Annotated in this window: 93 protein-coding genes, 7 tRNA genes and 2 riboswitches (1 of these 102 running past the window's edge); of the genes, 21 read left to right on the top strand and 79 right to left on the bottom strand. The window is 58.6% G+C overall.

Features of this window, described 5'->3' with window-relative positions; genetic code table 11:
• Together trmB and ACFFSY_RS04725 are read right to left on the bottom strand one after the other, a co-directional pair.
• Positions 1 to 297, bottom strand: the 5' portion of a protein-coding gene (gene trmB / locus ACFFSY_RS04730; RefSeq protein ID WP_377490642.1) for a tRNA (guanosine(46)-N7)-methyltransferase TrmB. 486 nt of this gene lie to the left of the window's left edge; the window shows 297 of its 783 coding nt (coding positions 1–297); its start codon is at positions 295 to 297; its stop codon lies off the left edge, out of view.
• A 448-nt stretch (positions 298 to 745) separates the two neighbouring features.
• Complete coding sequence (locus tag ACFFSY_RS04725; RefSeq protein WP_377490639.1) at positions 746 to 946, bottom strand: hypothetical protein; 201 nt, start codon at positions 944 to 946, stop codon at positions 746 to 748.
• Positions 947 to 1929: 983 nt separating this feature from the next.
• Here ACFFSY_RS04725 and mnmL point away from each other — a divergent pair.
• The 4 genes from mnmL to ACFFSY_RS04705 all read left to right on the top strand — a co-directional run bounded on the left by mnmL (position 1930) and on the right by ACFFSY_RS04705 (position 4949).
• On the top strand, positions 1930 to 2892 hold the full coding sequence (gene mnmL, locus ACFFSY_RS04720; RefSeq protein WP_377490636.1) for a tRNA modification radical SAM protein MnmL/YtqA: 963 nt from the start codon (positions 1930 to 1932) through the stop codon (positions 2890 to 2892).
• Between the two features lies 1 nt (position 2893).
• Positions 2894 to 3475, top strand: coding sequence for a tRNA 5-(aminomethyl)-2-thiouridylate-methyltransferase MnmM (mnmM, locus tag ACFFSY_RS04715; protein WP_377490633.1), 582 nt, complete (start codon positions 2894 to 2896; stop codon positions 3473 to 3475).
• 24 nt (positions 3476 to 3499) lie between these two features.
• A complete protein-coding gene (locus tag ACFFSY_RS04710; protein WP_377490630.1) occupies positions 3500 to 3901 on the top strand; it encodes a VOC family protein in 402 nt (133 codons plus the stop codon).
• Positions 3902 to 3980: 79 nt separating this feature from the next.
• Positions 3981 to 4949 carry a type I phosphomannose isomerase catalytic subunit gene (locus tag ACFFSY_RS04705; protein WP_377490627.1) on the top strand — a complete coding sequence of 323 codons (969 nt, stop codon included), beginning with the start codon at positions 3981 to 3983 and terminating at the stop codon, positions 4947 to 4949.
• A 183-nt stretch (positions 4950 to 5132) separates the two neighbouring features.
• On the opposite strand, the gene ACFFSY_RS04700 is transcribed toward ACFFSY_RS04705, so the two are convergent.
• From ACFFSY_RS04700 to ACFFSY_RS04685, 4 genes are all read right to left on the bottom strand, one after another.
• Positions 5133 to 6194, bottom strand: a complete 1062-nt coding sequence (locus tag ACFFSY_RS04700) for a hypothetical protein (protein ID WP_377490624.1) — start codon at positions 6192 to 6194, stop codon at positions 5133 to 5135.
• A 194-nt stretch (positions 6195 to 6388) separates the two neighbouring features.
• A complete protein-coding gene (gene mgrA / locus ACFFSY_RS04695) occupies positions 6389 to 7378 on the bottom strand; it encodes an L-glyceraldehyde 3-phosphate reductase (protein ID WP_377490621.1) in 990 nt (329 codons plus the stop codon).
• Between the two features lie 410 nt (positions 7379 to 7788).
• The gene (locus ACFFSY_RS04690; RefSeq protein WP_377490619.1) at positions 7789 to 9594 is read right to left on the bottom strand and encodes a B12-binding domain-containing radical SAM protein; all 1806 of its coding nucleotides are present in this window, start codon (positions 9592 to 9594) and stop codon (positions 7789 to 7791) included.
• 148 nt (positions 9595 to 9742) lie between these two features.
• A complete protein-coding gene (locus ACFFSY_RS04685; RefSeq protein WP_377490616.1) occupies positions 9743 to 11272 on the bottom strand; it encodes a stalk domain-containing protein in 1530 nt (509 codons plus the stop codon).
• A gap of 246 nt (positions 11273 to 11518) precedes the next feature.
• On the opposite strand from ACFFSY_RS04685, the gene ACFFSY_RS04680 reads away from it, so the two are divergent.
• Positions 11519 to 12055, top strand: coding sequence for a hypothetical protein (locus ACFFSY_RS04680; RefSeq protein WP_377490613.1), 537 nt, complete (start codon positions 11519 to 11521; stop codon positions 12053 to 12055).
• A 334-nt stretch (positions 12056 to 12389) separates the two neighbouring features.
• Here the strand turns inward: ACFFSY_RS04680 and ACFFSY_RS04675 are convergent, their stop codons facing one another.
• On the bottom strand, positions 12390 to 13142 hold the full coding sequence (locus ACFFSY_RS04675) for a GTP pyrophosphokinase (protein ID WP_377490610.1): 753 nt from the start codon (positions 13140 to 13142) through the stop codon (positions 12390 to 12392).
• 232 nt (positions 13143 to 13374) lie between these two features.
• Here ACFFSY_RS04675 and ACFFSY_RS04670 point away from each other — a divergent pair, with 232 nt between their 5' ends.
• Both ACFFSY_RS04670 and ACFFSY_RS04665 read left to right on the top strand, forming a co-directional pair.
• Positions 13375 to 13914, top strand: a complete 540-nt coding sequence (locus ACFFSY_RS04670) for a GNAT family N-acetyltransferase (RefSeq protein WP_377490607.1) — start codon at positions 13375 to 13377, stop codon at positions 13912 to 13914.
• 318 nt (positions 13915 to 14232) lie between these two features.
• Positions 14233 to 15585 (top strand): TrkH family potassium uptake protein, encoded by a 1353-nt coding sequence (locus ACFFSY_RS04665; protein WP_377490604.1) that lies wholly within the window; start codon positions 14233 to 14235, stop codon positions 15583 to 15585.
• 358 nt (positions 15586 to 15943) lie between these two features.
• Here ACFFSY_RS04665 and ACFFSY_RS04660 read toward each other — a convergent pair whose 3' ends face one another.
• Positions 15944 to 17050: a stalk domain-containing protein gene (locus ACFFSY_RS04660; RefSeq protein WP_377490601.1), complete on the bottom strand. Its 1107-nt coding sequence runs from the start codon at positions 17048 to 17050 to the stop codon at positions 15944 to 15946.
• Positions 17051 to 17232: 182 nt separating this feature from the next.
• Here ACFFSY_RS04660 and ACFFSY_RS04655 point away from each other — a divergent pair, with 182 nt between their 5' ends.
• Positions 17233 to 17931: a pirin family protein gene (locus ACFFSY_RS04655; RefSeq protein WP_377490598.1), complete on the top strand. Its 699-nt coding sequence runs from the start codon at positions 17233 to 17235 to the stop codon at positions 17929 to 17931.
• 23 nt (positions 17932 to 17954) lie between these two features.
• On the top strand, positions 17955 to 18290 hold the full coding sequence (locus tag ACFFSY_RS04650) for a hypothetical protein (protein WP_377490595.1): 336 nt from the start codon (positions 17955 to 17957) through the stop codon (positions 18288 to 18290).
• A gap of 106 nt (positions 18291 to 18396) precedes the next feature.
• Here ACFFSY_RS04650 and ACFFSY_RS04645 read toward each other — a convergent pair whose 3' ends face one another.
• From ACFFSY_RS04645 to ACFFSY_RS04615, 7 genes are all read right to left on the bottom strand, one after another.
• Positions 18397 to 19182 carry a hypothetical protein gene (locus ACFFSY_RS04645; protein ID WP_377490592.1) on the bottom strand — a complete coding sequence of 262 codons (786 nt, stop codon included), beginning with the start codon at positions 19180 to 19182 and terminating at the stop codon, positions 18397 to 18399.
• Positions 19166 to 20695, bottom strand: coding sequence for a type IV pilus biogenesis protein PilM (pilM, locus tag ACFFSY_RS04640; RefSeq protein ID WP_377490589.1), 1530 nt, complete (start codon positions 20693 to 20695; stop codon positions 19166 to 19168). The genes ACFFSY_RS04645 and pilM overlap by 17 nt, the downstream gene beginning before the upstream one ends.
• Before the next feature lie 18 nt (positions 20696 to 20713).
• Positions 20714 to 21472 carry a prepilin peptidase gene (locus ACFFSY_RS04635; RefSeq protein WP_377490586.1) on the bottom strand — a complete coding sequence of 253 codons (759 nt, stop codon included), beginning with the start codon at positions 21470 to 21472 and terminating at the stop codon, positions 20714 to 20716.
• Between the two features lie 78 nt (positions 21473 to 21550).
• Positions 21551 to 22009: a competence type IV pilus major pilin ComGC gene (locus tag ACFFSY_RS04630; RefSeq protein WP_377490583.1), complete on the bottom strand. Its 459-nt coding sequence runs from the start codon at positions 22007 to 22009 to the stop codon at positions 21551 to 21553.
• 61 nt (positions 22010 to 22070) lie between these two features.
• Positions 22071 to 23279 (bottom strand): type II secretion system F family protein, encoded by a 1209-nt coding sequence (locus ACFFSY_RS04625; protein WP_377490580.1) that lies wholly within the window; start codon positions 23277 to 23279, stop codon positions 22071 to 22073.
• Positions 23279 to 24328 carry a type IV pilus twitching motility protein PilT gene (locus ACFFSY_RS04620; protein WP_377490577.1) on the bottom strand — a complete coding sequence of 350 codons (1050 nt, stop codon included), beginning with the start codon at positions 24326 to 24328 and terminating at the stop codon, positions 23279 to 23281. Before ACFFSY_RS04620 ends, ACFFSY_RS04625 begins: the two co-directional genes overlap by 1 nt.
• A gap of 19 nt (positions 24329 to 24347) precedes the next feature.
• A complete protein-coding gene (locus ACFFSY_RS04615) occupies positions 24348 to 26009 on the bottom strand; it encodes a GspE/PulE family protein (protein ID WP_377490715.1) in 1662 nt (553 codons plus the stop codon).
• A gap of 352 nt (positions 26010 to 26361) precedes the next feature.
• Here ACFFSY_RS04615 and ACFFSY_RS04610 point away from each other — a divergent pair, with 352 nt between their 5' ends.
• Positions 26362 to 30687, top strand: a complete 4326-nt coding sequence (locus tag ACFFSY_RS04610) for a DUF5057 domain-containing protein (RefSeq protein ID WP_377490575.1) — start codon at positions 26362 to 26364, stop codon at positions 30685 to 30687.
• Between the two features lie 117 nt (positions 30688 to 30804).
• Here the strand turns inward: ACFFSY_RS04610 and ACFFSY_RS04605 are convergent, their stop codons facing one another.
• The 3 genes from ACFFSY_RS04605 to ACFFSY_RS04595 are packed head-to-tail and all read right to left on the bottom strand — an operon-like array spanning position 30805 to position 34025.
• Positions 30805 to 32793, bottom strand: coding sequence for a hypothetical protein (locus ACFFSY_RS04605; protein WP_377490573.1), 1989 nt, complete (start codon positions 32791 to 32793; stop codon positions 30805 to 30807).
• 13 nt (positions 32794 to 32806) lie between these two features.
• Positions 32807 to 33397, bottom strand: a complete 591-nt coding sequence (locus tag ACFFSY_RS04600) for a prepilin-type N-terminal cleavage/methylation domain-containing protein (protein ID WP_377490571.1) — start codon at positions 33395 to 33397, stop codon at positions 32807 to 32809.
• Positions 33381 to 34025, bottom strand: coding sequence for a prepilin-type N-terminal cleavage/methylation domain-containing protein (locus tag ACFFSY_RS04595; protein WP_377490569.1), 645 nt, complete (start codon positions 34023 to 34025; stop codon positions 33381 to 33383). Before ACFFSY_RS04595 ends, ACFFSY_RS04600 begins: the two co-directional genes overlap by 17 nt.
• Positions 34026 to 34242: 217 nt before the next feature.
• Here ACFFSY_RS04595 and ACFFSY_RS04590 point away from each other — a divergent pair, with 217 nt between their 5' ends.
• The gene (locus ACFFSY_RS04590) at positions 34243 to 35010 is read left to right on the top strand and encodes an endo alpha-1,4 polygalactosaminidase (protein ID WP_377490566.1); all 768 of its coding nucleotides are present in this window, start codon (positions 34243 to 34245) and stop codon (positions 35008 to 35010) included.
• Between the two features lie 217 nt (positions 35011 to 35227).
• On the opposite strand, the gene ACFFSY_RS04585 is transcribed toward ACFFSY_RS04590, so the two are convergent.
• From ACFFSY_RS04585 to ACFFSY_RS04525, 13 genes are all read right to left on the bottom strand, one after another.
• Positions 35228 to 36166: an NAD-dependent epimerase/dehydratase family protein gene (locus ACFFSY_RS04585; protein WP_377490563.1), complete on the bottom strand. Its 939-nt coding sequence runs from the start codon at positions 36164 to 36166 to the stop codon at positions 35228 to 35230.
• A gap of 6 nt (positions 36167 to 36172) precedes the next feature.
• Positions 36173 to 38026 (bottom strand): HD-GYP domain-containing protein, encoded by a 1854-nt coding sequence (locus ACFFSY_RS04580; RefSeq protein ID WP_377490560.1) that lies wholly within the window; start codon positions 38024 to 38026, stop codon positions 36173 to 36175.
• A 127-nt stretch (positions 38027 to 38153) separates the two neighbouring features.
• The gene (locus tag ACFFSY_RS04575) at positions 38154 to 38558 is read right to left on the bottom strand and encodes a DUF2304 domain-containing protein (protein ID WP_377490558.1); all 405 of its coding nucleotides are present in this window, start codon (positions 38556 to 38558) and stop codon (positions 38154 to 38156) included.
• Positions 38551 to 39294 carry a glycosyltransferase family 2 protein gene (locus ACFFSY_RS04570; protein WP_377490555.1) on the bottom strand — a complete coding sequence of 248 codons (744 nt, stop codon included), beginning with the start codon at positions 39292 to 39294 and terminating at the stop codon, positions 38551 to 38553. Before ACFFSY_RS04570 ends, ACFFSY_RS04575 begins: the two co-directional genes overlap by 8 nt.
• Entirely contained in the window at positions 39276 to 41066 is a 1791-nt protein-coding gene (locus tag ACFFSY_RS04565) for a lipid II flippase MurJ (RefSeq protein WP_377490553.1), read from the bottom strand. The genes ACFFSY_RS04570 and ACFFSY_RS04565 overlap by 19 nt, the downstream gene beginning before the upstream one ends.
• 32 nt (positions 41067 to 41098) lie before the next feature.
• A complete protein-coding gene (locus ACFFSY_RS04560; RefSeq protein WP_377490550.1) occupies positions 41099 to 41971 on the bottom strand; it encodes a DUF3473 domain-containing protein in 873 nt (290 codons plus the stop codon).
• Positions 41972 to 42166: 195 nt separating this feature from the next.
• Positions 42167 to 43336 (bottom strand): carboxylate--amine ligase, encoded by a 1170-nt coding sequence (locus ACFFSY_RS04555; protein ID WP_377490547.1) that lies wholly within the window; start codon positions 43334 to 43336, stop codon positions 42167 to 42169.
• Positions 43333 to 45516 (bottom strand): hypothetical protein, encoded by a 2184-nt coding sequence (locus ACFFSY_RS04550; protein ID WP_377490544.1) that lies wholly within the window; start codon positions 45514 to 45516, stop codon positions 43333 to 43335. The genes ACFFSY_RS04555 and ACFFSY_RS04550 overlap by 4 nt, the downstream gene beginning before the upstream one ends.
• An 85-nt stretch (positions 45517 to 45601) precedes the next feature.
• Positions 45602 to 47236 (bottom strand): hypothetical protein, encoded by a 1635-nt coding sequence (locus ACFFSY_RS04545; protein ID WP_377490541.1) that lies wholly within the window; start codon positions 47234 to 47236, stop codon positions 45602 to 45604.
• Positions 47233 to 48822, bottom strand: coding sequence for a coiled-coil domain-containing protein (locus ACFFSY_RS04540; RefSeq protein ID WP_377490538.1), 1590 nt, complete (start codon positions 48820 to 48822; stop codon positions 47233 to 47235). The genes ACFFSY_RS04545 and ACFFSY_RS04540 overlap by 4 nt, the downstream gene beginning before the upstream one ends.
• Positions 48819 to 49259, bottom strand: a complete 441-nt coding sequence (locus tag ACFFSY_RS04535; RefSeq protein WP_377490535.1) for a hypothetical protein — start codon at positions 49257 to 49259, stop codon at positions 48819 to 48821. Before ACFFSY_RS04535 ends, ACFFSY_RS04540 begins: the two co-directional genes overlap by 4 nt.
• A 2-nt stretch (positions 49260 to 49261) precedes the next feature.
• The gene (pelF, locus tag ACFFSY_RS04530) at positions 49262 to 51175 is read right to left on the bottom strand and encodes a GT4 family glycosyltransferase PelF (RefSeq protein ID WP_377490532.1); all 1914 of its coding nucleotides are present in this window, start codon (positions 51173 to 51175) and stop codon (positions 49262 to 49264) included.
• A 67-nt stretch (positions 51176 to 51242) separates the two neighbouring features.
• On the bottom strand, positions 51243 to 54371 hold the full coding sequence (locus ACFFSY_RS04525) for a DUF4832 domain-containing protein (RefSeq protein WP_377490529.1): 3129 nt from the start codon (positions 54369 to 54371) through the stop codon (positions 51243 to 51245).
• A 170-nt stretch (positions 54372 to 54541) separates the two neighbouring features.
• On the opposite strand from ACFFSY_RS04525, the gene ACFFSY_RS04520 reads away from it, so the two are divergent.
• Positions 54542 to 55327 (top strand): SDR family NAD(P)-dependent oxidoreductase, encoded by a 786-nt coding sequence (locus ACFFSY_RS04520; protein WP_377490526.1) that lies wholly within the window; start codon positions 54542 to 54544, stop codon positions 55325 to 55327.
• Positions 55328 to 55814: 487 nt separating this feature from the next.
• Here the strand turns inward: ACFFSY_RS04520 and ACFFSY_RS04515 are convergent, their stop codons facing one another.
• Together ACFFSY_RS04515 and ACFFSY_RS04510 are read right to left on the bottom strand one after the other, a co-directional pair.
• Positions 55815 to 56483 carry a bifunctional 2-keto-4-hydroxyglutarate aldolase/2-keto-3-deoxy-6-phosphogluconate aldolase gene (locus ACFFSY_RS04515; RefSeq protein WP_377490523.1) on the bottom strand — a complete coding sequence of 223 codons (669 nt, stop codon included), beginning with the start codon at positions 56481 to 56483 and terminating at the stop codon, positions 55815 to 55817.
• Positions 56484 to 56599: 116 nt separating this feature from the next.
• Positions 56600 to 57103, bottom strand: coding sequence for a GNAT family N-acetyltransferase (locus ACFFSY_RS04510; RefSeq protein ID WP_377490520.1), 504 nt, complete (start codon positions 57101 to 57103; stop codon positions 56600 to 56602).
• A gap of 411 nt (positions 57104 to 57514) precedes the next feature.
• Here ACFFSY_RS04510 and ACFFSY_RS04505 point away from each other — a divergent pair, with 411 nt between their 5' ends.
• Positions 57515 to 58474, top strand: coding sequence for an ArsR/SmtB family transcription factor (locus tag ACFFSY_RS04505; protein ID WP_377490517.1), 960 nt, complete (start codon positions 57515 to 57517; stop codon positions 58472 to 58474).
• A 1228-nt stretch (positions 58475 to 59702) separates the two neighbouring features.
• Here ACFFSY_RS04505 and ACFFSY_RS04500 read toward each other — a convergent pair.
• The 8 genes from ACFFSY_RS04500 to ACFFSY_RS04465 all read right to left on the bottom strand — a co-directional run bounded on the left by ACFFSY_RS04500 (position 59703) and on the right by ACFFSY_RS04465 (position 70197).
• Positions 59703 to 60149: a ribosomal maturation YjgA family protein gene (locus tag ACFFSY_RS04500; protein WP_377490514.1), complete on the bottom strand. Its 447-nt coding sequence runs from the start codon at positions 60147 to 60149 to the stop codon at positions 59703 to 59705.
• Positions 60146 to 61816: a family 10 glycosylhydrolase gene (locus ACFFSY_RS04495; protein ID WP_377490511.1), complete on the bottom strand. Its 1671-nt coding sequence runs from the start codon at positions 61814 to 61816 to the stop codon at positions 60146 to 60148. Before ACFFSY_RS04495 ends, ACFFSY_RS04500 begins: the two co-directional genes overlap by 4 nt.
• Positions 61817 to 62268: 452 nt before the next feature.
• Positions 62269 to 64140, bottom strand: a complete 1872-nt coding sequence (locus ACFFSY_RS04490; RefSeq protein WP_377490508.1) for an LTA synthase family protein — start codon at positions 64138 to 64140, stop codon at positions 62269 to 62271.
• 360 nt (positions 64141 to 64500) lie between these two features.
• Complete coding sequence (locus tag ACFFSY_RS04485) at positions 64501 to 66564, bottom strand: methyl-accepting chemotaxis protein (RefSeq protein ID WP_377490505.1); 2064 nt, start codon at positions 66562 to 66564, stop codon at positions 64501 to 64503.
• Positions 66565 to 66790: 226 nt separating this feature from the next.
• Entirely contained in the window at positions 66791 to 68851 is a 2061-nt protein-coding gene (locus tag ACFFSY_RS04480; protein WP_377490502.1) for a methyl-accepting chemotaxis protein, read from the bottom strand.
• A 279-nt stretch (positions 68852 to 69130) separates the two neighbouring features.
• On the bottom strand, positions 69131 to 69757 hold the full coding sequence (locus ACFFSY_RS04475; RefSeq protein WP_377490499.1) for an FMN-dependent NADH-azoreductase: 627 nt from the start codon (positions 69755 to 69757) through the stop codon (positions 69131 to 69133).
• 108 nt (positions 69758 to 69865) lie between these two features.
• Positions 69866 to 70009: a hypothetical protein gene (locus ACFFSY_RS04470; protein ID WP_377490496.1), complete on the bottom strand. Its 144-nt coding sequence runs from the start codon at positions 70007 to 70009 to the stop codon at positions 69866 to 69868.
• Positions 70009 to 70197 (bottom strand): hypothetical protein, encoded by a 189-nt coding sequence (locus ACFFSY_RS04465; RefSeq protein ID WP_377490493.1) that lies wholly within the window; start codon positions 70195 to 70197, stop codon positions 70009 to 70011. The genes ACFFSY_RS04470 and ACFFSY_RS04465 overlap by 1 nt, the downstream gene beginning before the upstream one ends.
• Before the next feature lie 220 nt (positions 70198 to 70417).
• Here ACFFSY_RS04465 and ACFFSY_RS04460 point away from each other — a divergent pair, with 220 nt between their 5' ends.
• On the top strand, positions 70418 to 71014 hold the full coding sequence (locus ACFFSY_RS04460; RefSeq protein ID WP_377490490.1) for a GyrI-like domain-containing protein: 597 nt from the start codon (positions 70418 to 70420) through the stop codon (positions 71012 to 71014).
• Positions 71015 to 71226: 212 nt separating this feature from the next.
• Here the strand turns inward: ACFFSY_RS04460 and ACFFSY_RS04455 are convergent, their stop codons facing one another.
• Genes ACFFSY_RS04455 through ACFFSY_RS04430 form a run of 6 tightly spaced genes read right to left on the bottom strand, consistent with a single transcriptional unit; the run spans position 71227 to position 77780 of the window.
• Positions 71227 to 72237, bottom strand: a complete 1011-nt coding sequence (locus ACFFSY_RS04455; protein WP_377490487.1) for a BadF/BadG/BcrA/BcrD ATPase family protein — start codon at positions 72235 to 72237, stop codon at positions 71227 to 71229.
• 5 nt (positions 72238 to 72242) lie between these two features.
• The gene (locus tag ACFFSY_RS04450; RefSeq protein ID WP_377490484.1) at positions 72243 to 73763 is read right to left on the bottom strand and encodes an arylsulfatase; all 1521 of its coding nucleotides are present in this window, start codon (positions 73761 to 73763) and stop codon (positions 72243 to 72245) included.
• Complete coding sequence (locus tag ACFFSY_RS04445; RefSeq protein ID WP_377490481.1) at positions 73763 to 74581, bottom strand: carbohydrate ABC transporter permease; 819 nt, start codon at positions 74579 to 74581, stop codon at positions 73763 to 73765. Before ACFFSY_RS04445 ends, ACFFSY_RS04450 begins: the two co-directional genes overlap by 1 nt.
• A gap of 18 nt (positions 74582 to 74599) precedes the next feature.
• Positions 74600 to 75553, bottom strand: a complete 954-nt coding sequence (locus ACFFSY_RS04440; protein ID WP_377490478.1) for a carbohydrate ABC transporter permease — start codon at positions 75551 to 75553, stop codon at positions 74600 to 74602.
• A gap of 19 nt (positions 75554 to 75572) precedes the next feature.
• Positions 75573 to 76889 carry an ABC transporter substrate-binding protein gene (locus ACFFSY_RS04435; protein ID WP_377490475.1) on the bottom strand — a complete coding sequence of 439 codons (1317 nt, stop codon included), beginning with the start codon at positions 76887 to 76889 and terminating at the stop codon, positions 75573 to 75575.
• 21 nt (positions 76890 to 76910) lie between these two features.
• On the bottom strand, positions 76911 to 77780 hold the full coding sequence (locus ACFFSY_RS04430; RefSeq protein ID WP_377490472.1) for a MurR/RpiR family transcriptional regulator: 870 nt from the start codon (positions 77778 to 77780) through the stop codon (positions 76911 to 76913).
• Between the two features lie 347 nt (positions 77781 to 78127).
• Here ACFFSY_RS04430 and ACFFSY_RS04425 point away from each other — a divergent pair, with 347 nt between their 5' ends.
• Positions 78128 to 78505: a hypothetical protein gene (locus ACFFSY_RS04425; RefSeq protein WP_377490469.1), complete on the top strand. Its 378-nt coding sequence runs from the start codon at positions 78128 to 78130 to the stop codon at positions 78503 to 78505.
• 73 nt (positions 78506 to 78578) lie between these two features.
• Here ACFFSY_RS04425 and ACFFSY_RS04420 read toward each other — a convergent pair whose 3' ends face one another.
• Entirely contained in the window at positions 78579 to 79442 is an 864-nt protein-coding gene (locus tag ACFFSY_RS04420; RefSeq protein WP_377490466.1) for a VOC family protein, read from the bottom strand.
• Between the two features lie 224 nt (positions 79443 to 79666).
• Here ACFFSY_RS04420 and ymzB point away from each other — a divergent pair, with 224 nt between their 5' ends.
• Positions 79667 to 80002, top strand: a complete 336-nt coding sequence (gene ymzB / locus ACFFSY_RS04415) for a protein YmzB (protein ID WP_377490463.1) — start codon at positions 79667 to 79669, stop codon at positions 80000 to 80002.
• Between the two features lie 167 nt (positions 80003 to 80169).
• On the opposite strand, the gene ACFFSY_RS04410 is transcribed toward ymzB, so the two are convergent.
• The 8 genes from ACFFSY_RS04410 to ACFFSY_RS04375 form a co-directional block, all read right to left on the bottom strand.
• Positions 80170 to 82275: a LuxR C-terminal-related transcriptional regulator gene (locus ACFFSY_RS04410; RefSeq protein WP_377490460.1), complete on the bottom strand. Its 2106-nt coding sequence runs from the start codon at positions 82273 to 82275 to the stop codon at positions 80170 to 80172.
• Positions 82276 to 82684: 409 nt separating this feature from the next.
• Positions 82685 to 83137: a GNAT family N-acetyltransferase gene (locus ACFFSY_RS04405; RefSeq protein ID WP_377490457.1), complete on the bottom strand. Its 453-nt coding sequence runs from the start codon at positions 83135 to 83137 to the stop codon at positions 82685 to 82687.
• Position 83138: 1 nt separating this feature from the next.
• Positions 83139 to 83588 carry a GNAT family N-acetyltransferase gene (locus ACFFSY_RS04400; protein ID WP_377490454.1) on the bottom strand — a complete coding sequence of 150 codons (450 nt, stop codon included), beginning with the start codon at positions 83586 to 83588 and terminating at the stop codon, positions 83139 to 83141.
• A 145-nt stretch (positions 83589 to 83733) separates the two neighbouring features.
• The gene (locus ACFFSY_RS04395) at positions 83734 to 85137 is read right to left on the bottom strand and encodes an NAD-dependent malic enzyme (RefSeq protein ID WP_377490451.1); all 1404 of its coding nucleotides are present in this window, start codon (positions 85135 to 85137) and stop codon (positions 83734 to 83736) included.
• A 244-nt stretch (positions 85138 to 85381) separates the two neighbouring features.
• Complete coding sequence (locus tag ACFFSY_RS04390) at positions 85382 to 86614, bottom strand: Glu/Leu/Phe/Val family dehydrogenase (protein WP_377490712.1); 1233 nt, start codon at positions 86612 to 86614, stop codon at positions 85382 to 85384.
• A gap of 163 nt (positions 86615 to 86777) precedes the next feature.
• On the bottom strand, positions 86778 to 88346 hold the full coding sequence (pruA, locus tag ACFFSY_RS04385) for an L-glutamate gamma-semialdehyde dehydrogenase (RefSeq protein ID WP_377490448.1): 1569 nt from the start codon (positions 88344 to 88346) through the stop codon (positions 86778 to 86780).
• Between the two features lie 15 nt (positions 88347 to 88361).
• The gene (locus tag ACFFSY_RS04380; RefSeq protein ID WP_377490445.1) at positions 88362 to 89276 is read right to left on the bottom strand and encodes a proline dehydrogenase family protein; all 915 of its coding nucleotides are present in this window, start codon (positions 89274 to 89276) and stop codon (positions 88362 to 88364) included.
• A 236-nt stretch (positions 89277 to 89512) separates the two neighbouring features.
• Complete coding sequence (locus ACFFSY_RS04375; RefSeq protein ID WP_377490442.1) at positions 89513 to 90823, bottom strand: MFS transporter; 1311 nt, start codon at positions 90821 to 90823, stop codon at positions 89513 to 89515.
• A 333-nt stretch (positions 90824 to 91156) separates the two neighbouring features.
• Between ACFFSY_RS04375 and ACFFSY_RS04370 the strand changes: the two genes are divergently transcribed.
• On the top strand, positions 91157 to 92899 hold the full coding sequence (locus ACFFSY_RS04370; RefSeq protein ID WP_377490439.1) for a sigma-54 interaction domain-containing protein: 1743 nt from the start codon (positions 91157 to 91159) through the stop codon (positions 92897 to 92899).
• A 145-nt stretch (positions 92900 to 93044) separates the two neighbouring features.
• Here ACFFSY_RS04370 and ACFFSY_RS04365 read toward each other — a convergent pair whose 3' ends face one another.
• The 3 genes from ACFFSY_RS04365 to ACFFSY_RS04355 form a co-directional block, all read right to left on the bottom strand.
• On the bottom strand, positions 93045 to 93422 hold the full coding sequence (locus ACFFSY_RS04365; protein WP_377490436.1) for a VOC family protein: 378 nt from the start codon (positions 93420 to 93422) through the stop codon (positions 93045 to 93047).
• A 127-nt stretch (positions 93423 to 93549) separates the two neighbouring features.
• Positions 93550 to 94032 (bottom strand): hypothetical protein, encoded by a 483-nt coding sequence (locus ACFFSY_RS04360; protein WP_377490433.1) that lies wholly within the window; start codon positions 94030 to 94032, stop codon positions 93550 to 93552.
• A gap of 57 nt (positions 94033 to 94089) precedes the next feature.
• Entirely contained in the window at positions 94090 to 94944 is an 855-nt protein-coding gene (locus tag ACFFSY_RS04355; RefSeq protein WP_377490430.1) for an MBL fold metallo-hydrolase, read from the bottom strand.
• A gap of 258 nt (positions 94945 to 95202) precedes the next feature.
• Positions 95203 to 95284, top strand: a riboswitch (cyclic di-GMP riboswitch).
• A 110-nt stretch (positions 95285 to 95394) separates the two neighbouring features.
• Here ACFFSY_RS04355 and ACFFSY_RS04350 point away from each other — a divergent pair.
• Together ACFFSY_RS04350 and ACFFSY_RS04345 are read left to right on the top strand one after the other, a co-directional pair.
• Positions 95395 to 98043, top strand: a complete 2649-nt coding sequence (locus ACFFSY_RS04350; RefSeq protein ID WP_377490427.1) for an EAL domain-containing protein — start codon at positions 95395 to 95397, stop codon at positions 98041 to 98043.
• Positions 98040 to 99401 carry an ABC transporter substrate-binding protein gene (locus ACFFSY_RS04345; RefSeq protein ID WP_377490424.1) on the top strand — a complete coding sequence of 454 codons (1362 nt, stop codon included), beginning with the start codon at positions 98040 to 98042 and terminating at the stop codon, positions 99399 to 99401. The genes ACFFSY_RS04350 and ACFFSY_RS04345 overlap by 4 nt, the downstream gene beginning before the upstream one ends.
• Positions 99402 to 99503: 102 nt before the next feature.
• Here ACFFSY_RS04345 and ACFFSY_RS04340 read toward each other — a convergent pair whose 3' ends face one another.
• Positions 99504 to 103700, bottom strand: a complete 4197-nt coding sequence (locus ACFFSY_RS04340; protein ID WP_377490421.1) for a collagen binding domain-containing protein — start codon at positions 103698 to 103700, stop codon at positions 99504 to 99506.
• Positions 103701 to 103867: 167 nt separating this feature from the next.
• On the opposite strand from ACFFSY_RS04340, the gene ACFFSY_RS04335 reads away from it, so the two are divergent.
• Both ACFFSY_RS04335 and ACFFSY_RS04330 read left to right on the top strand, forming a co-directional pair.
• Positions 103868 to 104539: a class D sortase gene (locus tag ACFFSY_RS04335; protein ID WP_377490418.1), complete on the top strand. Its 672-nt coding sequence runs from the start codon at positions 103868 to 103870 to the stop codon at positions 104537 to 104539.
• A 43-nt stretch (positions 104540 to 104582) separates the two neighbouring features.
• Positions 104583 to 104670: riboswitch (cyclic di-GMP riboswitch) on the top strand.
• Positions 104671 to 104684: 14 nt separating this feature from the next.
• The gene (locus ACFFSY_RS04330) at positions 104685 to 105494 is read left to right on the top strand and encodes a transglutaminase-like domain-containing protein (RefSeq protein WP_377490415.1); all 810 of its coding nucleotides are present in this window, start codon (positions 104685 to 104687) and stop codon (positions 105492 to 105494) included.
• A 112-nt stretch (positions 105495 to 105606) separates the two neighbouring features.
• On the opposite strand, the gene ACFFSY_RS04325 is transcribed toward ACFFSY_RS04330, so the two are convergent.
• The 19 genes from ACFFSY_RS04325 to ACFFSY_RS04235 all read right to left on the bottom strand — a co-directional run bounded on the left by ACFFSY_RS04325 (position 105607) and on the right by ACFFSY_RS04235 (position 115150).
• Positions 105607 to 106005, bottom strand: a complete 399-nt coding sequence (locus tag ACFFSY_RS04325) for a rhodanese-like domain-containing protein (RefSeq protein ID WP_377490412.1) — start codon at positions 106003 to 106005, stop codon at positions 105607 to 105609.
• A 10-nt stretch (positions 106006 to 106015) separates the two neighbouring features.
• Positions 106016 to 107059, bottom strand: a complete 1044-nt coding sequence (locus tag ACFFSY_RS04320) for a peroxiredoxin family protein (protein ID WP_377490409.1) — start codon at positions 107057 to 107059, stop codon at positions 106016 to 106018.
• 255 nt (positions 107060 to 107314) lie between these two features.
• Positions 107315 to 107710 (bottom strand): rhodanese-like domain-containing protein, encoded by a 396-nt coding sequence (locus ACFFSY_RS04315; protein ID WP_377490406.1) that lies wholly within the window; start codon positions 107708 to 107710, stop codon positions 107315 to 107317.
• A gap of 204 nt (positions 107711 to 107914) precedes the next feature.
• Complete coding sequence (locus tag ACFFSY_RS04310; protein ID WP_377490403.1) at positions 107915 to 108181, bottom strand: metal-sensitive transcriptional regulator; 267 nt, start codon at positions 108179 to 108181, stop codon at positions 107915 to 107917.
• A gap of 77 nt (positions 108182 to 108258) precedes the next feature.
• A complete protein-coding gene (locus tag ACFFSY_RS04305; RefSeq protein WP_377490400.1) occupies positions 108259 to 108738 on the bottom strand; it encodes a DsrE/DsrF/DrsH-like family protein in 480 nt (159 codons plus the stop codon).
• Between the two features lie 15 nt (positions 108739 to 108753).
• Positions 108754 to 108981 (bottom strand): sulfurtransferase TusA family protein, encoded by a 228-nt coding sequence (locus ACFFSY_RS04300; RefSeq protein WP_377490397.1) that lies wholly within the window; start codon positions 108979 to 108981, stop codon positions 108754 to 108756.
• A 13-nt stretch (positions 108982 to 108994) separates the two neighbouring features.
• Entirely contained in the window at positions 108995 to 110143 is a 1149-nt protein-coding gene (locus ACFFSY_RS04295) for an MBL fold metallo-hydrolase (protein ID WP_377490394.1), read from the bottom strand.
• A gap of 14 nt (positions 110144 to 110157) precedes the next feature.
• Positions 110158 to 110742, bottom strand: a complete 585-nt coding sequence (locus ACFFSY_RS04290; protein ID WP_377490391.1) for a sulfurtransferase TusA family protein — start codon at positions 110740 to 110742, stop codon at positions 110158 to 110160.
• Positions 110743 to 110909: 167 nt separating this feature from the next.
• A complete protein-coding gene (locus ACFFSY_RS04285) occupies positions 110910 to 111242 on the bottom strand; it encodes a rhodanese-like domain-containing protein (RefSeq protein ID WP_377490388.1) in 333 nt (110 codons plus the stop codon).
• A 13-nt stretch (positions 111243 to 111255) separates the two neighbouring features.
• Positions 111256 to 112047 (bottom strand): sulfite exporter TauE/SafE family protein, encoded by a 792-nt coding sequence (locus ACFFSY_RS04280; RefSeq protein ID WP_377490385.1) that lies wholly within the window; start codon positions 112045 to 112047, stop codon positions 111256 to 111258.
• Between the two features lie 280 nt (positions 112048 to 112327).
• Positions 112328 to 113653, bottom strand: a complete 1326-nt coding sequence (locus ACFFSY_RS04275; RefSeq protein ID WP_377490382.1) for a hemolysin family protein — start codon at positions 113651 to 113653, stop codon at positions 112328 to 112330.
• Between the two features lie 157 nt (positions 113654 to 113810).
• Complete coding sequence (locus ACFFSY_RS04270; RefSeq protein WP_377490379.1) at positions 113811 to 114266, bottom strand: GNAT family N-acetyltransferase; 456 nt, start codon at positions 114264 to 114266, stop codon at positions 113811 to 113813.
• 186 nt (positions 114267 to 114452) lie between these two features.
• A tRNA-Arg gene (locus ACFFSY_RS04265) sits at positions 114453 to 114529 on the bottom strand.
• A gap of 22 nt (positions 114530 to 114551) precedes the next feature.
• A tRNA-Lys gene (locus tag ACFFSY_RS04260) sits at positions 114552 to 114624 on the bottom strand.
• Positions 114625 to 114635: 11 nt separating this feature from the next.
• Positions 114636 to 114711 (bottom strand) — tRNA-Thr (locus ACFFSY_RS04255).
• An 11-nt stretch (positions 114712 to 114722) separates the two neighbouring features.
• Positions 114723 to 114799, bottom strand: a tRNA-Asp gene (locus ACFFSY_RS04250).
• Positions 114800 to 114907: 108 nt separating this feature from the next.
• Positions 114908 to 114983: transfer RNA gene (locus ACFFSY_RS04245), tRNA-Val, on the bottom strand.
• Between the two features lie 10 nt (positions 114984 to 114993).
• Positions 114994 to 115070 (bottom strand) — tRNA-Met (locus ACFFSY_RS04240).
• 5 nt (positions 115071 to 115075) lie between these two features.
• Positions 115076 to 115150 (bottom strand) — tRNA-Glu (locus tag ACFFSY_RS04235).
• Positions 115151 to 115343 lie beyond the last annotated feature (193 nt).

Here is a 115343-nt window from a genome sequence, read left to right as displayed (position 1 = left end):
CAGCGCGAGATTCGGCGGCGAATCCACCCCTTGCGCGGCCCACGCGGCGCGCGCCTTCTCGCTCGCCCGGCGGATCAGCTCGTCGTACATGTCGACGCCGATGAAATTGATGTGGGGATTGCGCACGCTCATCTCGCTGATGAATTTGCCCTTCCCCATGCCAAGCTCGATATATATCGGGTTGTCATTGCCGAAAAATTCGTGCCAGCGGCCTTTGTGCGGCTTCGCGTCCAGCACGCACAGCTCCTTCTGGTTCTCGATTGCTTCCAATATCCCTTTTCTTCCTCTAAGACGCATCGTCGATTGATTCCTCCATCATCTATAAGTACGTGTTCAAAAAGTCGTCGATTCAGCACCGGACTTCAAGCCTGAACGCCAGATTCGATGCCGCATTACACCTTGATCTGCTTCGTGATCAATTGGCGACTTTTTGAACTTCCTCTATAAAGTTCATGTTCAAAAAGTCGACCATTCAGCACCGAGAAGGTGGCGTGAAGGCGAAAAAGGAGGAGCGGAGTTTAGGCAAACCTAAATGAGCACCGGACTTCAAGCCTGAACGCCAGATTCGATGCCGCATTACACCTTGTTCTGCTTCGTGATCAATTGGCGACTTTTTGAACTTCCTCTATAAGCATAAGCTAGTCCTTATTGTGCCCGATGGGACGTGGCTTGTAAAGGTGCCCGAAAGTTAAAAAGCCGCCGGCGCGTAGCCGGCGGCTGAATCCGTATGCTTCTTCAGCGGACGTTAGTTAAGCATCTGGCGCGGCGGGTTGCCGCTTTCAATCTCGTATTTCTCTTCAAGCACGGAGTTGAGCTTCTTGCGGGCCGATACCTCGATGTTGTGGTTGCCGTGGAACCGGATGCCTGCAAGCGCCATCAATTCTTTCATCGTGAGCTCTACCGTTACCTTCTGGTCGCCTTGCGGAATTTTCACTTGACCGTTCATTCTCCATCACCTCATGCGGTTTTATTGTGACAGTATTTCCAGAAAACCGACTAGCTATGACAAGGGTAGGAATGTTGGTAAAATGCTTGTAAGTATTGATTTGTCGCACTTTTAAGATAACACATCATGTAAGGTTAAGCAAGAGATATTTTCCAGATTGCTTGCCTAAAGTTGCCCCTTCCCCCTTCCCCCTCCGCCGAGGGGAACCAAAGGACTTCGCCCTCTGGACACCCGCTTTCGAGCAGGCATGGTGGATTGGTGGACGGCGGTAGTTTTCGAGCTGGGCACGCTTTTGTCCTTGCGGACAAAGCTTCAGTGGAGTTTGAAGTCAGTCCTTACTCATAAACCTGTCAACTATAGGCCACGGGTCGCTTCACTGGACGTTTTCCTTAACCTGACAGTATTGACCCCCTCCGCAGAAAGGATCCAAGGGCTCTGCCCTCTGGACACCCTGCTTTCGAGCAGGCATTGGTGAACGGCGGTAGTTTTCGAGCTGGCACGCTTTTGTCCTTGCGGACAAAGCTAATGTTGTTGTCGCTCCCCACCACCAACGACGAAGTCGATCCGAGAGTTTCCGCCCTCTGATCTTCCGAATTGAAGTTTCGGGACGCGGCCGGCTTTAATGATTGATTTGGCGTAGGACTCGTTTGGTCCTGCCGGACAAGGCTTACGTTCGGCGTTCATTCGGGACGCGGATGCCTTGGGTGGGGGGCGGTGCTTTCGTGCGGTTCATGTTGCAGCGTGCTTGGACTCGCTTGGCGGGCCGGGCCGCGATGCTTACGTTCGCTTAATTCAAGCCCCTCCTTGTTATTGCTCGGAGGGAGAGCGTGAGTCCAAGATCTTTTTTTACAATAATAGGTGACAGTGACGAATTTCCCGGAAAATCGGGACTTTCCCCCCACGGAAATCCCCCGGCCGTTCATAGCCTTTGCCGGTTTTTTTCGCTACAATGTGATTAACCTCGATGTATAGGAGTCTGAATCATGCAAGTTTGGGCGAAAGCCGATTTGACGGAGCCCCGTCTGTGGAGCGATAAACGGTTCCATACGTGGAATTACGAAATGCGCGAGCAGTTCCAAGGCAAAGTGTTCAAGGTGACGCTCGACGCCGGGTTCACGTGTCCGAACCGGGATGGCTCGATCGCCAAGGGCGGCTGCACGTTCTGCAGCGCGCGCGGGTCGGGCGATTTTGCCGGGAGCCGCCGGGACGATCTGATCACCCAGTTCAATACGATCCGCGACCGCCAGCATCAGAAGTGGCCGGACGCGCAATATATCGGCTACTTCCAAGCCTATACGAATACGTATGCGCCGGTAGATGAGCTGCGGGAGTATTACGAGACGGTGTTGGCGCTGCCCGGCGTCGTCGGCTTGTCCATCGCCACGCGTCCGGATTGCCTGCCCGATGACGTCGTCGACTATTTGGCCGAGCTGAACGAGCGGACGTATCTATGGGTGGAGATGGGACTGCAGACGGTTCACGAATCGACCTCCGCGCTGATCAACCGCGCGCACGATACGGCGTGTTATCTTGATGCCGTCGCCCGTCTGCGCGCGCGAGGCATCCGCGTCTGCGCCCACATTATATACGGCCTGCCGCAGGAGACGCACGGGATGATGCTGGATACCGGCCGCGCCGTCGCCCAGATGGACGTGCAAGGCATCAAGATCCATCTCCTCCACCTCATGCGCAAAACGCCGATGGTCAAGCAGTACGAAGCCGGTCTGCTCCGCTTCCTGGAACGGGACGAGTACATCAACCTGGTCGTCGATACGCTGGAATTGCTGCCGCCAGAGATGATCGTCCACCGGGTGACCGGCGACGCGCCGCGCGATCTGCTCATCGGGCCGATGTGGAGCACGAACAAGTGGGACGTGCTGAACGGCATCGACAAGGAACTGCGCCGCCGCGACACGTGGCAGGGCAAGCTGCGGGAGGTGAAGTGAAATGGGCTTCTTATCCGTGCTTAGCATGGCGCATCGCCTCGTGCAGGAACGAGTGCAGCCCGGCGACGCGGTGATCGACGGCACGTGCGGCAACGGCGTGGATACGCTTTTTCTCGCCCAGTTGACCGGCCCGCGGGGCATCGTCTACGCCTTCGACGTCCAGGAGCAGGCCCTCGCGCGAACGCAAGAGCGCCTCGCGCCGCTTGCCGCGGACGGACGAATGCCGGAGCTGTGCGCCGTGCTGGATAGCCACGCCCGCATACGGGAACATGTGAAGCCCGCTTCGCATGGCAAGGTTGCCGCGGCGATGTTCAACTTCGGTTATTTACCCGGCGCAGATCCGTCCGTCATTACGCAGACGCCTTCGTCGATCGCCGCGCTCGAAGCGGCGATCGACGTTCTTCGGCCCGGCGGCATCGTAACCGCGGTGCTCTACCCCGGCCACGAAGGCGGCGATGCGGAAGCGGCGGCGATCGAAGCTTGGGCGTCAGCCTTGCCGCAGTTTACTGCGCAAGCGATGGTGTACCGCATGGCGCAGAAGCCGACCGCGCCCTATTTAATCGCGGTGGAGAAAAGAACTTAATTGGATGAAGGAGGCGTTCGCGCTATGGCAGTCCGCAAACTGGAACATGTTGGTCTTATGGTTCGCAATATCGAGAAATCCGTCGCATTCTATACGGAGGTCGTCGGTCTTATCTATCAATACACGTTGACGCACACGAACGGCGTCATCCGCCTCGCATTCCTGGCCGGCGCCGACTCGGCCGCGACCGAGCTGGAGCTAATCGAGGGGTACCGGGATGAGCTGCCCGCCGAAGGGCGCGTCCACCACATTGCCTTCACGGTCGATGATGTGGAGGCGGAATTCGCGCGCATTCAAGCGCTGAACGTGCCGCTGCTCGACACTGAGATTACGACGCTGCCGAACGGCGCCCGGTATTTCTTCTTCTACGGTCCCGACGGCGAGCATCTCGAGATGTTTCAGCCAGCTCCGCAACCGACAGCTTAGATGCACCTCGCCCGGAAGAGGTGCGCCGATACATACGGGCAGACAAAGAGAACCTTTTGGGGATGAGGAGAGATTCACATTGGTACAACCATATCCGCTGCAATTCAAACCGGAAATGAAAGAACGCGTATGGGGCGGCCGCGCCCTGGAGAATTTCGGCCTGGAGCTTCCGGAGGGGGCCATCGGCGAAGGCTGGATGATCGGCGATCACCCGAACGGCACGACGAAGGTCGTGAACGGCGAGCTGGCCGGTATCGGGCTGGATGAGATCCGCGAGAAATACGGACGCGACTTCTTCGGCACGAAAGGCTTCTCCGAGAAGAACGGCCGCTTCCCGCTGCTGATCAAACTGCTCGACTGCAATGACGACCTGTCGATCCAGGTGCATCCGACCGATGATTACGACCGCTTGCCGGAAGGGGAGCTTGGCAAGACGGAAATGTGGTACATCCTGGATGCCAAGCCGGGCGCGAAAATCATCTATGGCCTGAAAGACGGCATCGGCCGCGCCGAGCTGGCCGCCGCGATCGAAGAAGGCCGCGTCATGGACGCGCTGCAGGAGGTGCCGGTCGAAGCGGGCGATGCCTTCTACATTCCGGCCGGCACGGTTCATGCGCTCTGCGCGGGCGTCCTCGTTGCCGAGATTCAGCAAAATTCCGATACGACATACCGCGTGTTCGACTACAATCGTCCGGGCCTGGACGGCAAGCCGCGCGAGCTCCACGTCGAGGATTCGCTCAACGTGACGGCGTACGAAGGCGCTGGCGCCACGCGCATGAAGACGGATGACATCGGCCCGAACGAGTGGCAACAGATCGCTACCTCGCCTTATTTTACCGTCGATAAAGGCATCGTCCGTAAGGCTTGGCAGCAAGCGACGTCGCCGGAGAGCTTCGTCATTCTCGTCGTGGCGGATGGCACGGGCAAACTCGGCTGGGCCGGCGGCTCGCTTGACGTGAAAGCCGGGGAATGCTTCTTGCTTCCGGCGAACCTCGGCAATTACGAGCTGGACGGCGAGATGACGGTGCTCCGCAGCGTGGCTCCTTAAGACGCCGCGTAATCGGACAGACCGGGTCATCGCTCCTCGGCTCAAGTCGCCCACGAGTGTGCATGGCATATGAACAGGAAAGCCTCAGGCTCCGCGCCATGCGTGCGGAATCTGAGGCTTTCGGCATTCATTAAGCGAACAGCAAGCAAGCGATGAATCCGGGTGCGCGCACCCGGAAACGCGCTACGCTTGGACGCGCGGCTCCGCATCCGCGAGATGGCGCTGCAGCTCGGCTACGAACGCACGCGGTTGATCCAGCGCCAAATAGATGTTGTCGACTCCGCGGGGCAGAAACAGCAGTCCCTCCACCTGTCGCGTCTCTACAAGTTCGATGCGAACGTTCGGCGGTTGGAGAAAGGTCGCCCCTTCGGCAGATGAGCGCCGCTTGTCGGTATCGATCTGGAATTCAGACGCCGCTTGCGCCGACGCGATCACGGCAAGCGGAATGTCCGCCTGCAGCTTAAGCCCGTAGCGAATGCGCAGCATGCCGCTGACGATCGCCACCTTGTTCAGCCGGGAAGCCCGGTAATCGGCTACGAGCAGGAGCAGCAGCCATAGATTAAGCACGGTGGTCACCCAAGCTGCGACGTCCGACCATAGGCCGATCAAGAGATGCATGGCCACCGTATCGACCAGCACGATGACCGCGAGCGTGATCGTCACGGCCAGCCCCCCCTCTCCATAGGAGAACGCGAGCGAGCTCGGTTCCTGTGTTCCGATTCGCTTCTTCTTCGCACGCCCCCAGGCGCCGAACGCGTAATAGAGCATGATCGCTTCATGCCGGAGCAGTACCTTCATGCCCCCTTCGCCGATGTGCCGCCGAAACACGGCGTGTATGGCCTCGGCCCCGTCCGCTTCGCGCCGGCGTTCTTCTTGATACGCGCGGATCACGCGCCAGGCAAGCCGGACCTCCACCGCGATGATCGCGATCTCCAGCGGCAGCAGCACTGCCTCGAACAGCCATACGGCGCCTCTGGTCTGCGCCGGTAGGATGAACCATGCCGCGACGAGGGCCACCGCCGCTGCGGGCAGCACTGCCTTCCAGCCGCCGCCCCGCCGACGAACGATCAGGAAATAATACAAGAGCGGCACCGTAAGCGCAGCATCGAACAACACGCCGAACGCAACGAATGTCCGATCCCCCTCCGACGCGGCGCGGATGGCGAACCAATCCGCAAGCAGCACCAGACATACCGCCGCCAAAAACCCATAGTAGCGCCCTCGCGTAACGCTTGTTACCGTCATAGCAGCCAGCCTCCTCTTCGAGCGCGCGGCGGGCGGAAGTCGCCTGTCGGCACCCAAGTCGTTTGGGATTATTTTCTAACCCCATTATAGCTCGCGGGTCCTACTCGAAGCTGTGGAGAAACCGTGTATTTTCCGCCATCCGCGCGGATGAAAAAAAAGAGCCGACCTTGTTTGGTCGGCTCCCCGCACATCCTCTATTTCAAAATCGCTTCGATTCGTGCCAATTCATCTGCCGAGAACTCGAGATTGTTCAGCGCCGCGACGCTGTCTTCGACCTGGCTCACTTTGCTTGCGCCGATCAGCGCGGACGTCACGCGTCCGCCACGCAATACCCAGGCGAGTGCCAGCTGAGCGAGCGATTGCCCGCGGCTGACCGCAACGTCGTTCAACTGGCGCAGCTTCTCGACCAGCTCCGGCGTAATGTTCTTCTCGTTCAGGAACACCGACGCCCCTGCCGCGCGAGAGTCGCTCGGAATGCCGTTCAAGTATTTGCCCGATAACAAGCCTTGCGCCAGCGGACTGAATACGATGCTGCCCACGCCGCCCGCATCCAGCACATCCTGCAGCCCGCCCTCGATCCAGCGGTTGAGCATGCTGTACGACGGCTGATGGATCAGGATCGGCGTGCCCAGGCGATTGGCAATCTCGATCGCTTGCGCCGTCTGCTCCGCGGAATAGTTGGAGATACCCGCGTAGAGCGCTTTGCCGGAACGCACGATATGGTCGAGCGCGCCGATCGTCTCTTCCATCGGCGTGTCCGGATCCGGACGGTGGTGATAGAAAATATCAACGTAGTCTGTGCCGAGCCGCTTCAAGCTCTGGTCCAGCGAGGAAATCATGTATTTGCGCGAGCCCCACTCACCGTACGGGCCTTTCCACATGTAGTAGCCGGCTTTCGTGGAGATGATCATCTCGTCGCGGTACGGCTTGAAATCGGTCGCCAGCACGCGGCCGAACATTTCTTCCGCGGAGCCCGGAGGCGGTCCGTAGTTATTCGCCAAGTCAAAATGCGTAATGCCCAAATCGAACGAACGGTGCAAAATCTCGCGTCCGGTCTCGAATTTGTCCACCCCGCCAAAATTATGCCAAAGTCCAAGCGAAATTGCCGGCAGCTTCAGTCCGGAACGTCCGGATCGGTTATACTTCATTGTTTCGTAGCGAGCTTCGTTTGCTTGATATACCATGTGCCGCCTATCGCTCCTTATCCTGTGCCAGACAGGTCGAATATAATGCTACCAACTCTCTCATTCTACACCTGTGCAATCCGGTTGCACAATGAATCGGTTGGCATTATTTTATGCGGATTTGGCGTAGGCAACAGGCCCTCCGCCTGCTCGGTAGTGATGTACAGCTCACTATTGCCTAAACTATGACTTAACCCGCTCGTTTCGCTATTGCGACTAGCCCCCTCCAATTCCCCACTAGGCGACAAAAGAGCGCGCCTTGCGGCACGCTCTCCCTTCCAAACTTCGCTGTATCATGTCTTCGTTTCATGCAAAGTTTTGTCGACCTAGAGACGCCTCCACAGCGGCGTGTATGAACGCCACTCCCGCAGATCTCCGCCGATCGTCCAGGTCCGCCGCTGCGCTCCTTTTTAAGCCAGCGACTGCTCCGCCTTCGCCAGACGCAGCAGATGCGGCTTCGCCGTGCCGCCGTAGAGGACGATCAGCAGCGTGTCCGCGTCGGTGCGCACTTCGCCAGTCGCCAGGAATGCGGCCAAGTCGAACGGCAGCCGCTCGATGACGGCGTGCTTGTGCAGCTCCTTCTCGCCGAGACCCAGCGCCGCGAATTCGGCGGAGACGTCTTCCGGACGCTCGGCCAGCCGCTGCATCCAGCCGTTCCAGACCGCCTTGTCCATCGTGAAATCCCACCATACTTTGCGCGGTTTGTAATTGTGGTTGAGGAAGTAGTCGTACTTCATCAGTCCCATCACGACGTCCGGGTTCCATGGCAAGCCGGATTGGGCATCCCGCCGCTCGCCCGCGCCTTCCTGCAGGAACGCCCACAGCCGGGAGAACAGATCCTCCAGCTGATGGCCGATCTTCTGCCACCCTCGCCCTTCCCAGAAGTCGCCGAACTGCTGGAAGAAATCGAACGGCGACGGGAAGATCCGCTCCACGAGGTAGAGCAGCGCATGATCCATCCGGTGCGCGTTCCAGTATTTCTCGAGCACGTCCTCGACCCGCTTGATCCGCACGATGTCGCCGAACGGCAGCAGATCGTTGCTCAGCATTTCGTAAGGCGCGCGTTCCTGGAACTTGTAACCGTACTTGTCCGCGTCGATCCGCATGCCGGTGCCGCGCAGCATCTTGAGGAAGCCCAGCTGCAGCTCCTCCGGCCGCAGCGCGAACACGTCGTTGAACGTCTTGCGGAACGTGTCGTAATCCTCGTGCGGCAACCCTGCGATCAGGTCAAGATGCTGGTCGATCTTCTTGCTGTCCTTCACCTTCGTAACGGTACGCACGAGCTTCGTCCAATTCTGGCGGCGCTGCACCGCTTCGTTCGTCGGGTCGTTCGTCGACTGAACGCCGATCTCGAATCGGAAGACGCCTGGCGGCGCATGTTCGGCCAAATAATCGAGCACCTCCGGGCGCATAATATCAGCCGTAATCTCGAATTGGAACACGCAACCCTGGTGATTCTCGATCAAGAACTTGAACATCTCGAGCGCGTAATCCCGCTTAATGTTGAATGTGCGATCGACGAATTTGATCAGCTTTGCGCCTTGCGCGATCAGATACAAAATATCGGACTTCGTCCGCTCGATATCGAAATACCGGACGCCGACCTCGATGCTCGACAGGCAGAACTGGCAGCTGAACGGACAGCCCCGGCTCGTCTCGAAATAGACGACCCGGCTTCCAAGCCGCGGCAAATCCTCCTCGAATCGGTGCGGGGACGGCAGCTTGGCCAGATCGAGCTTCGGCCGCCCCGGATTGACGCGAATCTCGACGGTGCCATCCTTCAGCAGCTTCCGGTACGCGACGCCGAATACCATATGGTACTTGTTCGTGCCTTCCCGGATTTCCGTCAGCAGGTGGTGGAACGTCTCCTCGCCTTCGCCGACGACGATGAAATCGATATCGCGCAGCCGATCCATCCAGAACTCCACGTCGTAACTGACTTCCGGGCCACCAAGGACGATCTTCACCTCAGGCATGATTTTGCGCAGCATGTCGATGACGATGATCGTCTCTTCGATATTCCAAATGTAGCAGGAGAATCCGACGACGTCCGGCTTGCGGACGAAAAGATCGGACACAATATTCATCGCAGGGTCTTTGATCGTGTACTCGGCAATGTCGATGTCGAACTCGTCGCCACAGTAAGCTTTCAGGCAGCGCAGCGCGAGCGAAGTGTGAATATATTTGGCGTTCAAGGTCGCCAGAACGACTTTCATGTGCGGTTCATTCCCTTTTCGTATAGGCATAGTGTTCTTATTGTACCGGATCAAGGAGCAAAAAAGAAGGGCGCGTCCGCCGGCAGCCAGATGTGAATCTTGCCAACGGGACGTGCCCTGCGCGCGCAAGCCTCGCGGCTTGCCTGTATTAGGTGCGTACGCGAACGTACATTTTGTCATTCTCCTGCAAGTCGATGACCGGATAACGCACCTGCCATTTGCCGCTGTCCAGTTTCGTTACTTCGCCCGAAGCGAAACCGCGCGGTTCGAAGTTGAATTCCTGCTGGTAATAGACGGCAATCTGGATCGTCTGATTCGGCAGCGCTTTGCGCAGCGCCGCTCCTGCGTCGATCGCCCAATAGCGCAGCTCTTCAGCGGTCTTGTCCCCGTACAGCATGTAGAAAGAAGAATCCATGACGGCGTTGATGACCAGCCAGCCCGATGCATCGCGCGTCACCTCGACGTTCTTCAGTTCGGTCGTGCCCTCGTTGGTCGCAATAGAGCCGAATTTATCCACGAATGTCTTACGGATCTCGTCGGTCGTTGCGCCGTCCAGCCTCAGATCGGATGCCGGTTCGAACGCCGCCGTCGTCGGATTCATGCTGTATTCCTGAAGCAGCTCCAGTACATGGCGCACGGAGACGGCGAAGTTCAGATCCGCGCTCGTCCCTTCGATCTTCGACGTCGTAATGCCGAGCAGCTCGCCATTCTCGTTGAACATGGCGCCGCCGGAGCTGCCGTGGTCGATCGGCGCGCTCGTCTGGTAATACAACGTGCCGCCCTCGTACGTAATGTTGCTGATCAGGCCGTCGGCCGCCGTGTTCTGGAAGCCCAGCGGACTGCCGATCGTCACGACATGGCCGCCCTTCTCCACGAAGAACGGGCTTGCCAGCTTCACCGGCGATACGCTCAGCGCGGAGTCGGTCTGAATGATTGCCAGATCGGCGTCTTCATTCTTCGCGACGATGCCTTTGACGCCCACCGTCGTACCGTCGCTCAGCGCGATCGTCGCCTTGGACGCGCCTGTCACGACATGATAGTTGGTCAAAATCAGACTGCCGCCCACGACGACGCCGCTACCCTGGGCCTTGTCGGTCGTGATCATGACGACCTTCTCGTCATTCATCGCCACGATCTCCTGCGTGGTCAACGGTTTGGCTGCCGCGGTAGTCTCGCCGCCCGTCGTTTCTTCTTCCGCATCTTGCGGATTGGACGTAATTCGGATGACCCGCTGCTTCGTATCGACCGCAACTTCCGCGCCTAACGCTTCGGCTACGAAGCGAAGCGGAACGAGCGTCGTGCCGTTCTTCTGCTCGGCCGCGGTCTGAAGTTTGACGGAAGCGCCATTCTTGACAGCGTACGCGGAACCGATTTTAAGCGAGATATAATCGTCGCCTTTGGTCGCCAGAATCGTCTTCGTCTGCGCGTCCCACGTCACGTCTGCTCGAAGGGCGCTGAAGATCGCGCGCATCGGTACGAGGGTCGTGCCGTTCTTCACCGTCGGAGCCTGCGGCAATGCCAGGTTGACGCCATCCACGAATACTTTCATGACGGATGTCTGCACGCTGGCCGAAGCCGCGGCCGCCACTCCCGGCTGCAGAGCGGGAAGCGGCGCAAGCACGAGCCCTGCTGCGAGAACGGATGCTACCATCCGATGTTTAAAAGGGTTGATATTCATGGTCAGGTATCCTCCGGTTTCTGTAATCTCCCATGAGGCTATCCTATCAGAGGGCCTATGCCCTGTCTATGAATAAAGAATGGTTTGACTGCTTAAAAGTCGCTGAAAAGGACCAAGCGACCCAAATCGGCAGCACGACGCTGCATGCTCTGAAGATGCGGCCTGCGCGCGTGGCAACGAGCTTGTCCGGCATGCTATAGTGATGGAGAGTCAGCTAAAACGCTCTACCATCAAGGAGGATCGGCTATGCTTTTCGACCCGTCGATTTACGATAATTTAAAGGTAGCTTTCGAGAATCAGCTCTATGATCTCGATAACCTGGATGCGAGAATCACCATCACCGGACGCCGCGATGTGCTAGATATGGCGGTCATGTCCCGCACGTTCGCGATCCGCTTCGCGCTGCGGGATGTCGCGGCCGTTGAAGCCGAGCTGCAGCTGGAAGCGTCTCTTGCGGAGTTGGCTGCGGAAATCATGGCGCTCGAGGGACAGAAGTCCGGCTGCCGGCTGACGCTCCGGTTCCATCAGCAGGTGCCGAGCATGAACGCGGATGAAGCCTGCGCCCGCATCGGCGACGTTCTCGCCGGGATTTGGGGTCAGGATATGCCGCCGCGTCAAACGCTGCAATATCTCTATACTAAGGCGGAGCCTGTCCAGATGTATGCGCATACGGCGGAGTTTTCGTTCGACCGCAAGATCGACGAAGAGCAGATGGAGGATATTCCAGACCTGCTGGAACATATGCTGCGGACGCTGGAGGAGCTGCACGACGCACGCAAGTAATGGACAGCAATGGGGAAGCGTACATGGCACGCCAGTTATGGACTGCGCCAAAAGGCCGGGTGCACGACGCTCACAAGCAGCGGATAGCACAAAGAGGCAGAGTGCACGATGCTTATAAGCAGCCGACAGCATAAAGAGGCCGAGCCGTCATCCGGAAGTGATGATAGGTTCAGCCTCTTACTTGTTCATTCGTCCATGCGCGGGGCGGCTCCGCCCGTCACGGCGATACCAGTCCGCTTCTTCGCGGCTTCTTGCGCCTGACCTCTGGTCTGTCTAACGTTCCGGAGCGAGTATTCGCAAACGATATATCCCTCGCCCCCAAAAGCAGGCGCCTTTATTCCCGATTCTCCCCGTCGCCTTCGATCAATTCGAGCAGCGCGGCCGGAATGGAAAATTGCTGGTTGTTCAGGCGAATATGCCGCAGCTCCTCCTCCTCGATCAGTCGGCCTTCCTTCAGCTCGTTCATCTCGCGGTGCAGCCGCTCCATCTGGCGGTCCAGCGCGGTGGCCGATTCCGCCGCCGTCTTCAGCTCCGCCAACAGCCGCTCGGGCACTGCTTCGTTATATTTGTAGAAAATTTTGTGCTCCAGGCTCGCCCAGAAGTCCATCGCGATCGTTCGGATCTGCACCTCGATGCAGACGCGCTCCACCCGATCCGACATGAAGACTGGCACCTCGAGCAGCATATGCAGGCTTTGGTAGCCGTTCGGCTTCGGTTCGCGAATGTAGTCCTTGGTCTCCAGCACGACTAGATCGGATTGACCAGCCAGCATGTCGCGCACCCGATAGATATCCGAGATGAACGAGCACGTGATTCGCAGACCGGCGATATCGCGGATGTTCTCGCGGATGCTCTCCAGCGAGATATCGAGCTTTTTGCGAAACAGCTTGTTCATGATGCTCTCCGGCGACTTCAGCCGGGACTTCGTATGCTCGATCGGATTATAGTCGTGGAGCAGCTGGAACTCTTCTTTCAAAATATCGATCTTCGTCTCCATCTCGTCGAGCGCGAACTTGTATACCATCATGAAACGGGTAATCGTCTGCTTCAACTGGCGAAAATGTTCAATGGAATCCTGCGGACTCATGGTCACAACTCCCCCTTGCGCTTGCTTCTCCTGCAGCGGCATCTATGCGAACGTACCGCAGCCTCAGCATACCTTAACCCGGGGCGATTGTCCAAAATGGCCCGATGCTTCATTCGAACTCCAGCTCCGCCATTGCGGCTTGCCTGGCGGTTGGATAAGATGGGAGGGTCGGATTTATTCGCCATCTTATCTATGGGCCGTTCGCCCGTTGCCCGAAGGAGTGTTGCTTGCTATGTCTACGCAAGATTTGTTCCGCGGCTCGCTGATCCGATTCGCCGCTCCTCGCCCCGAGGATGCCGATGAGCTGGCTCGATTCTCGGAGAGCTATGAATATCTCATTCAAGTCGACACCGAGAATGCCATTCCACAGACGCCCGATGCTTATGGCAATGCAGGGAGAGCGAACACGATTGAATTTCATCTGCGTACGCTCGAGGATGACCGGTTCATCGGCTTCGTCGCGCTTCACAGCATCGAGTGGAACAACCAGGCCGCCCTCGTCGCGGTCGGCATCGGCGATCCGAACGAACGCGGCCGCGGCTATGGCATCGAGGCGCTGCGCATGATTCTGCGCTACGCGTTCCATGAGCTGAATTTGAACCGCGTCGGACTGGACGTCATCTCATACAACGAAGCAGCCTATCGCGCGTATAAGAAAGCCGGCTTCATCGACGAGGGACGCGCCCGTTCGGCCGTCCTGCGCGGCGGTCAAAGCTACGACTTGATCAAAATGGGCCTGTTGCGCGCGGAATGGGAAGCGATGCAGGCTTAGCCGCTTGACGAGGCTTAACCGCCGACGTGTGACCGAGCTCCGTGTGCCTCGATGACACCGCGCCGGGAGGTGCACGCGTTGCGTGCGGTGCGGGACTGCTGCAAATTTCGCGAATGCGATGATTTTTCCCGGTTTAAGATGTACCGAGTCCTGCACCCAGATACGCAAGCAGCGGCATGGCCCTTCAACGGCTGTGCCGTTTTTGTTCATTGCCCGGGAAATTGTCGAATGGAAGCGATTGTTCGGAAACGGTATTTTACCCCAAGTGCCTTCATCTGCTATGATTAGCGCTATACCGCATTCGGGAGGCACTCTGCTTTGAGCACGACGATACGCAAGAAGAAACTCAAACCGATCCAATTGATCGTATCCATATATATCATTACGACCTTCATCGCCGCCGGCATTCTCCGTCTGCCTCTTCTGCATAAGGAAGGCGCGGATATCAGCTTCATCGATGCCTTGTTCACGGCGGCAAGCGCCATCAGCGTCACCGGACTGACCGTGATTTCCGTACCGGACGTGTTCAATATGGCAGGCTTGGTCGTGCTGATCATCTTGTTCCAAATCGGCGGCATCGGCATCATGACGCTGGGCACCTTCTTCTGGCTGCTGTTCGGCCAGCGGATCGGCTTGGAACAACGGATGTTCATCGCCGCCGACCATAACCAATCGACCTTGTCCGGTCTGGTCGGCTTGATGAGGAGCATTCTGCTGCTCGCGGTCATTATCGAAGTGACCGGCGCGCTGCTGCTCGGCACCCACACGCTCATGACCGGGTATCACGGCCATTGGTACACCGCCTACTTCCACGGCCTGTTCGCTGCGGTCAGCGCGTTCACGAACGCCGGGTTCGACCTGAACGGCAATTCGCTGATCCCGTTCGCGCACGACTACTATTATCAGATCGTGACGATGGGCCTTATCGTGGCCGGCGGCATTGGCTTTCCCGTGCTGCTGGAGCTAAAATGGCGGATTCTGCACCCGAAAGAGCGGCACCGGTTCTCCCTGCTGACCAAAATCGCGCTCTTGATGTTCGCCGTGCTCGCCACGCTCGGCACGGTGACGTTCTTTCTGTTCGAGCGGACTCACTTTCTCGAAGGTCAAGGGGTGGTGGAGTCGTTCTTCTATTCGCTATTCCACTCCATCTCGGCCCGCAGCGGCGGCGTCTCGACGATGGACATTAGCCAGCTGTCGTCTCCGACGCTGCTCATGCTCTCGGGGCTGATGTTCATCGGCGCTTCGCCAAGCAGCGTCGGCGGCGGCATTCGGACGACGACAATGTTCGTCATGCTGGCCGCCGTCTGGTCGTACATGCGCGGCGCGCCAAATACGAAGGTATTTGGACGCGAGCTGCTGGAGGAGGATATCCGGCGTTCGTTCATCGTCTTCTTCTCCGCTACGATATTCGTGTTCACCGCCATGCTGCTCTTGGCATGGACCAATCCTTATCCGCTGCACCAGCTGCTGTTCGAGGTCTGTTCCGCCTTCGGGACGACGGGCCTCTCGACCGGGATCACAAGCGCGCTCAGCGTCTCCGGCAAAGTGATCCTCATCGTCATGATGCTCATCGGCCGCGTCGGCATTATTAACCTGCTGCTTACGCTGAAGCAGGAAGAGCACCCGGTACGCATCCGGTATCCGAAGGAGCAGGTGATCGTCGGGCAGTGACGGTCGCGCGTATCGCGCAGTTCGCTTGCCGCTCGCGCCAGCAGGCCCCGCAACCGGATGCGTAGTTGGCCGCTCTTCGCGGTACGGATCGCCCATACTAAATAAAGCCTCTAACCGACGGGCGGGTAGAGGCTTTATTTGCGATGGCGATAGTGAGAGGCGTCGCCGGAGATCGGCCCAAGGCCGTCCCCCCTTCGGCACTGAAGCGAGCTCCAGTCGCATGTCGCGCATTATGCGGCGATCGTTCGCACGCGAATCCCGAACGCGCTGCGGCGCGAAGTTTGGCCGCCGATGCGTGACCGAGCACCGCGTGCCGGGAGGCGCACGGTGCGGGAACGACGCGAACACCCGCCGCATTTTACTTGAATTTGGACAGCGGAATGACGAATTCCGGAATACCCTCCGCATAAGGCGTGTATTCGTACAGACTGAAGTACACGACGATCGCGTCCCCGCGCAGGTAGTACCGCTGATCGGCTTCGATCGTCGTGAACGGCGCGTTGAACGGCAGCTGGTTGACCTCGATCTGGCGCTTGATCTCCTCGTTGATGATGGCGATGTAGTTCGCGCTGCCGCCCGCCGCTTCCTTCAACGTCAGCTCCTTGCCCGTCTTCAAGTCGTACGTGTGGGATTGCAGGTCGTACATGCCGTGCGCGCCGCCCGAATACGTATAAACGTCGAAGTGGAGGCTGAGCAGACCGCCGTCGTTCTTGGTCACGGTGTAGTTGACATCGTACGAGAGCGGGAGTTCCCCGTCCCAATTGTCGCCGCCGAAGTCCTTGGCGAACGACAGGCCGGCCGTCTCGTACGCATTGCCCTCTGCAGCGAGGAGCGCGTTGATCTTGCTCTGCACCGCAGTATCCGCATAGCCCTGCAGCTGCGGATATTGAATCGCCATCTCCACTTTATCCTTCGTCTGATTCAGTGATCGGTTAACTAGCGTCAGCGCGTTGCGCGCCGCTTCCTTGATCGTCACCCGCTTCTTGGCCGCATCGTAGCCGATCTCGTAATCCAGCTGCTCCAGCAGGAAACGCAGCGGCAAATACGTCGTTCCTTTGACGATAACCGGCTGCTCGGCGCCAAAGGGGAGAATATGGCCGTTCACGTCATATTGATACACGCCGTCCGTCGGCTTCATGGCCAGCTTCTTCGACTTGCCGCCGACCGAAATCACCTTCGTCTTCGCATCCCAGCTAGCCGTAAGCCCTAGCTCCTTGCTCAGAAAAGCCAGCCCGACATAGGTTTGGCCGCTTGTCACGCCGCCCGGCACGCTGACTGCCCGGCCGCCGATCAAGACGTCCAGCGTCTGCAGCTTGAAGCCCTCCGGCATCATTTCGGCCGCATATGCGGCATTCTCCGCGAAGGGAACCGCCTGCACGCCGCCACCCAGCAGCAGCGCCGTCGCCAGCGGCAGCGCTGCCATTGCCCGGCTGCTTGTCGTTCTGCGCGTATTCTTGTTGTTCATCTGTATAGGCTCCTCTCGTGAACGGACCGAGCTTGCTTCCGCTCGCTATTCGTTTCTACGTCTAGCGTCAATCTCCTCTTATAACCCCGATGCCAAGCGCGACAATCGCCGGCCGATCGGATTTTTGCCAGCGAGTCCCTCCCCGTGGTATCGTGGACGTATCGATAAAGGAGGGAATACCCATGATTGCCATTCATCCCGCATCTTCGCGTCATGCCGGCGACAAAGGTTGGCTGAAGAGTCAGTTCAGCTTCTCGTTCGGCGACTATTACGACGAGACCAATACGTCCTTCGGCCCGCTTCGCGTCTTCAACAACGACATCATCCAGGGCGGCTTCGGCTTCGGCGCCCATCCGCACCGCGAGATGGAGATCGTCTCCATCGTCCTGCAAGGACAGCTGAAGCACGAAGACAGCACGGGCGAATCCGCCATCACCACCTGGGGCGGCGTTCAGCGCATGTCGGCCGGCACCGGCCTCGTCCATTCCGAGGTGAACCCCGGCGAAGAGGACTGCCACCTGCTGCAGATCTGGGTGACGCCTAGCGAGAGCAAGCTCCCGCCCTCCTATGAGACGACCACCTACGATACGAACGCGCTGAAAGGACGGCTGCTGCCGATCGTGTCGCACCAAGCGAGCGAACACGTCGCCTTCATCCATCAAGACTTGACGATGTACCTCTCCGAACTGGAAGAAGGCCAGACGATCCGCTTCGAGCAGCCGGAAGGCCGCCGCATCTACCTGTTCATCATCGAGGGACGCGTATCGATCGACGAAGGCCACGAACTGGGCTGGCGCGACACCGCCCGCATTACCGAACATCCGTCCCTCACCATCACCGCCCGCGAGAAGTCTTTGTTCCTGCTCATCGATTTGCCTTAACATAGGGAAAGGAGACAACATGTATGACGAACGCGATTCACAAAAAGTTGCTGATCAAGCAAGTCATCGGCCGGCTGCTGCTTGATACCGACCAAAGCGGCTGCGCCTTCACGCTGGAGCCGGATGGCGAAGGTTGGGTCATCGCCGTGCAGGGCGTCCCGCAGGCGGCAGGCAGCGAAATCAAGCGGCTGGAGGATGACCTGAACCTGTTCTACTTCGAAGAGGACAAGACGACCGGCGAGCTGCGCAAATGGTGGCTGTACGATCTGGACGTTCCGGCCATGGACTGGGATGCGGAGAAGCAGACGTTGACGCTGCGGGTGAGCTCGCGGGTGGGGTATACGAACGAGCGGGTGTAGCATAGTTCAGCTTTTCGAATCTAGCTTTTGAAGCTAAGCCTTCCTAGTACAAGAAGAGCCCTGATCGCGAGATCAGGGCTCTTCTGTATTGGGACGTGTTAACGTCTTACGTATTCGTACCATCCTTTAAGGAATCGACCATTTTGCCAATCGTGGCATCTTGCGTCTTGGAGGGCGTTTCCTCCATAGAATCGGACGATTTGCCGCTCTCCGTAATCCGGGAGTTCGCCTGATCCTCCGGCACGTACTCCTTGTACGGCGTCTGAATGTCGTCGACCATCGGCAAGTATGAAGGGTCGAAATAGGCCGTAAATACGAGACTGGCCGTAATTTGCTTCGTGCTGTCCCGCGAATTGCCGGAAATATCGAACTTATCGATGACCACGAGTCTCTTCATGTTCTGAACGGCGTAGACGTATTTCGCAATGTCCGCATCGCGGCCTTTAATGGTGACCGATACTTCCACCTTCTTGGCCGAAGCCATGGCACTCGGCTCCGTGCTCGGACCATTTCCCGCATCTCCGGTATCGATGGCCTCCTCGTTCCCCGCCTCGTTATCCTTGTCCTCGATCGTAAAGTTCGCGGTGAGGGTGTCCGCATACGTGATCGACTCGATCTGATGCAAGTCCAGCAGCAGCTGTTCGGTGTTATCCCACAGCGGCAGCGCCTCTTGTACGGCGACGGCATCGAACCCATCGTTCTTCTGCGCACGCTCGTCCACTTTCTTCTGCAGAATGGCGCGCTGGCTAGCAAGCGTGGACAGCTCGCTTTCTTGCTCGGCAATCGTATCGCCGGCCGGTTGCACGAGGTACATGTAGAGCGCGAACAAGGCGAGAAACAGAATAACCGCAATCAGCATGACCGCCGTCCGGTTCTTACTCAACTGTTCCATCGGTTCCCCCCTCCCCTACGGCGTTCAAGCTGCGCATCGTTATCGCGAACGAGGCCGAATACGGCTTTCGCAATTCCGCATCTTCCCCGGTTCGAAGCGTCGCGGTCTGCTCTTCTTTGATGATGGAGCCCATCGTGGCTTCAGCCACGAACGACATGCGGCGAAGGTCGAACAAGTAACGGGATGCATCCTGCAAGGTCATAAATCCGGCCGATACGGCAATTTCGCCGGATGCCGAGTAGTTGACCGTCCCGAGAATAGCTCCTTTCGGGAGACGGGTCTGCATCTCGGCAACGATCCCCACGACATCCCGCTGCTGCGACTTGATTGCTTGAATCGTGGCTAACGGATTAATGCTCGCATTGCTGCTGCCCGAAGACAGTTCGTTTTGAAGCAGCGCAATTTCATCGTTCAGCTGACTCATAAGCTCCGTATTGTCGGCAATCTCGCCTTTATTGCTCATATACATATAGCTTGTTAGTCCGAAGAGCAGCGCCCATAACACTAACGTGCCCCCCAGCACCGCCGGGAAAATTCTCGCCTCCCGATCGACGCGCGGCATCAGGTTCACATGAAAATAGCGTTCGTTCGGCAGCGCGAGACCGCATGCGACAAGAAAGGATTCTATCCCGTCATCTAATCCGCCGCTTGCTTCCAGCGCCTGGTAACTCGCCTCCGATACCGACATCTCCGGTTGAGATTCGCGGAGGGCTGTCAATAGCGCAGCCCGCGAATTCGCCGGACCCGCAAGGATCGTCCGCGAAATACGGGAAGCTCCTTCATGAAGACCGAATTGGTAGAAGTTGAGCATCCGCGAAAGCTCGGCCGTCACTTCTGCCACCTGCAGCTCATTGAGCTTCCCCTCTTTATGCCCGACAGTCTCGTTCAAATTGATGGCGCGCATGAAAACGGGGTTGCCTTCATGGAACATATAAATATCCAGAACGGATTCGCCAATATGAACGATCATCGTCTCCGTAGCCGGTTGGACTTGATCGACGAATACCAGCTTCGCCAGCGCCGAAGCGGCCAAATCCGCGCCTTTAACCCGTAGACCCGCGTTGTGAAGCAGCTCGGCGCAGGTAGCGATCCATTTGCTCGGCGCGGCGAAAATCAGCACCTGCGTGCTGTCTTCATCCATGCCGACCCGGACGAAATCATACACCGGATCCTCGAACGGGAGATGGAGCGTCGTCTCGACCTCCAGTTCGACCAAATGCCGAAGCTCCTTGACGTTCGTTGTCGGAATTTTCATTTTGCGCACGATGATGAGCGAGGTCGGCACCGAGAAGGTTACGGAGGCACCCGCCAGCTTCTGCTCCTTGACCCACTGCTTCAGCGCGACTTGAATGCTCTCCGGGTTGAGAATTTGATCCTCGACGATCAATCCTTCCGGCAGCGGCAGGAACCCCGTCCGTTCAATCTCCCACTCTTTCTTCTTGCGCAAAGCCGCAAAACGAACGCCGGTCTGGTCGAACGTGATTCCGATTTTTTTGGTCCCTATGGACAACATGTTTATTTCACATCCCGCTTAGGCGAATAATATCGAGAAGTACCCGTCAATAATGACCTGTCCAAAAGCATAGGCAATCAGCGAACCGACAGCCAAGAACGGCCCGAACGGGACCGGTTGTTTGCGTTCAATAAGCCCCAGCATCTGCAGCATGCCGCCAATGACGACGCCCAGCAGGCAGGAGAGCAGCAAAGCCACGATCGTGTTAGGCAAGCCGATGACTAAGCCCAAGACCGCGAATAATTTAATATCCCCGAAGCCCATCCGGCCGCCGGAGAATAGATGAACCAGCAATAAAATGCCCCCGCCGAAAAGCGCGCCACCGATGTACTGCCAAAGCGGCAGCTCGTGATGAAGGATCCGGGCCACGATCATGAACGGGAGAAAGAAGAGCAGCACTTTGTTCGGAATCAACATGTATTTCAGATCGGAAACGGTAATAATAACCAAGAGACTCGCCAACAGTAACGCGCTAATTAACTCGAGCGACAGTCCGAATCGCAGGTACATGCCCGCGAATAATACGCCGGTTGCCAGCTCACCGAGCGGATAAACGAAAGAGACTTTCGTGCCGCAATGACGGCACTGGCGTCTGGCCAGCAGCCAACTGAATACCGGGATCAAATCCCGGCTGCCCAGCTGCGTCTTGCAGCTCGTGCAATGCGAAGGCGGCCGAATGACCGATTGCTTCGCCGGCACGCGCAAGCCTACGACGTTGAAGAAGGATCCGCAGACGAGACCGACAATGAACAGGTAGATCGCAATCGCAATAGTCATTTTAATATGGCCACTTTCGTTTTTAGGTTAAAGGAAAGGAACCGGAACGAGTTCCGGTTCCTATTAAAATACTAAGATCTATGTTGTGGATGGAGATTTGGCAGCCATTATATCTTCTTTTAAAATAGTCACTGGTGTTGCATCAGTAGCAGCACCCGTAAGGACATATTTAAAATTCAAAAGTTGACCCTTTGTATCAAAATTAATAGCTGTTCTAGCCGGATCAAAGGCCTTTTTAGCACTTGGAAGTGTTAGGCCTGCATCGAGGTAACCAGCAGCAACTAATTCAGCAATCGTTACTTCTCCTGCCCCTTTAAAGTCTCCGTTCTGGTCACCAACAACATACAGTCTTGCCGCATCATAGACTTGTCTCGCTGTAGCATAATCAGAGTTTGTACGCGTATTTGAGATAATGTTACCAATCAACGGAACAGCAATTGCCGCAATAATACCAAGAATAACAACAACCGCCAAAAGCTCAATCAGCGTAAAACCCTTCTCATCCTTCTTCAAACGTTTCATTGCTGCTGCAACCATCTTGTATTCCTCCCACATGTTCTCCATCTTTTCGGCCAGCGCACCCTAACTAGCCAATAACTTATGACATTTGCTCGTACAAACTAAACATCGGTAACATAATTGCTGCAACTATCAACCCAACAACACCAGCCAAAAACACCAACAATAACGGTTCAATCAGAGATTTCAATCGGTCGACGGTATTCTCCACATCCATCTCGTAGAAGTCCGCTACCTTTGAAAGCATCAGATCGAGTGATCCCGTCTCTTCGCCAATCGCGATCATCTGCGTCACAAGAGGAGGAAATACCCATGCCTTCTTTAATGGATCTGACAAGGGGTTGCCTTGGCGCAAGGAATCCGCGGACTGACGAATGTATTTGCTTATAACTCTATTATCGACGACCTCTTCGACAATTGTTAGAGCTTGCAGCATCGGAACTGCGCTAGCATACAAAGAGGATAACGTCCGGGACATCTGAGCAATCGCACCTTTTTGCGATAACTTTCCGAATACCGGAGCCTTGAGTTTCACATACGCAATGGCATAAGCCCCTTTTTCCGTACGGCCAGCAACAAAATAGCTAGCTACTAGCGCGACCACCCCTAAGAGCCACAGATACCACTGATTCGAAATACTATTACTCATTGCCATGACCATCTTCGTAATGGTAGGCAACTCAGCATCCATTGAAGCAAACATAGAAACGAACTGCGGAACAACTGCTTTCAGCAAATAAACGACAGCCGCAATCGCCAGAAATCCGACCACCGCTGGATAGGTCAGCGCCGACTTAATTTTCTCCCGCGTCATATGCGCCTTCTCGAAGAATACCGCCAGGCGCTCCAGCGTACCCTCGATATCGCCAGACTCTTCGCCCGCGCGAATCATACTCGTGAACATGGCGGGGAAAATACGCTTATGCTCCTGCACCGCCGACGAGAACGCGTTCCCCTTCAGCAAGCTGGCATGAACGGCGACGAGCGCTTTCTTGAGCGGCTTGCTCTCGGTCTGAGCCGCGAGAATTCCAGTTGCATCCAGTATAGTGACGCCTGCGCGAATCAGCGTCGCAAATTGCCGGCAGTAGACGATGAAATGCTGCGTCTTGACCGGGTTGCCGATGTAAATATCCATCTGCAGGATCGTATGTCGCTCTTCCTCGAGCGACAGCACGATTAGGCCCCGTTTGCGCAGCTCTTCGACCGCGGTCGACTTGTCCATCGCTGAAATTTTGCCCTTCAGCTGCTTCCCGCTGCCGCTCTTCACATGATAAGCAAACTGTGCCATTAGTGAACACCTTCGCTTATATACGCTTTGGCTGTCGTCGGATCAACGAGACCTTGCTGGAGCATCTCCTTGATGGAGGCATCCATCGTATGCATGCCTTGCGCGCGGCCGGTCTGCATGACGCTCTTGATCTGGTGGATCTTCTCGGTCCGAATCAGGTTCGCCACGGCCGAATTGTTCACCATGATCTCCGTTGCGCACATGCGCCCTTGCCCGCCCGCCCGCGGCAGCAGCCGCTGCGAAATGACCGCGACGAGCACGGCCGCCAGTTGGGCACGTACTTGAGCCTGCTGATGCGCGGGGAAAGCATCGATGATCCGGTCGATCGTCTGCGGCGCGTCCGACGTATGCAGCGTCGCGAATACCAAGTGCCCGGTCTCCGCCGCCGTGACCGCCGCCGAAATTGTCTCCAAGTCGCGCATCTCGCCGACAAGGATCACATCCGGGTCTTGGCGCAGCGCAGCGCGCAAGCCATTCGCGAAGCTCCTCGTATCGTTGCCGACCTCTCGCTGGTCGACGACCGACTGCTTATGCGCGTGAAGGAATTCGATCGGATCTTCCAGGGTGACGATATGCTTCTTCTGAGTCCGATTAATATAATCAATCATGGCTGCCAACGTAGACGATTTGCCGCTGCCTGTCGGACCTGTCACGAGGACAAGTCCTTGATGCTTGTTCGCAAGCGTCCCGAGAATCGACGGAAGCTGCAGCTGTTCGAGCGTCGGAATCGCGGTCGGAATCGTACGGATCGCGATGCTCACTCTCCCTCGCTGCCGATAAGCGTTGATCCGGTAGCGGGAGCAGCCTTCCAGCTCATAGGAGAAGTCGACTTCTCCTGCTTGTTCGAAACGCTCCTTCTGATCCGGATTCAGCAGGGCTAAGGCCATGACGCTCGCCGCCTCCGCCGAAACCAACTCTTCGCCGATCCGCTGGAGCATACCGTGAACGCGCATGACGGGAGGCGATCCGACCGAAATATGCAGATCGGATGCCTTCCATTCATGCGATTGGCGCAGCAGGCTAATGATCTGGTCCAAACCTTCTGTCATGCGTCACTCTCCTGCTTCGTTAATGGGATACCGTCTCCCGGAGCACTTCCTGCAGGGAGGTAATGCCGCTGATCGCTTTCTCGAGACCATCATCCATCAGATGGATCAATCCGTTCGCTTCCGCCGCGCGGCGGAGATCTTGAACGGATGTTTCCTGCCCGATTAACTGACGGATCGAATCGTTGACGCTAAGCACTTCATGAATCGCTACGCGTCCACGGTAGCCGGTCTTGTTGCAGTTGCCGCATCCCGTTCCTTTGTACAGCTTGTCCGCCTTGAGTCCGTGACTATTGAGGAAGATCGTCTCCTGCTCAGTCGGCTCATAAGAGGTCTTGCAATCAGGACAGACACGGCGTACGAGTCGCTGTGCGACGACGCCCACCAATGAGGATGCGATCAAATACGGCGCAACGCCCATATCCCGGAAACGCGTAATCGTGCTGGCCGAGTCGTTCGTATGAAGCGTCGATAACACCAAGTGGCCCGTAAGCGAAGCGCGAATCGCAATCTCGGCCGTCTCGGCGTCGCGAATCTCCCCGACCATGACGATATTCGGGTCCTGACGCAGGATCGAACGCAGCCCCGCCGCGAACGTAAGGCCGATCTGCGGATTGACATGTACCTGGTTAATGCCTTCCAGCTGGTATTCAACTGGATCTTCGACGGTAATAATATTAACGTCTTCTTTGTTCAAATGTTGAAGAGCAGAATACAAAGTTGTCGTTTTGCCGCTGCCCGTCGGACCCGTAATCAAAATGATGCCGTACGGCACTTCGATCATCTCGCGGAAGATACGCTGATTATGTCCGCTGAAGCCAAGCTGATCGATCGCTTTCACACCGATACTCAAGTCGAGTATCCGCAGAACGATCTTCTCGCCATGGATGGTCGGCAAGGAGGATACTCGAATATCGACGGTTTTAAAATCGACCTGCATCTTAATCCGGCCGTCTTGCGGGAGACGCCGCTCGGCGATATTAAGCTTGGCCATAATCTTCAGCCGGGCCGTGATAAAGCCCTGCATCTGCTTCGGAATGACCCGTTCCGTCCGTAATACGCCGTCAAGCCGATATCGAATGGCGACGTCGCTCTCACCCGGATCGACATGAATATCGGACACCTGGAGCTGAACGGCCTGCTGAATCATCTGATTCACCAGTCGAACGACCGGCGAGTCCTCGTCCGTAATCTCCGTTTCCCTAATCTCGTCCGCCGTCGTAGGCAGCTCGCCCATAATCTGGGTCATCGAATCCTGAAGCCCATAGTGCCTTGCGATCGCGCGCTGGAGCTCGTCTTTAGATGAGATGGCCGGTTCAATCCGAAAGCCCGTGGACATTCGCAATTCCTCAATCGCGAAATAGTCGAGCGGGTCTGCCATCGCGACTAGCAGTCTGCCTCCGTCTTTCTGCAACGGTATCGCCTGATACCGTCTTGCTAGACTCTCCGGTATGATCTGCGTAATTGACGGGTCGATCTGATACTTATATAGACTTACATGCGGAATACCGAGCTGATACTCCAACACCTCGATTAACTGCTGCTCCGAAATATAACCCTGCGATATAAGCAAGTCGCCGAGCTTCTGCTTCGTTTTGCCCTGCTCTTTCAGCGCCTGCTGAAGCTGCTCCTCCGAAATAACTCCGCTCTCGACGAGTAGATCGCCCAGCCGTTTCTTCTTCACGGTGCTCACGTTATGCTCACCATCCCATCCTTCCAAAAAATAAAGCCATTAAAATAAGTAACCAGAACTAGGGACTTTTGAACCATAACAAACTGTATCGCGACAATGGATTTATTTGGCTAAATAAACATCTGTTTCTATGGCATTAGAAGGCTACAAATATTATATACATATGCCGATAAATATGACAATATTCGATTCTTCTCAACTTAATCTCTATCCTTTGGCTTAGCTTACGATGTATAATAGGGGGGTGCAAGAAGTAGTTCTTGGGAACTGTATCAAACTGTAACATTTTCCTTCTTTGAGTAACAAAATATGGATCAGCGAAATAGTAGTGGAGGTAGTATCGATGAGTACGCGCACGAGGAAGCTAGTTGCTAGAATGCTAATCGTCAGTCTGATCATCACCCTTGTCGCAATACCCGGTCTTCGCCCTAAAGAAGCCTTCGCCGATGAAATCGACATCATCGCGATCAAGGCCGACATCAATTCAAGGTTTATCACGGTGGATTCAAGCGGTGCATTGGCCGCAACAAGCACGACCGCCAATACATCGGCCGAGCTGTTCGAACGAGTCATGCAGAGCAGCAATACCTATATATTGCGTTCAAAGCTAACCGGGAAATATGTCGTAAGGGACACCAGCGTGACTCCCGTCAAACTGAAAGCAGCGGGGACGAGCCCCGGTGACGCGGAGAAATTCACGTTCGAGCGCGCTAACGGCTTCGATTACTTCAAAGCATCCAACAATAATTACGTCACAGCCGAGCGGGATACCAGCGGGGTTCCTCTGTCTGTAAGAACGGGGACAAAGGGCAACTGGGAGAAATTCACGTTCTCGAACAATATCTCCCGAGTGCTGGAAATTACCGATAGCGGCGAATCGGATCTGCAAGCCGTGCTCGGCGGACTGGCCAACGTCACGATCGAGACGATGAGCATGAAACGTTTCGTCGCGCTGCGCGGCGATCTGGACGGCAAATACGACGTCATCTATATCGGCAAAGGGAATTATAATCCTACTTTGGTCGGAAAGCTGCTTAGTTTGTCGACTAGCGAAAGAGAAGCCAAACACGATACGAAAGGCCTCGAGAACGACATCACACAGTTGAAAGCAAAAGAGATTGTCGACTCCTTTGTCCGCAAAGGACAGCTTGTCTATATTTATAACGACAAGTCCAAAAAAGACGGGTTACTCTACCAAGGGTATAAAACAACGGATACGAAAACAAATGTTACTACTTTCACGCCTAAAACCGGCATCTTGTACGCGACGTTTGCTCCGTACGAGACCGTGACCCGAAACAACGTCAAGTTCATCACGCCCTCGGAACTGAATAACTTGGCTGACCAATTTACGACAGGCAACGAACTCCTTTACCAAAAACCGTCGTTTTTCCTGACGAGCCAACCGGAAACTTACACGGCGGAGACAAGCAAGGTTCATAGCCCCGGCGAGCGCATCACCTTCGATTTTACGATGGCTAATTATAGCGACTTCGGCAAGGGCAATTTATCGGCCAACTTGTATATCGGCTTGGATCAAGCCGTCAAATTCAAGGCCGACCAGCAGGTGGCAACCGCGGTTGTGTCCAGCGCCAACGGGTCGATCTCCTACGTGCTGCCACGCGGCTACTCAGGACTGTATTACTGGAAACTCGAAATCGTCGATTCGGCCAGCGAGTTGAAGAGTTACGACACGGGCGTCATCCGTTTCAAGGATAAAACGACCAACCTGCGCGTCCTTCAAATTATGCCCGGCTCGAGCATCGGCAGCCGATTAACGCTTGAAACCAACTTGAAGCAGTCCTATCTGAAGAACTCGGCGCTCGACTACAACATTTCGATTACGTCCGAGACGTTCGATACGTTCAAAAAACGCGACATGACCGCCTTGAACGGCGCTTTCGATATGTTGATCTTCGGCTTCGGCGACTCCTACAATGCTAATTCCGGGATCACGGATACCGCTGCCGCGGCCGTAAGGAAGTTCATCTCCACCGGCCAGAGCGTCATGTTCACGCACGATACCGTATATTCGAGCAACGGCACGCGGAACATCTGGATCGACAGTTTCCAGACCGATTCCGGCCAGATTGAACCGTGGACGAACATGGGTTTCTCCGCCCCGGCAAAATCCAGCACGGTCACGAAAGTAAATGATGGTCTGCTGACCCTTTATCCGTACAATCTCAACAACTCGACGCCAGCCGTCGCGGTGACGCACAACCAATACTTCACGTTGGATCTGGAGGATCCGACGGTCGTCCCTTGGTATAACATTACCGGATCCAAGCGCGATACGGACGATAGCTGGAACCATTACTACACGTACTCGAAGGGAAGCGTGACCTACACGGGAAGCGGCCATACGTCCACCGGCTTCGCCGACTGGGAGCAGCGGCTGTTCGTTAACACGATGTACCGCGCCTTCATGGGTTCCAACCATGCGCCTGAGCTCACCGTAGCCAATCCGATCAAGTACACGACAGAGAGCAACAACTTTATTCCGAGTTACCAGCCGATCGTCATTAACTTCACGCCGGAAGACTACGATTTCGAAGATCGCAACCTGACGGCCGAAATCAGGTTCTACGATGCAAGCGGCAACGAATTGACGAATTTGCGAATTCCGGAATTCACGACGCCTTCCGGGACGGCGGTTCAACGCACGATCCAGAACCCGCTTCCGAACGGCGGCGATCTGAAGATCGAAATTACAGTCAAAGACAAGACGGGCGCCATCGCGCGCGAGACGATTCCGGTGAAGGTGAAGGTCATCTCCTCCTACCTGACCGTGGATCGTACGGTTGCCGGCCTCCTGCCGAACAACCGGATCGAGAAGAACGCCTCCGCGCAGATTACGTATACGCTGACGCCTCGCGCGATTGAGAAGTCGCCGGATATCGATACGTCGACGCTTAAGATTACGAACCTCTCCTTCCGGGAGAAGCTCCCCGTCGGCTTAGATGTCATGGGCGCGCTGCCGGCCGGCATTACGATCGACCGGACGACGCCGAACGGCTATACGCTGACTGGCACACGATCTAACATCAACTATAGCTTGGCGGCAAACGGCAGCAATTTTACCGCTTCGCCGGACACCTTTACGATTACGGTAACGCCGACTCGCAACGGTGCATACACGTTGAACGATTCCGCGTTGACGTTCACCGATGTCGGCGCGAAGACGCCGCTCACGCTGCCATTCCCGGTCAAGTCGTTCGAAGCCATCACGAGGGCGACGAAGATCGACATTGACGATAAGGAGCTCGCGAAGGGCGACAACTACCGGGTACCTGTCGTCACCACGCCGGACGATGCGACGACGCTCCTCGGCTGGACGTCCAGCAATCCTAGCATTGCGACGATTGACGCTTCCACAGGTTATGTACTGGCGCTGGCATCCGGCACAACGACGGTTACCGTCACGGATGCGATAAGCGGCAATAGCGACAAGGCCGTTATTACGGTCATTGAGCGCGGACTCTCGATTAGCGGGCCAGCCAAAGTCTCGGTAGGCGAATCCATTGATTTGACCAGTATGCTGAAAGTTCCGAAGTACGAAACGATTAATGCCGGTTCCGTAACCTGGAGTGTCTTCAACCCGTCGAACGGAACAGAAGGCAAAGGTTCGCTTAGCGGGACAGGCGACTGGGCCAGAACTCTGCGCGGCGAGCAAACAGGTACCGTTAAAGTCATGGTCAGCGTCACGACGACCGATACGATGACCAATGACTCGAGCGCGCGGATCAAACGGTACGATGCCGAGAAAGACATCGAAATCACGCCGCCGGGATTAGGTCTTGCCGCAATTACCAAACCAATCGCCGTCGGCGATCAAGTTCCGCTTGAAGGGCTGTTGAAGTCCACGCTAGGGGGCCTGCTGGGGAATAACATCATCAGCAGCGTTACTTGGAGCTTGAAAGGCACCGACGCCGGCAATAAGGCTAATTTTGTTAATGCCAGCACGGGCTCGAATCTAACGAATACGCTGAATGCCACACAAGCCGGCGACGTGACGGTCGTCCTTAATGTGAAGCTGCTTGGCGGGCTCGTTAATACGAATATTCTATCTGCCGAACTGCCGCTGACGATTCTGAACCGCGTGCCCGACCTAGGCGATCCGATTACGATTGGCGCAGGGAATTCACCCGAACTGCCTTTCACTTGGTCCGGTGCAGGAGGTTCCCCAAGCTTCGCTTATACTCCAACATGGCGAATTGTCGGCGCCGAATCAGGCAGCACCGCCGCAATTACCAATAACGGAACCAACAGCGGCAAGTTAACGACTACTAAAGCCGATGGCGGAATTATGAAAGCCATCGTCTCGATACCGACCCCTGCCGGCCCGGTACTGACAGCAGAGAAGACCATCAATGTCGTCAACTTGTCGCTGCCAGCCCTCACGATGCCGCAAGGCACCGTGAAGGACCTTCGCAAGGCGCTGACTACAGTGAAGGAGCCGCTGCTGCAGGTCGTGCCGAGCACACTGCGCACTGCGTTAATCGATAAGGTTAAATTCAGCAGCGATAATACGAATATCGTTTACTTCTCCCCGGACGGCGACTTGATCGGCAAACGGGCGGGAACGACGACAATCAACGTCACGCTGAACGACCTCAATCTCACGATTAAAGTTAAAGTCACCGTAACGAACACCGACAAATATTAAGCTCTAAAATGCCCAACGGCTGCGTAGGTTCATTCCTGCGCAGCCGTTTTTGTTTGAAGCTGCATGATAACGCAAAAGAGAGGCTGCCACCCCGCCGGTTGACAACCTCTCTTCCAGTTACTTGTTCTGCTCCAGCTTCTTCTTGCCGATCTGCACCCGTACCTTATCGACGCGTGGCAAGCCCGTGCCTTGGTTAAATACGGCGCCGTTATAATCGATGACGAAACGGGCTTGCTGTTCGGTTAAATTGGATTGCGGTGCTTCGAATATAATCTGCGACCGCGCTTCGCCGGTCAGCGGATCTTTTTCGGTTCCAAGCTTCTCGGTCGTATTACCCAAAACAGCATTGACCTCGATACCGGCTCTAGCGAAGAACCCGCCGTGTATCCAGAAGAGCGAGCCCACGCCGTACAATTCCGCTTTTCGGTCCGTATAGAAAAACCCGTCCAGCGTATAATTGCTCGCGCGGTCGTACCCTTCCTTCCCCGTCGAGTTGTCACTTAACGACTGGAACGAATCCACCCGGTACATCTCGATCGGACCATTGGCAATGAGGACGAATACTTTTTGCACCCCGCCCATTGTAACGCCCCGAATCTCGGCATCCATCACGATGTTCTTCGCATCGCCGGTCTGCTTATTCACAGCGCTGCTGAGCGTGTACATCGTAGAGTCGATGTTCATCTTGCCGCTTAACGTGACCTTGCCCACGACCAGGATATTGGCGCGAATGTCGACCGGATCGCTATCATCGTTCTGAACCGTCAAATCGCCATTGACGATAAGCCATTTCTTCTTCTCGAGCGCCGTGCTCTCCATATCCTTATTAGCGAAAATGACGTCCTTCAGCTCTTTGCCAAGCGTCAAATCACCGTCGATAATAATCGGCCCCGTCATGTTCGCAAGTGCCGCTTTCAACTCGTTCATCTGCTGCGTGTATGCCTCTTGCTGCGCCTCGGTCGGGTTCTCCCCCAACGCTGCCGGCTGCTGATACTTCCATTTGCGGCTCGAGTAATAAAATTGATACTGATTCTCTACTTTCTTCATCAGCTCTTTGCCCGGGTCTTGCGTCCAACTGGCCGCGTCGCTGCGATATTGCCGCACCCATTGATCGCGGAGATTCTCATCCAGGCTCCCCGTCGAGTCGAAAGCTTTGTCGACGAACGTCTCGCCGACGTTGATGGACAGGAACTTCTTCGTCTCCGTCTCTTGCACCGACAGCCCATGGAATCGGTGCTTGTTCGCTTCCTCCTCGAGACTTTCTTTCGTCAATGGCGTATAGGGCGGCGTATTCTCATTACCAGCTTGCTCGCGATAGCCGATATTGCCGACGTTCTGGATATGAACCTGTCCCGCTTCCAGATCGGCAGCATCCACGCCGCCGATCGCCGCCGAATCCACATCGCCTGGCTTCACATATAGGAACTGCGTTGGGGCGGCCAGATCCACATTTCCTTTATAATCATAGTTGGCTACGTTCTGGATTCTCAAGTTACGCCCGGCATAGATGTTGCCCTTGAAGTACGGAGAGCCGTTAATAACAACATCGCCTTCCGATGAGCCCATGGCATAATACAGGAAATCGGGGAAGGAGTTCAGTGTCACGTCCTGCGTTAACTTCCGCGTAACCCCGTTGACGGTCGCCTTCGCGGTAATTCGAATCGTGCGCAGGTAGCTTTCCCCGCTGGAATCGACCTTCGCCGGGTCGCAATACGCTTTATTGCGAATCAGCAGGTCCGTGCCCACCGGCGCCCCGTTGGCAATGCATATCCGATCGATTGCATAGCCCGGCGCTTTGTCGGCGTCCAATTCCGACGATTGCGCACCGTAATAATCGTTGTCTATGGCCTCCGAGATGAATTTCTGAATCCCGGCCTCCAATTGTTCCGGCTTGAACGATTTCCCTTCAAAGCGCGTAATAATCCGGGCAAGCGCTTCGCTCAATGCTTTGTCGGCTAGATGCAACGTTTGCACATTATCTTCGCTCTTCTGGCTGCGCATCGCTCCGCCAACGGTCGCGCCCAGGATGGCGACACCAAGTAGTGTGAAGAGCAGCAGCATGAAGACCACGAGCAGAAAGGCGGAGCCTTTTTCGTCGCGTATCAATCGGTTCTCCCCCTTAAAATCCGAACTTGCTTTCCAGCACAAGGTCGTGGTTCTCGTCGGCATACACTTGACGAAGCTTCAATTGGATCTCGATCAATCCGCTGCTGCAGGCCGTCTTCGACGTATCCGAGCAGACGAGGCGAATATAGGAACCTTCCTTCCAGTTCGCATCCGCGTTCACGACAAGCTCCGAGTCCATCGTTACCTCCTCACTCCCGGTAACTACCCCGTCTTTGTTGATTTCTTTGAAAATCAAAGCGTTCTTCGCGGAATCGTCGCTATAATCGAAGCGGATTTCTTCCGAATTGAAGCCGGTTAGATTCAGCTTGATCGTCTGCCGGTACGCATCCGTCTTCGCTTGCGCGATGTTGTCGGGGCCGTAGGTGTAGAGCTTCGAAATGATCGACGACATGATCAGATCGCCTTCGTCTCGCAAGCTGTTCTCGATCCGGATCTTGTTGTAGGCGCTCATGCCGAATGTAATGGAAGAATAGAGGATTCCCAGCACGACGGATAATAACGTGAGCGACGCGATGAGCTCGATCAGCGTAAGGCCCCGCTCGTCGCGAGCACGTTCGCGAAGTCGGTTAACGAATGCTCTCATCGGTGATGTATCCCTCCACTTCCGTTTGATCCCGTTTGGTCTTTACCGCTTCGACGGTGCCGTCCGCATTGACCTTCTCTTCCAATACCGATACTTTAATCGGAATCAAGTAATCGCTGATCGTCTGCGCTTCGGTCGCCTCTCCGCTGACTAGGCCCGTTCCCCCGGATGTACCGTTGGCTTTCAACGTTTTGTATAAATTCGGCTGGTAGCTGATTTCCACGCGATACTGGATCCCGTTAATATTCGGATGCAAGATCGTGGCGAGCGTGCTCGTGTCCGCGCTCCCGTTGCGGATCAATGCCCGATACCCCGCGCATAGGCCGCTGCTGCACCCATCCGGACTGATGACCTTCCGCTTCTCGCCGGACGGAAGCGTCTCCTGTGCGACCTGGAAGTAGCCGCCAAGCTCGTCGAAGACGGCTTCCTTCTGCATATAAAAAAGCGTGTTCCGCGCCAGATTAACCATCACCGTCTTGCTCTGGTTCCCCTTCGCGTACGACATCGCGTTCACGAAGAACGAGGTGAGCGTAAGTCCCGCGATCGCCAGCACGACGAGACAGGCCAATATTTCAACCAGCGTAAATCCGCTCTCGGCATGCGTCTTTTCCTGCTCGTTACTTTGCATGCTGCTATTCATCCTTTCTTGCAACCGTGCTCCTAGAAGGGTAATCTATACTCATTCGACACATAACGACAGATACCTCGTGGCTCCAAAGTCCTTCGAGCAGGTAATAAACACCGAATGAGGGAAGAAGATGACGCGCTACCGGCAAGGGCCGCAAGCGCGTTCGGAGTTGAGCGAACCAAGGGCCTCTACAATTCAACTAAAGGAAGGTCTCTCCATGCGACTATTCAACCTATTCGCCAAATCATCCCGTCTCGGACCAGTTCATTCCTTCTCTATTTATTACGGTATTTCAGATCCCGAAGTGAAGAGAAGGCTGGCCGCGACGAACCTTACCGTCATCGAACCGAGACAGTGGCAAGCCGAGGACATACGGGCGATTCGCGAGGCGGGGACGGACGTATACGGCTACTTGTCCGTGATGGAGACGCCGAAGTGGAACGCGAGGCGATGGGACGCGATAACGGAGGAGATGCGCTTGCTCGTGAGCGGACAACCCGTTTATTTCGAACAGTGGGACGCCGAATTGATGGATCTGCGGTCCGCGGCCTATCGCGCGCTGCTGCTGGCGGAGATCGGGGAATTGACGTCGCAAGTGCCGCTGGATGGCCTCATGCTGGATACGGTCGGGGACATCGAAGAGTATGTGCCGGAGGCGCTTCAGCCCGCGATGGGCGAGGCGTATAAGACGCTGCTGGAAGCCGTGACCGCCCGTTATCCCGGGCTGCGTCTGCTGCAAAATCGCGGTTTTGCCCAGCTGGAGGCATGCGCCCCGCTGCTGAGCGGCATGCTGTGGGAGGGCTGGAACGGTCATGAAGCCCGCGGCGAGTGGGTGCGCCAGCGTGTGGAGCTGCTCCGCCGGCTGCGCAAAGGCGGGCTCGGTCTGCTCGCGTCATCGGCCGATCCGTCGCCGATCCATGGGGAGACGGCGCGCGAGCACGGCTTCGTGCATTGGACGAGCGCTTCGGATCTATATGGCGTATAGAGTGAAGCGGCAGAAGGTTGCTTCCGCACCGCGCAGAGCCCAATAAGACCGCGTAACCTGCCCTTCCGCGACCTGAGCCACCAGCGTCATGACCACAGGCGACCTGAACCATCAGTAACATAAGCGACCAACGACCTGAACCGCCGCCGATTCGCCCAACGCGAATAAGACCACGCTCGTCCCGCCCGGACACGTGGTCTCTTCTTCTTCCAACCCTCTAGCTCTGCGCCGTGACGCCATCTCTCGCACGCTCCTCCTCCAGCATCTCGGCCAGTCCTTCCCGAAGCGAATACGTCGGACGCCAATCCAGCGCGGTCGCCGCGAGCGCGTTGTCCAGCAGGCTGTCGCGGATATCTCCCGGCCGACCCGGCATGTACTTCGGCGCGAACGGCTTATCCATCAGGCCGCACATCGTGCGCAGCAGCTGATTGATACTGGTGGGGATGCACGAGCTGACGTTAATCGTGCGTCCGCCGCCTTGGGTCAGCGCGGCGATATTCGCGGCCGCGACATCTTTGACATAGACGAAATCGCGCGTCTGCTGCCCGTCGCCGAAGATGACGCACGGTTCATCCTTCCGCAGCCGCGAGGCAAAGATGGACACCACGCCGCCCTCGCCGCGAGCGCCCTGGCGCGAACCGTACACGTTGCTGTACCGCAGGATGGTGTAGTCCATGCCGCTAGTCTCCGCCGCGACGCGAATGTACTGCTCCGGCGCGTATTTGGAGATGCCGTAATACGACTGGGGCCGGATCGGGTGGCGCTCGCTTAGGAGCGCGCTGACGGGGTTGCCGTACACTGCCGCGGACGACGCATAGACGAGCTTGCGCGCGCCGCCGGCTCTGCACGCTTCAAGGACGTAGATCGTCCCGGTCACGTTGTTGGCTGCATCCTTGTCCGGCCGCTGCATCGACTGGGCCACGGACACGGAAGCCGCTTCGTGCAGCACCACCTCCGGGCGGAAGCTTCTGAAGACGTCCGTCAAATTCGGATGCAGCAGATCCAGCTCGACCCATTCGGCGTCCGGGTGCACATTGCGGCGATCCCCCGTGCTCAGGTTGTCGACGACGAGCACGCGATGCCCATCCGCGATTAACCGGTCCACGATATGCGAGCCAATAAAACCCGCTCCTCCCGTCACAATGACGTTACTCATCCTGCCTCAGCTCCTTGTCGCGGTCTCCGTATATACAAAGCACGTCTCGCACACCTTGCCATGCGATTTGCAGTTCACGCCTTCCTCTCGGGCAATCACGAAGCAATCCTTGTCATCCCGCTGATAAGCCGGACATTGCCGGCATACGTCCGAAGGCGAGCACAGCATATCCCAGCAGGCTCCAAGCGCCCGTCCGCCCAGCTGCGGGCCGCCGCGCTTCTCCGCGAACCAGCCGACGAACGCTTGCACGATATCCGCGTCCAGCTGCGAACCGGCGAGCGTCTCGAGCGAGCGGATCGCCTCCTGGAACGGCATCGGCTCGCGGTATTTGCGCCCGTTGATTTTGGCCAAGAACGTCTGTACGACGAATAATATGCGCGAGCCGACCGGAATCCGGTCACCGCGCAGACCGGCCGGATAGCCCTGCCCGTCGATGCGCTCGTGATGATAGCGGATCATATCCGCTACTCGCTTACTGCCGAGCGTCATCTCGGCGATGACGGCGCCGACTTCCGAATGAAGCTTCATCGTCTCGAACTCCAGCTCCGTGTAGCGGCCTTCCTTCAAATACAGCTCCTCCGACAAGCCGAGCACGCCGATGTTGCTTAAGTAAGCCGCGGTGCCGATGTCGCGCACGTGGTCGTCGGCCAAGCCGAGCCGCTTCGCAATGATAATCGAATACCGGCTCATGAGCTCGGAGTAGCCGACGGTGAACGGGTTCAAATCGTCGATCGTGCCTGCGAGCAATTTGAGAAACTCCGCGTATGTATGGGCGAACGGCTTCATCCGCTCTTGGATCGCGAGCAGCTGCGCGAGCTGGCGCGTCATCGTCTTGAACGTCGTGCGCAGCTGCGCCTCGGACTGCTCGTTCATCGCGTGGCGATGCAGCCCGCCGACGAAATACGCCCGTTTCCCCGGCATCGGCAGCCGGCCGGCGAGCAGGAACCCTTCGCTAATGCCCCCTAGCAGCGACACCGCTTGTTCGAACTCAACATCATCCTTGCCCCATAGCGTCAGCTCATAGGATTCGATCAACTGAAGGAGCAGCGACGTATTCGCCATATCGGAGAGACTGCGCTTCACCGCGTCCGACCAACCGAAGAACATCGGCATCGATACCGCGCCCGCCTCGACGACGAACAAACAACCGCCCGTCAGGCCGAGCGCGCTCGCGGACATGCCCAGCGCCTTGCGCACAACCGCTTCGGGGTCCATCGCCATCGTGCTGATCGCCTCGAGCGCGGCGCGCGACGTCTCGACGATGGACGCCTTGCGGTCCATCCGGTCCGACTCGGCCAGCACGTCCAGCAGATGCGGAAGATCGGCGCCGACGGACCCAAGCAGGAACGACTGCCGGCGGGAAATGGAGCGGACCGGGCCGATCCGCACCAGCCCCCGCGTGCCGACCGGCATGTTGTAGAGCGGCACCGCGCCTTCGCTCACGAGGCCGGTCGTCCGCGCGAGGGCATCCGCCGGTATCGCGAGAGGCGGTTGGTAACGCTCTTTCTCATAGGGGGCAAGCCCGCTGTACGACGGTCCGATTTGGCCCGGCCCTTCGCGCCGATAGCGGACGGCCTTCAAGACGAATGTCTCGCTCCCCGCTTCCTCCCGGATGTAGAACGTATAGCTGTCCACTTCGATCATCTGGCTGATCGCCTCCAGGAACAAGCTCAAATTGTTCGCAAGTCCCGCTTCGGGCTGGATGCGCTTGACCAGCTGCTCGAGATGCGCCGAACGCGTCAGCCGAAGGCGTTGACGACGGTTCGCGAAGGCGAGCCAGCTGAGCGTCAGCAGGGCCGCGCCCAGCAGAATCCCCAGTATGATCGATGCGGATAACGTTGCTTGTCCCGAGTGCTCCAAAGACGCGGCCTCCTTCCCCTACCTAACGCACGTACCTATCGGCCAGATCGCACGTTGTTATCTGCATGCGGCTTTCCCCGCTGGCAGCAACCTCTAAGGTATGTTTACTCCCTCGTATTGCCCCGTCTTACTGCAGCCACTCCCGCTGGGCGGGCGGCTCGCGCATGAGGGAAGCCTGTCGCTTCGCGCGCGCCAGCTCCTCCTGTTCCAGATCGCTGATCGCGATATGCTGCGCCATCTGCCGGATTTTCTCGTTCATGATCGACAGCTGAATGGAGAGATGCAGCACCATGATCAGCAGAACCAACGTCGATAGCAGGAATAGCAGCGTCGGCGGATAGTCGATGCCAAGCATCCGCGCCAGATGATTGAACCAGCTCGGATATGCCGATAATCCCAAAATAATGGCGGCGCTGAGCAGCCAGACGACCGAATTGCGCGCGCTAATCTTATGCCGCAGCAACAGCCCGATAATAAGGCCGGAGAACGCGAGGCCGCACAGGAGAACGAACCATCTTAGCATGTCATGCATGGGCGTAGGCCGCCTCCTCGCGGGTCATTTTGTGGCGGATCAACACGATTAGAATACTCAGCAGAATTTGACACATATAGATGACCGGCTTGATCCCCGCATGCATGGACACGCCCGCCTCGCGCTGCTTCATCCGCGCCGGCACCTCTTTGATGCTGAACTTCATCAGGATCTGCTGGATCAAAATATCCGCGTCCGGGAAGTCGGCCGGGAACCGGTCGCGGACCGAATAATAGCTGAACACCCGGCTGGATACGCCCCTGAGCCCCGATGTCGGATCCGAAATGCGCTTGCCGGTCAGCTGCCGGATGAGCATGCGGAAGAAGCGGATGCCCGCGCCTTTGATGACCCCGGTCTCGAAGGTGCCGTCCTTGCGGACGAAGCGGGAGCCCATGACGATATCCGTGCCGCCCCGCTCGAGCTCCGCCATGATCAACGGCAGATCCTGCGGGTTGTGCTGGCCGTCGGAGTCGAACTGAATGATGAACGGATAGCCGAATTTCATCGCATATTTGTACCCGGTCTGCAGGGCGGCGCCGTAGCCGAGATTGCACGGATGGGACAGGACGACCACCTCGGCATACCGTCTTGCCCGCTCCTCCGTCCGGTCGCGCGAGCCGTCGTTAACGACCAGAATATCGATCGCAAGCTTCGCGGCCAGCAGCTCTTCGAGGACGCGGCCGATATTGGCCTCCTCGTTAAAGGCGGGGATGACGATTAGAAAACGGTTTTCCATGCTCCGGCACCTCCTTCAATCGTTTTGCCGCGCTTTCTTACCAGCAGCCAGCCGATCAGCAGCGCATTAAGCGTCCACCCCGCGCAAGAGCCGTAACCAAGCGCCGGGGCCCCATAACGCGGCACGAGCAGCAGGTCGAACCCCATCGTAAAAGCCGCGGCAACCGCGTAAATCAGCACGCAGTCCCGCAGCCGGCCGATCGCAAGAAAGTAGCGCAGCCCGATCGCCGAGACCGCTTGACCGACGACGCCAAGCGAGTAGCCCGCGAGCAGATCGGCGGTCATCCGGACGGAACCGGCGCCGAACGCGCCTCGTCCGAAGAGCAGCTCGATGACGAAGCCGCGAAGCGCGAACAACAGCGCGGCGGCTGGCAGCAGCACCGCAAGCGTCCCCAGCAGCGCGCGCAGCACCTCCGCTCTCGCCCGCTCGCCGGCGGCTGACCCGCGAAGTCCCGGCCCGTCCGTCTGGCGCGAGAGCGAGGGCAGCAGCACGGCCGTGACCGCGGACACGAATACCCAATTCGGGAACTGGGCAACGCGGTACGCATAACCCAGCGCCGTGACCGTGCCGGACGCAAGATTCGCGGCAACCGCGCGCTCGAACGCATAGCCGGCCTGCATGCACAGCGTGAGCAATAGCAGCGGCGCCATGCCGGAGTAGACGGCTCGCAGTCCCTCCCTGGTCGCCGCCGAAGCGTGGAGCGACTGCTCAGGCACGGGCGCGAATGCGCGGTTCGCCGTCTGGATCGGCGGATACGCCTGGCCGGCGGCCTCTCGTTCGCGGATGGGCGACTGTACCATCGTCTCGATCCGCGGATGCGGCTGGCCGGCAGCGCCTCGTATGCGGACAGGCGGCTGTGCTGACGTCTCGATCGACGGATGCGCCTGGTCGGCGGCCTCTCGTTCGCCGATGGGCGACTGTGACATCGTCTCGATCCGCGGATGCGCCTGGTCGGCGGCCTCATGTTCGCGGACAGACGGCTGTGCCGACGTCTCGATCGGAGGATGCGTCCGGCCGTCGGCCTCTCGTTCGCGGACAGACTGCTGTGTCACCATGTCCGAGGCCGCGCCTCTAGCGGATGAACGAGTTGGCCGGCGCGTCGCCGCAAGCGACATCAGATACAAGCACCGGTAACGTAGAAGACCGGCCATCGCGACGACGCCGACCAATATCGCACCTGCATACACGACCGCCCCGGTCGTCCGGTCAACGTTCAGCAGTCCGCACCCGATGACAGCCGCGAGCATCATCGCGTTCGGCAGCAGCGGAGCGGCGGCGGCGGCGTAGAATGAACCGGCCGCCGCAAGCGCGGCGGTGTACGCCGCGAAGATCGGAAAGATGGGCAGCGCTGCAAGCAGCGGCCAATAGAGGACGGCCCATGCCCGGTAATCCGATCCGTCACCCGGCGCTCCCTGTCCCAGCATACGGAATACGCCCTCTCCGCCTGCCCACAGGACAAGTGCGACCGCCGCGAGCGCGGCCGACGAATGGATCGCGAGCCGCCTTGCCATACTCGCGAAAGCCGGATAGCATCCTTGCGACCACAGCCGGGACAACGCCGGCACGGCGGCCACCGAGACGACGGCGGCGATCAGATTGTAGCCAATCGTCTCCGGCAGCAAATAAGCGGTGTTCAGCAGATCCGCCGCGCGCGTGGTGCCGAAATACGCGGCGAACGCGAGATCCTTCGCGAACGCCACTCCCGCGCCAGCCAGGTTCACCGCGGTAACTCCGCCGACAAGGAAGACGCCGCGAGGGATCCGTAAACGCAAGCGCCCCGTTCGCTCGTCTGCTCCCGCCCCGTTCACGTCGCCGCCCCGGCCGCCGGGGTATACAGCTTATGAATCGGATACGTCTGCTCCCGGATGAGCTCGCCGAGCGGCGCAAAGGCGAAGTCGCGCAGCAGCCGCGTCAGCTTCGGCTTCATCGCGGCCAATCCGTAGTACTGCACGAGTCGAATATGCGGCGGAGCAGGAATACGCGGCTGTCCGAGGTCCAGCTCCCACGGATGCAGGTAGATCATCCCTGGGCGGGAGCGGTTCACCCGTTTTAGCGCCCATTTCACAACCCCGTACGGAAGCGCCCGCAAATAGAAGCCGCCCGAGAACGGGACGGTCACGCCGTTCACTTCCGCCACCGAAGGCGGGAACTCGGTCAGCCCGGTCAGCCTGCCGTTCACCTGCGGCCGGAACGGGGCGCGCGGCGCGCCCGCGACGCCGGATAGCGGCGTGCGGAACGGCTGCAGGCTCGAATCGCAGCGGAATCCTTCCTCGGCCAATATATGCAGCGCCTCGTACCGCTCGGGAGAGATCGACCACGACGGCGCCCGGTACAGCTCCACCTTGCGCCCGGTAATGCCCTCGAGCACTTCCTTCGAGAAGCGAATATCCGCCCGGAATTCCTCCAGCGTCTGCGAGGTGACCAGACGATGCCAGCCGCCGTGCGACGCGATCTCATGCCCGCCGCGCGCGATGTCCGCAACTAGGGAGGGATGACGCTGCGCGACGCAGCCGAGGATGAAGAACGTGCCGCGCGCGCGGTGATGCGCGAACAGCTCGAGCACGTCGGCCGTGCTTTGCGCGACCCGGTCCTCGTAGCGATGCCACTGATCAGGCGAGATGTTCAGCCCGTTCGTCATATAATAGTCTTCCACATCCACGGTCAACGCGTTCAGCATGTCGCTTCCCTCCCATCGTCACGGTTTCGCCTCTCCCCTTAGGTCTGCCGCTTCTTCGACCTTATGCGTCGGCTCCCGCTGCTCGCATCTCCGCTTCTTTCTAGCCGATCCCGTATTTCTGCTTTATCCGATAACGGACCCGGTGATTCCTGCAAGCGGCGGAAGACGCCCCCTTGCATCCGAACGACCGATGCGCTAACGCTTGAACAGCTTGCGCCACATCCTTGCGTCAAGCGCATACCTGGCGCAGGCAAGGCCGAATCCCGCGGCCGCGAGCGGATCGCGCCGCGACAGAATATCGTCCTCGACCGGCCGGCCTCCTTTGCCGAACAGGGGCGGATCGAGCCCTCGCCAAGCTCCCGTCGATATTGCACGCAGCAGGTCGCCCGGCAGCAAATTGCGCGTCACCTGGCCGATGGCGTACGATGTGATCGGCGTTACTCGTTCGCCAAGCGCGAGCCGGTAATGCAAATAAGGAAAATCAACGCCGGATTGGATCGCCAGATGCAGCGAATTCCAATAGCGCGGATTGATCTCCATCAGCTTCAGCCGCCCGTCGCGCGGGTCGCGCATCCACTCCGCCTCGGCAACGCCGCGCCAGCCGAGCTTGGCCAGGAGCGCGGCCGCTTGTTCGGCGAGCTCCGGCATCGCGATGCTCTCTTGAACCGTGCTCGGCCCGATGTCCGCCGGATAATGGCGCACTTCCCGCTGCACGAACGAAGCGACTACGCGTCCCTCCGCGTCGAGCAGCATCGCCGCGTCCAGACGCTCGCCCGGCGGTATGTATTGTTGAATCATCGGGGGCAGGCCGCCGGCCGCCGCTTCTCTATAAGCTGTGCCAAGCTCCGTCGCATTATGAACGAAGCGGATTCCTCTCGATCCGGAAGAGTGACGGGGCTTGATCACAAGCGGGAACGCTTCGCTCGAGGCGATGGCCGCAAGCTCCTCTTCGCCCCCCGGCAGCCAGGTGAGCGGCGTCTCCATGCCGAGCGAGCGGGCCGCGAGGACGGTCTCGTATTTGTCCGCCGCCCGGCGGAATGGCTCCGCCTCCGGCTGCAGGAAGCTTGCGGATACGGCCAGACGCTCCCGGTGCGCGATCGTGACGCCGACCGACGCTTCGTCCATCGGCAGAAGGACGAGGCCGGGCATCTTCGCCGCCGTCTCCAGCAGCCATGCCGCATAGTCGGCCGGCTGTTCGACCGGATGCGGGCTGAGCAGACGCCCGGCGCAATATTTGGAGAAGCCCGCCGGCGTCAAGCGCGTCGACTCCGCGGCATAGACCGGGATGCCCTTGGCGCCGAGCGATCGCACGGCAGCCAGCGATTTGCGCAGCAGCGCGTCGGTGACAAGCGCGGGCGCCTTCATGATGTGCTCCCCCACAGCCGCCGGTAGTTCTTATCTTTCGCCTCCGGCCGCTCGATATACCAGATTCGGATATGCGCATCCTCATAGAAGACCGCGGGCGGGCCGTGATGAGCCGAATAGACGCGCAGCCAGTCCGCCAACAGCCGCCACTCCTCCTCGTGCTTGGCGTACCGTTCTTCCTCCAGCTTCCCATAGATGATCAGATTCGTCGGCACGTGGAACACCTGCTTCTCCTCCACGATGAACACGGTGGAAGTTAGATTGGGATCGGGAGCGGTTTGCCCATACCGGGTAAGCCCAGGCAAGGCGGGATCATACGCATCCACCAGCGTGCGCACGTATTGATGCCAACCGATGCCGTACACGAGCGAATAGCCCTCCTCCTGCGAGAACATCGTCCACGTATGGAGCGGCTGCTCCCCCGCGATGCGCAGATACTGGCGGAACATGCTCTCCCAGTCCATTTTGTACGTGACGATCGGACCAGGCGCAAACGAGACTGCGACAATTAGCAGACTAATTGCCGCCGCGGCAGCTTCGAGCGCCGGACGAAGCCGCCAAGCGCCGAATATCCGCCATGCCGACCACCACGCGAAGCCGGCCGAAAAGCAGATGCTAAGCGCCCATAGCGCCTGTGTACGGGAGGCTAGCACGACGCTGCCTGTCAGATAAGGCGCGATGTAATAGAGCAGGAAGGAGGCGGTTCCCATGCCCACCGCGAACCATTCCGCCAACCGCCGATCGCCGCGCTTCCAGCTAATGAGCAGGGACGCCGCGATGACCGCGAGTGCGGCTAAGCCAAGCTTGTCCGCCCCTGTCAAAACCGGAATGGCAGCGACCGTCGTGCTCGTCAGAAATTCGGTCGCGCTCTTATTCATTGGGACGCCCAGCCATAAGCCGATCTGAATCGGGGCGTACGTCGCGACGGCGGTAATGGCCGCTGCCACCGCTGCCGCGCCGATCGCGCGCCATTGCCGGGTCTCCTTCACCAGCATGGCGGCGATCAGGCAGACGCCTACGCCCATCCCGGCGTACGCGAACGCGAGCGAATGTGCGAATCCGGCGACCGAAAGTCCCGCCAAGGCGGTTCGAAAGGCCAATCGCCCGCCGGTCTTGAAGTATCGCAGCAGGAAGTACAGCGACGGGAAAACGAAAACGAAAGCAAACTCCTGCGAGTTGGTGGCCGCCTGCCGTTCCCAGTCGCCGCCGAACAGGAACGGCCCGCCGAAGCTGTGGACCGCCGCCCCGGCGATGCCGGCATATGGGCTGCCGGTAAGTCGCGACAGCGCGAAGTAGAACCCGGCCGACGTCAACACGCCGCATAGCGGACCCGTGTATTTCAGAATGTAGAGCGGATCGATCGCGGCGAACTTGCTCAGCAGCGAAAGCGTAATATGAAAGCCTTGCGGATACAGACCGTCATGGAACAGCAGCCGAGCGTTGATGTATTTCATCCAAGCTAGCGTGACGGCGCCATCCGAGAGCGCAGGAGCGGCATAGTGAACCGCGTCATGAAAACGAATGTAAGCGCCCGCCCCAAGAACGGCGAGCAGCAGCACGTTCGGTGCCCAGCCTCGCAGATGCCTGCTCCAACTTGCGCTTCTCCATCCGCCGGCCTGTTGCCCGCCGGCAGCGGGGCTGGCATCGCCATTGCCACCGGGAGCAGCCTCTCTCATGGCAGACCGTGTCACGCCGGATGCGGCTCGTTCTTCCGCGCATCGGCTTCGGACTGCGAGATTGTTCGACGCATGCCCGTTAAACGTTTGCGTACTCGACGATCCCCCATCAGCCTCGCGGAGTACGATCTCCTCTCGAACGGCACGCCGCGTTCCGGTGACTTGCCGATGCCTCCACCGCCATGGCCGGCTCAGCCGCAGGCGCATTCCCCCGTCGAACAGCGCGTAGAAGCTTAGGGTCAGCTTCCGCGCCGCGGCCGCTCTCGCCTCCTGGCCGCCCCGCTGCCACAGCCGCCGCGCGCTCAGCAGAATCAGCACCGCCGCGACCGCCATGAACTCGTACAATTTGAGCGCAACCAGGACGTAGCCCATCACGATATAGACGCATGCCGCTTTCATGAACAGCGCGTAGACGCCAGCCAGACGGTCGCCCGGGTCCGTGCGCAGGAACAACCGCGGCCATAGCAGGAACAGCACCGCGCAGGCGAACGCGTAGTGCGTCATCGCGTATATTTGGCTGCCAAACGATGAGTAATCCAGGCGTACCGCCCTCCTTCGCTTTTCGCCTGCCGACGCGAGAGATAACGCTTCAAGAGATGGCGTACAAGTAATAGTCCAGCTTCCCGATCACCTGACGCATCGAGCGGAAGGACAGCGCCGAGAAAACGATCGCGCCCGCCAGCACGCCGAAGACGGCGAACGAGTAGTCGATCCAGCGGCTGAGCGCGAAGCCCAGCGCGACGTTGACCGCGAGCGCCGGCACGATCGCCCGGTTCACCAGCGACGGCTGCGACAGCGCGAACAGCGTGACCGCGTTCATGAGCCCGGTCGCGAGGATGACGTAAGCCAGCAGCGCGACGATGAACACGAACCGCGTCGTTCCGCTTACGATGAGAGACTCGCCCTCCCGGGCGTAATAGATCCCATCGAACAGCTGCACCAAGCCGTAGACGAGCAGCGCGCTCGCCGCCGAGGACGCCGCGATGACCGCCATCAACCGGTTGTATATCCGCCGGAAGCGCGCGTTCATTAGGTCGGATTCGAATCCCCAGTAGCGTTTGTAGCTCGCTTCGACGTCCAGCATCATTTTGTTCACCATGACCTCGCATACGCCGAGCGGGATCATCAGCGACAGCAGCGCGAAGTCCAGCCCCAGCTCGTACTCCCCGCGGAACCAGATGAAATACGGCATGTAATCCACGTTCGCGGACCACGCCATGATCCGGTCGACGAACAGGAACACGAAGTAGAGCAGCCCGTACGCGAAATAAGGCGCCACCGCATAGACGGTTACGGCCAGACGCGGCATTCGGGGCGCGATTCCCTTCTCCTCCCGCTTCGCCGCCTGGCGAAAATAATAGACGACAAGCGTCATCCCCGCCGTCGATACGACCAGGATGGACAGCAGCTGCGCGAAAATAATGTCCCACGCCAGCACGCGGAACAACACGTAGACGATGGCGATGCCCGCAAGGATAAGCCCGGTAAACGTCAGCTCCCGCCGCAAGATATACATAACGGTCACCGACAACCAGATCGAGGTAAGAAAGAAGAAATACAGCACGATATACAGGAACATCTCCGGCGGGAACACGTTGAAGACGAGATTGAACAAGAGCAGCAGCGCGCACGCGCAAGCGGCCGCCAGGTAGCCGAGCCGGATGAACAAGAACGTGATTTTGCGCGCCATGTTGTAGTAGCCCTGCGAAATGTAGAAAAAGCCGCGCCGCGCGATCGCCTGCGTAAATCCGCCCACGACGACGAAGCTGGCGATCGTGCCGATCGCGATGCACGTGGCGATCTCCACGGACAAATGCTCGTACGACCACAGCGAGAATTTGAGCGTCAGCATCGAGATGACCGAGATCGCCATCGGCAGCGCGAAAATAACGCCCCGCAGAAAACTCTTGAGCAGCGCAAGCGCCGTTCGGAGCACGCCCGCCTCCTCATTGACGGCGAAGGTGCTTGTGACGACCTTCCGGCGAACGGCTTCCCACACTTCGGCGGCAAGCTCGAAAATATCGGACACGCCGAACGCCTCAGCGGCCCGTGCATCGTTCCAGCCCATCGATTCGAGCAGCGCCGCGACGGCGTACCGATCCTCGGGCAACGCGTCCCGGTCGGCCACGTCCTCGACCAGCCGCGCGAAACGCTCCGCCCGCGTCGTCTCGTCGGGCTCCCCCTTCGGATCGGCTGTGCGCCCAATCGTAAGCGGCGGATTCATCGCGCCTCCGCCCCTAGTCCGGGAATGACCATATGCACGACTAGCTCCGCCAGCTTGCCCTCACGCTCCGCGTCTGCCACGGTCTGCGCGGTAATGCGGTCGCCCTTGGCGATCAGCAGGCGGCCATCCGCGGCGCGAAGCGATTGACCTGCCGTCTTGCCGACGATGTAACGCTCCCGCACGAACCGGATCTCTTCACTGAGCGCGGCGCTGGCGGGCCCGGCTGACGGCGTATCGACGCCGAGCACGGCGCTGGCGCCCCCAGCAGGCGGCGTATCGGCGCCGAGCATGGCGCTGGCGCCTCCGGCAGGCGGCGTATCGAGCACGGCGCTGTCACCCCCGGCAGGCAGCGTACCAGCGCCGAGCACGGCGCTGGCGCCCCCGGCAGACAGCGTATCGGCGCGGCCTGTGTCTTCGGCCTTCGCGCCTGCTGGATCGGCAGCTTCGTCCGATTGGCCGGAGTTATCCGATCCCGCAACGGAATCCGAGGGAGAACTCACCTCTCCCGTAACGGCCTGCATGGCCTGTTTCGGCTCCCCCTCTTCCAAATGAGGCACAGCGTCGCGCTGGCCCGCCAGTCGAGGATCGGCGACGAGCGGCCCCGTATGCTGCGGCAGCTGTTCCGGGTCGCTGTTGTCCTGCAAATACGGCTCCAAGTCGCCCCAATAGGCGGAGTATAGCGGCCTTCCGGTTCTTCCGCTTCGGGTGGCGCTCACGCCCGCCGCCGCCCGTGCGGCGTTCATCGTCGCGGCGGCCGCGGCCGCGTGCCGTGAAGCCGCCGACCCGGACTCGGCTTCGGCGCCGCCTGCTGCCAATGCGAAGTCTTCCGCATCCGGCTGCGCGGCTGCACCTGCCGCGCGCCAATGACCGGCCGCCTCCACCCGCCCCAGCATCGACTTCAGGCGGAATTGAATGACCTTCGCGCTGCGGGCGGACTCCTCCATTGCGCGTCTGACGCCGCGCTCACGATTCGCAGCGGCCTCGTCGTCCGGCGCCTTCGGCTCCCTGCTCTTCGCTGCGGCCTCGTCGCCCGGTGCCACCGTCTCCCTGCTGTTCGGCGGCAGCGCGGAAGCCGGCAGCGCGGCGGCTTGGATGCCCGCCAACGCCGACCGCAGCTCCGCCGTCGCTTTGTCCCCCTCGGTCTCGGCCGGCATCGCCTCGAACAGCGAATCCGCTTCGGCTACCAGACGCGCGATAGCCGCTTCGCATTCCGCCAGCTGCCGCTCGGCATCCCGCACCGATGCTTCGTGCTCCGCTTCGCGCACCTCCAACAGGCGGCGGAGCGCGGCGGCCTCTGCCTCGCCTTGGCGCCGGATGGCCGCGGCGGAACGGTCGATCCGCCCTTGCATCCAGCCACGATCGGCATCCTCGTCAACGGCAGCAGCGCTATGCGGTTGGGCGCCGGCTTGTCTTCTCTGCCGCGCGTCGTCAGACAGCTGCTCGCCGCGCGCGCGTTCCTTGCGGATGGCAGCGATCAGCTCTTCCGCTTCGCGGTCGTGAGCGGCTTCCAGCGCCGCGAACCATTGCTCCGTCTCCAAGGGATGATAGCCCCGCCAGGCGCGGGGCAGCTCCTTCGCTTTGCTCATTCGCCTTCCTCCTCTTCGCCGCGCCACCTGGCCATCGCCTCGCCCAGCCGCGCTTCCAAGCGGGCCAAAGCTTCGGCGCGAAGGCGCGCATGCCGCGCCTTGTCCGCCTCATGACGCGCTCGCTGCTCCTCCAATCGCCGGGCTTGCGCCTCTACAAGCGCGTTCGCCTCCGCAAGCGCAGATACTAACAACGCCCCTTCCTCGAATACCCGCGGCGCTTCCTCTTCACGCGACATCGCAGATGTCGGAGAGGTCGGAGGGATCGACGGTATCCGGGCCAATTCGGCGGCGAGTCGCTCGTTGTCGGCGCGCAGTTCGGCCAGTTCCTCCCGAAGTCCGTTCATCCGCTCTATATGCTTCGCGGTCATATCCGCGTACAGCTCCTTAACGGCGGTCGCCCGGTACCCCCGAATCGTCTGTCTTAAGTTGCCTGTCATCTCTAAGAGATCCTCCGATCCGCCCGCAGACTGGCGTACAGCTCGCACCGCAGCAGCTCCGCCATCGCTTCGTCATGGCGACCGAGCGCGTTATAGACGCCGGCCAGCTCCGTTAGAATATAAGGGACGCAGGGCGCGTCCGGCAGAATCGCGAGCGCTTCCCGGAAGGCCGCCACGGCAGATTCGGCCTGACCGCTGGCGGCCAGCAACAGCGCCTCTTCGATCGCCGCCTGCTGCTGCCATGCAAGCCGAGCCGCATCCGAAGATAGCCCGCCCGCGTCGTCGCTTGCGGCAAGCTTGCGGCCGTCTGCCGTCAGATCGTGGCGCTCATCATCCACTTGGCCGGGGGCCGATACCAGATCCGACTCTGCGGCACCCGCCCCCTGCCGCCCTGCCGGTTCATCCTGCGTCTTGCGCACGATCGGCGGAATCCGTTCGGTTGCGCGAGCGGCAAGTTTAATATAACTCTTCATATGCAATTCCAATACGCGCCCGAGCGTAAAATAAGAGAGCGCACGCTCCCTTCCTTCCCGGCCGGCTTCCGCCCGCAAACCAGGGTTGTCGGCATACGCAAGAATCGCGTCCGCCAGCGCCTGCGGATTGCGCGGCTCCACCAGTTTGCCGGTATCCCCGAGCGCCTCGGAGATGCCGCCGACATCGGTCGCGACGACCGGCTTGCCCGTCATCATCGCCTCGACGACGGAATAGGGGAACGCCTCCGAAATGCTAGAGAGCACGATGACGTCGCCGCTATTATAGGCGGCCGCCATCTGCGTCGCATGCCCCGCGAAGACGAAGGAGCCGCCTAAGCGCAGCTCTTCTTGGAGGGCCAAGCATTCCTCGTAATAGGCGGGAACGCTCACCGAACCGTACACGACGAACGACGTGCCCGTCTGCTTGTCCAACACGATCCGTGCCGCCCGCAGGAACGTTTTGATGTCTTTGATCGGATCGATCCGGGCGACCATGGCGATCGTGACGCCGTCTCCCGCGCGCCGCTTCGGTTCATCCGGCTTGAACACGCGCGTATCGATGCCGTTGTAGATCACCTCGATCCGCCGTTTCGAGATGCCCAGTTCGCTTTCCCAACGCGTATTGTAGAGGCAGACCGGCGACACCTGATCCGCGAACGCATAGTTCAAGCTCGTGACGGATTGGATCATGCGGATTAGAAATTTGGTCAGGAACGTCGAATAGCCCCGCCCGGAGAGCGACAAATATTGCTCGCGCAAATAGATGCCATGCTCGGTCAGCAGGTAGGGCGTATCGTATAGTTTTTTGGCCAGCACGCACGGAATGCCGCAGAACGCCGCCGCGGAGGAATGCGCGACGTGCGCGCGCGGCACCGGCGTGTTGACGATATTGAAGAACCGGTACACCCAGCCCAGGCTTTGGATGAGCCCGTGAATATCCGGCTGGCTGAACCCGGTCGATCTGTCCGCGGCAATGCCCAGCATCGTCGCTTTGTAGTACTCCCACACCAATTCGTGCTTGAACGTCGCTTTGTATTCGTATTGCTCAAAGTAGCGGTAGAGGCCGACGAGCGTATCCGCGAACCGGTACGGGTCCTTGATTTCCGCCGTCAGCTCCTTCAGAAGCGCCTGCAGCAGCGGAAGAAAATGCGCCCGGATCTCCTTCTCGCCCGTGCGCAGCTTTTGCGCATAGACGTCCGCGAACGGCTTCTCCAGATGCTCGCTTGGCTCCTCGGTTCCCCAGAGCGGCACGCCATAGAGACTTGCCCGCTCGGGCAGCTTGAATTTCTGCGTCACGAACGGATTCATCATGATGCTGTAGATGACGAAATCGACCTGCTCCAGCCGGTTCACCAGAATATCGCACCAGGTGCTGACGCCCCCCTGATGATACGGGTATGTCCCTTCCGTCGTGAGCAGGACCAGCATGTTGTTATCGTTCACGGGCACCGACCATCCTTTATCGGCTTTTGGCTTTATTACCAACTAGGATGGTCCGCCGCACGGATCTTTATCGGATTTCGACCGCATCCAAACGATGCCAAAGATCTTCGCGCGCGCCCTCGATCGCCAGCCGAACGCCCGGCTTGCCCGTATCCGGGTCGACGATGGCCGCCAGAAGCGTATACGTCCCGGGCTTCAATCCGGCCGGAATCGGAATTCGCGCCGATACCGTCTGGCGCTCGCCCGGCATCCATGTGCGGATGTCTGCCTGCGCCGTTGCGGTCGTACCCGCCATGACCTGCCCTGCTTGATTCGCCAGCGCGAACCGGACGAGCCACGGATAATAGAATGGCGCCACGCCTTTGTTGCTCCACGCGCTCTCCAGTTGAAGCGTACCGCCGCGCTTGATGACACCCGCATGCGCCGCCTTCTCGACGACCATCCGATAGCCCATCAGCCGCTGCAGGTAATAGACCCCCGCCTGCTCACTCGTACTGAGGCCGCTCTTCTCGTTCATGCCAAGCAGTGCAGTCGCACCGATCCAGGACGTGTGGCTGGCGCGAATCTGTACCGCAGCCTGCAGCAGCCGGTCTTCGTCCACATAAGCGTCCGGCGCGTGATTGCTGCTGAATTCGCCCCCCGAATAGTTGTAACGCCACCACTGCGGCATCCGCGATCCGTCCTTGGCCGCCTGCGCCTGTGCCGGCGGTACGTATTCCGCGATGCCGTCCCAGCCGTTCGAAGCCCAATTCAGCCAAGTCGCCGTCGAATCCGCTTCGCCGAACATGTCGTTGTACAGCCCGAGCCTGTGCGAGGCTGCCAGCGGGAACGGCTTGCGCATCCCGACAAGCTTCCTCTGGAACGCCTCCGTATAGGCTTTGACATACTGATCCGATACTGCCAGCGGCGGGAACGGCTTGTCCAGCAGCGCCGTATGGAATTCGCCGTAATGACCGAGACTGCCGATCTGGATGAACGCGACGCGCGGATCGGCGTCGTAGCGCTGCGCAAACGCCCGGATGACCCGTTCATGCTCCCGGATCAGCAGCGTACTGCTGTAATTCGGACTGAAGCCGCTCCCTTCCTTCGTCTCGTAGCGAGTGCCTGCCCCGTCTTCGCCCTCCGCCTCCGTGAGCGCCCGGTACAGCCAATCCGGAATATCCAGATGGTTCGGATCGTCGCCCGGTACGTCCATAACGAGCCGCAAAATAAACCGATCGCCTGCGGATGCCCGCTTGGCGAAATCGTACTTGCGCTCCAGCCCTGCCCAATCGAAACGTCCCCGCTCCGGCTCCAAATCCCGCCAGCGGATGCTGGCCGTCACGAGCGTATGCGGCTGCTTGTAGTCTCCGCCCCGGGACGAAGGCGCCCAGCCGATGAACGGATTCGGCAGCGCGCCGAACAGCTGCTTCGGATAATAGATGCGGGCTACGCCCGCGTATGCTTCCGCCGCGATGTCGACCTTCGTCGTCTGCGCCGCGCCAGACGGCGGGATACGCGCGCCGTCCGCCCCTGCGTAGGCGATCTGCAACGGCTTCGCGCTCGGCAGGCCCAGATCCGTTAAGTAGACGGAGTAGCCGGTAGACGTCTCGCTTAAATCCGCATAGGCCGCGCCTTTATCCGTCCATCCTTGCGCGCTGTCATCCCAGGCATACAGCCGGTTGTAGTCGATTTTGTACTCGGCGCCTACATCCGCGGCTGCGCCGGTGTCATACCCCGTCGAGATATCGCCGTCCGTGCCGAGATAGAGCGTATGCCATGCCGGCAGCTTCGTACCCCGGATGAGGACGTAGAGCCTGCCTCCGCTTTGCAGCACGGTCATGGAACGCGCCTCCGCCCCCATGGTTTCCGCGTAGCGTTCGCCCCGCGTCCAAACGTCGACGCCGTCCACAAGCGGGATGTTCGTGCCGGTAAGGCTGGATTCGAGCGAGGCGCCGATAGGTGCGATGCCCGAGGGCGAGCCCGACGCGGCGAGCCGGTAAGGCTGCATCGCGTAATCGCCCGCGCGCGCGCCAGTGACCTGGATCAGCACGCTCTCTCCGGCTTGGACGGCGATGTCGACCTGTTCGCTTTGGCCGCTTCCTTGCTTGCTCTCCCCGAGCAGCGCGCCTTGCGCGCTGCGCACCGCAAGCTCCGCGTCCAGCCCCTCAGGCACGCGCAGTTCGAATCGTACGTGTTCCGCTCGCAGCGAGGTGTAGCGGTACCAGTCCTGGTCGCCTGGCTTGGACAAATACGAAGTCTGTTCGCCCGTCATGAGCGGAACCGCCTGCTCCGCCGCATCGTTCGGCTCGCCGTTGTCCTGCATCTTGCCGCCGGTATAGCGGAGCCGGACGTCGTCGGCCAGCAGCACGCCGGAGCCGCCCTCTTCCGTCGCGGTTACCCGCAGCGTGACGAAGGCGTATGCCGCGTTCGCGGGAACGACTCCTTCGGCGCGCAGCGCCGCATATTGCCCAGCCGGCTTGGTCATATCGCGGCTCATCTCGCCGACCCACTTCCCGCTTGCATCGAAGAAATCGGCGAACAGCACGGCGCGCGCGCCGCTCAGCGACTGCGGCAGCAGGCTGCCTTCCAGCGCGAAAGCTTTCCCGCCCGCGACCGCGACACGCTGGTAGGCGCTAATGTTGTCGCTCTTGGCTAGCTTGACTGCCGTTAGCCGAAGCGCCTTGCGGCCGCCCGCGACAGGATTTCCGACGAGCTCGTACCGGCCGCTGCCGAACGACCACCCGTCCGCCTTGCCGTCGCCGTCCGCATCCCGCTCGAATCCGCCGTTCGCCAGCAGGTTGCCGCCATCGGTGCGCCCCCATATAGCCGTGCTGAGCGTAGACTGCTTGCCCCCGCTCACCGCCGCCACGGCGAATTTATAAGAGGTTGCGGCCGCAAGACCCCGCACCTCCATGTGCCGGGCATCGGTGGCCGCCATTTGCTTGCCGTTGACGTAGATCGCGTATGTCCATGTGCCGGCGCCGGGCGGCGGCGACCAGGATAGCGTGACGGACGATATGCTCGTCGCGTCTACCCGCACGGCGGCCGGCGGCAGCACGTACGCGCTCGCGCTCGCCGCCTGCGACGTTCTCTTTGGCTCAGTGGTCGCGGCTTGCGCTTGTTCCGCAGTCGGGAGCCATGGCCCTGCCGCATATAGGCTCAGCAGCGTTACGGTCGCCCAGATGGCGGCGGCGACTCTTCGCGGTCTCCTCATGTCGATCCCTCTTTCGGTTTCTGCATCCATGTATACCCCTTTTTTCGACAATTCGCGAGACTTCCATTAGTGGAAAATGGAGGAAAACAATTGCAGCCAGCCATGCCACTCTCGCTAAAATAATCGCCGATGGCGCATACTAGCAGGGACTAATCGAGAAAGGCGGGGCCATGATGGGGAATGAAGGACAACGCGTCGTGTTAATTAACGGGGCGGGGTGCGAGGTCGGCAAAGCGGCCGCGCTGCATTTCGCGCAGGCGGGCGACGTCGTGCTGCTGTGCGATCAGGAATCGGATGTGCTGCAGGACATCACGAACGAAATTTTCCGCCGGGGGCTGCAATCGGACGTTTATTTCGCGAACGTCACGGAGCCGCTGGAGGTTAGCGCGATGGTTCAGCAAATTCTCGAGGAGTACGGCAAAGTCGACGTATTGATCAATAACACGACGAACCATGTCCGTAAGGCCGAGAAAGAGCGGGCTTTCGAATATTACGAGCAGTTCTTTGAGGATTTGGTGCGCAGCGTGTCGCTCGTGACCGCCTCCGTCCTGCCTGCCATGCGGGAGCGGCAGTATGGCCGGATCGTGCACGTCATGCCCGGGGTCATTCACGTCGGCGAGAACGGATTCCCTTCGTACGCGGTTGCGCAATCCAATCTGCATCAGATGACGCTGGTAGCCGCCGAGACGGAGAAAGATCACGGCATTCTGATCAACCTGCTCAACCCCGGCGCGATTCGCACCGAGCTGAACCCGTTCTACGGCGAAGAGCCCGACTCGATCCTCCCGATGCTTGAGCGTCTGGCTGCCCTCCCCGCGGATGGTGTCAGCGGTCGGCTGCATAACGTGAACATCATGGACCATCTGGGGCAAATTTATTTGGACAACTTGTTCGATGAGGATGAAGTCGTGTATATGGGCACTGGGGAGGGCGAAGAGGGGCTTGTGCAGCTGTAGGTTGATTGACGGCTAAGCAGCCGGACAATTCTTGCTGGTGACTCGGCGCAATAGTCGGCTGCACGCCACTATTACCGATACATCGACTGCGACGCGCGCAGTAGTCGGCTGCATGCCACTATTGCCGAGACATCGACTGCGAGGCGGCGCAGTAGTCGGCTGCACGCCACTATTGCCGGTACATCGACTGCGAGGCGGCGCAGTAGTCGGCTGCACGCCACTATTGCCGGTACATCGACTGCGAGGCGGCGCAGTAGTCAGGCTGCGGACGATCCACGTACCGCCTTTGCCGCACTGCATACAGCTGTTCATCATCTGCACTCTCTGCCGCCCCGCAAATCATTGTGCCCTTCACGGGAGCACTGCTATGACCGCACGCCAAAACGGCGGCGCAGGATCATCTCCCGCCCCGCCGTTATTACTGTCCGACCTTCTGTGCCGGCGGAACCCTGTCTGGCTCATCCCGAACCGGCAGCCGGTCTAGCTGCTACGCCAGCCCTTTCGCCTTTTTGTATGCAGCGATGTACTGGGCCGAACGATCCGCGATTAAATCGTAGTTGCGCTGCTTCACCGCTTCGGTCGTCAGGTCCGAGCCGATGCCGACGGCGACCGCGCCTGCCTTGATCCATTCGCCCAGGTTGTCCAGCGTCACGCCGCCCGTCGGCATGATGTTCGCCTGCGGAAGCGGCCCCTTGATCGCCTTGATCATCGATGGCGAATAGAGATTGCCCGGGAACAGCTTGACGATGTCGACGCCAAGCTCGAGCGCTTCCTGGATTTCTTTGACCGTCATGACGCCCGGCATTACCGGTACGCGGTACCGGTTGCACAGTGCGACCGTAGCCGGATTAAGCGACGGCCCGACGACGAATTCGGCACCGCTCAGAATCGCCGCGCGCGCCGTCTCGGGATCGAGCGCCGTGCCGACGCCGATGATGGCGAATTTGGACGGATCCTGCGCGTCGCTGGAGTACGTCTTGGCCAGACGTTCGATCGCCTGCAGCGCGAACGGCACGGTCATCGTCACCTCGATGACTTTAATGCCCCCCGCGATGCACTGGCTGGCCATCTCGTAGACGTCTTCCGGCGATTCTCCGCGCAGAACCGCGACGACGCCCTCTTCCGATATTTGCTGGAGCAGTCTCAACTTCTTCATAGCTCGTTCATTTCTCCTTCACCCTGGTATGAAATGATTTGCAAATTCACTATCGTCTCTTCTTCTGCACGGAGGAAGCGTTTTCCTCCCCAAACGCGGGATCTAGCCTAAACGGCTTACAGGACTAAGACCATATGTTGATCGTCGTAGTAACTCCCGTCAATCTTCATCGCACGAGGTTCGGTGCCATAGGCGACGAACCCGACCGACGCATATAGCCGAACGGCCGCTTTGTTCGAAGCCATGACGGTCAGGTGGAGCTGCTCCACCCCATCGCATGCCCTCGCCTTGGCGATCAGCGCTTGCAACAGCGACTGCCCTACCCGATTCCCTCGCGCCTCGGGCGCGACGTAGACCGCGTACACGTTCGCTTTGTGCGCGATCTTCGGGTTCGTCTCCCGCACGAGCGTCGCAACGCCGGCTAACCGGCCGCTTGCATCGAACGCGCCGAGCGTGAATTTACCCGTCTCCGGCGCTAGCTTGGCGCTAGTCGCTTCGATCGGTCTTGCAACCTCCGCCTCGTAGGTGGATAGAAACGCCTCCGGATGCTCGCGCAAAGCCCGAAGCCGCAGCGCTCGGTAGCCCTCCGCATCACCCACGGTGAGTAACCGGATTATCATCGGCGCCTCTCCTTTCCCGTCTTCCCCCTGATTTTACCACCAAGCGGTCGCATTTTTCAGTCTTGCGCGATATTTTGCAAAAAAAGTTCAGCGTTTCGGTCAAAACCTGCGTTTTTTTGCTTCAGGCCTTTGATCCTCGCTCCCGCTCCTTTATAATGGTAGCTAAACACCAATTTTGGTTGCGCTTACAACCGGCGATAAGAGCGCTTCGATTCCAACTCCCAGAAATCTAGTCACAGGCGCGCGCGGCGAGCATGTTCGGCATCCGGGTTTTCCATCTTCCCCCTCATGCGGTGGCATAGAACGAGGTGATGACGGCCAATCGCCAAATGTGGTTTATTTCTAGTTGAATCAGCCTATTAATATTTGTATGATTGATTTATAAATATATGAAATTCTCTCGGAGGAACCATGCGAATAGACGTTACCGATAAATGGCTGCCCGTATACGAAGCGCTCGCCAGCAACGTCCGGATCGAAATGATCCAGCTGCTCGCCAAACAAAATATGAACGTGAAAGAACTGGCGCAGGCGCTTGGCCTCAGCAGCGCGATCATGACGATGCACGTGAAGAAGCTGGAGAAAGCCGGCCTCATCCGCACGACGATGGTTTCGGGCAAAGGCGGCGCGAAGAAAGTGTGCACGCTCATCACCGACTTCATCGAGATCGATTTTCCGAGCCGTGAAGAGACCGCGCCGCGCGAGTACCATCTCACCGAAGTGTCGGTCGGCCATTACACCGACTTCCACGTCGAACCGACCTGCGGCCTAGCGACGACCGAGAGCGTTATCGGGATTTTCGACGAACCGCGTTACTTCCTCGACCCGGAGCGCGTGAACGCCAAGATCCTCTGGTTCGGGCAAGGCTATGTCGAATACCGGGTGCCGAACTTCCTGATGAAAAGCGAGGACCCGCTCGAGCTCGAGGTATCGATGGAAATTTCGTCGGAAGCCCCTTTCGCCAACGAGAACTGGCCGTCGGACATCAAGTTTACGCTCAACGGCATCGATATCGGCACATGGACGAGCCCCGGGGATTTCGGCGGCGGCAATCGGGGCAAATATACCCCCGAGTGGTGGTGGAACGAGATTAATCAGTACGGCCTGCTGAAGGTGCTGAAAATCAACGACAAAGGCACGTTCATCGACGGCCAGCACCTCTCGAACGTCACGCTCGAGCAGCTCGACATTAAGCGCAAGCAGTGGACATTCCGGATGGCGGTGTTGGAGGAAGCCGAAAATGTGGGCGGACTGACGCTGTTCGGCTCGGGCTTCGGCAACTACAATCAAGACATTCAATTCAAGCTCTATTACAAAAAAGACGTCTCCCCGCGCGGCGAAACCGCCGCGGCCGCGAACGCGAAGCCGTAACCTGCAGCCCCATCTTCGGCCAATTGCCTTAGATGGGGCTCATTTGCATGCACGCTCGAAGTCCTGCTCCGATTACGTCGCCTCGCTCACTATTCGCCGCCTTTTAACCTTTCGCCGTACCATCCATCGCTCTGGCCAGTCACCTATTTCCGCTCCATCACTACACCGATAACGACGCTCAAGTCACTATCGCCTACATTCCGCCCCATCACCGCACCGATAACGACACTCAAGTCACTATCGCCCTCGCTTCAGCCCTCCACCGCACCGTTAACGACGCTGAAGTCACTATCGCCCCCGCTTCTACCCTTCGCCGCACCATTAATGACACTTAAGTCACTATCGCCCCCGTTTCTACCCTTCGCCGCATCGTTAACGACACTCAGGTCACTATCACCCTTGCTACGCCCCTTCGCCGCACCATTAATGACACTCAAGTCACTATCGTTTACATTCCGGCCCTTCGACGCATCGTTAACGACACTCAAGTCACTATCGCCTACATTCCGGCCCTTCGCTGCACCATTAATGACACTCAAGTCACTATCGCCTACATTCCGGCCCTTCGACGCATCGTTAACGACACTCAAGTCACTATCGCCTACATTCCGGCCCTTCGACGCATCGTTAACGACGCCCAAATCACTATCGCTTTCACTCCGGCCCTCCGCCGCACCGATAGCGACACTCTAATCACTATCGACCTCGCTCTGGCACACCGTCGCACTGATAACGACACTCTAGTCACTATCGACCTCGCTTATCCCCTTTGCCGCATCGTTAACGACACTCAGGTCACTATCACCCTCGCTCAGCCCTCCACAGCACCGTTAACGACGCTGAAGTCACTATCGCCCTCGCTTCTACCCTTCTCCGCACCATTAACGACACTCAAGTCACTATCGCCTCCGCTTCTACCCTTCTCCGCACCGTTAACGACGCCCAAATCACTATCGCTTTCACTCCAGCCCTCCGCCGCACTGATAACGACACTCTAATCACTATCGACCTCGCTCCGGTCCATTGCCGCATAACACATGGACTCTGAGCGCCGAAAGCTATATTGAGCTTGCGGATACCTGCAAAGCCGCCTCTCTCCAGACACCAAAAAGGCACGACCCCTCCTGGGCCATGCCTTCTTCATCCACGTCCCCCTATCGACTCGCAAGGAAACGCCGATACGACTTAAACTTCTGCAGGGAAACGGCCATGGCCGACTCCCCGCCGATCAGCTCCTCCCCGCGCCCCGGCTCCATCGCTTGACCGCAAGGTCGACGCCCGCGGCGGCCGCGACCCCGGTCGCGTAACGGAGCAGGTCGACGGCCAAAAAGCCATGGCCCAGCACGAGGGCGCCGAGCGTCGTCTCCCGCACCGCGTTGATCCACGGCGCTTGGTAGAGCTGGCTGCATTCGATCGCGGCCGAGAACGCCGCGCTTGCCACCGCCGCGAAGAGGACGGATCGCCGTACGAACAACACACGGAAGCCCACGTACACCATCGCCGCCCACAAGGCATCGCCAGCATGCGACGCGATGAACGATGGCAGCGCGCCCGCGAATCGCCGCGAGGCGAGACCGAGCAGCATGACGGCGACCAAGGCCGCCGCGTAACCGAGGCGCAGCCTCAAGCCGCTAGCCCGTCGTACGGCCGCGGCGTAGCCGGGGCGCGACCTCATGCCGCCATCCCGTTGTACTGCCGCAGCGCCTCGATCAAGCCGAGCGGATTCTTGCGCAAGTCTTTCGCGCTGAAGAACAGGTTGCCCTTCACTTCCGCGTACTGGGCGCTGTATCGCAGCTGGTCGATAATCTCCTGCGCGCTTTGCCAGCCCGCTTCCTTCCCGCCGACTTTATGGCCTGCGTGACCGATGTACAGATCAACGCCCGTGCCGCGCACCTCCTGCGCCCACCAGTCCACCAGCTTGCCGTATGGGGCCGCGCTCGTCTGGAAGCTCCAGTACAGCTGCGGCGCCACGTAATCGACCCAGCCCTGCTTGATCCAGGTGCGCACGTCTGCGTTCATGCTGTCGTAGGCAGTAACGCCCGCCTTCGTGTCCGAACCGCTCGCGTCGACCGCCTTGTTGCGCCATACGCCGAACGGGCTGATGCCAAAGCGCATGTCCGGCTTCGTTGCGTGAACCGCCGCATCCACCTGCCGGACGAAGGCGTTGATGTTCTCCCGCCGCCAATCGCCTTTGTCCTTGATGCCGCTTGGATTATACTGCGCGAAAGCCGCATCGTCGGCGAACGTACCGCTCGACGGATAGAAATAGTCGTCGAGATGGACGCCGTCGACGTCGTAGCCGTTCGCCACTTCCGCAATGACGTCGACAATATGCTGCCGCGCCTCCGGAATGCCCGGATTGACGTACAGAATGCCGCCCGCATTCACGATCCACTCCGGATGCAGCTTCGCGACGTGATTGTCTGCGAGATTGTCCAGCTTCGTATTCACGCTCGCCCGGAACGGGTTGAACCAAGCGTGGAATTCCATCCCCCGCTTGTGCGTCTCCTCGATCATGAACGCCAGCGGGTCGTAATTCGGCGCCGTACCCTGCTTACCGCTGAGCGCTTCCGACCAAGGGGCCAGCGTCGAAGGGTAGAACGCGTCTCCGGCTGGGCGCACCTGCACGAAGACGGCGTTCATGCCCATGGCCTGCAGCTCGCCAAGCAGCGTGAGGAATTCTTGCTTCTGCTGCTCCGCTTTGCCCGCCGACGCTTTCGTGGGCCAATCCAAATTATAGACGGTCGAGATCCAGGCGCCGCGCAGCCCGTTCAACGTATCGTTCCCCGCTCCCGTGCCAGGTAACGTCACCGGCCCTCCGCCTTGGCCCGAATCGGTACCCGGCGGCGAGCCGGTTCCTCCCGTGCCCCCTCCGCTCGGATTGCCTGACGCCCCATTCTGCAGCGCGATCGTAGCGTCAACCGCGTTCCACACGACGGTCAGCCCCAGCTGCTCGCCGACGAAACGAAGCGGCACCATGATTCGCCCGCCTCGCGCCTGTACGCTCGCACCCAGCACGACCTCCGCCCCGTTCACGAACGCGCTCTTGGCGCCGCTTGCCATCGTGATGACGGACGGACCATCGATAATCGTGACCGTCTTCGACGGGCCGTCCCAACTGACGTTCGCCCCCATGCCGCGGCTGATGACCGCCAGCGGCACCATCGTCACGTTCGCTTTAGGCACTACGTAAGGCGCGACGTCCGAGACTAGCTCCTCGCCGTCCATGAAGATGCGGATGACGCCCGCCGCCTCCGCCGTCTTCGGCCCGCCCGCGCCGCCCGCTGCCCCGACGAGCAGCGCCGCCAGCAGCAGCCACTTGATTCCTTGCCATGCTTTCACCTTTGCATCTCTCCCATGCGTTGTTTCGTTCTCTAACCCATCGTTAGTTAGACGACTTGGATCCCCCGTTTGTTGCTCCATCAGGGAAGTTTATCCATCCACGCACATCAAGGACGGGACGGCGAACCACGCTCACGCCCGTCGGCTTACGTCCCGCAGCCCGCGAACTGCGCCCATTCTAGTCCGCTTCCCTCCCGCATCCTGCGAACCACCCCCATTCTAGTCCGCTTTCCTCCCGCAGCCTTGCGAACCTCGCCCATTCTAGTCCGCTTACCTCCCGCAGCCTTGCGAACCGCGCCGCTTCTAATCCGACTACCCCCGCAATCTGCGAATCGCTTCGACCGCCTTCGCTCCAAGCCGTCTTGCGGGCGTCCCCGGCACGGCACGCCAAGAAGCCCGGGCATTCCCAGCCCGGGCTTCCTCACGTTCGCGTATGAATGGATAAGTGCTCGTTATTCCTGTATGCCTTCCCGCAGCGGCAGCTGCTCGACGAAGCTGTCGGACAGATGCAGCAGCGCAAGCGCGCGGTCGGACTGTTCCTTCGTCGCGACGTCCGTCTTGACGCTGTTGTCCCAGACGTCGTAGCTTGTGCCGTCGTCGAACGAGATGCCCGGCAGGAACATCGCCTTGTCGTTGATGAACGTGCCTGTCGGCAAGAAATGCCGCATCGGCACAATGTTCGATTGCGTATTCAGCAAGTCTTGGCCGAAGTGGATCTGATCCCCGAGCGAGATGCCGAGCAGATTGGCCGCGGTCGGCAAAATATCGACCTGCCCGCCGGTCATGCTCTGCTTCGCGGGATAGGTGACGCCTGGCGCGTGAAGGATGAACGGGATGTTGAACATATCCGTGTAGCCATATTCCCGTCCCATCACTTCCTCCATGAGCTCCTCCTCTTTGCCATCCAGCGCGTAGAGCGAGACGCCCTGATGGTCGCCGTAGAACATGATCACGCTGTCGTCCCACAGCCCGCTCGTCTTTAAGTCTTCGAGGAACTTGCCGAACGCCCAGTCCGCATAGTTCTGCGAACGGATATAGTCGCCGACGAGCGTCCCTTCGAACCGCTCCGGCAGCTGCATTTTGTACTTCTCCTCCGGCAAATGGAACGGATGGTGCGCGCTCATCGAGATGACCTGCGCGTAAAACGGCTTATCGGCCGCGTCCATCTCCTTCAGCGTCGGCACCGTCTTTGCGAACAGCACCTCGTCGGAAGCGCCGAACGCGATATGGTCTTCATCGCCGTAGAAGCTCTTGTCGTAGTACCGCCCCCAGCCAAGCGCCGGGTACAGCTCCGTCCGGTTCCAGAACGAGACGTCGTTCGTATGGAACGTCGCCGTGTCATAGCCATTGGCCGTCAGCAGCTTCGGCAGGCTCGGCAGTTCGTGCTTGACGTAATCCTCGGTCGCCGCGCCATGCTTCGGAATATAGAGCGATGTGTTCACGACGTATTCCGCGTCCGACGTCGTCCCTTGGCCGACCATCGTGTAGAAGTTGTCGTAGTGGAAATTCTCCCGGGCCAGCTTGCTCAAGTTCGGCATCACTTCTTGACCATCGATCTTCAGATCGATCAGGAAATTCTGCACCGACTCCATCTGGACGATGATCAAGTTCTTGCCCTTGGCCGCTCCGAATTGAACAGGTGCCGCGACCTTCTCGATCCCTTTCAGGCCGTCGATCTTCTCCTGCGTAATCTCGCTCATCGGCGCCGGCTCGGAATCGTCGGTCGAGTCCGCGAAAATCGTGTACACCTCGTAGTTGAGAATGCCCATCTCTTCGGCCTTCTTGTTCTCGTTCATGCTCGCGCGGTTAGGCCACACGTTGAAGATGCACAGCACTACCGAAAGGACGAACATGCCCCCCAGCACCGGACGCGCGATCGGCTTGACGGTGAACGGCTTGTCGGAACGGGCGGAATTACGCCGGATCCAGTACAGTACGAAGCCGAGCACGATAATATCGACAAAAATCAGCAGGTAATACGGATCCATGAGCGAATACGTGCTATCGCCCACCTGGGTGACTTTGCCCGCCTGCGTAATGGCGTGATAGGTGACGATGATGCCGTAGTATTTGTAATACATCAGGACGGTGAAATACAGAAGGGTAAACAAGAGATTCGCCAGCGTGTAATAGAGCAGCTTCCGCTTCTTGGCGAACCATTCGATCAGACAGAAAACGACCCAGAAGAACGGAATTTCCGTCCATAGCGTCAACCATGACGGACCATCCTCGAATACGACAAACCAGGCAAGCGCCCCTTTTAACACGAGAATCAGCGTAAATAACAGAATCCGCCGATTGCCGAGTCGCATCAGTTGCGGCATTGCAAACCTTCCTTTCCATTCGGGAACGACGAAAAAAGGCTGACAGTGCGCCTCCGCCTTCCCATCTGTTCTGTGCTGCTTTCCATGCGTCTACGTACGCAAGATCAAGGTCTTGGCTCGCTTCGCTTCTCTCATCTCCTCATATATTCATTCCGCTTGAGAGACGTGCTTGGCGAACGTGAAAAATAGTACATACTAGATATTGAACAACATAACATCAACCTTACTCCCGTTCATTTTGAATGTCAAGGCATCGAAAATAATTGTCATAAATTAGAATTAGACACATTGTCTAGCAAATGAACCGCAACAAAAAAAAGGCCCGTCCGCCCTTGGGGAGCGAACAGGCCGATGCCGGATTTAGTCCGGCGTCTGGGTGGAAAGCTTGAAACTTTGGACGGATTCCATCAGCTCTCCCGCCATCTTGGCGAGCATCGCGGACGCCGCGGCCACCTCTTCCATCGACGCGTTCTGCTGCTGCGCCGATGAGGCGACGGTATGCGTGCCATCCGCCGATTCGCGCGCGATCTCGGATACGCCGGCGATCGAGCCGGCCAGCTCATCCATCTGGTTGCTGACGGCGCGAATGCCGTCTCTGGCCTCCCGCATCCGGGCGGACAACTGCTCGATCGTCTCGCGGATGCCTTGGAACGTAGCACCTGTCTGGCCGACGCGCTCAATGCCTTCGGCGAGCGCCGCGCTTCCTCCCGAGACGGCCTCGACCGCCTTCTTCGTGTCGCGCTGGATGTCGGTAATAATATCGCGGATCTGCTCGGCCGCTACCGTCGATTCCTCCGCCAGCTTGCGGACTTCGTCCGCCACGACCGCGAACTCCCGGCCATGCTCGCCTGCCCGCGCCGCTTCGATCGCCGCGTTGAGCGCGAGGAGGTGCGTCTGCCCGGAGATGCTCGTAATGAGCGTGACGATGCGGTCGATTTCCTTCGACTTGCTTCCGAGCGTCTGCATGATGGCGGCCATCCCCTGAATCCGCTCATCGATAACGTTCATCTGATCGACGGCCGAGCGCACGACCTCGCTGCCGCTGACCGCCTCCTCCCGCGAGCGGACCGACGATTCGCTCGCCGATTCGACGCTGCCCGCCAGGTCGCGCACCGAAGCCGACACTTGGGCTGCGATGCCCGCCCCGTGCGCGGTCATTTCCACCTGGCGGGTCGCCCCTTCGGCGATGCGCGAGATCGCATGGGCGATTTGCTCGGTCGCCCTGCTCGTCTGCTCCGCGCTCGCGGTCAGCTGCTCCGAGGTCGAGGCCACCGTATGCGCGTTCTGCACGACATGCGAGAGCGTTCCTTCGAGCGATTCCATCGTCTCGTTGAAATTGTCCGCCATCTGTCCGAATTCATCGCGCGATTCCGTCTTGATTCGGTAGGAGAAATCGCCTTCCGCGAGCGATCTCGACAGCCGGGTCACGCCCCGCGCCGACTTCGCGATGGAACGGCCAATGAAGAAGACCGACGCCGCCAGCACGAGCACCGCCAGCGCGCTGATAAGGTACATTTTCCGCTTCAAATCGTTGATGGGGCCAAGCCATTCCTTATCCGGCACGACGAGCGCGAGCGTCCAGCCCAGCTCGGGGATGCGCTGGTAGAACGCCTGATTGCCGCCGTCCGCGCTCTTGAAGCTGCCGGAGCCCGATTCGCCGGCAAGCATCGCGTTGCCCAGCGCCGCCAAGGAAGCATCCGTCTCCTCCTGCACCTTTGTTTTCATCAGCTTGGTTTTGTCCGGATGTCCGAGGTACGTGCCGTTCTTGTCGATCAGGAACGCCCAACCCGACTTGCCGATGACCATTTTGCTGATATAGTCTTGCAGGCTGTTCAAGTTAATGTCGCCCATCAACAGCCCCATCGCTTTCTTCGCTTCGTCGCGAATGGGGGAACTGAACGTGATCAAGGTCGATTTCGACGGCGCGTCATAATACGGAGCGCTAACCACCAAGGATTTCTCGGAAGCGATCGCCTCTTTGTACGCCGGCAAGTTGGGGTAATCGTAGGAAGGATCGTTGTAGGCGTCGGTGAAAACGATCTTGCCGTTTTCTTTGAAGCCGTAAACCGATACGTATTTCTCTGCAGGATCATAGGCGTACGGATTATAAAACACGCCGACCCCGAACGTGTCTTTATTGACGGGCAGACTGCCCGTAAAGATCGCTTGAAGCTCGTCTTTGGAACGGTATGGATTCGCTTGGACTGTACCGGCCAGGGACTGTATGATCGCACCATGCGCCGTAAGATCGACATTCATCTGGTTGATGACCCAGTTCAGGCCGTTATTCATTCCTCGCTCCAATTCTACGTACAAGGTGTCGCGCTGCTGCTTGTTGGAATAGAGCACGAGCCCAAGCAGCGTCAGCACCACGATTGGCAGCATCGTGGCCAGCATTCTCGCATTAATGCTTCTAAAGCGCATCGCAAGCCCCTCATCCTTCATCCGTCGTGGCAGACCTGGCGATTGCAGGTCAGGTACCTACATTTTGACCGGAATCTGTCGAAAACATGCAATGCTCCCCATGCCGCCCTGTCCCGTGCCCGAAAAAGAAGGGCGCCCCTCCGCCTCGATCCTTCAAGGATCAAAGCGGAGGACGCCCTCCTTCATACATGCAGCGAAAGACGGTTATGACCCGCAGCTTACCCGGTTACAGTCTGAAGTGCTTGGCATGGTCCTTCAGCTCTTCGGACAACCGCTCGATCGTCTTGACCATATCGGCCAAGCCGCCAACCATCGACGACTGTTCCTGCACGGAAGCCGTCACTTCTTCGACCGAGGCGGAGATCTGTTCGCCCGCGGCAGACAGCTGCTGCGCCGACATCAGGACGACGTCCTTGTCCTTCTCCATCTGATCGAGCGCTCCCGCCATCGCCTTGATCTGGTCCACGATGTCCATCACGTTGCCGAGAATCGTATCGAACGCCTGCTTCGTCTCGCCGACGTACGTATCCTGCAGCGCCGAAATCCCGATGATCTCGTTCACGCTGCGGTTGTTCTCCGCCACGTAAGTGAGCGTCTTCGCGATAATCGCGTCGATCTCGCCGGACTGCTTGGCGCTCTGCTCGGCCAGCTTGCGAATCTCCGAAGCGACGACGGCGAAGCCGCGTCCGTGCTCGCCTGCGCGGGCCGCCTCGATGGAGGCGTTGAGCGCGAGCAGGTTCGTCTGGCTGGCCAGCGTCGTAATCGCGCCCGTAATGCTGCCGATGCTGCTTGCGCTCTCCTCCAGCTTCCGCGTAATGCCGGAGATGCTGCGGACCTGCGTTTCGTTCTGGCTGTTGATGTCGCTCAAGCGCTCCACCGTTTCCTTGCTCGTTTGGAACACGTCCATGATTCGCTCGGCGCGCGCTTTCACCGACCGGGCGTTCTCGCTTGCGGAAGCGACGCGGTCGCCGAAGCCGGAGAAGCTGTCGACGATATGCTCGGTGTCGTGCGACTGCGATTCGACCGCGGTCGCGATCTCCATCGTCGTCGCCGACGTCTCGCCGACCAGATGCGCCGTCTGTCGAGAGGCAGCGTCCAACTTGGAGGTGCTTGCGTTCAGCACGTCGATCGATTCGTTCATGCTGGCGATGAGCGCCTTGTTATTGTCCGCCATCGCGTTGAAGCTATCTGCCAGGCCGATCAGCTCGCCTTGGAATTTCCCTTCCGCCCGTACCGTCAAATCCCCGCCCGCCAGCTGCTTGAATAGCCCGGAGAGACGGATGATCGGATTGGCGATGACGCGGGAGATGAGCGCACCGGCCGCGATCGCGATTACCACAGCGATCGCCGTCGCAATCACGATCCGGGTGAGCAGCGAATCGAGCGGACGCTTGATGTCAGCGTAGCTGTCCTGCACGAACACCGTCCAGTCCGAGCCGGGAATGAGTGAATAACTCAAGTAAGCGTCGTCCTTATCGAGACTCTTCTGCACGACAGCTTCCTCCGCTTTTTCCTTTTGCAGCGTGAGCAGTTCTTCGTCCTCGAGTGTCTTGCCTACGGCTTCCTTATTCAACGAGTGGTAGATCACGATGCCGGAGCGGCTGGCGACGCTGACCGAGCCCTCTCCGTTAATGCGGATATTCTTCAGCCGGTCCGTGAAAAATTCCGAGCCTACCGTGGCCGCGAACACGCCGATGATATCGCCGTCCTTGCTCTTGATCGGCTCGGCGAACGCGACGAGCAGCTTACCCGTCGACTTCGAAATGATCGCGTCGCTGATGAACGATGTGCCTTTGAGCGCTTCTAGGAAGTACTCCCTGTCCGCTCTGGACTCGCCGACGCTGTCCGGATTGCTGTTCGCCAGAATCGTGCCCTTGCTATCCAGCACCATAAGGCTGTTCATCCCTTTGGAGCCTTCGAAACTCTCCGTTAAGATGCCCTGCGCCTTGGTATACAGCGCGTTGGCGTCCGAGAAGAAGACCGCATCGTTCATCGAACCTTCGTTCCGCGCCGCGATCAAGTCTTTGAATGTGTTATGAACCGACACCATGTGCACCGACTGCATGACTAGATCAGCCGTCGTCCACATGCCCTCACCGATCCGAATGGCGTTAGCCGTCATTTCGTCCTTCGACTTGCGCAGCAGCAAATCCGAACTAATCATATATGAAGCCACTCCGGATCCGATCACGGCCAACAGCACCAGCACGCTAATCAGGAACGGAAGCCGAACCCGCAGCGATATGGCGTTCCAACGAAAATCGCGCCGCTTGTGTTGCTCCTTCATCTGTATTCCTCCTCCCGGCTTCCCATGAACCCGGATATTATTCTGACAATCAATATATCGGAAGAAGCCGGAAGGCTGTGTAGAGGAAGGGATTGAGGGAAATACCGGGAGCGCCTCGCAGCGTGGAGCACGGATGCGGAAGCGCACCCGATCCCGCAACCGCCGAGCTGCTCTCGTACCCAGCCGCCCATAATTGCCGATTCACGCCGAAAAGACCGGCGATTGCTCGCCGGTCTCTCCTCTTGCGTTCTTCCATAGCGGTCCTCCGCCGGAAGAAATTTAGAACGATTTCGCTGCGCTTGTTGCGCGTGTCAAGCCGTCCTCGACGATTGCTGCCGCTTGATCCGGGGAAGCGTTGTGGCCTTCCACGATGACGGACGTGATGTCGGTGATGCCGAAGAAGCCGAGCAGCGTCGTAACGAGCTTCGCGGACATCTCAACAGCAGCCGCAGGGCCTTCGGAGTACACGCCGCCGCGCGCATTAAGCACTGCGACTTTCTTGCCTGTCAACAGGCCGACAGGACCGTTCGCCGTGTAGTTGAACGTTTTGCCTGCTTGGCACAGGTAGTCGAAGTAAGTGTGGAGCACGGCTGGAATCGTGAAGTTCCAGAGCGGGAATGCGAAGACGACTTTGTCCGCTTCGACGAACTGGTTCAGGTAACGGTTGACGTATGCCGCGATTTCCACTTCTTCCGGCGACAGCTCGAGACCGCGGCCCGCTTTGAACATCGCGTTGATGCGGGTAGCATCGTAGTACGGAAGGTTTTCCGCGAACAGGTCAAGCTCGGTGATTTGGTCTTCCGGATGGGATTCTTTGTACGAAGCCAAGAATGCATCGTACAATTTGACGCTCACCGCTTGGTCGGCGGAGCGATTGTTTGCTTTGACGAAAAGAACGTTTGCCATGAATGATTTCCTCCTATAAGGTCACTTTGTGATCATCATCTACCGAAGCAGATAAAAGATTATCAATTGCACTTTTACAACCAGCTAACTAATAGTTAGTATATTGTCTTAGTTATGTATTGTCAAGACGAAATCATGAAGGATCTGCCTCGCGTTCATATCCCTCAAGCTTGTCCACTTGCCCCCATTCGGACGAATCGCGAACAACCAGATGGCGCGAATATCGCAGGCCATCCGGCTGTTGTCGCTCATTACTCCTCCTGTCCGTCCGTTCCGAACAGGTAGCGCTTCAGGCTAGCACTATGCAGCAGCCCAATCAGTGCTGCATCGAATAACAGCGCCCCCTCAAGCGGAGTGACCGAACCGTCGAGCGCTGCGAAGAAAGCCCATACCTGCAGCAGGACCAAATTCAAGGTGATGTACTCGCCCAATCGTCTCATGGCAATAGACCGTGCCCCCTTTTGGCATCATGCATCTAGTAAAACCATATGAATAATTGCCGGATAAGGTTCGTCAGCCCGGATGATTGGTTTGAGTCGGCGGTAGGCGGCTCAGCATTCAGCCGGTTTCCGATAAGAAACGACATGTCTATTTAGCCGGCTGTTGTATACTGATGTTATGGATAATTATACCGACCATTGAAGGAGCGTGGGTACACAAATGAGCAGCGAAGCCGAGAAAGTGCACCAACCAGGAGATTCGGAAACCGAGGGTTATCGGCCTGATCGTCTGCCGCGCATGCTGCACGTACTCAGACAGACGCAGCCGGAAGAAGCGCCCTTCCGGTTCGGCGGCGGCGCGGCCTCGGGAGCCGTCGTCTCGCACGGCGGCTTCCGGGCGGTCGGGCTACGCTGGGAAGGCTCGTTCGCCGAGGCGGGCCAGGGCGCAATCCGGCCGCTGCAGGCGCGGATGATCGCGCGCATCGGCGAGGTCATCGGCGCGATCGAACCGGATACGCTCGTCTGCGTGTCGTTCACCCATGAGGGCGGCTTTGTTCATTATATCGCGGTGCAGGTCGGCGAGGACGCGCCGGTGCCGGAAGGTATGCATCCGGTTGCGCTCGAAGCGGCGAACTATCTCTACCTGCGCAAAAAAGAAACCGACGACGTCGATGACGTCTATACCCGCGCCTTCACGATCATGGGCGAACGCGGCCTCGGGCATGACCGTGGCATCCATGTCGAGCTTCACTCATCCGATTGGCAGGCGGACCGCCCGTACGCGATGGATATTTACTTGCCTGTCGTCCCGCTCTAGCATAGACCGTTCGTCGGCGCGGACTGCCTCAGGCAGATGCCAACATGAAGGCAATTGATTATTGTATATTGGCCGACCCGCTGTATTAGTACGTCGGCCGCGATTATCGCCAGCATCCGCGCCAAATAAGTAACGCACCGGATGACGACAAACGGCGGCCGCGAACGTTATCGTTCGCGGCCGCCGCCTTTCGATACCCTAGCTGTAGAACCTCATTCTCCAACGGACTGCCCGGACCAAAAGCCGCGCATCTTCGCCTGCCATCCGTCCTCCAGGCACACGCCGCACGCAAGCAGCCCGGTCACATAGGCGCCACTCGCAGGCGGCAGGGACAGCCGGCTCACGCTAAGCGACGGCAGCGCCAAGCGCAGCCGGGCCTCCGTCAGCGACGCGAACCAATCGCTCCCGAACAGCCCCCCCGACATGAAGAGCGGATCGCCTGCCGCGAGCCCGCCGCAGCGCTCCAGCTGCCCCGCCACTCCTTGGACCAGCAGCGTCAGTTCATCCGCCGCCTCATTGGCGATCGCCCGCGCGGCGGGATCGCCGTCGCGAGCGGCCAGCAAGGCGGGGACCGCCAGCGAAGCGATGTCCTTCCGCACGCCCACCCGCTCGTAATACAGCTCGATGAACTGCCGCGGGGAAGCCAGCGACAGGTGCGCCAGCAGCTTCGCCGTCAGTGCCGTCATATCGCCTCGGCCGTCATGCGCGCGCATGACGGCCGCCAAGGCGCGGCGGCCGATATCGTAGCCGCTGCCCTCGTCGCCCAGCACGTGGCCCCAGCCGCCCGACCTCGCCTGCGAGCCATCCGCCGTTCTGCCCCAGGCGACCGAACCGGTCCCCGCCACGAGCGCGATACCCGCGCCTCCGCCCGCTCCCGCCGCCAGCACGTTCTCGGCATCCGGATACACATGAACGATCGCGTCCTCGCCCGCTTGCGATTGGAGCAGCCGCGCGACCCGCTCGCGGTCGCGCGGCTGGACGACCCCGCCAAGACCTGCCGCGATGCCAGCGACTTGGGCTGGCTCAGCGCCGGCCAGATGCAGCGCCCGCCGGATGAGGAAGACGAGCGTTGCCGCGACCTGCGGCCATGGCCGGGATTTGACGTTGCCTGCTTCGCCCGCGCACGCCGCCAGCAGATTGCCCTGCATATCCCCGATGACGCAATGCGTCTTCGTGCCGCCGCCGTCCACGCCGATTATATAAGCCGACCGATCCTCTTGCATGACGTCTAACCGCCTTGCACCGGCAAGCCGGCACGCTTCCATGTCCAACTCGTCCAGTCGAACGCCGCGCTCTGCCGCCGTGCTTCATAATAGGGCGAGACCAAATACGGCATTCCCGCCTGACAGACCAACTCGCCGCCGCGCGTCAGCCCCGCGCCGCGCGACTCAAGCTTGCGGACGAGCCGTTCGCGCCAGCGCAGCAGCTCCGGCCGCCACTCGGGCTTGCCTGCAAGATCCTCCGCTTCCGCCAGATCGTCCTTGAGACTGAACAGCTGCTCGGTGCCGAGGCGGGGGAACCAGATATATTTGAACAGCCCGTCGGTCAAATACTGCATCTCCTGCTCCTCCGAATAACAAGTCGAATGCTCGCCGTGAATATACCCGCGTGCCGCCAAGCCGGAGATGTCGCCACGCAACGCACCGCTTAGACTCAACCCGTCGACGGCCGCCGGGACTGGCACCCCCGCCTCCTCCAGCATTGTCGGCATCAGATCCTGCAGCACGACCGGCGTTTCGACGACGGACGGCGCATCGGCCGGACGTCCGCCGGGCAGCTTGATGATCAGCGGCACGCGGGCCGAGCCTTCGTACGCGTACGTTTTACGCCACAGATGATGGTCGCCGAGCATATCGCCGTGATCGGAGACGAATAGAATCAGCGACGAGTCGAACAACTTCTCCTTCTTCAACCGCTCGAACAGCCGCCCGAGCTGATGGTCGATATGGGTGATCGACCCATAATAACCGGCGCGAGCTTGGCGGATATCCGCCGGACGTTTCACGCCGCGCCACGCATCGGGCCGCAGCGCCTCCGCCGGATCGTCGTGCCGATCGTCCCAGTCGCCGCGGTACGGCGCAGGCAGCCTCTCTTCCTGGCGCAAGTAACGGTCGTAATACGGCTGCGGCGCATCGTAAGGCGAATGCGGACGCGCGAACGATACCTTCAAGAAGAACGGACGGGACGGATCCCGCCGGCCAAGGAACCGGATCGCCTCGTTCACGGTCCAGGTGGTCGGATGCATCCATTCCGGCGCGTGATAAGGCCTTGCCATCCACGAATTCCAGCCAATGCCGTGATCGACGATGTCGTAGCGGCCGCCGCTCTGCTGCCGGAACCAGGCCCGGTAATCGGAGACGAAACCCGGATCCTCCTCGCGGCCCGACTCGTCGAGCACCGTCTCGTGGAACCCGTTCAGCGCGCGCTGCGGGTAGAAATGCATTTTGCCGACGCCCGCCGCATGATAGCCCGCCTTGGCCAGCTCACCGGGCAGCGTGTGCGCGAACCCGACGCCCATCGGACCTTGCCCGGCGCCCATCCCGAGAATGCCCGTATGCCACGGCTCCATCCCGGTCATCAGCGCGGCCCGCGCGGGCACGCAAGAAGGCGACGGCGTATACGCATGTGCGAACCTCGTGCCGCCGGAGGCCAAGTAATCCAGATTCGGCGTCTCGATCACATCATTGCCATAGCAGCCGAGCGCGTCGGCCCGGTGCTGGTCGGTCATAATCAGAATGATATTGGTCATTAGCTCTTCATCCCCGTTAGGGCGATCCCCTGAATAAAATAGCGCTGCAGCGCGGCAAACAAGACGATGAGCGGCAGTACCGCCATGCAGGCGGCCGCCATCATCAGCGGATAATCGGTCGAGAATTCGCCCACGAAGCTGGCCACCGCGAGCGAGAGCGTCCGCATTTCGTCCGAGCTCGTCATGACGAGCGGATTCAGAAAGTCGTTCCATGCCGCCATGATGACGAAGATCGATAGCGACAATAGTCCTGGCGCAGATAGCGGCAGGTATACACGCGCATAGATGCGCGGGAACGACGCGCCGTCCACTCTCGCCGCCTCCCCCAGCTCCGCCGGAATGGAGAGGAAGAACTGCCGCAGCAGGAAAATACCGAACGCGCTCGCGAGTCCAGGAACGGCCAAAGCGTAATACGTGTCCAGCCAATGCAGCTCTTTTACGAGCAGGAAGGTCGGGATGAGCGAGATTTGGTGCGGCAGCATCATGACCGAGAGCAGCAGCAGGAACAGCGCGTTCTTGCCCGGGAAGCGCATCGTCGCGAACGCGAATGCCGCCATCGAGCAAAAAAGCAGCTGCCCGGCCGTCTTGACAACCGTCAGCAGCAGCGTGTTGCCGAAATAACGGAGGAAATCCGTCTCCTCGAATACTTTGGCGTAATTGCCGAACTGCCAGGAGGCCGGAATGAGCGTCGGCGGCGCCTGCATCGACTCCGCGAACGTCTTCAGCGACGTAAGGAGCATCCATAAGAAGGGCAGCGCCATGAGCAGCGCGCCCGCGGCCAGAACCGCGTGGATCAGCAACCGGTAAGAGCGGATCATCGCCTTCTCCCCCTTTCGTTAGTAATGAACCCACCGCTTCTGCAGCTTGAGCTGCACGATCGTAAGCAGCAGAATGATGATGAACAGTACGACCGCCTGCGCCGAAGCCGCCCCCATGCGGAACAGCACGAACCCTTCCTCATAGACGTTGAACACGACGCTTCGCGCGGAGCTGAGCAGCGCCGGATTGCCGCCGGTCATAACGAAGACGAGGTCGAACAGCTGGAGCGACGAGATGACCGACGTCGTCACGACGAAGAACAGGCTCGGCGACAGCAGCGGCAGCGTAATGCGGAAGAACGCGCGCAGCTTGCCCGCCCCGTCGATCGACGCCGCCTCGTAGAAGCTTTGCGGGATGCCTTGCAGCCCTGCGAGCAAAATAATCATATGATGGCCGATCGCCGCCCAAATGCCGACGATCATGATCGAGATGAGCGTGAAGCGACTGTCCGACAGCCAGCTCGGCTGAGGCAGATGCAGGAAGCCAAGCACGGCGTTGATCGGCCCGTACTCGGAATTGTACAACCACTTCCAGATGAGGCCGACCGCGGTCGACATCGTTACCACCGGGATGAAGTAGACGGTTCGATAGAACGTCTGTCCCTTCAGCCCGGCATTGAGCAGAACGGCGACCAGCGTCGCGATCAAGACGGAGATCGGCACGACCGCCAGCGCGTACAAGAATGTATGAAGCCCCGCTTTCCCGAAGTTGTCGTCCGCCAGCAGCGCGGCATAATTGTCCCAACCCGCGAACTGGATGGCGGACAGACCGTCCCAATCCGTGAACGAGATAGCCAGCGACGCCGCGGCCGGCAGCAGATGGAACACGCCCAGCACGATGACAGCCGGCAGCACGAAAACATAAGCCCACCACATCTCCACCGTTCTGCCGCGAGGCGTCCGTCTCGCCGCCCGTGGCTTGGCCGATGGCGCCGCTTCCAGCGCCCGTGCCTGAATTCCCCTCATGCTCATGCCGCTCCTCCCCTCTCGTTTACTCCTTCGCCAAGATCTCATTCATCCGGCTCGCCGCTTTTGCCGCCGCATCCGGAATCGACTGCTTGCCAAGCAAGCCGTTCGTAATTTCTTCGATAATAGCGTTTTGCCACTCCGCCGTGTTCTTCGAGACCGGATAAGGACCGGTGTTCTCGAGCGATCTCACGAACGCGTTCATGTCGAGCGTAGGGATGGACTGCATCCACAGCGCGACCGCATCCTTGTACGCCGGGAAGTTGACCGCGTTCTTAGCCAGAAGCTCCGCGCCCGGCGCGCCGGTCAGTACTTTCAGGAACGCCCATGCTTCCTGCTGATGCTCGGACTTGCTGTTGATGACCCAGCTGGAGCCGTGCACGAGGAAACCCGCCTGCTTGCCAGCCGGCAGCGGCGCGACGCCCAGCTTGTCGCCAAGCATGCCATGCAGCGTGCTCGCGTCGTACGAGCCGCCTGGCACCATCGCCGCCTTGCCCGAGCCGAACAGCTGGATCGGCGCGGTCTCGAGCTGCTGCTGGGCGCTCGGGGAGATGCCCTCGTCGATCAGGTCCTTCATGAACTGCAGCGCGGCAACGCTCTCCGGCGCATCGAGACCGGACTTCTTGCCGCCCTCGCTAATGACCGATCCGCCTGCTTGATAGATGAGCGGATAGACGCCCGACTGGTTGTCATTCGCTGCGATATAACCATACGTCCCTTGGGTCTTGTCGGTCAGCTTGGCCGCGTTCGCCCGGAGCGTCTCCCATGTCCACGTCTCGTCCGGGTACGGCACCTTCGCCGCGTCGAACAGCGCCTTGTTGTAGAACAGGCCGATCGAGCCCAAGTAGTACGGCAAGCCGTATTGATGGCCTTCATATTGATACAGCTTCGTAATGCCATCCGGGTAAACCGTCGTATCTAGCGCGTCCTGTTCGACCAGCGGCTGCAGATCGGTCAGCAGCTTGAGCGAAGCGAACTTGTTGAAGTTCGGGCCGTTCATCATGAACAGGTCCGGTCCGCTGCCGCCAATGAGCGCCGTCTGCAGCTTTGTGTAGTATTCTTTGACCGGCGTCACCGTCAGCTTGAAGTCCGCCTCGGGGTGTTCCCGCTTGTAGAGATCGAACGTCTGCTGCACCGTCTCCTTCAGCTTCTCGTCCCACACCGCCACTTGCAGCGTGAACGGTTCGGCCTTGGCCGCCTCCTGATCCGCCTTCGCCGTCTCCGCCGCCTGTTCGAGGGGTTCATTCGCCGTCTCGTTCCCCGACGCGCAGCCCGCGATCGTCAATGTTGCCGCAAGCCCCGCCAGGGCAGCCTTCGCTTGCCATTTCCGCCTAATGCCCATCCTTATTCTCTCCCCCATGGTTCAAATATTGAATTCCTCTTCCCCACGCGCATACCGCACTGCCGCCTTCGTCCGTTCCAGCGTATCGAGGCTGTCCGCGTAGCTGCGGGTCACGAGCCCCACGTAAATCATGTCGACGACGTTCAGTTGGGCAATGCGCGACGCCATGGCGCCGTTGCGGAAGTTTTGCTCCAGCGAGCTCGTGTACAGCGCCACGTCCGCTTCCTCGGCAATCGGACTGCTGCCGATCTGCGTAATTGCGATCGTCTTCGCGCCCCGCCGCTTGGCCACCTGCATCGCGCGCAGCACCGAGCCGGTCGCGCCGGAGTACGAGATCGCGAGCACAGCGTCCGTAGGCTGCAAGTTCGCCGCGATAATCGCTTGCGAATCGCCGCTGTAGCCCGGCTCGCACCACAGTCCGAGCCGCAGCGCCTTCTGCCGGAAATCATCGGCGACGACCGAGGAAGATTCCACGCCGAAGAGCGCGATCTTCCGTGCCTCGCCGATCATGGCTACCGCCTGTTCGACCGCTTCCTCGGACAGGACGGCGAGCGTGTCGCGAATCGACTTGATGTTGTTGTTCGAGATCGACTCCATCATCGCGCCGATCGGACTGCCGACGGGGAACTGCCGGTACTGTTCGCCGTCCTCCCGCTCGCCGGCCAAATCCGCGGCAATCGCCAGCTTGAGCGCCTTGAAGCCGTCGTACTTCAGCGACTGCGCCAGCCGTACGACGGTCGCCTCGCTCACGCAAGCGGCGGCGGCCAGCTTTTGCACGGACAGCTTGATGGCCTCCTCCGGATGCGCAAGGATGTACCTGGCGATCCGCTCTTCGGCCTGAGTCAATCGCTGCACCGCTTCCCGGATGCGGATAAGCCCGCCTTTTAGCACGCGACGCCATTCCCTTCTTCGTTCAAATTTTGTTTCAACGAATTCTTTTTTCGATGAAGAAATATTACATTTCGGCCATAAAAAAAGACCCTCGTCTCCGCAAGCGCCGGGCGCGTGCGTGAAATGAGGGCCTCTAGTGGTCTAGTCGGCTCGTATCGTTGCAACAATTGAGCTAATCTTAAATCCGCAATTCATAGTTGTCAAGTAGGGATTTCGAAAATCCGACTGGCGTCCGCTTGTACATCCGCACAATTTTGCAACGAAAATGAGCGAATATGCACAAATCCGCGTCCCGTAAAATATGATATAGTAAATGTAAGCCTTTTCAATAGAGAGGAGCAATGGCTATGGGACGTAAAGTGCTGTTCGGCCAACATGAATTGACGCTCCAGTTAACCGGCTTGAACCGTATATTCGCCATCAAATCGAAAGTCGTCATTCCGTATGAAACGGTCCGTCACGTGTACGTGGATTACTTCGACGCGCCGAAATGGATGCTTCGCATGCCCGGTACGTCCATCGCCAGCCTCCATCTTTACGAAGGTAGCTTCAAATTCGCCAATCAGTGGTATTTTCTCTCCTTCGGCTCGCGCACGCCGCTCGTACAACTCGATCTGGCGGGACATGAGAAGTACCGGCATATTATCTTTCAAATGGACGACCCGATGCGAACCGCTTCGGACATTCGCCGGCAGCTGCGCCAGGCGGCCGAAGCGTCGCTCTAATATAGAACGCGAAGAGAGCAGGCCATGGGGTCTGCTCTCTTCGCATAGCTAGAGAACCTGTCGGCAGCAAGCGTTATGCCGTCACCAGCCGCATCGTAATCCCCGACGAATCGGTCGCGAAGCAGGCGCCATCGCGCGCCTCGACCGGCACGCCAGCTTCGCGGAGCGCGGCGGTTACCCGCTCCAGCTCCTCCGCTCCGGTCAGGACAAGTGTGAAATAAGCCAGCCCCGCCGCGTTCGCCGGCGCCGCCGGCGCGCCTTGGCCGGACCACAAATTCAGCCCGATATGGTGATGATAACCGCCGGCCGCGATGAACAACGCGCCCATCTGCCGCCAGCCGTCCGTCGCGATCTCGAAGCCGACCGTATCGCAATAATAGGCTTTCGCGGCGGCGAGGTCGCCAACGTGGAAGTGAACATGCCCAATAACCGTCCCGGCCGGGAGCCCTTCCCAATCGCTCCCCTCCGCTTCCTTCAGCAAGCCGTCCCAATCGATAGGATCGGACGCCATCTTCACCTGCCCGTTCGCCTCGCGCGGCCACTCGTTCCGAGGCCGGTCCCGGTAAATCTCGATTCCGTTATGATCCGGATCCTCGATATACAACGCCTCGCTGACCAGATGGTCCGCCTGACCGATATGGATGCCCGAGGCGATCAGATTGCGAAGCGCGAGACCGAGCGCCTTGCGGGTCGGTACCAGAATCGCGAAATGGTACAGGCCGCTCGCGGAGCGACGGGGCAAAATGACGGCATCCCGAACCTCCTCCAAGACGAGGAGCGGCGCGCTTCCGTCCACGCCCAAGCTCGCCGTCTTCTCCTCGCGCGCAAGCAGCGTTAGGCCCACGATGTCTTCATAGAAGCGAATCGAACGCGGCAAATCGCTCACCTTCAATTTCACTTCGCCAAGCTTGATATCCGGATGCAGAACGATGCTCATAATCGTCACAACCTTTTTTGTGTAGTATTGAACTTAGTTAGTTACTATATGTAAGTTATTTTATAGTTACAACCAGGTAACGTCAAGTAAGACAAAATCCACGCTCATAGCAATGCTCCATGTTGGGCATGATGGAACAAGCCGCATTTGGGGTAACATGGAAATAAGAGAACCTGTCTGCACATCTTATGCGCTTGCAAATACCGATAAACGGAGGGATACCCATGAGCAGTATCGACACGTTGTCCGATTGGCTGGAGGAGCACAAATCGAAGCAGCTGCTGATTCAAAAGGAAGAGCAGGGCGATCTGGACCGCGTCATGATCCAGCTGACCAGCGTGGATTACCGTCAGCCGCAAGAAGGCGGCGACGACTACACGAACGGCAGCTCCCTGCTGCTGCGCGGCGAAGGCGTCGTCTTGACCGACTCCGAGCAAAGTCCGCTCCCCGGAGGCGTCTTCGAAATTCCGCTCGAAGGCTTGAAGAAGGTCGAGACGGACGGCCCGCGCGCCTTGCTTCAGACTGAACGCGGCGTCTATCACATTATGGAGAATCCGTGAGGGAGAAGCGGCCTCAGTTTTGGGCGGCGGCAGCCATCGGATGGTTGCCGCCGTTCTTCCTTATTTTTAATCGCCTGGACGAATAACCCGGCATCGTCTCTTTCGACGATACCGGGTTATTTTGGATGCGCGGCCCCGCTTCTATACAACGCTTTTGATCTATCTCTTCATTGGGCATCCCTGCTTTGCAGGAATGCCCTGATCAATTGAACGCGATTCTTCGCGCCCATCTTCGCGTACACCGAACTCAAATGCTTCTTGACCGTAATCTCGCTTACGAACATACGCCCTGCGATCTCGACGTTCGAGTAATCTTCCAGTACGAACTGCACCGCTTCCCGCTCCCGCTCTGTCAGCCCGTACGCATCGAACAGCCGCTGTCGCTTATCGAGTTCCTCTGCCTCCCGTTCTTTGACTGCAGCTTCTCCCGCCGGCTCAAGCTCGGCCCCGATCCGTCTGAGCATGTCGGCGAGGAACCGCTCTAGTCCTTCGCCGCGGGTGTCCAGCACGAAGGTCGGCGTCGGCGTCTTCCCGTCGTAAGCGCAATGCGTAACGTCCGCGAGCAGCTCGAAACCAAGACCGAGATGGGACTGCCGGAACATCGCAAGCGGAGGCGGCGAAGTGACGAACAATTTGCCCGCGCACATCAGCCCGTGCATTCGGGAGGCGGCCTCCGCCATCAGAGCGGAATCGTTCCAGTCCAGAATATCGATGCTCTTGATGAACCAGCCCGCCGGTTCCGGCCCCGGCACGTTCAGCGCCTGTCGCGCTTCCTTAGGCAAACTGCGGAAATAGGGTCCTGCGAACGGGTCTTGCTCCAGATAAGCCAACGTGCGCGATTCGATCGGGATGATGGCCGACAACCCGTGCACATCGCCTTCCGGATTCCGCATCAACAAGACCGCGTTCGGCGCGATGGCCAGCAGCTCCGCAAGGTCCAGTCCAGCGATCGCGTACAGCATCTCTTCCTTCGTCAGATGCGCTTCCAGCAGCGCGCCCGTCGCTGGATCGATTCCCCGCTGGCGCACAGGCGCGGCTTCGGACCGCCGCCGCTCCAGGTAGCGAAGTCCCTCCTCCACGTTCGCAGCGGTCATCGGCTCCCACGTATACGCCTTCGTTCGCGTTACGTTCAGCGAAGCGCGTATCGTCTCATCCCCGATGAAGTAGAATAGCTCCCCCACCTCCGCGGCCACGTCCCGCCTCCGGTAGTCGTCGCGAATGATCTGCGCATAATACGATACGCCGCGCGCCGCAAGCTTGCCGTATTTCCCCGGGAAGCGCTCCCTTAGTTGGCCGCACGTCGATTCGCGCATCAAGTCGTGCAAGCGCCAGCCCTTCGCAGACTTCCGCACGAAAGACAGTTCCGTCAACCGGGTGAACGCCTCATCATTCACCTCCCGCTCCACAACGTACGCCAGCAGCTCCTGATGAAAAAGCCGCAGTAGCGACGCCGCTTCTACCAATGTCCGAAGCTCCTCGTCCGGCACTTCTTTCAGCCACAGGGATGCCAGCTCCGACGACCAGCCAACCGACCCGATCGGTCCCTCGGTTCCCAGGAGCGCGGATGAAACGGCGAGCGCAAGCGACAGTCCATGTCCTTGCGTCCGTTCCCACACATATTCTGCCTGATCCGCGCTTACAATGCCGCATCGGCGCGCGTAATCGATGACGTCCGCCCGCTCCAGGTGACCGACGGGCATCCATAACGTGCGCTCACGCCACGCCGGAGACAGCAACCACGGTCCTTTCAGCGGATGCCGTCCTGCCAGCACGACCAGAATGCCCGAGGCAAGTTTGCGCAGAAACTGATCTCTGAGCCACTCCTGCAGCAGGCCCGTCTCCTCGAACGTATCGATCGCGACGACGACCCGGCGGTCCTTCGCCAGCTTGTTCAGCCCATCGACAACTTCACGCAGCGCCTCTTCGTCACCGTCGGTCGCTCCTCCGCTGCGCCGCATCAGTTCGAGCATCTTGCGGCAGAATGCCCCGCCCGTATGAACGAAATCGCGGCTATCCAGCAAATAGAAAGCAGCCCCTTGTCTGCGCGCCTGTCTTCGAAAAGCATCCAGCAGCGTGCTTTTCCCGACGCCTCCGGTGCCATATAGATTCCACACCCGCTTCTCGTCGGACTCGCCGCGCACGAAACGCTCGAACCTCGCTCTTTCCTCCCCGCGGCCGACCAGATAGGCTTCTTCCGCCTCGTCGAAGGCGATCTCCGCCGCCCAGCCGGGCATGCCGGTCCCTTCTTCCCATCGCATACCATCCACGTTCATTCCGCTCTCCCCCGCCTATCCCGCATCGAATGCCGCCATCTTGGCCTATGTCTTCCAAGTATAACCTCACATTTATACCGCGGTATAGTACACAACGTCCCCGTTACCATGGTAAGTTGAACACATCGAAAGAACGCCGGCCCGAGGGTTGGCAAGGCTTACCCCGTCGAGCGCGTGTACCTCTTTGCTTCCCGTAAGTTAGTTCCCCCCGCCGCGGAAATGCATCGACACTCCCCCTCCGCAAATCCGATCGACAGGGCCCCGCGCGCTCTCCCCTTCTTGCGGGCATCCTGCCTACTTGTCGACATTTATAACGAAGAAGACCGTTCCTCCCCGGAACGGTCTTCTTCGTTGGCCGCGAACGCCCGTCAGGCGTGCACGACTCGCCGCCAAGCGGTCAAGCCGCGCTTCAATCGAATTTCCGGATAAACCCGGTTTTGACCCCCTTCGTAAACCCGCACCTCTCGTAGAACCGGTGAACTTCCTCCCGCTTCGATCCCGTCTGAAGCATCACCTTATAGCAGCCTCGCGTCCGCGCGTTCTCCACGGCCCGGTTCAGCGCCAGGCGGGCGAAGCCTCTTTGCCGGTAATCCCGATGGGTGACGACGTTCTCGATCAAGGCATATGGCCTGCCGCCGCGCGTCAAATTGCGGATGACGGACAGCACGCAGGTCGACACCAGCTTACCCGCCTGTTCCACCACGATGATGTCCATGCTCGGGTCATCCAGCATGCCGCGCCATAGCTCGTCCAGCCAAGGTTCGCCGAGAATGTCCGGATCGTGCTCGTGCATGTGCCGGTATAGCGCCAGCAGCTCCGCCAACTCGTCCTCCCGGATGCTCCGGGCGATCGCCTCCTCCATCTTATCGCTCCTCTGCCCGGATCAGCTCCAGAACGACCGTGTCGCGAGAGAATACGTCGAAGCCTGATCGTTTTGCCCAGCCAGCCCGCGCCCAGAAGCCTTGTCCGATCGCGTTGTCCGACTTGACGAAAATATGGCACTTCTCGATGCCGTCCGCTGCGATCGCGCGCAGACAGCGCTCAGTCAGCTCGGTGCCGATCCGCTGTCCCCGGCAGGCCGGATCGACCGCCAGATGATAGATGAATCCGCGACGGCCATCGTGACCGCCCAAGATCGTACCGACGATCCGCCCCTCCGCTTCCGCGACGAAGCTCATGCCCGGGTTTCGCGCCAAGTAAGCCGTAATCCCCTCGCGCGAGTCCGCTCCGCTGATCTCCAATCCTTCCACGCCGCGCCACAGACCGATCATGACGTCGTAATCCGTCTCCGCCATCTCTCTAAACTTCAGCATAGCTGTCGTCCTCCCTCTCCTCGTCTTCTCCCGATCGTACCGTATATCGAATCCGGCTCCAATCTAAATTAGGCAAAGGATGGTTCGCAACATGAGATTGCATGCAAAAAGAGACCGCCATCTGGCGATCTCTCCTCTTCTACGCTTAGCGGAAGTCCGGCGGTACCCGGCGCGACACGCCGGTCAGGATCGCGGTCTCGATGACCGCCTTCCGCACGTTCTGCACGACCTTCTCGTTAAAGATACTCGGAATGATATACTGCTCGTTCAGCTCGTTCTCCGAAATGACGGCCGCGATCGCGCGCGCCGCCGCCAGCTTCATCGGCTCGTTGATCACCCGCGCGCGGCAGTCGAGCACGCCGCGGAAGATGCCCGGGAACACAAGCACGTTGTTGATCTGGTTCGGATAGTCGCTGCGTCCGGTCGCGAAGACGGCCGTATGCGGCAGCGCCTCCTCCGGCGCAATCTCCGGCACGGGATTCGCCATGGCGAAGACGATCGGGTCCGCCGCCATCCGCAACACATCGTCGCCGCCGAGCAGATTGCCGCGCGAGACGCCGATGAATACGTCCGCGCCTTCGATCAGCTCCTTCAGCGTGCCCGGACGGTCTTCGACCTGCGGCTGGTCAGCAAGCCACTGCCACATCGGGTATTCATATTGGCCGCCGCGCACGATCGCGCCTTCGCGGTCGACCGGCACAAGGCGCGTCACGCCGGCATTCAGCAGCATTTTGCAAATGGAGACGCCCGCCGCGCCGATGCCGTTGACGACGACGCGGATATTGCCGATCCGCTTGCCGGTCACCTTGAGCGCGTTGAGCAGACCCGCGATGACGACGACGGCCGTGCCGTGCTGATCGTCATGGAACACCGGCATATCCAGCTCTTCGGCCAACCGACGTTCGATCTCGAAGCAGCGCGGCGAACTGATATCCTCGAGGTTGATCCCGCCGAAGATCGGGCTGATCGCCTTGATCGTGCGGATGATCTCCTCGGTATCCTTCGTATCGAGGCAGATCGGGAACGCGTCCACATCGGCCAGCTGCTTGAACAGCATCGCCTTGCCCTCCATGACCGGCGCCGCCGCGTGCGGCCCGATATCGCCAAGGCCGAGCACCGCCGTGCCGTCGCTAATGACCGCGACCGTATTGCGCTTAATCGTCAGCGAGTAGGCTTTGTCCGGATTCTCGGCGATCGCGGTGCACACCCGAGCTACGCCCGGCGTATAGACACGGGAGAGGTCGTCGCGGTTCTTAATCGGCAGCTTCGGCGTCACCTCGACCTTCCCGCCCAGGTGGACGAGAAACGTCCGGTCGGAGACGTTGATAAGCTTAATGCCCGCCTGCGCCTTCAGCGAGTCGACGATCGTCGACTCCTTCGTGTCCGCCACGTCGACCGTAATGTCGCGCACGGACGACTCCTTGCCCGGACGAATAACGTCGATCGACGTAATGTCGCCGCCAGCGCGGCTGATCGTCGCCGCCACATCCCCGAAACTTACCAAAGCGTGGTTCAACTCCACGCGCAAAATAATGCTGGTCTGTGCCATGTTGGTTCCTCCTTATTTGCCTACTCGGGTTTTGATGAAAGAAACGGTCAACCTAGTGCGGAACAAAAGAGAATGATTCTGAAGTTGGTTGAATGCTGCATCCTTGTCATATGGATGCAAACCAATCACCCGCTTGTGTCCGGATTCATACCTTAGCCTATTCCATCGAAAGAATCCGGTAAACAACAGCGATCGAAAGAACATTCTCGGTTGCGAAGCCACCAGTTTGACGGTTATCCGTTCTTTACACCCACCCTCTCCATCGGACCGCCTCCGTCATCCTGCGCAGCCCCACGATATACGCGGCGAGCCGCATGTTGACGCGCTTGGTCTGCGCGGTCTGGTGCACCTGATGAAACGAAGCGATCAACAGTTCGGTCAACTTGCGGTTGACCTCGTCTTCAGACCAATAGTAGCCTTGATTATTTTGTACCCACTCAAAATAGGATACGACCACGCCGCCCGCGCTGGCAAGCACGTCCGGCACGAGCATGATCCCGCGCTCGGTCAGGATGTCCGTCGCCTTCGACGTCGTCGGTCCGTTCGCCGCCTCCACGACGATGCGCGCTTGGATCTGCCCCGCGTTCGCTTCCGTTATTTGGTTCTCGATCGCCGCGGGGACAAGGATGTCGCACGGCTTCATCAGCAGCTCGGCGTTCGTGATCCGGTTCGGGAACAGATTGGTCACCGTGCCGAAGGAGTCGCGGCGGTCCAGCAGATGGTCGATGTCGAGACCATCTTCGTTATACAACGCGCCAACCGCGTCGGCAATGCCGACGATCTTCGCGCCGGCGTCATGCAGGAATTTGGCCAGGAAGCTGCCCGCGTTGCCGAAGCCCTGGATCACGACGCGCGCTCCTTCGAGCGGAATGCCGGCCAGCTTCGCCGCTTCCTTCAGCACGATCGTCACGCCGAGCGCCGTCGACGATTCCCGCCCTTGCGATCCGCCGAGGACAAGCGGCTTGCCCGTGATGAAGCCCGGCGAATCGAACTCGCGGATACGGCTGTATTCGTCCATCATCCATGCCATCACCTGGGAGTTCGTGAACACGTCCGGCGCCGGGATATCCTTCGTCGGGCCGACCAGCTGGCTGATCGCGCGGACGTAGCCGCGGCTGAGACGCTCGAGCTCGCGGAAGGACATCGAGCGCGGATCGCACTGGATGCCGCCTTTGCCGCCGCCGTACGGCAGATTGGTCAGGCCGCATTTGATGCTCATCCACATCGAGAGCGCTTTCACTTCATCCTCTGTGACGTCCGGATGGAAGCGCACGCCGCCTTTGGTCGGTCCTACCGCGTCGTTGTGCTGCGCCCGGTAGCCAGTGAACACTTTCACCGTGCCGTCGTCCATCTTGACCGGGATGCGCACGGTCAGGACGCGCAGCGGCGCCTTGAGCAATTCGTACATCCCTTCGTCACAGCCCAAGTATTGAAGCGCCGTATGTATCGTTTGTTGGGTCCGCGTGAACAAATCCATGTTTTCGGTATCCGCCTGCTTCTTATCCGCCGTATTCGCCGCATCCATGGGCAAGCTGCTTGTCTGGTCCATCATCCGGATATCCCCTTCGACAGTCGAGTTAGGTTGAGTCGAGTCAAGAAAGAGCCCTTGAATCGCGTAGAAGCAAGGGCTCATATGGTAATTACAACTTGCGGGATGTCATTTTGGCTTGCGTGAAGAGCAGCAGGTAGTCATAACCGCCCGCCTTGGAATCCGTGCCTGACATATTGAAGCCGCCGAACGGATGCGCGCCCACAAGCGCGCCGGTGCATTTGCGGTTGACGTACAGGTTGCCGCAGTGCATCGTCTCGAGCGCTTCTTCGATGCGGCCCTCGTCCTTCGAGAAGAACGCGCCGGTCAAGCCGAACTCCGTGTCGTTATACACCTCGATCGCTTCGCGCCAGTCCTTCGCCTTGCCCAGCGCCAGCACCGGTCCGAAAATCTCCTCCTGCATAATGCGCGCTTTGCCGTCCACGTCGGCGAATACCGTTGGCTGGATGTAATAGCCGTTGCCTTCGGCTTTGCCGCCGCCGGCGATCAAGCGGCCTTCGTTCTTGCCGATCTCGATGTAGCCAAGGATCTTGTCGTAGGAGCCTTGGTCGATGACCGGACCCGCCGCGAAGTTCTGCTCCGGAAGACCGGACTGGATCTGCTTCGTCAGCGCGGCGACCTTCTCGACGACTTCTTCATAGACGGACTCCACGATGAATGCGCGGGAACCCGCCGAGCACTTCTGCCCTTGGAAGCCGAAAGCGGAAGCGACGATCGCTTGCGCGGCCGCGTCCAGATCAGCCGTCTCGTCCACGACGATCCCGTCCTTTCCCCCCATCTCCGCGACGAGACGCTTGATCCAGATCTGACCAGGCGCGGTGTCGGCCGCCAGACGGCTAATGCGCAGGCCGATTTCCTTCGAGCCCGTGAAGCTGACGAAACGCGTCTTCGGATGCGTCGTCAAGTAGTCGCCCACCTCGGCGCCGCTGCCCGGCACGAAGTTGAGCACGCCTGCCGGCAGGCCGACTTCTTCCATCAGCTCGACGAACATGTGCGCGATGACCGGGGTCGTGGAAGCCGGCTTCAGCAGAATCGTGTTGCCCGATACGATCGCGGCTGTCGACATGCCGACGCAGATCGCCAGCGGGAAGTTCCACGGCGGAATGACGATGCCGACGCCAAGCGGAATGTAGGTCAGCTTGTTGTCTTCGCCGGCGACCGGCGTCAGCGGCTGGTGCTCATTCGTTGCCGCCAGACGCAGCATCTCACGCGCGTAGAATTCCATGAAGTCGATCGCTTCCGCCGTGTCGGCGTCCGCTTCGGCGTAGTTTTTGCCTGCTTCGAGCACCATCATCGCGGAGAACTCGTGCTTGCGCTCGCGCATGATCGCCGCGGCCTTGAACAGGTACTCGGCGCGCTCGGCGACCGGCACCTTCTTCCACGTCTCGAACGTGGCGAGCGCCGTCTGCATCGCCTGCTCGGCAAGCGCTTGATCCGCTTTGCTCACATAACCGATCACTTCATCCACGTTGCCCGGGTTGATCGATTTGATTTTCGCCTCGGTGACGATCTTCTCCGCGCCGATATGCAGCGGGTATTCGCGGCCCAGACGTGCTTTGACCTTCGCGATCGCAGCGAGCATCGCCTGCTTATTCTCTTCGAGGGCGAAGTTCACGAACGGCTCGTTGCGGAATGCTTCGTTTGGCGTGAGGATACTCATGTATGGACACTCTCCTTATTTGAACATATTTTTGAGCACGAACCAGACATTGGCGGGACGTTCCGCCAAGCGGCGCATGAAATAGCCGAACCAATCGTTCCCGTACGGAACGTAGACGCGCACCTTATAGCCTTCGGCTACCAGCTTCTTCTGCAAATCTTCGCAAATGCCGTAGAGCATCTGGAATTCGAATCGGTCGTTTGGTATACCATATTCCCGAACGATCTCTTTGGCGTATTGGATCATCGTCTCGTCGTGCGTCGCGATCGCGGCATAATTGCCGTTCAATAGATGCTGGCGAATGATGTGCTTAAAGTTGTTGTCGACGTCCGCCTTCTCGGGGAACGCGACCTTCGGCGACTCCTTGTAGGCGCCTTTCACGAGGCGAAGGTTAGCCTTCAGCTCGTTCAGATCCGCGATGTCCTGTTCCGTCCGGTACAGGTACGCTTGGATGACGATGCCTACATTATCGAACTCTTGGCGCAGCTCGCGGTAAATATCGAGCGACATCTGGCAGTGCGCATAATCTTCCATGTCGATGCGGACGAAATTGCCGTACGACCGCGCGCGGGTCAGAATGTCCCGCATGTTGCGCATGCACAGCTCGCGGCTGATATCGAGGCCAAGCGACGTCATCTTGAGCGAGAGGTTCGCGCTCACGCCAGCCTGATGAATCGCGTCGAGCGTAAGCAGACACATCGTCGCCGATTCCTTCGCTTCTTCCTCCGTGAACACGAACTCGCCCAAGTGATCGAGCGTCACGACGCGACCGCTGGCATTCAGCTGCTTAACCGCATCGATCGAATGCTTGATCGTCTCTCCGGCCACGAAGCGCTGCGCGCCGAAGCGCAAGCCGTACCGTTTGGCCAGTTTGTTCGCCGGACGGTTCTTCGCCAGCTTCAGAAACATATTCCGCATAACCGTTTCCATGGTGTCACACCTGCCTTAACACGTTATACTCCGATTATACACAATATGTTCACGTTGTACATGTATATTTTTAAATTGAACATAAATACCATAATTACAATTAAAGTGTTCATTATTGAACACTTTTTCCCATAAAAGAAGCCGCGTCTCTGAGAAAGCACGCTTCCCCAAGCGACGCAGCCTCTTCCCTACTACCACAATGATGCTGTAATACACTAAAGTATAAGGGCGTAAAATTACAGTTCTTCCTGCCGTCTGTCCTTCGCCGCGCTAATCGCAATAATCGAGATCAAGCCCGTGACGATCATGTAGATGGCGACCGGTACCCACGAATCATTGAATTCCTCAAGCAGATAGGTCGCGATGAGCGGCGCCGTGCCGCCTGCCAATGCCGCGCCGAGCTGATAGCCGAGACTGACGCCCGTGTACCGGACCTTCGTACTGAATATCTCCGAGAACATCGTGCCGAGCACCGCCGTTATCGGCGCCCACAGAATGCCCAATCCGATAATTGTCGCAATCGTCAGCATGAACACCGACTTGAGCGACAGCAGATAGAAGTATGGGAACGCATAGACCATGATGGCGATCGTACCGCCGATGTACAGCGGTTTGCGCCCGACTTTGTCGGACAGCTTGCCCATGTAAGGAATGATGACCGTCGCGACCAGCGCCGCGATCAGAACCGCATTCAGCGCATCGGTCCGTTCGTAATCCAGATAGGTCGTCGCATAAGCGATGACGAAGGTGCCGAATATGTAGAACGGTCCGGTCTCCACGACTTTCGCGCCGACGGCGATCAGGACGGACTTCCAATGATAGCGCAGCGTGTCGAGCAGCGGCACGCGGGACACTTCGCCGCTTTCCTTGCTTTCCTTGAATGCCGGCGTCTCGTCGAGCCCGCCGCGAATCCATAGGCCGATGAACACGAGCACCGCGCTCATAATGAAAGGCACTCGCCAGCCCCATGACAGGAATGCATCGTCCGGCAGCATGCTCGTCAGCGACAACGCGAGCGTGCCAAGCAGCATGCCGATGGTGACCCCCATCTGCGGAATGCTGCCGAAGAACCCCCGGTTGTTCTTGCCCGAGTATTCGACGGCCAGCAACAGAGCGCCGCCCCATTCGCCGCCAATGCCGAGTCCCTGGATACAGCGCATCGTGATGAGCAGTATAGGCGCCCAAACGCCGATCGCGTTATAATCCGGCAGCAAGCCGATCAGGACGGTCGACCCGCCCATGAGGGACAGCGTCATGACGAGCGTCTTCTTACGGCCGATCTTGTCCCCGATATGGCTGAAAATAATGCCCCCAAGCGGACGAATGAAGAACGGCAGCGCAAAGGTCAGATACGAAAGCAGCAGGCTGACGACCGCATCCTCCGAGGGAAAAAATAATTTGCTGAATACGAGCGACGCCGCCGTGCCATACAGGAAATAGTCGAACCATTCAATGGAGCTTCCGATGAGGCTGGCGATGAGCGCCTTAACGCTCGTCTTGCGCGCCACGGTCTGCTGCTGGGCATCTGCCGTGCTAAGTTGGGCCATGAACTGGTCATCCTCCTCTAGAATCGCTGCTTCTTGTTTCTGCTCAAACCCGTTTCTTTTCAGTACAGCTAACAAGCGATGTCCAAGTTGTGCAGCTCACCTCCCTAGTCCCCCGTATTGGATGTCAGTTAACGTAACACACATGTAGTATACAATAGGTATTCAAGATTTGTACATAATAATTCAACAATTTTGTATATTTGTACAGTTCAGTGTTCATTGTTTTACATTCGCTCAATTGGAAAATTATTGTCGAATCGCTCGGTAGCTTGTTGTAAATGATAAAGGGCGCATGGTAAATTGATAGAAATACACATTGATGTGAGGTTACCAATGTTCAAGATTGAACAATTACCGATCCATTCTTTCGAGATCGTTCGCCCGCAAGCTGGCCTTGGAGAATTGGTCGATCTGCTCGGGCGCGGGCTGGACGCTTGCGTCACGACGGACGCGCGATCCTACGTGTTTACGCCCAAGGACCTCTGCTACTTTCAAGACTCCCTGACGGGAACGATCAGCGAATACATCACGGGCAAAACGCACCTCGCCTCGTTCATTCTGCCGTATACGAATGATCTGCGGGCGCTTAACGCGGCGCTGGCCGAGATTCCAGACGACGTCTCCCGGCTGATCATCGTCCAGGGCGAGAACGGGGAGCTGCTCGGCTCGTGCCCGCTCGGCAGCCTCGTGCGCGCGGCGCTGACCGAGCTTGCGCGGCTGGACGCGTATTTTGCCACGCTCGCCGAGACCGTGACTGACGCGGTGACCGTCGTCGACCGCAGCGGCACCGTCATTTGCTGGAATGGCAACGCCGAGGAGATTTATGGCATCCCGAAGGAAGACATTCTCGGACGGCGCATCGGCGAGCACTTTGATCCCGAGGCGCTGATGGTGCTGCGCATTCTCGACGAAGGCCGAATGCTTCGCGGCGCTTATCATCGTCCGCGGCCGGATACGCACGTGCTTATTAACGCTTCTCCGATCTACGACATGAATGGCCGCATTATCGCGAGTATCGCCACCGAGCAGGACATCACCCATCTGGTGAAGCTGAACGACGAGCTGACGAATGTGCAGCCGGCGCCCGCGGAGCTGGCCGGCAGCAGCGACGATCCGTTCGGCGGCATCAAGGGCAAAGGGAGCGCGATCAACAAGGCGATCGGCCTCGCGCGCAAAGTCGCCGGCGCCTCGGCTCCCTTCCTGCTCGTCGGCGAGTCCGGTACGGGCAAGGAGCAGTTCGCCACGGCGATCCACCATGCCAGCCCGAGAGCCGACCAGCCGTTCGTCATCGTCAACTGCGGCTCCATCCCGCCCGGCTTGCTCGATATCGAGCTGTTCGGCTATCAAGGCGGCACGTTCTCCGGGCAGGACACCGGCAAAGCGGGGGCGCTTGAAGCCGCCGCGGGCGGGACGCTGTTCCTGAACGAGATTGACAAGCTGCCGGTGGAGATTCAAGCGAAGCTCTATCAAGCGATGCAGACCCGTCTCGTCACCCGCAGCGGCGCCGAGACGCCGGTTCGCATCGAGGCGCGCGTCATTGCCGCGACCGACCAGCAGCTGGCGGACATGGTCGCCGCGCGCGCGTTCCGGGACGACCTGTACTACGCGTTCAACATCGTCTCGATCGCCATCCCGCCGCTGCGGGAGCGCAAGGAGGACATCCCGTCGATGTCCCAATTGTACGTCCGCGATTATGCGCTTCAATATCAGAAGCCGATCCCGGCCTTCGATCCCGGCGTCATGGTCGCCTTTATGAGCTACCAGTGGCCTGGCAATCTGCGCGAGCTGCGCAACGTCATCGAACGCTGCATCATTCTGTGCGACGGCGAACGGATCACGATGGACCTGCTGCCGGAGGCGCTCCAGCGTGATCAGCTGCAGCACGATGCCTCGGACGAGGAGTCCGGCTTCTACGAACGCAAGGCGCTGAAGCCGGCATTGACGCAGGAAGACGAGATTGCGCTCATCGAAGAAGCGCTCGGCAAGACGTTCGGCAACAAGAGCGCTGCCGCCAAGCTGCTCGGCATCTCGCGCGGGACGCTTTATAATAAGATGAAAGAGTTTCATCTGAGCTAGGCGATGAAGGGATGCATACCAAAGAGTCCGGAGCATGAATATGCTTCCCGGACTCTTTTTTCGTGTCACGTATAATAGGTCATCACCCAATCGGACTTTGAGCCGTCCTGGCATGTACTTCGTTCTTGCAGCACGGGTACTTCCTCTAGCGCGCCTGCTCCATGAACTCCAGCCGGTTGCCGAACGGATCTAGGACGTAGAATCTCGCGACCCCTTCCTCCGTCCGCGCATCGTCGTCGATGACGGCCGTTCCCCGCTCCAGCAGTCTGACTTTGAGCTGGTCCAGTCCCCGCACATGAAAGGCAGGGTGCGCCTTGGCCGCCGGGACGAAATCCTTCTGAACGCCGATGTGCACTTGATGCGCGCCGCATTGGAACCATGCTCCGCCTCGGGCGCGCAGCGGCACCGGCTTCTGAATTTCCGGCCAGCCGAGCAGCCCGCCGAAGAAACGCCGCGCCTCTTCCTCGCAGCCTTCCGGCGCCGCTAACTGCACATGATCAATGCCGTCGAAATGATAAGCCATTTGATCCGCCCCTTACAGTTTCATCATTTGAAACTAAGTTTCATTTGTAGAAGTTATTTTACAACGATTCCCATTAAAAAACCACTCTCATTCGAGAGCGGTTCGTCCTTATTAACTACTCTTGTATTCAATCCCAACAGTTAAACACGACTTCCCCGACCGTCCTCGGCTTCCAATACAAAATCTGTTCCAAATCCGCCTTGTGAAGCCGATTGTCATTCAATACGGAGCGAGTTCGCTCGTCAATCAACAACGCCTCGTTCAACTCGCGCACAGTCAACAATTCATACGCATCGTCTAGCGCCGGCATCGCCCCGATGACGAGCGGCAGATCCACGAATTCGATTGCTGACCAAGCGACGGAAGAAGCGCAGGCCACCCACGGATAAACCTCGTGCAGCAGGAGGTCGAAACTCCCCTTGGAGTGCCTAAGGAAAGCACGGTGATAATTTCGTTTAAGCAGCTTGGGCTGCTCGATCAACACCACCTCCGAGCCTAACAATCTGGCAGCATCATAACAAAAAGCCTTAAACCGCGCTCCCGCATTCGTATGCGCACTGCTTCCCTCTTCCCGCTCGCCGAAACCCGTTACGCCTTGGAGCAGCAGCATGCGTCCCCCTCCTCTTGAAACGTGGCGACAGCCTTCATCTGGCCGCCATCCCTCGCTTCACACCTCGACGACGAGCGTATCATAGGCGAACTTGATGTTCCGGCCGCTCTCCGCAAGCAACGCCTCTACCTGCTGCAAGTCGTCGTAACCGAGCCCGTCCATCTCCTCGATATGCGTCAGCAGCGTCAGGCGGGGATTCAACCGCTCGATAATCGCAAGCGTCTGCGCGAACGTTGCCTCCATCTTCAGTACCGGGTGGGCTTCATGGATCTGCCGTTCTCCCGTAATCGGATGGTGCTCGAAGATGCCCGCCGGCAGCACCGCGAGATCTACGCCCGCCAGATCCGGGTCCGGTACCCATCCGAACATTTCATCCATCGCGATCAAGGCGCGCTTGTCCGATTCGGCGATCGAGAACGCGTACACGTAATCTTCCGCCAGACGGATCGGCGTGATCACCGCACCGTTCGACGAGTAGGACTCGCCGTCTGTCAGCGTCCGCTGCCGTATGAAGCCTTGGCTCTCGAAATAACGGAGATGCTCCGCGCCAGCCAGTCGCTCCTCGAAATCCGCCGCGACCTGCTCCGGCAAGATAACATCGCATGGCTTGACGTCAGGCGGCCATCTTCGAAAGTCGCCGCTCATGCTCTCCAGCACGCGCCGCCCCATCACGTGGTCGGGGTGCCAATGCGAGTAGGTGACCGCGTCGATCCGCTCCACGCCCGATCGGTTCAGCTGCATATAAATATCCTCCGACGTATCAATGAGCAGATTCGGCCCATGCACATAGACGCCCGGCCCCGATCGGCTGTACGGCACGCCCCGTTTCCTTGCCTCCACGCACACATGGCAGCGGCACATCGGTCTGGGGATCGTCACCGCGCCGCCCGTACCCAGAAACTCGATCTTCATCCGAACACCCCCCTATAATTCCACCTTAATCCAAATACACCCCCAATTCTACGACCCCTTCGAGGCGCCTTCAACCCTGTTTTCGCAGCTGTGAAGAAGATTCGCACAAACTTTTTTTTAGGTTAGCAGGAAAAAAGGAAGGTTCCACAGAAAATATAACTTCGATCAACAATTACCATTGAGTTGGCTTTGCAATTCCTCTACAATTAAGCTTACCAGTCCTAGTACTTAGAACCTAGCAATCTAGTCATTCATGAATTGCATATTGGGCAAACTATGCGAAAGCATAGGACGCAAAGCCACGGATCTGAAATTCAAGTATGATCGCCGGGCTGCAACGATCTCTTGAAACCTTTCGAATCAGGGGGATGCCCAAGGCATTCCCCTGATTTTTTTTACAAGCATGTATGGGGTTCACGTTCATTATTTCACCGTGCAGGAGGAGCCATCGTGGAGGGACAAGTTCTTCTTCGCCATCTCAACGCTCGCAAATGGGCCATCTTCATCGCTGTCATCCTGCTGGCCGTCATCCTCGAGAGCCGGCCGCTTTCCCTCGTCTACGGCATCTCGCTCTCCTTCGGCGGCGTGGTGCTATTCGCCTCCATCGGCCTCCTGCGGCTCCGGTATGTGGCGCTTGGCGCGCTAGTGGTCGATGGCGTCTGCATGATCCTGTTCGGCAAATCCGCCTTCGTGTTCGTCCACCTTGCCGAGCTGCTGGCCGTCGGGCTCCTTAGCCGCAACAGCACCAAGCCGCTCTTCTTCTGGGACGCCTGCTTCTGGGCGGCGATTGCCCTTCCGGCGGCGTTCGTGCTGCACGTGACCGATCATCAAACGTCCGAAATTATTCTAGCGCTGCTCGTCGGAGCGACGAACAGCCTGATCAACGCCACGCTCGCCGGAATCGTGGTCAAATATTTGCCGTTCTGGCTCCGAATCACCCCGAAGACAAGACAGCCCATTCACTTGAAGCAAGCGCTGGCCCACTTCACGCTTTTCATGATCTTCGTTCCCTATCTCATGTATTTGTCCATCGGCAGCACGAACATTACCGACACCTTGGAACGCAATACGCTGCACCAGTCGGAAGGAACCGCCAGCAGCATCAAGGAAGAGCTTGGCCGCTGGACCGCCGAGGATTACCGTTCGATGAAACTCGGCTCCGACATCCAAATCGGTTACCTGCAGAACATGATCGACAAATACACGAGCGAAGGCACGTCAATCATCACCGTCACCGACAAACAGAACCGGATTATCGCCGATAGTCAGGGTTCTCCGTACGGGCTGAAGTTCACCCGGCTTCAGGCCGATATCCAGAAGCAATTCACCGACCGGTTCTACTTAACCCTGCCGGCCAACGCCCATATCCGCCAAACGTGGCAGGATGCCGGTTACCTGTACATTCAGGAAGTCCCTCAGGCCTCCATAACGATCTATATCGATACGCCGCTCGGCCCGTTCCTCGACACGATCTACGAGGAATACTTCTACCATTTCCTGAACCTGATGCTATGCGCGCTCGGTGTCACGGTACTTGTGCTGCTGTTCGGGCGCATGCTGACCGGCACGATTACGGAGCTTGCGGCGAGCACCGCGAACTTGCCTGATCGGCTCAAACGGATGGAGACGCTCGAATGGCCGTCCAGCGGCATTATCGAGTTCAACTCGCTCATTCAGAACTTCCAGCATATGTCGCGAGACTTGTTCAAGCTGTTCCAGGAATCCTCGGATGCCAACAGCAAGCTCAAGGAACAGACCGCCAAGCTGTTGGTCTCCGAAGAGAAGCTTCAGCATCTGGCGTACTACGACGGCCTGACCGGCTTACCGAACCGGATTCACTTCTCGGACCACCTGCTGCGCATGCTGGAGGAGCATCAAGCCGGCCCTTCGGTAGCGGTCATGTTCGCAGACTTGAACCGGTTCAAGCAGATCAACGACACGATGGGCCACGCCACGGGCGACGAGCTGCTGCAGCGTGTCGCGGAGCGCTTCTCCCGCTTCGAATCCGAGCAATGCCGCATTTTCCGCCTTGGAGGCGACGAGTTCGTCTTCGTGCTCGTCTATGAGGACGAGGCGCTGCTGCATGAGACCGCAGATGCGATCTGCCGCACATTCAACGACGCCATCCCGCTGGCTGGAACCGAGCTGTACGTCTCCGTGAGCCTGGGCATCAGCGTCTACCCGCGTGACAGCCGCGATCACGATTCCCTGCTCAAGCACGCCGACATGGCGATGTACCAGGCGAAGGAGCAGGGGACAAGCTGCTACCGGTTTTTCGACGACGAGATGAACCAATCCCTCGCGGAGAGAATGCAGCTGGAGAACGGACTGCGTGGCGCGATCCGCGCCGGCGAGTTTAAGCTGCACTACCAGCCGAAGATCGAGGTGGCCACCGGCCGCATCAGCGGCGTAGAAGCGCTTATCCGCTGGTACCATCCGAATCTGGGCCTCATCCCGCCGGACCGTTTCATCCCGCTAGCGGAGACCTCCGGCATGATCGCCGAGATCGACGCCTGGGTTATCCGGGAAGCCTGCCGGCAGAATCAGCAGTGGGCACGGCAGGGCATGCCGCAGCTGCCGGTCGCCGTCAACATTTCCGGCCGCCATTTCGAGCAGGGCGAACTGCCGCAGCTCATTCGAGCGATCGCCGACGAGACGGGGATGGATCTCCGGCTGTTGACGCTCGAGATTACGGAGGGCATCTTCATTCGCAATCACGACAAAGTCGTCGCGCAGCTCGAGGCGCTTCGCGCGCTCGGCCTTCGCGTCTCGATCGACGATTTCGGCACCGGCTATTCCTCCTTGAGCCAGCTGCAGCGCCTGCCTGTCGACGAGGTCAAGCTTGATCGGACATTCATGAAAGGGATCGTGCACGATCCGAAGAAATCGCGCATCGTCGGCGCCATTGCCGAGCTGCTGCGCAGCCTGCAGCTGCATGTTGTCGTCGAAGGCATCGAGACCCCGGAGGACTACCGGTACATTGAGAAGCTCCAGTGCGAAGAAGCGCAGGGCTATTGGATCAGCCGGCCGCTACCGGCCGATGAATTCGCAGCCTTTTTGCAAATGAACGCTGAGGAAAATCGGGAGGAAATATCGTGAAAAAACGCAATATACATCGCTTCGGCATAACGCTTATCGCAGCGATGCTCGCGGCCATGCTGACCGGGTGCTTCGCTCCTGGCGCCGGAACGAAGCAGCTCGGCGTGGAGGACGAGGCCGCGGCCGCGACCACGCAAGAAACGGAAGCCATCGACCCGAACATAAGCGCAGAGCTTACGCTGTGGGTCTACTACAAAGGCTTCGACAAGCTGATTCCGCAATTTCAGAAGCTGTATCCGAATGTGAAGGTGACGGTGAAGGACTTCCTGTACGCTTCGTACGAGAACGAGTTCCTGCAGGCGCTGGCTGATGGCACTGTTCCGGATATCATGCTTGTGGACAGCACACAGTTCGGCTCCTTCTCCTCGATTAAAGGCCTTGAGAACCTGCTCGATCCGCCGTATAACGCCGGCGTATATGAGAAGGATTTCAGCCAAGCGTTATGGAGAAGCAATATGTCGTTGGATAGGAAGCGGCTCGTCGGATTCCCGCTCTCCAGCTCGCCCATCGTAACTTATTACCGCAAGGATATTATGGACAAATACGACTTTCCTTCCGAACCGGAGGCGCTCGGCGAATACATGGCCGAGCCGGACAACTGGCTGAACATGGCCAAGACGCTGAAGAAGGACGGCATCTACTTGACCCAATGGGATCCGGAAATCGTCATGAACTACGAACGCACGCAAAGCTTCTTCGACGACGAGCTCCGCTTCCAGCGCAACAACGACATGTTCAAGGAAGCGATTGATATCGCCAAGGTCATCAACGACCTCAACTTGGCTGCGCACCTCGACGTCTGGACGTCCAGCGGCGAGGAAGCCGTACGCAAGGGCAACATCGCGATGATGTATATGGGCACCTGGGGCGGCGATCAAATCCAAGCTTGGGCGCCGGAATCCGCCGGTCTATGGCGGGAGACGCGGCTTCCGTTCGGCCTCTACGGCTGGCAGAACAGCGCCAACTTCATTTTGCCGTCCGAAGGCAAGAATAAGGAGCTCGCCTGGAAGTTCATCGAGTTCTACGTCACGGAATCCAGCAAGAACGGCATGGCGGGCTCGGTCCCGGCCTATCTGCCCGCGCGCGGCAATCCGAAGGAGCTCGCCTCCGTCAATCCGTACATGGGCAACCAGCCGGTATACGCGCTGCACGAGGAGCTCGTGGCCCGAATGTCCGAGCTCGTCCCGACGCCGCTCGATACGAAAGCAGCCGCCATTTGGAATAAAATGCTGGCTGAAGGGATCGAGCGCAAAATGGACACGGCTACCATGCTCGATGGCATCGAAGAGCGGGTCGTCTCGTCGCTGGCGACGGAAATCGACATTTTGAAGCGTACAATGGAAGAGGCGTCTCCTTAGCTGCCTTAAGTCCACAGAGGTTCCGGACGTTCGCTTCTCATGACAAAGAGCCGCAGATTTGGAATCTGCGGCTCTTTGTCATGAATGCGTGCCTGTTCTTCCCTAATTCCGGCCGCGGAATACGCGTACGCGGAATAAAGCGAATCCGACTACGATGAGCGCCAAGCCCGCTAGCTGAATCGGCAAGTGGCTGCCCTCGCCCGTCTTCGGCAAAGTCGCGACAGGTTTGGCCGCGCTATTCGGCTCATCATTGCCTAGCGGGATCGGATCCACGGTAATGTCGATGAAAATCTCTTCCGTATTTCCGTCCGGATCCTTGACGATAATGGAGATCCGGTCTTTCCCCACGAAGCCGGCATCCGGCTTATAGACCCAGGTGCCATCCGGATTGACCTTGACCGTACCATGGTCCGGCTGCTTCGACACGACAGCCGTACCGCCGAGCGGTACTTCGACTTGTCCCTCGATCATCTCGTCCTGCTTCGTCGTCTCGCTCACGACAGGAGGCTTGATCGGTTTGGGCGTCGGCTTGGTGCCAGGGTTTACTGTGCCTGGATCCGTCGTGCCTGGATCTGTTGTTCCGGGGTCCACTGTCCCCGGATTCGTAGGTCCTGGGTTCGTTGTTCCGGGATCCGTTGTCCCCGGGTTCGTAGGTCCCGGGCTCGTTGATCCGGGATCCGTTGGCCCCGGATCGACAGGTCCTGGACCTGGCGTTGGGAGTTTCTTATTGGTCACCGTCAAATCTACATTTGTCGTGCCGACGATGGTTACCGGATGGTCCTTGCCGTCCAGCTCATAGCCCGCCGGCGCCGTTTTCTCCACTGCGACGTAGCTGCCTAGCGGAAGCTTCTCGAACTTCGCTTTCCCATCGGCGCCTGTGGTTTGGGTTGCCACCCGCGTGCGGACATTACCCGATACGCTGTACAGCTCGAACACGGCGCCGCTCAGCACGATCGCGTTATCCGCCGCGTCCTTCTTCGCGATCGTCAGCGAGCCTTCGATGACAACAGGCGGGATGACCGTAATTTTCTTATTCGTCACGGTCAAATCGACGTTGGCCGCGCCGGCAATCGTGACCGGATGGTCCTTGCCGTCCAGCTCATAGCCCGCTGGCGCCGTCTTCTCCACCGCGACGTAACCGCCTATGGGGAGCTTCTCGAACTTCGCAAACCCGTCGGCGCCTGTGGTTTGGGTCGCCACCGGCGTGCGGACATTACCCGCTACGCTGTACAGCTCGAACACGGCGCCGCTCAGCACGATCGCGTTATCCGCTGCGTCCTTCTTCGCGATCGTTAGTGAACCTTCAATCGGATCCGGCGGAGTTACAGGAGTCTTCTTGTTCGTAATGACGACCTCGAGCGCGGCCTTCGCACTTAAGGCGACGGGATGCTCTTTTGCGTCAAGCACATAACCCGTAGGCGCGGCGGTCTCGATCAAGATGTAGCTGCCGGAGAGCAGATTGCGGAATACAGCCTTGCCGTCCGCATCCGTCGAGAGCGACTTCACGAATGTCTTGGCGCTGCCGGATACCCGGTAAAGGGCGAAAGCGGCACCGCTCAACTTGGCCTGCGTCTCCTCATCCTGCTTCAATACGGTCAGCGAGCCGCGGTCGCCGCTGCCAGTGCCCGAACCGCTGGAAAGACCGATGATGATTTCCTTCGTCGTATCGGTCACGCCGACTTTGATGTTCTCGCCCGTAAATTCCACGTCGTTAGATACTTTGTCGCCATGCTCGGCCGTAATCATCGTCGTTGTGTACGCCAGTATGTAGGCGGTTTTAATTTCCTTGAGGAACTTCAACTCGAAGGTCTCGCCGCCATCCGCCTTCGGCGTAATGACAATCGAATAATCCGTTCCTTTCGTTAACTCCCCGCTTGCCTTCGAGACGCTGCCGTTGGCGCCGATTATCGTCTCGTAGACATGGAACGAATCCGGCACGTAAATCTGGCCGGCGCTTGCGCTATCCTTCACGGTCGCTTGCTGTACCGTCGACTGACCGCGGTTGATTGCTACCGTCCAATTCAGATCCCATCCGTCCTGTGCGCCGTTCTTGCTGACATATTCGCCGCCATGGGGAATGGTGACCGTCGCCGTCCAATTCTTGGACTCCAACGTCCCGCCATTCTTCAGTTGAGCGGTATTGGTAATCGAGCTATCAAGAACAAGCCCGTCCGCGCTTGTCCTGAACGTAACGATATAACCTTCCGCAATGACTTTCTTAAAACTTAGCTTCAGCTTCCCGGAAGTCTCATCATAGTCAACCGCGTAATCTTCGGCCGGTACCGGGTTGCCCTTAACCTGCTCGCCGTTAAGCGGTACGACCATCTCATGCAGCTCCAAAGATGCTGGAATCAGCTTCTGCCCCTCTTCGAGCGTATCCTCCAAAACCGCCTCGTTCAACGTTTTGCGGTTATAATTGAGGCCGATCGTCCAAGCGATCGTTTTATCGACCGGATTGTAGGAGCCGAACTTATAACCGTTGCCTTTTGTCGCGTTGTTCGGCGTGAAAGTCGTCGTGACCGACAGCTCGCCCGCGGTAGCTTTCTCGTCCCATGTCAGGGCAGCCTTGTTCGGGAACGCTGTGTTACTGCTCGCCAATCGCCAATCGTATGCGAGCCAGTCCTGGCTGTACTCCGTGGTATAAGTGATAATATAAGGTTCATTAATAACGGGTTTGAACGTCACTTCCAGGCGCGCGTCCTTGGACGCCGGATCGATGGTCGCCTCATTTACAGCTGCATCCGCCAACCCGCTTTGACTTTTCACCGAGAGGGAACCCGGAACGATTTTCATGCCGCCCTGCGTAAACCAATCCGTCAGCTTGGCATTCGTCATTGTGGCGCTATCGCCGTTGACGACGATTTTCCAGTCCAGGGTTTGGTTCTGATAATCTACCGCCGCGATCGACTTGGACAGGATGACTTGGCCGATATCGCGGCTGGCGCCCGCCTTCTCCGTCCCCCATGTCACTTCGTTGGTGATCTTGTCTTTCGCTTCGACGCGTTCGTTGGCGAACGTGTCATATTCGATCCGATAAGCAGACGAAATGTTATTTTTGAACGTGAGCTTGAGCGAATTGTTCGTTGCGCCCGCATTATCGATCACGACCGTATATGCGGATGGATCGAGCGCGGTACCCTTGGTCGGCTTCCCGGTTAAGTCGAACGTTACCGGGTACACGGCGACCGAGGTTGCGTCATACGATTGCGTCTTCTTAATCGTATCGATTAATTCCGCGCCTGCGGGGAGCGTCAATCCGCGATAGTTAAATTGGACTGCCCAGCTCAGCTTTTGATCTGCGGCGCTGTACGCCGTCGATTGTTTGCCGAGTGATGGCCCGTAGGATGGAGTTACGGTCGCAGAAGCGCTCTTGCTCTCCTCGTTGTCGCCTGCGAACGATGCCGTGTTCACGAAGGACGCTTTGGCTCCGTCTGCAATCGGCGTCGTGAATTTTACGCGATAGGCCGAATCGATGGCGTTCTTGAAGCTGACTTTCAGCACGCCGTCTTCGACCAGCGCCGTATATTCGTCCGCGGCGACCTTCGCGCCTTCCGTAACGGTGCCATCCAACTGGCTTGCCAGCTTGTACACCTCGACGCCTGCAGCATCGGCCAGCGTGAGACCAGCCGGTACCGGATCCGTCACGACCGCGTTTTCTACCGTTTTCAGCACCTTGTTGACGTCGATGGCCCAGGTGATGTTTGTCGGGTTATATCCGTTTGGCGTTCCTCTCTTCTCAATCACGGACGTTGTATCGGGTTTGAATAACAAGAGGAACTTTCGTTCGAAATCTTTGATTTTGATGACGATTTCCTGCTCGACGCTGCCTTGGATAACCTGCTTGTCGAACTCCGTCTTCAACTGCATCGTGCCTTTGACGTTGTCATAATTTTCGATGTAGTCGTTGAACGTCATGACGATCCGATGTTCGCTGGCGTCGACCGCGAATTGCCCCACATCGCCGCCGTCCTCCAGAACCAATGGCGCCGTAAAATCGCTATAGAGCTTGAACGACTCCGGAATGTCGAACGTGAACGTGTCGTCCGCCTTATAGCCATGTCCATTCGGAAGCTCCCATTTGAAATCTAGATTCACCTTAGCGCCCTGCTCATACACCGCCTCGGTTACAGGCGTGCCGCTCGCGTCCAATATAGTAATAGCTGCATCCTTAATAATGTTTCCGCTTATCTCAGCCGCGTTAGCATGCCGGAGCAAACCTGCCGAGCCCGTCAATTGCGCCACGACCATGAGGAATACGAGGGCGCTCGCAATCTTACTGTGCAACATTCTTAACCGCATTTGGCGCAGACCTCTCTTAGCTATTGGATTATTTTGGAGCAATTTCTTGCGAATGCAATCCTCCTTCTATAGAATATAAAGTGAACCAAGCCGCAATTATTTTATATGAATATACAAAAATATACAACCAAAATTCGCCATTTTTTGCAGAAAGGCGACTACATCCCATGATTAAGAGACTCGTACCTTTCCTATTCATTCTCGCCGGCATCCTCGTCCTGCTCTATCCTACTTTGGCCGATCGCTATGAAAGCTACCGCCAGCAGCAGATTCTGCAGGCTTGGGAGACTAATCTAAGTCAATTGGATATGCCCGAACCGGAGATGCCGCCCATCTCCTCTCCGCCACCAGCCGTGCAACCGGATGCGGTGAACGTAGAGCCCGCTGTCGCGAAGACGACGAATCCGCTTGGGGACGCTCCCGTTGAAGGGATTCTCTCCATTGAAGCTATCGATCTGAGACTGCCGATCATAACGGACGCCACTCCGGCTCACTTGAAGCTGTCGGTAGCCAGCATGCTCCATACGGGCAAGCCTGGCGCGGTCGGCAACTATGCGATTGCCGGTCATCGTAACCGCACCTTCGGTAAAAATTTCAACCGATTGGATGAAGTCAAGATCGGGGATGTCATCGCGGTTGAGACGGATAACGGAACCTACCATTACGTCGTGGAGACCAAACAATACGTCCTGCCCACGCAAGTAGAGGTATTAGAGAGCAATGACCGTGACCGCGAGATTACTTTGATTACCTGCCACCCGATGAAAAATCCAACGCATCGACTGATCGTAAAAGGCAAAATACAAGAAGAATCTACAAATAGCTATAGCCAACGGTAGCAATATGTAGTAAATTGGGACTATATTGAAATTCGGTGCTTTCTACCGATAAAGGCAAACCTAGCGAAAGCTAGCGACGCAAAACTAAAGGGCCTTCCTTGACGCGGTCAAGATGGCAGCCAGTTTCCGAAGGGAGAGCTTTTTTGTGTTCAACAAACCACTCGTCGTACTGCTTCTCATTCTCGCGGCGTTCGTTTATTCGGCGCCGACCGTAACCGCCGATTCGCCGGCCCCCGCCATTCTTGACCTTCAGTACATAGGCAAAGGGATCATCAAGGTGAAATACCAGCCTCCGGCTAACGTCAAAGCCATCGTACGGATCACCAAAGACAAATCGAGTTACGACTATTCGTTGACAGCCGGAAGCAGCTACCCGCTCCAACTCGGCAACGGCAGCTACACGGTCATGGTGGCTGAAGCGGCTAGCGCCAACAAATACAAAGTCATCCATAAGGAAACCGTTGAGCTTAAGCTCGCAGACGCCAATATCGTCTTCCGTCAAACTAGCCCCATCGTCAATTGGAACACAAACAATCTTGCCGTATTGAAAGCCCAACAGCTGAACAAGAACGCCAAGACCGACCAAGACAAGATCAAGTCCATTTACGCCCATATTACGAAGACCTTTAAATACGACAATACCAAAGCAGCAAGCGTGAAACCCGATTACCTGCCGAACCTGGACGCCGTCTTCAAATCCGGGAAAGGCATCTGCTACGATTACGCCGCCACCTTCGCCGCGATGGCCAGAAGCATCGGCTTGACCACGAAGCTGGTGGTCGGGTATGAGAACAAGCATCCAGACGTGCTGCATGCGTGGAACGAGGTGTATCTGGAAGAGTCCGGGGAGTGGGTTACGATCGACACGACGTACGATGCGGCCAAGGTCCAAGCCGGACAAGCCCCTCCCCTATTCAAGTCGGCTAACTCCTATACCATGACCAAATTCTACTAATTATCTTACACCCGCCATTCTCGCCTGAAACAGGGCATCCTATATGCATCAAAAAAGGGCAGCCTCGATGGCTGCCCTTTGCTATGTCGGCTTGCGCCGACCATCTATTCCGTTAACAACAAGGACACTGTCTACAGGGCGCGCTGCTCGCCTGCTTCGATTCGTAGAGCGCATACGAGAGCTGGCGGAAGCCCTTCGCCTTCAGAAATCTTGCCGCCTGGTACACCTCGGAAGGCTTCCCGCCCAGCAGCACGAGCGGCCGACCTGCTTCCACATGTCTGCGCCAGAACGAACTGAGTCGGCCGAGCGACAGATTAACCGCCCCTTGGTAATGCCCTTCTTCGAATTCCAAGTAGTCCCGCACATCGAGCAGTTGAACGTCAAGCCTTGCTGCCAGCCCGGACAAGTCGCCAAGCGCGTACTGCCGCAGGCCGCGCACGGGCGCATACTTGCGGTACATCCAATAGCCGATCGCCACCAGCATAATTAAACCAAGCAAACGAAACATCATCGTTCCTCCCTCAGCCCATGTCCCGGATTATTCGATGCATACCGTCATAATCGACTGCGCCTAGCAGTCTTGCGTGGATGATGCCATCCGGCGCGACGAAGATCGTCGTCGGATACGTGCGGATGCTGTATGCCGCCATCGCGGCGCCCTCTTCACCCAGCACGATGGGGAATGTCGTGCCTTTCTTGTCCGCGAACGCCCATACGGCGTCCGGGCCGCTCTCCGTGGTCGTCATGTTCACCGATAGCAGCACAACCGCTTCATTCCGATACGTGTCGTACAGCTTCTGCATATGCGGCATTTCCGCTTTGCACGGCGGGCACCAGCTCGCCCAGAAGTTCAGGATGACGACTCTCCCCCTATAATCGGAGAGCCGGACCACCTTACCATCCCGGTCCGTCAACTGGATATCGGGTGCAAGCTGGCCTTGCTTGGCCCCGGTCTTCACGTTCCCGCTTACGGCTTGCGAGGGAATGAGCGGCTCATCCGCAGATCGGAACTGCACCATCGTCACCGCCATGAAAGCCAAGACGCCAAGCAGCACGCCAGTGGAGAGCTGGCGCCAATCCGCCGACTCGCGCCGGGCAATAAGCCAAAGCATCATAAGCACGGCCAGCAGAATCGCCAGCAGCCGACGAACCGACCACGCTTCCGTGAACCACGGCTCTATGGCCATGAACGCGCCTGCAGCCCCGAACGCGACGATGCATGCGGTTTCCGCGGCCGTCAATAGGCTAGCCTTGGTACGGCGCCCTTTATACAGCACATACGCGGCCGACACGATTGATGCCAACATAGCCCCTTTGGAACCGCCGCTAAAGTATAACAGCGATCTCATCTCCGCCATAACTGTAACCGGATCGAATACAATTATACTCGCTTTCCATATGATTAGCCAGAGGAAAACCGCATGCATCGCGTCCGATATTTGCGTACGCGGGATTGCCCCCCGCTTCGAACGCAGCCATACGCCAAATACGCCGGCTAATCCCGATAGCAGGTACACCGCGATTTCCAAGTTCAGCGCCAGCTGGCCAACCTGCACCGTATACATCCCGCCAAAATCCCCTTTCGCGCGGCAAAGGCCCTACGCTTGAATAGGTAGGGCCTTTGCCAAAATCGTAAAAGCTATCCTTCTATACGTCACGCCGCTGACGCTGGTCTCGTTAACTACGCGAGCAGGCCTGCTTTCGGCTCTCCTTAGAGCATGGGTATAGCAATCGAGAGGAGCAGTGAATACAAGTCGTTCGTTCTCGAGGCTGGCTTTATTTGTTATCGTTCAGCCGCGATAATCCATACCGTTTCGCCCTTAGCGCGTCCGCTTGCCATCCCAAGCGGCGATGCCGCCTTTCAACTGCGCGATACGGTCGTACCCCCTCCGCTTCAGCAGTCGCGCCGCACGCTTGCTTCGAACGCCGCTTTGGCAATAGAGATACACGCTGCGATCCTTCGGAATCTCTTCCAGCCTGCGGCCGAGCGCGGACAACGGAATATTAACCGCCTTCGGGATCGCGCCCCTGCGGAACTCGCCCGCTTCCCTCACGTCGAGCAGCAGCGCTTCTTTCGGCGCTTCGGCAAGCTCGCGGTCGAAATCCCGCGCGGCCAGCGTCCGCAGACCTCGGACCGGTCCGAATTGCAAGTACAGCAGCCATATGAACAGCGCCGCGATCGCGACATCGATCAGCGTATTAAAATTAAACGTCATTGTTCTTCCAACCTCCGTGACATATGGAGAGACGGCATTCGTTCGCCGGTTGCGCAGGCGCCGTGGACGGTGCTGATTGCTCCACCGGCCTAAGAAGCGAAGGGCCCACCGCTTCACCGATCGGCCATCCACGGCCGCTACGCATATGCTGCCCCGTCATGCGCCCGCCCGACCGCCGCCGCTCATTTCAGCCGTTCTTGCCCGCTATCTGCTCTTCACCAATAATTCGATCGCCTGCTTCACCAGCTTGCCGGTATCGCCGCCCGCCGCCTGCTCCTCCAGAATGCAGTGCTGCAAATTCTCCGCGACGATCTGGGCGATCGCCTTGTCCGATGCATTGCGGACCGCCGACAGCTGGCTGACGACGTCTTTGCAGGACTGTCCTTCATCCATGAGGCGCAGTACGCCCCGAATTTGCCCTTCGATGCGGCGAAGCCTAGTCTTCATCTCGTCGGTGTATTGGAACTCCATCCGGCTCATCCCCTTTCAGCTGTATCACACATACGCGTATGGGTATAGTATAAGGCAAAACAAGAGGTCGTACACCTTTAAATAAACAGATTCACGTTCCCCTCCGACGCCTCGCCCAAATACGTCGCAACGCCGCCAAGCTCAAGCTCGTCGATCAGCTCCTCGCGCCGCAAGCCGAGCAGGTCCATCGTCATCGTGCAAGCGACGAGCTTCACGCCCTGCTCTTGGGCCAACTCAATCAGCTGCGGCAGCGTAAGCGCGTTGTGCTTCTTGATGACATGCTTGATCATCTTCGGTCCCATTCCGGCCATCTGCATCTTGGAGAGGCCCAGCTTGTTCGCCCCGCGCGGCATCATCCAGCCGAACATCCGCTCCAGCATGCCTTTATTCGTCTTCACCGGTCCTTCCTTACGCAGCGTGTTCAGTCCCCAGAACGTGAAGAAGATCGTCACGTCGTGGTCGTAAGCCGCGGCCCCATTCGCGATGATGAAAGCCGCCATCGCCTTGTCGTAATCGCCGCTGAACAGGACGATCGTCGTTTTCTTGTTCACTCCCACTTTTCGCTCCCCTTTCTAGTCCTTCCGCACGTAGAACGCATAGACGCCGCCGTCTTCTTCATGACGCAACAGTTCATGTCCGGTTTGCTTCACCCATGCGGTGAAATCGTTCACCGCGCCTTTATCCGTCGATAGCACCTGCATGATTTGTCCCGCGTTTAAGCTAGCCATCGCTTTCTTCGCCTTGACGATCGGCATCGGGCATGCCATGCCTTTCGTATCGACCATTACGCTGATTTCCATTTCCTCGTCCTCCTTATTTGTCGTGTATGGCGCAGCGGTTAGGCCCGCTCTCCATCTCGCGTTGTTCTTCAATCGATGGCGTTAGACGCCCCATGTTCGTGTGCCGGATCGCTTCATACGCATTCGGTTGCTGCGGCAGCTGCTCCGTCACGATGCGCCGGAACTCCGCCTCGTCCGGGATGTTCAGTCCGGGATTGCCAGCGAACAAGTCGCCTAATCGCGCCGTCACTTCCCCTCGCTCGCCTAGTTCTCGCCAAGTGCCATAGTGGGCCGGCAGTACGATCAACGCCTCCGGCAGCGCCCGATACCGCTCGTACAGCGTCTCGCGCAGGTCGCCTGCCCAATCCTCCGCAAGTCCAGCGAGATCCGGACGTCCGATCGAAGCTGCGAACAAGATATCGCCCGTCATCAGATACGTCCCGTCCACGAGGAACGACGTGCTGCCGATCGTATGTCCCGGCGAATACATCGCCTGAATCTCGATCGTCGTGCCGCCGACGACAATGCGCGTGCCATCCTCCAGCTTGGCATAGTCGAACGCCACCTCGCGCGCATCCTTCGGCGGCAGCCAATACGTCCCGCCCGTCTGCAGCGCCAGCTGCCGGCCGCCGCTAATATGATCCGCGTGCAAATGCGTGTCGAGCGTATGCCGAATACGCGCGCCTCGCTCCTCCGCCACTTGCAGAAGCGTCTCCGTCATGCGAGGCGCGTCGATGACCGCGGCTTCGCCGTTTGAGACGATCATATAGGAGAGGCAGCCTTTGCCCATCCGCACGAACTGGAACAACTCGCCGCCGCCGCGGAGATCGCCGAGCTTCACCGGCCGAACGTATTCGCTCCACGCCTTCATCCCGCCTTCCAGGTAGCGCACGCCTTGTACCCCCGCCTCGGCAAGCTGCTCGGCCACGAACACCGAGGAGCCTTCCTTGGCGCAGACGACGAGTACCTCCCGATCTTGGGGTAGCAGCGCAATCGCCGGTCCCACGCCATCCAGCAGCTCGAAGTAGGGGATGTTGACCGACTCCACCCGCTTGCCTTCGATTCTCCAATCCGCATAGTCGGCTGCGTTGCGCACATCCAAAATAAACAACGGCTTTCCGCTAATGATGAGATCAGCTGCTTCCTCTGCCTTCATGCTGCTTATGCTTGCTGACGTTGTCATTCTCGTTCTCCTCCCTACGCATTCCCCTCGATTGATCCGCTCCATTCGGACATCCCCGGCAGCGTGTTGTAGATATCGTCGAATCCGAGCGCGTCCAGCTTCTTGCAAGCCATGTCGCTGCGGGCCCCGGTCCGGCAGATGACGTAGAGCGGCGCATGCCGCGGCAGCTCGCTCGCCCGCTGCTCCAGCTCGCCCAGCGGAATCGATACCGCTCCCGGAATCCGGCTAAACGCGTACTCCGCCGGCTCCCGTACGTCTAGCACCGTCAGCGCCTCCCCATTATTCAGCATTTCTTGCAGCTCGTCGTTCCGCGCCGTGCGGGCAAAAGGCGCCTCGGTCCGCGCTTCGTCCGAACTCGCTTTCCGAATAAAATGCTTCAACACCTCCCCTTCGTGAACCGTACCCAAGTAGTGATGGCCCATCGAGCCAGCCCACCCTTGCAGATCGGCCAGCGAGCCTTTATCTGTCGCCTGCACTTCGATGACTTGCCCCGCCTGCAGCTGATCCATCGCCTTCTTCGTGCGCACGATCGGCAGGGGGCAGGCTAATCCTTTGCAGTTCAATATGAAATCGGTCGGTATTCTTGACGTCTCCGACATCGCGTCATCCTCCTTCTCGCATTTTTACCCATACTCCTATAGGTATATGAGCGGCTAAAAAAAATGGCCAACCCCTGTAAAATCCGCTTGTGCACCCCAAGTATCCATGCTGCGCCTTGTTTAGATACTCGGTCTTGAGCCCGTTACCAAAATCGCAGAACCCTTGATTAGGAACTCGGGCTCGAACCGGTAACCAAATCGCCTCGCCAGGCCAGTAGCCCGCCGGTCAAGTTAATGACCTCATAACCGAGAGACTCCAGAATCTCGCAAGCCAATCCGCTCCGATTGCCGCTGCGGCAGACGATCAGCGTCTCCAACCCGATCCCCAGTTCCGTATGCCGCCTGGGCAGCTCGCCAAGCGGGATCGATATCGCGCCGGCGATATGACCGGCTTCCCATTCCGCAAGTTCGCGTACGTCCAAGATCTGCATCGCTTCCCCTTGACCTAACCGTGCCGCAGCTTCTGCGGCTGTCATCGATCTCGCAAACTTTCCTGCCATTACGTCCTCTCTCCTATCGCTGCATTAGAATATCGAACCAAATTTTCACCGCCGTCAACGCAATGAGCGCGGACAGCAACCACCTCAGCAGGTCTGCCCTCATCCGCCGTCCAACCATCGCGCCTATCGGCGATCCCGCCAAGCTCGCGACCACCATGACCGCCGAAGGAATGAGCAGCATATGACCACCCAACGCTTTGCCAACAGCGGAACCGATTGAGGACAGGAACGTGATCGCAAGCGACGAAGCGATGGCCGTGCGGGTCGGGATACGCAGCAGCATGAGCATAATCGGGAGTGTGATGAATGCCCCGCCGGCGCCGACGATGCCAGACATGAGGCCGACGACTATAGCGCTTCCCGCAGCGATTCCTGTCTGAAACTCAGGTTGCCCCGTCTCCGGGCCATCGATCTTACGCTTTGGCATCCACATCATGACCGCAGCCACAAGCGCCAGGAGCGCATACGATACGTGAATTCCCGATTCGGGCAAGAAGGCGGAGCCATAGCTCCCCGCCAGACCGCCCAGCGCGATCGGCACACCCATGTACAACACCAGCCGCCGGTGGATAAGCCCGCTCTTCCGGTAAGATAACGTCCCCGACAAAGTGGCGAACAATACTTGAACGGCCCCGATCGCGGCTACCTCGTGCGCGGAGAAGGCCGTGAACCCGAGCGCCGGCGGAACAACCAGCAGCAGCGGATAGTTCACGATCGAACCCCCGATGCCGACTAGCCCGGCTATGAAAGCTCCCGTCCAACCAATGGCAAACAACGCTAGCAGCCAGCCTACATCTACATCCATGCATCAACCTCCGTTCTTAGAGGAATCCGCGTTATTTTACGTATACCCCTATGGGTATAATAAGCTGGCTTATGGCCTCTTGTCAATCATGCTACTAGGTGGGAAAAGCAGGGGATTGTTTCACAGTCAAGTGGATTCGATCCTTTCCCTCCTGCCCCTAATGAAAAAAAGCCGCTAGCCTATTCCCAGGCAGCAGCTTCCTCGCTTATTTCCTCGCGAACAACGGGGCGCGCCTTCGCGCGTTCCCGTCGCCCTCTTATCCTCCGGCGCTTGCCGAAGTTTATTCGTTCGTCTCCGCCGCCGACGCTTTCGGCAACTTCGTCGCATTGACCTTGCCGATGCGCTTGCGCACCACTTCTTCCACTCGGAACAGCACGCCTTCGAGTTCGACCGATGGCTGTTCGCCCTTGCGCGGAATCGTGCCGAGTTCGCCGATCAAGAGACCGCTCAGCGTGTCGTATTCGTCCAGCGGCAAATGAATGTCAAGCAGCTCGTTCACTTCCCGCAGTGAAATCAGACCGTTGATGAGGTACGTGTCCGCATCCAGCTGTTCGATCTCCTTCTCGTCATCGTCATGCTCGTCGAATATATTGCCGACGATCTCCTCAATCAAGTCCTCGATCGTAATAATGCCGGCCATGCCGCCGTATTCGTCGATCGCGACCGCCATATGGATCTTTTTGGACTGCAAATCGTGAAAAACATCGTCGATTGGCTTGGATGCCGGTATAAAGTAAGGCTTGCGTAACAGTTTACTTAGCTCGAACTGCTCCGCGCAGCCTTGGTTAATATAAGGGATGAGGTCCTTCGTATGCAGAATACCGACGATGTTGTCGTGGTCGCCTTCGTATACCGGGAAGCGTGAGTACTTCTCCAGATGCGCGACTTGAATTAATTCGCTCAGCGTAATGGTCACCGGAATGCTGACAACGTTCGTTCGATGCGTAATGATATCCAGTACGTTCTTGTTGTCGAACTCGAAAATATTGTGAATCATGCGCTTCTCGGTTTCTTGGATCGCGCCGTTCTCGTTGCCGACGTCCAGCATCATGCGAATTTCTTCTTCGGTAACTTGCTCCGTGTTCGCATTCGGGTCAACGCCGAACAGCCGCACGAGCAAGTTTGTCGACAAGGTCAGCAGTTTGACAAATGGCGACGTCACTTTCGAAATAATCGTCAGCGGCGTGACCGCGAACATCGCGATTCCTTCCGCCTTCGTCATCGCCAGCCGCTTCGGCACCAGCTCGCCGAAGACGAGCGTGAAGTAGGACAGAATGAGCGTAATGATGATAAGCGAGACCGTCTCCAGCGATTCAAGCGAGAGCGGTACGCCTGCATCGAACAGCACTTTAGCCAATCCGCCGGCGAACGACTCACCCGCGAAGGCGGATGCCAAGAAGCCTGCCAGCGTAATCCCGATTTGAATGGTCGCCAGAAAACGGCTCGGCTCGCCCAGCAATTGCATGAGCAGTTTGGCTTTCTTATGGCCGTTCTCGGCCATCGCTTTGATCTTGTTGTCGTTCAGCGAAATGAGTGCAATTTCGGATGCGGCAAAAAAGGCATTAAGCACGATAAGCAAAATCAGGACAACAATTTCTATGGACAAAACAATGGACCTCCCAAAATAATATACAAACAACCCTGTTACAAAAAGCTATCTTTGTGTTTATACGCAGCAGATTAGAAAAGTTGCATGATCTTATGGTTAGCTGGCATTGTGAAACCGATTGGGCAGCGCGACCCGAAGCGAAAGCTGACTTTATTTATCCTACGCAATATGGCTCACATTTACGCAGCACGCAGCGAAACCGCTCGACCCCCGGATACTTCTCGCCCAAGCTTATAATGCGAAAACCGGCTTTTTCGTAAAAATGGACGGCTTCGGCGTCCGTCTCCGCCGTTAGCTGCGCTGCTTGCCGCGTCTGCATCCATTCGGTAATCATGCCGCTGCCGATCCCTCGGCTCCGCTCGTTCGGGCTTACCGCCAGATGAAGCAGCTCATACTCCCCCAGCCGCTCTTCCCGGATCCCAATCAACCCGACAAGCCCGGATTCGTCGATCCTGCCGAGCAACGCGCAGCCCTCCTCGCGATAACGAGTCCACGCACGTTCCACGCTGGCCTCATCAGGCCAGACGCACATCGCCAGCAAACGCTTGATCTCTTCCTGATCCCGATAATCCGCTAGCGGGATTAACGCGGGCTCCTCGCGTATTGACAACGTATCTCTCGCCTCCGACCGCGATCTGTTATAACGTGCTAATTGATCTTTACATTGTACCATAATTAGGCATGTTCACCATCACGCATGTTGAGCTTGAAATGAAAAAAGAAGCCAGTTACGTCAAGTGACGAAACAAGCTTCCTCGTATAAGCAAGCGAACACAGGATCCGCAATTATGCCTGATGGCGCGCCCTGAGAGATTCGAACTCCCGGCCTTTTGATTCGTAGTCAAACGCTCTATCCAGCTGAGCTAAGGGCGCACATATTGTATGATGAAAAGCATGAGCCATGTAGGACTCGAACCTACGACACCCTGATTAAAAGTCAGGTGCTCTACCAACTGAGCTAATGGCTCATACCGTAAAGTGGTGCCGCCGAGAGGACTTGAACCCCCAACCTACTGATTACAAGTCAGTTGCTCTACCAGTTGAGCTACAGCGGCAAGTTTATAAATGGCGGAGCCGACGGGATTCGAACCCGCGGTCTCCTGCGTGACAGGCAGGCATGTTAGGCCTCTACACCACGGCTCCGCAGAAAAAGGTAGTTATGAGCGGCAGGATTTGATCGAATGCAGCCTCAGGCCTAGGTTCCTTGAGCAAGCTGCGCATAAGGTCCACTCCGTGTCACTTCATGCTAGATGGTGGAGGCTGACGGGATCGAACCGCCGACCCTCTGCTTGTAAGGCAGATGCTCTCCCAGCTGAGCTAAGCCTCCGAAATAAATATGGTAGCGGCGGAGGGACTCGAACCCCCGACCCTCCGGGTATGAACCGAATGCTCTAGCCAGCTGAGCTACGCCGCCATATATGGTGACCCGTAGGGGATTCGAACCCCTGTTACCTCCGTGAAAGGGAGGTGTCTTAACCCCTTGACCAACGGGCCTTTTTAAGATGCCTCATGCCCAATAAAAAAAACCACTCACGTTGGGGTGATTTCTCTTATGTGCATATGAAATGCACCTTCAAAACTGGATACGAAACTCAACACTTTAGCTGTGTTTTTTCAGGCTCTTGCAAACCTGAACGTTTAGGATAAGCCCTCGACCGATTAGTATTCGTCAGCTGCATGCATTGCT

This window comes from Paenibacillus aurantiacus (assembly GCF_042431225.1).
Classification (GTDB): domain Bacteria; phylum Bacillota; class Bacilli; order Paenibacillales; family Paenibacillaceae; genus Paenibacillus_Z; species Paenibacillus_Z aurantiacus.
This window is presented reverse-complemented; position numbering and strand designations above follow the sequence as displayed.

Coding starts and splice junctions, on each gene's coding strand:
- ACFFSY_RS04660 (WP_377490601.1), bottom strand. CDS start 17,050: ATGAACAACAAGAATACGCGCAGAACGACAAGCAGCCGGGCAATGGCA.
- ACFFSY_RS04460 (WP_377490490.1), top strand. CDS start 70,418: ATGAGCAGCGAAGCCGAGAAAGTGCACCAACCAGGAGATTCGGAAACC.
- ACFFSY_RS04320 (WP_377490409.1), bottom strand. CDS start 107,059: ATGTATACGGTGCAGGTTGGCCAGCTGGCGCTGAACTTGGAAATCGCG.
- ACFFSY_RS04295 (WP_377490394.1), bottom strand. CDS start 110,143: ATGACAACGTCAGCAAGCATAAGCAGCATGAAGGCAGAGGAAGCAGCT.
- ACFFSY_RS04525 (WP_377490529.1), bottom strand. CDS start 54,371: ATGAGGAGACCGCGAAGAGTCGCCGCCGCCATCTGGGCGACCGTAACG.
- ACFFSY_RS04280 (WP_377490385.1), bottom strand. CDS start 112,047: ATGGATGTAGATGTAGGCTGGCTGCTAGCGTTGTTTGCCATTGGTTGG.
- ACFFSY_RS04335 (WP_377490418.1), top strand. CDS start 103,868: ATGATTAAGAGACTCGTACCTTTCCTATTCATTCTCGCCGGCATCCTC.
- ACFFSY_RS04635 (WP_377490586.1), bottom strand. CDS start 21,472: ATGACTATTGCGATTGCGATCTACCTGTTCATTGTCGGTCTCGTCTGC.
- ACFFSY_RS04490 (WP_377490508.1), bottom strand. CDS start 64,140: ATGCCGCAACTGATGCGACTCGGCAATCGGCGGATTCTGTTATTTACG.
- ACFFSY_RS04505 (WP_377490517.1), top strand. CDS start 57,515: ATGCGAATAGACGTTACCGATAAATGGCTGCCCGTATACGAAGCGCTC.
- ACFFSY_RS04515 (WP_377490523.1), bottom strand. CDS start 56,483: ATGAAGAAGTTGAGACTGCTCCAGCAAATATCGGAAGAGGGCGTCGTC.
- ACFFSY_RS04405 (WP_377490457.1), bottom strand. CDS start 83,137: ATGGAGGAGGCGATCGCCCGGAGCATCCGGGAGGACGAGTTGGCGGAG.
- ACFFSY_RS04440 (WP_377490478.1), bottom strand. CDS start 75,553: ATGAGCATGAGGGGAATTCAGGCACGGGCGCTGGAAGCGGCGCCATCG.
- ymzB (WP_377490463.1), top strand. CDS start 79,667: ATGAGCAGTATCGACACGTTGTCCGATTGGCTGGAGGAGCACAAATCG.
- ACFFSY_RS04500 (WP_377490514.1), bottom strand. CDS start 60,149: ATGAGGTCGCGCCCCGGCTACGCCGCGGCCGTACGACGGGCTAGCGGC.
- ACFFSY_RS04380 (WP_377490445.1), bottom strand. CDS start 89,276: ATGGAAACGGTTATGCGGAATATGTTTCTGAAGCTGGCGAAGAACCGT.
- mnmM (WP_377490633.1), top strand. CDS start 2,894: ATGGGCTTCTTATCCGTGCTTAGCATGGCGCATCGCCTCGTGCAGGAA.
- ACFFSY_RS04410 (WP_377490460.1), bottom strand. CDS start 82,275: ATGAACGTGGATGGTATGCGATGGGAAGAAGGGACCGGCATGCCCGGC.
- ACFFSY_RS04630 (WP_377490583.1), bottom strand. CDS start 22,009: ATGGTTGCAGCAGCAATGAAACGTTTGAAGAAGGATGAGAAGGGTTTT.
- ACFFSY_RS04550 (WP_377490544.1), bottom strand. CDS start 45,516: ATGACGCACTACGCGTTCGCCTGCGCGGTGCTGTTCCTGCTATGGCCG.
- ACFFSY_RS04700 (WP_377490624.1), bottom strand. CDS start 6,194: ATGACGGTAACAAGCGTTACGCGAGGGCGCTACTATGGGTTTTTGGCG.
- ACFFSY_RS04290 (WP_377490391.1), bottom strand. CDS start 110,742: ATGTCGGAGACGTCAAGAATACCGACCGATTTCATATTGAACTGCAAA.
- ACFFSY_RS04485 (WP_377490505.1), bottom strand. CDS start 66,564: ATGCGCTTTAGAAGCATTAATGCGAGAATGCTGGCCACGATGCTGCCA.
- ACFFSY_RS04725 (WP_377490639.1), bottom strand. CDS start 946: ATGAACGGTCAAGTGAAAATTCCGCAAGGCGACCAGAAGGTAACGGTA.
- ACFFSY_RS04510 (WP_377490520.1), bottom strand. CDS start 57,103: ATGATAATCCGGTTACTCACCGTGGGTGATGCGGAGGGCTACCGAGCG.
- ACFFSY_RS04285 (WP_377490388.1), bottom strand. CDS start 111,242: ATGGCAGGAAAGTTTGCGAGATCGATGACAGCCGCAGAAGCTGCGGCA.
- ACFFSY_RS04570 (WP_377490555.1), bottom strand. CDS start 39,294: ATGGAAAACCGTTTTCTAATCGTCATCCCCGCCTTTAACGAGGAGGCC.
- ACFFSY_RS04590 (WP_377490566.1), top strand. CDS start 34,243: ATGCGACTATTCAACCTATTCGCCAAATCATCCCGTCTCGGACCAGTT.
- ACFFSY_RS04445 (WP_377490481.1), bottom strand. CDS start 74,581: ATGATCCGCTCTTACCGGTTGCTGATCCACGCGGTTCTGGCCGCGGGC.
- ACFFSY_RS04400 (WP_377490454.1), bottom strand. CDS start 83,588: ATGCTGAAGTTTAGAGAGATGGCGGAGACGGATTACGACGTCATGATC.
- mgrA (WP_377490621.1), bottom strand. CDS start 7,378: ATGGTATATCAAGCAAACGAAGCTCGCTACGAAACAATGAAGTATAAC.
- ACFFSY_RS04310 (WP_377490403.1), bottom strand. CDS start 108,181: ATGGAGTTCCAATACACCGACGAGATGAAGACTAGGCTTCGCCGCATC.
- ACFFSY_RS04370 (WP_377490439.1), top strand. CDS start 91,157: ATGTTCAAGATTGAACAATTACCGATCCATTCTTTCGAGATCGTTCGC.
- ACFFSY_RS04655 (WP_377490598.1), top strand. CDS start 17,233: ATGATTGCCATTCATCCCGCATCTTCGCGTCATGCCGGCGACAAAGGT.
- ACFFSY_RS04355 (WP_377490430.1), bottom strand. CDS start 94,944: ATGAAGATCGAGTTTCTGGGTACGGGCGGCGCGGTGACGATCCCCAGA.
- ACFFSY_RS04595 (WP_377490569.1), bottom strand. CDS start 34,025: ATGCAAAGTAACGAGCAGGAAAAGACGCATGCCGAGAGCGGATTTACG.
- ACFFSY_RS04435 (WP_377490475.1), bottom strand. CDS start 76,889: ATGGGCATTAGGCGGAAATGGCAAGCGAAGGCTGCCCTGGCGGGGCTT.
- ACFFSY_RS04680 (WP_377490613.1), top strand. CDS start 11,519: ATGCTTTTCGACCCGTCGATTTACGATAATTTAAAGGTAGCTTTCGAG.
- ACFFSY_RS04365 (WP_377490436.1), bottom strand. CDS start 93,422: ATGGCTTATCATTTCGACGGCATTGATCATGTGCAGTTAGCGGCGCCG.
- ACFFSY_RS04540 (WP_377490538.1), bottom strand. CDS start 48,822: ATGAGCAAAGCGAAGGAGCTGCCCCGCGCCTGGCGGGGCTATCATCCC.
- ACFFSY_RS04480 (WP_377490502.1), bottom strand. CDS start 68,851: ATGAAGGAGCAACACAAGCGGCGCGATTTTCGTTGGAACGCCATATCG.
- ACFFSY_RS04555 (WP_377490547.1), bottom strand. CDS start 43,336: ATGAAGGCGCCCGCGCTTGTCACCGACGCGCTGCTGCGCAAATCGCTG.
- ACFFSY_RS04690 (WP_377490619.1), bottom strand. CDS start 9,594: ATGAAAGTCGTTCTGGCGACCTTGAACGCCAAATATATTCACACTTCG.
- ACFFSY_RS04625 (WP_377490580.1), bottom strand. CDS start 23,279: ATGGCACAGTTTGCTTATCATGTGAAGAGCGGCAGCGGGAAGCAGCTG.
- ACFFSY_RS04420 (WP_377490466.1), bottom strand. CDS start 79,442: ATGAGCATCGTTCTGCATCCGGATATCAAGCTTGGCGAAGTGAAATTG.
- ACFFSY_RS04455 (WP_377490487.1), bottom strand. CDS start 72,237: ATGCAAGAGGATCGGTCGGCTTATATAATCGGCGTGGACGGCGGCGGC.
- ACFFSY_RS04390 (WP_377490712.1), bottom strand. CDS start 86,614: ATGGATTTGTTCACGCGGACCCAACAAACGATACATACGGCGCTTCAA.
- pilM (WP_377490589.1), bottom strand. CDS start 20,695: ATGTTGTCCATAGGGACCAAAAAAATCGGAATCACGTTCGACCAGACC.
- ACFFSY_RS04610 (WP_377490575.1), top strand. CDS start 26,362: ATGAGTACGCGCACGAGGAAGCTAGTTGCTAGAATGCTAATCGTCAGT.
- ACFFSY_RS04475 (WP_377490499.1), bottom strand. CDS start 69,757: ATGGCAAACGTTCTTTTCGTCAAAGCAAACAATCGCTCCGCCGACCAA.
- ACFFSY_RS04535 (WP_377490535.1), bottom strand. CDS start 49,259: ATGACAGGCAACTTAAGACAGACGATTCGGGGGTACCGGGCGACCGCC.
- ACFFSY_RS04375 (WP_377490442.1), bottom strand. CDS start 90,823: ATGGCCCAACTTAGCACGGCAGATGCCCAGCAGCAGACCGTGGCGCGC.
- ACFFSY_RS04325 (WP_377490412.1), bottom strand. CDS start 106,005: ATGATGTTTCGTTTGCTTGGTTTAATTATGCTGGTGGCGATCGGCTAT.
- ACFFSY_RS04650 (WP_377490595.1), top strand. CDS start 17,955: ATGACGAACGCGATTCACAAAAAGTTGCTGATCAAGCAAGTCATCGGC.
- mnmL (WP_377490636.1), top strand. CDS start 1,930: ATGCAAGTTTGGGCGAAAGCCGATTTGACGGAGCCCCGTCTGTGGAGC.
- ACFFSY_RS04545 (WP_377490541.1), bottom strand. CDS start 47,236: ATGAATCCGCCGCTTACGATTGGGCGCACAGCCGATCCGAAGGGGGAG.
- ACFFSY_RS04470 (WP_377490496.1), bottom strand. CDS start 70,009: ATGAGCGACAACAGCCGGATGGCCTGCGATATTCGCGCCATCTGGTTG.
- ACFFSY_RS04425 (WP_377490469.1), top strand. CDS start 78,128: ATGGGACGTAAAGTGCTGTTCGGCCAACATGAATTGACGCTCCAGTTA.
- ACFFSY_RS04465 (WP_377490493.1), bottom strand. CDS start 70,197: ATGAGACGATTGGGCGAGTACATCACCTTGAATTTGGTCCTGCTGCAG.
- ACFFSY_RS04360 (WP_377490433.1), bottom strand. CDS start 94,032: ATGCTGCTGCTCCAAGGCGTAACGGGTTTCGGCGAGCGGGAAGAGGGA.
- ACFFSY_RS04710 (WP_377490630.1), top strand. CDS start 3,500: ATGGCAGTCCGCAAACTGGAACATGTTGGTCTTATGGTTCGCAATATC.
- ACFFSY_RS04315 (WP_377490406.1), bottom strand. CDS start 107,710: ATGACGTTTAATTTTAATACGCTGATCGATGTCGCGATCGCGGCGCTG.
- ACFFSY_RS04685 (WP_377490616.1), bottom strand. CDS start 11,272: ATGAATATCAACCCTTTTAAACATCGGATGGTAGCATCCGTTCTCGCA.
- ACFFSY_RS04585 (WP_377490563.1), bottom strand. CDS start 36,166: ATGAGTAACGTCATTGTGACGGGAGGAGCGGGTTTTATTGGCTCGCAT.
- pruA (WP_377490448.1), bottom strand. CDS start 88,346: ATGAGTATCCTCACGCCAAACGAAGCATTCCGCAACGAGCCGTTCGTG.
- ACFFSY_RS04450 (WP_377490484.1), bottom strand. CDS start 73,763: ATGACCAATATCATTCTGATTATGACCGACCAGCACCGGGCCGACGCG.
- ACFFSY_RS04600 (WP_377490571.1), bottom strand. CDS start 33,397: ATGAGAGCATTCGTTAACCGACTTCGCGAACGTGCTCGCGACGAGCGG.
- ACFFSY_RS04340 (WP_377490421.1), bottom strand. CDS start 103,700: ATGCGGTTAAGAATGTTGCACAGTAAGATTGCGAGCGCCCTCGTATTC.
- ACFFSY_RS04395 (WP_377490451.1), bottom strand. CDS start 85,137: ATGGCACAGACCAGCATTATTTTGCGCGTGGAGTTGAACCACGCTTTG.
- ACFFSY_RS04670 (WP_377490607.1), top strand. CDS start 13,375: ATGTCTACGCAAGATTTGTTCCGCGGCTCGCTGATCCGATTCGCCGCT.
- ACFFSY_RS04560 (WP_377490550.1), bottom strand. CDS start 41,971: ATGCTGAACGCGTTGACCGTGGATGTGGAAGACTATTATATGACGAAC.
- ACFFSY_RS04575 (WP_377490558.1), bottom strand. CDS start 38,558: ATGCATGACATGCTAAGATGGTTCGTTCTCCTGTGCGGCCTCGCGTTC.
- ACFFSY_RS04620 (WP_377490577.1), bottom strand. CDS start 24,328: ATGACAGAAGGTTTGGACCAGATCATTAGCCTGCTGCGCCAATCGCAT.
- ACFFSY_RS04645 (WP_377490592.1), bottom strand. CDS start 19,182: ATGGAACAGTTGAGTAAGAACCGGACGGCGGTCATGCTGATTGCGGTT.
- ACFFSY_RS04520 (WP_377490526.1), top strand. CDS start 54,542: ATGATGGGGAATGAAGGACAACGCGTCGTGTTAATTAACGGGGCGGGG.
- ACFFSY_RS04675 (WP_377490610.1), bottom strand. CDS start 13,142: ATGAGTCCGCAGGATTCCATTGAACATTTTCGCCAGTTGAAGCAGACG.
- ACFFSY_RS04300 (WP_377490397.1), bottom strand. CDS start 108,981: ATGGAAATCAGCGTAATGGTCGATACGAAAGGCATGGCATGCCCGATG.